The organism is Kitasatospora sp. NPDC059795 (assembly GCF_042732175.1).
In the GTDB taxonomy this organism is placed as follows: domain Bacteria; phylum Actinomycetota; class Actinomycetes; order Streptomycetales; family Streptomycetaceae; genus Kitasatospora.
Map to the genome: position 1 here is coordinate 1 of NZ_JBHWID010000002.1, position 113,796 is coordinate 113,796.

Sequence of the window (113,796 nt, forward strand, 5' to 3'; positions counted from 1 at the left end):
GGGCATTATCGGCAGGACCGGCTGGGAGCGGTCCAGAGCCTGGATCTGGGACTTCTCGTCCACCGAGAGCACGACCGCGCCCTCGGGCGGGTTGAAGTACAGGCCCACCACGTCGTAGACCTTCTCCACGAACAGCGGGTCCGTCGACAGCTTGAAGGTGCTGGTCAGATGGGGCTTGAGTTGGAACTTCCGCCAGATCCGGCCGACGGTGGACCTGGACAGGCCGCTGCGATCGGCCATCGACCGGCGGGACCAGTGCGTGGCGTTCCTCGGGATCTCCTCCAACGTCGCCACGACGACGGCCTCGACCTCCTCCACCGAGATCGTCGGCGGCCGGCCCGGCCGGGGCTCGTCGACCAGACCGTCCAGCCGATCCGCCAGGAACCGCCGCCGCCATTTGCGGACTGTGTCCGCGACGATCCCCAACTCCCTTGCGACGCCGACAATCGAGGGAACATCCGGCCCTGAACACGCGAGCACGATTCTTGCTCGGAGCGCGACTGCCTGCGCGGACGTGGCCCGACGGGTCCACCGCTCCAAGGTCGCCCGCTCCTCATCGGTCAGCAGTAGGGGCTCCAACTTCGGTCCCCGACGAGGAGCGGGCACGCGCGCAGAAGACGTCATGCAACAAATAACGACGAACTACCGACGCAGGACACTAGCAGTCGTGCGGGACGCGTTGTTCCAGCACCTGGCCCGGCCACGGGCCGGCCGGCCGGTCGACGGTGAACGTGGCGGTCCGGGTGAACCCGAGCCGCTCGTACTGCTCGACCAGCCGGCCGCCGCCGCCCGCCCAGCAGTCCACCCGCAGCAGGTCGATGCCCCGGCGACGGGCCTCGCGCAGGGCGTCCGCGATCAACGCCGAACCGATGCCCGACCCGCTGTGCACGCGGTCGGTGACCAGCCAGCGGACGTACAACTCCCGTTCGGCGACCGGCGGGGCGTACGACGGGGCGTCCTCGGAGAGGACGCACATGCCCAGCGCGTCGCCCCCGCCGGCCGCCCGCTCGGCGACCCGCACCAGCTGCTCGCGGCACGCCTCCTCGGCCCGCGCCACGGACTCCGGGCGCTGCGACCACGGCACCGAACCCCACTGGCCGGAGCGGCCCTGCGCGGTCAGCCAGGCGACCGCGCCGTCGATGAGGTGCAGCAGGGCAGGGGCGGAGTCGGGACCTCCGGTGCGAATGCGCATGACATCAGTTTCTATCCGGTGGCGGCCGTCGGACGGTAGGGCAGGATGACCGGATGAGGCTCTTCGTCGCCGTGAACCCGCCCGCCCGCGCCATCCAGGAACTCGCCGCCGCGAGCTCCTCCCTGCGCGAACTGCCCGGCGCGGAGCGGCTGCGCTGGAGCGAGACGGCCGGGTGGCACCTCACGCTGGCCTTCCTGGGGGACGTCCCGGCGGACGAAGTGCCGTCGCTCTCCGCGAAGTTGGCGACCGTCGCCGACGAGCACCCCCCGCTTCGGCTGCGGCTGGCCGGCGGGGGGACGTTCGGGGACCGGGTGCTGTGGTGCGGCGTCCAGGGCGAGACGGCCGCGCTGCGGCGGCTCGCCGGTGCGGTCCGCGACGCCCTGGACGTGACGGACGACCACCCGTTCCACCCGCACCTGACGCTGGCCCGCAGCCGCGCGGGGGCGCGAGGGATGCGGGGGATGGCCGACGTGCTGAAAGGCTTCCGGGGGGTGGAGTGGGAGGCCGGGTGGATCTACTTGATGCGGAGTGAGACGGGGTTCGGTCCGGCGAGGTACACGGTCGTGGAGAGGGTGCGGAACCAGGGGCGCGGGGAACTGCGCGACAAGCGCTAACCGGTCCGCAAGGTCGCGAGCACGTGCAAGCCATTGTCCTGCGTCGCGATCTTGCGGTGGGGTGCCTTCCGCTGCGCGCAGTTCCCCGCGCCCCTGGCCGTGCTCTCCCCGGTGGTGCACTTTCAGCCGAGGTCGGGGGCCTCGCGGAGGTGGATGTGCTGGGGGGCGGCCAGGCCGAGTTCCAGGAGGGTGACGGTGTTGGTGCCCTCGTGGAGGAGGGGCTGGGGGCAGTAGAGGGTGACCTGGGGGCCGCGGCGGTCGTAGCGGCCGAGGAGGAAGCCGTTGATCCACAGGTAGCCGTGGTCGCCGTCGGGGACGGCGAGGAAGGTGTCGCCGGTGGCGTCGAGGTGGAAGGCGCCGCGGGCGAGGAGTTCGGGGGCGGTCTCGCCGGGGGCGTACGTCGCGGCGGGCAGCGGGTCGAGGGCGAGTGGCTGGGCGTGCCAGCCGTGCAGGTACTGGCGTTCGTGGCGGAGGCCGGTGATGCCCTTGGTCTCGCCGACCAGCGGGCCGTAGTTGACCCGGCCGAGGGATTCGACGAGCAGGGTGACCCGGTCGCCGCCGGTCGCGGTGACGTCGGGCGCGGTGACGCCGCGTTCGAGTGAGGCGACGTGCTTGCCGTTGACGTGGAGGGCCGCGCGGTCGCGCAGGTTCTCGACGGTGAGCGGCTGGGCGGAGCTGATCGCGGGCACCGTCGTGGTGTAGCGCACCAGGCCCTGTTCCAGCCCGAGTTCCTCGAACAGCGGCGGCACGGGCGAGGCGACGGCGTCCCCGAACGGCAGCTCCGCGACCTCGGTGAGCTCGACCTCGGCAGCGGCCAACACGGGCGCGGCGGGCGGCAGTTCGGCGACCCGGTCGTCCAAGTAGTGGACCAGCGAAGGGTTTTCGGCCGCGAAGTCGGCGATGACCTGCCGGAAGGCGTCGAACTTGGCGCTGGGCAGGCCGCGTTCGTCGAGGGCGGCGTCGTAGTCGTAGGAGGTGGTGGTCGGCTGGTACGGGGAGTGCGTCCAGTCGGTGGAGTTGAACGGCGCGTCCTCGTGGTTGGCGCCGGCGGTGGTGCCGAAGTTGGTGCCGCCGTGGGCCATGTAGAGGTTGACGGAGCCGCCGGCGGCGAGGATGCGGCGCAGCGAGTCGGCGGCGTCGGCGGTGTCGCGGGTGTGGTGCGGCTTGGCCCAGTGGTCGAACCAGCCGTTCCAGAACTCCATGCAGAACGGCGGGTCGTCGGGGCGGTGGCGGCGCAGCGCCTCGAAGGAGGCCTCGGGGTTGGAGCCGAAGTTGACGGTGGCCAGGATGCCGGGGAGGGTGCCGCCGCCGAGCATGTGGTCCTCGGGACCGTCGGAGGTGAACAGCGGGACGGTGATGCCGCGTTCGCGCAGGCCGTCGGCGAGGTGCTGGAGGTAGACCTTGTCGCTGCCCTGCGAGCCGTACTCGTTCTCGACCTGGACCATCAGCACGGTGCCGCCGGGCCGCCCCCACTGGCGGTCGACGACCTGCGGCAGCAGCACGTCGAAGAAGGCGTCGACGGCGGCCAGGTACGCGGGGTCGCTGGTGCGGGCGCGGCGGCCGACCTCGGCAGTGAGCCAGGCGGGCAGGCCGCCGTTGTCCCACTCGGCGCAGATGTAGGGGCCGGGCCGGACGATCGTCCACAGGCCCTGGCGGTGCGCCTCGTCGAGGAACGCGCCGAGTTCGTCCAGGCGCTCGAAGCGGCCGGGGGCGGGCTCGTGCAGGTTCCACGGCACGTACGTTTCGACGGTGTTCAGCCCCATCGCGCGCAGCGCGGCGAGGCGGGCGGGCCACTGCTCGGGGCGGGTGCGGAAGTAGTGCATCGCTCCGGAGAGGATGCGCAGCGGGCGGCCGTCGAGGCGGAAACCGGTCGAGTCGTAGGTGAGCATGCGTCCTAGCCTGCAAGAAGGCACCGGCCCGGACCATGGACAAAGCCCGGCGGCGTGTTGGACTTGTCCGGGGATTTGTCCCGTGGACGGAGGACGATGGAGCGCTGGTGGCACTACCTGACGCCCGGGCCTGCCCAGTTGGGCACCGGTCTGGCGTGCCTGGGCGTGGGCCTGCAGCGCGGGCGGCTGCCGGTGGTCGGGCCGCGGGTGCTGGACCACTGGGTGGCGGTGGTGGTCGGCTCGGGCCGCGGCTGGTACGCGCTGCCGGGCGGCCGGCGGCTGCCGGTGGCGGCGCCGGCGGTGCTGTGGCTGCGGCCGGGGGTGCCGCACCACTACGGGCCGGACGGGGACGGCTGGGCGGAGTCCTTCGTCGACTTCACCGGCGCGGGCACGGCCGGGTACGCGGAGCTGGGGCTGCTGCCGGAGGCCGAGGTGGTGCCGCTGGACTCCGCGGAGGCCGCGCAGCGGGTGATCGCCCGGATCGCCGCGATCTGCCGCCGGGGCGGGCCGACGGCGGGGACGGAGGCGTCGGTGGCGGTCCACGAGCTGCTGGTGGAGCTGCACCGGCAGCGGGCCGACCTGGGACCGGAGGGCGCGCCGGTGATGGAGGTGCTGCGCCGGGACGCCTGCCTGCCGCTGTCGGTGTCCGAGCATGCCCAGCGGGTCGGGATGGGCGTGGAGGAGCTGCGCCGCGCGGTCCGCGCACAGGGTGCGACCAGTCCGAAGGAGTACCTGCTGACCGTCCGCCTGAACGAGGCGAAACACCTGCTGGCGGCCAGCGAACTGCCGGTCTCGGCGGTGGCCCGCCGGGTCGGCTACCAGGACCCGGCGTACTTCACCCGGCTGTTCACCCGCCGGGTCGGCGTCGCCCCGACGGTCTTCCGGCAGCGCGAGTACCGCGGCGGCGCACCAGGGCCTGCCCTGCCCGTCGGGGAGGGGCCGGAGCAGGGGTAGGCCGGGCGACCGACTAGTCTCGAAGGGTGGACCCGAAGACCCGTATGCGGATCGTGACCGGCGCGTTCGTCCTGCTGCTCGCCGTAGTGATCATCAGCGCCCTCGTGCAGAAGTAGCCCCGGCCGGTTTCGGCGACGGGGCCGGTTCGCGGGCGGCCGATCCGTAGGGTGGGGCGCGACGCGGGCCCGACCGTGGGGCCCGCCGCGACGCAGGGGGCGGATTTCCATGGAGTACACCCGGCTCGGCCGCAGTGGGCTGAGGGTGTCCCGGCTGGTGCTCGGCACGATGAACTTCGGCACCGAGACCTCCGAGCAGGACAGCCACGCGATCATGGAGCGGGCGCACGAGCACGGCATCAACTTCTTCGACACCGCGAACGTCTACGGCACCCGGCCGGGGGAGACCTCGACCGAGGAGATCGTCGGCCGCTGGTTCGCCGGCTCGCCGGAGCGCCGCGAGCGGACGGTGCTGGCCACCAAGGTCTACATCCCGACCGGCAGCCGCCCGAACGAGGGCGGGCTGAGCGCGCTGCACATCCGGCGGGCCTGCGAGGACTCGCTGCGCCGGCTCGGCACCGACCACATCGACCTGTACCAGATGCACCACATCGACCGGCACACGCCGTGGGACGAGATCTGGGAGGCGTTCGGCGTCCTGCGACAGCAGGGCAAGGTGCTGTACTTCGGCTCGTCGAACTTCGCCGGCTGGCACCTCGCGCAGGCCCAGGAGGCGGCCCGCGAGCGGCACTTCCTCGGGCTGGTCGCCGAGCAGTCCCGGTACAACCTGATGACCCGCTGGGCGGAGCTGGAGGTGCTGCCCGCGGCCCGGCACTACGGCATCGGCGTGATCCCGTGGGGCCCGCTGAACAGCGGACTGCTCAGTGGCGTGCTGCGCAAGCGGCGGGAGGGCACGGCGGCGCGCGGGGGCAGCGGGCACTCGGCGGCGGCGCTGGCCGAGCACGGCGCGGCCATCGAGGCGTACGAGAAGCTGTGCGCCGCGGCCGGGGCCGACCCGGCGCACGTGGGCCTGGCCTGGCTGCTCGCCCAGGAGGGCGTCACCGGCCCGATCATCGGACCGCGCACGGTGGCCCAACTGGACGGCTCCCTGCCCGCCCTCGACCTGCAACTGGACGCGGCCCTGCTGGCCGAGCTGGACCGGCTGTTCCCGCCGCCCGGCCCGAACGGCGGCGGCCCCGCGCCGGAGGCCTACGCCTGGTAGCGGGGTCGGTTCAGGCCTGGTCGGGAACGACGAAGGCCCCGGTCCGCGGACCGGGGCCTTCGAGGGGCGACGGGGGTGTCAGTCGTTCAGGTGCTCGACCACGTAGTCGATCGCGCCGGTGAGCTTCTCGACGTCCGCCGGGTCGATCGCCGGGAACATCGCGATGCGCAGCTGGTTGCGGCCCAGCTTGCGGTACGGCTCGGTGTCCACGATGCCGTTGGCACGCAGTGCCTTGGCGACCGCGGCCGCGTCGACCGACTCGTCGAAGTCGATGGTGCCGACGACCTGCGAGCGCTCCTCCGCCTTGGCGACGAAGGGCTGCGCGTACGGGGACTTCTCGGCCCAGGTGTACAGGATCGAGGAGGACTCGGCGGTACGGGCCACCGCCCAGTCCAGACCGCCCTGGCCGTTCATCCACTCCAGCTGGTCGGCCAGCAGGAAGAGGGTGGCGAGCGACGGGGTGTTGTACGTCTGGTCCTTCGAGGAGTTGTCGATCGCGGTCGGCAGGTCGAAGAACGGCGGGATGTACCGGCCGGAGCCGGCGATCTCCGCGGCGCGCTCCAGCGCGGCCGGGGAGAAGGTGGCCAGCCACAGGCCGCCCTCGGAGGCGAAGGACTTCTGCGGGGCGAAGTAGTAGACGTCCGTCTCGCGGATGTCGACGGGCAGGCCGCCGGCGCCGGAGGTGGCGTCGACCAGCACCAGCGAGCCGGCGTCCGCGCCCTCGGGGCGGCGGATCGGCATGGCGACACCGGTGGAGGTCTCGTTGTGGGTGAGCGCGTAGACGTCCACCCCCGCCTCGGCGACCGGCAGCGGGTGGGTGCCCGGCTCGGTCTTGATGACGGTCGGCTCGGCCAGCCACGGGGCGGCCTTGACCGAGGAGGCGAACTTGGAGGAGAACTCGCCGAAGTTCAGGTGCTGCGACTTCTCGCGCACCAGCCCGAAGGCGGCGATGTCCCAGAACGCGGTGGAGCCGCCGTTGCCGAGCACGACCTGGTAGCCCTCGGGCAGCGAGAACAGCTCGGCGACGCCCTGGCGGACGCGCTTCACGATGTTCTTGACCGGGGCCTGACGGTGGGAGGTGCCCAGCAGGGAGGTTCCGGTGGCGGCGAGGGCACTCAGGGCCTCGGGGCGCACCTTGGAGGGGCCGCAGCCGAAGCGGCCGTCGTTGGGCAGATTGTCGGCGGGGATCTGAATCTGAGCCACACCCGCACCTTATCGCCCCGAATTGCCCGGCTGTAAGGCCGTCCGGCCGCTGAGACGTGATCTTCCCGGCACCGGACAGCGCTCACCGGAGCGCGCGCAACCCCTGGTCAGGGGTGGTGCGCGCGCCCGGCGGCGGCGTCAAGGATGCTGACGGTCCGTCAGTTGTTCATCCGAACGGGTGTCAGCGGGCGATCTGGTCCCAGCCCTCGATCTCCTGCGGCGTGCGGGAGCCGGGGCCGATGTAGCGGGCGGCCGGGCGGACCAGCCGGCCGGTGCGCTTCTGCTCCAGGATGTGCGCCGACCAGCCGGCGGTGCGGGCGCAGGTGAACATCGAGGTGAACATGTGCGCCGGGACCTCGGCGAAGTCCAGCATGATGGCGGCCCAGAACTCGACGTTGGTGGCCAGCACGCGGTCGGGGCGGCGGTTGTGCAACTCCTCCAGCGCGGCCTTCTCCAGCGCCTCGGCGATCTCGAAGCGCGGCGCGCCGAGCTCCTTGGCGGTGCGGCGCAGCACCCGGGCGCGCGGGTCCTCGGCGCGGTAGACGCGGTGGCCGAAGCCCATCAGGCGCTCGCCCTTGTCGAGGGCCTTCTTCACGTAGCCGACCGCGTCGCCGGTGCGCTCGATCTCCTCGATCATGCCGAGCACCCGGGACGGCGCACCGCCGTGCAGCGGGCCGGACATCGCGCCGACCGCGCCGGACAGCGCCGCGGCGACGTCCGCGCCGGTGGAGGCGATCACCCGGGCGGTGAAGGTGGAGGCGTTCATGCCGTGCTCGGCGGCGGACGTCCAGTAGGCGTCGACGGCCTTGACGTGCTTCGGGTCCGGCTCGCCGCGCCAGCGGATCATGAACCGCTCGACGATGGTCTCGGCCTTGTCGATCTCGCGCTGCGGGACCATCGGCAGGCCCTGGCCGCGGGCCGACTGGGCGACGTACGACAGCGCCATCACGGCGGCCCGGGCGAGGTCGTCGCGGGCCTGCTCGGCGGAGATGTCCAGCAGCGGCTTGAGGCCCCAGACCGGGGCGAGCATGGCGAGCGCCGACTGCACGTCGACCCGGATGTCGCCGGAGTGGACCGGGATCGGGAACGGCTCGGCGGCGGGCAGACCCGGGGCGAACCGGCCGTCCACCAGCAGGCCCCAGACGTGGCCGAAGGAGACCTGGCCGACCAGGTCCTCGATGTCCACCCCGCGGTAGCGCAGCGCGCCGCCCTCGCGGTCGGGTTCGGCGATCTCGCTCTCGAAGGCGACGACACCCTCAAGGCCGGGTACGAAGTCCGACATGTAGAACGGCTCCTTCAGTGATCCGACACGACGTACGGCCGTGGTGGGGCGGCACGCCGGTGACCGATGGTGGTTGGCACTCGGTGTCAGAGTGGCAGGCACGGAGTGCATTGCGCCATACACCACGACGGTGATGTTTCCCCCATGGGCCGCTCGAACCCCTGGCGTCTCCGGCATCGTCGGCGGATTTTCCGGGGCGCTCCGGTGGAAACCGGACGAATCCCCGGGCAGTGGGTCGGGTTGCGGTGGCGCGCCACCTTATCCCCAGGTGTTTGCGCGGACGTAGCGGCGCTCGGCGCTTGTCGTACGGGATGATGTTGGGGTGCCTAACGCGGAACGCCACAGCCACCCGAGCGCCCTGTCCACGCCGACCGAGGAACGGCCCGGTCCGGACCTGACCGTGATGCGCAAGCATTACCAGCACGAGGGCCTCTCCGAGGACCAGGTGGCCGAGGACCCGTTCCGGCAGTTCGCCCACTGGTTCCACGAGGCCGTGGAGGCCGGCGTGGTCGAGCCCAACGCGATGGTGCTGTCCACCGCCGACGCCGAGGGCCTGCCGTCCTCGCGCACCGTGCTGCTCAAGGGCTACGACCCGCGCGGTTTCGTGTTCTTCACCAACTACGGCTCCCGCAAGGGCACCGACCTGGCCGCCAACCCGAACGCCTCGCTGCTCTTCCCGTGGATCGGCCTCGCCCGCCAGGTGGTGATCGGCGGCCGGGTGGAGAAGGTCGGCCGGGACGAGACCGCCGCGTACTTCCGTACCCGCCCGCACGGCTCCCAGCTCGGGGCCTGGGCCAGCGAGCAGTCCAGCCCGGTGGCCGGCCGCGAGGTGCTGGAGCAGCGCTACGCCGACCTCGCCGCCCGCTACCCCGAGGGGGAGGGCGTCCCCGTCCCGCCGTTCTGGGGCGGCTACCGGGTGGTCCCGCGCACCGTCGAGTTCTGGCAGGGCCGGGAGAACCGGCTGCACGACCGGCTCCGCTTCGTCGCCGAGGGCGACGGGTGGCGGGTCGAGCGGCTCTGCCCCTGAACCGCCGGTCCGCCAGTTCGAGACTCGGGCTCTAGCACGGACAGGCGAGCGAAGGTACCGCCGACCAGGTGATTGTCGAATTCCTGGCATTCCGTCAACTCCCTTGCGGCCCACGGGAGAAGGCCCGGATAGAGGTTTTCGATCAGAGGCCCGGTGGATCGCGGCGGCGCTATGCTGGCCCAGGTGTCATGCCGCAGTGAACGACACTGCGGCTTCGGCTTGCGTTACGACGGCTGCGGCGCTTCCCCCGTTCCGCACGCCTCAGTGAAGAAGGCAACGCCATGACCACTGCACTCGCCGCCGGCCCGGCCGAAGACCTGACCGGGGCCCAGGTCGCTCTTGAGCACGCCACGCTGGCCGACCTCGCCGCACTGGATGTCGAAGATCTCACCGCACAGATCGAGCGGGTACTGCCGGCCGCGGCAGCCCGTCAGGTGGCGGTGGCCGCCTTCCAGTCATCGATCTGACCGGGTAGGAGTTGCCGAACCGATCCGCCCGTCATGTCCGTTCCCGTTCCTTTCAGCCAATTCGTGCTGAAGGTCCACAGCCGCTGTGACCTGGCCTGCGACCACTGCTACGTGTACGAGCACGCGGACACGAGCTGGCGCGGGCGGCCCCGGGCTGCCGCGGACGAGGTGCTGGAACGGGCCGCCGGGCGGATCGGCGAGCACGCCGCGACCCACCGGCTCCCCGCCGTGCACGTGGTGCTGCACGGCGGGGAACCGCTCCTGGCCGGCCCCGCCCGACTGCGCCGGACCGCCGAACTGCTGCGCGCCGCACTGCCGCAGGGCTGCGTGCTGGACCTGCGGATCCACACCAACGGCGTGCTGCTGAGCCGCCGTTACTGCGACCTCTTCGTCGAGCAGGACATCAAGGTCGGCATCTCGCTGGACGGCGACCGCGCAGCCAACGATCGGCACCGTACCTTCGCCGACGGCCGCTCCAGCCACGCCAAGGTGCTGGCCGCGCTGGCCCTGCTGCGCGAGCCGGAGTACCGGCACCTGTACGCCGGGCTGCTGTGCACCATCGACGTCGCCAACGACCCGGTCGCCGTGTACGAGGCGCTGGTCGCCGAGCAGCCGCCGAGGATCGACTTCCTTCTGCCGCACGCCACTTGGGACCACCCGCCGGCCCGGCCGGAGGGCGCCGGCCCGACGCCGTACGCCGACTGGCTGCTGACGATCCACCGGCACTGGACGGCGCAGGGCCGCCCGGTGCCGGTGCGGATCTTCGACTCCGTGCACCGCACGCTGCGGGGCCGCTCCAGCCTCACCGAGTCGCTCGGGCTGGACCCGGCGGACCTGGTGGTGATCGAGACCGACGGGACGCTGGAACAGGCCGACAGCCTGAAGACCGCCTACGACGGCGCGCCCGCCACCGGCTTCGACGTCTTCGCGCACAGCCTGGACGACGTCGCCCGGCACCCGGGGATGGTGGAGCGGCAGTCCGGCCTGGCCGGGCTCTCCGAGCAGTGCCGCGGCTGCCCGGTGGTCAGGTCCTGCGGCGGCGGCCTGTACGCCCACCGATACCGAACCGGCGGGGGCTTCGACCACCCGTCCGTGTACTGCGGGGACCTCTTGAAGCTCATCACCACCATCCGCGACCGGGTCTCGGCCCCCGTCGCCGTGCCCGCCCAGGCCCGGCAGCCGCTGACCGACGAGCACCTCGCCGAACTGGCCCGCGGGCTGGGCGGCGCGGGCGCGGTCGGCGCCCTCGCCGGGGCCCAACTCGCGCTCTCCCGACGGCTGGTGACCGCCGTCGGGGCGAGCGGGAACAGCCCTGCCTGGCAGCTGCTGGTCGAGACCGACACCCGCGCGCCCGCCGCGCTGGACGCGGTGCTGGCCCACCCGTACACGCGCGCCTGGGCGGTGCGCAGCCTGGGCGGCGACGGGGGAGACCTCGGCACGCTGGACGAGCTGGCCGCCGCCGCGGCGGCCCGGGCCCGGACGGAGTTCGAACTGATGCTGCCGGTCCGCTCCGGACGGCTGCACCTGCCGACCCTCGGGCGGCTGCGGCTGGACGGCCGCACCCGGGCGGTGCTGCGCGGCGACGCCGACGGGCTGTACTGCGGGGAGCACACCGTCCGCTGGGACCGGCCCGGCGACCACCTGTGGCAGCCCGTCCGGCGGGTCGCGCTGACCGGGTGGACGGTCGCCCTGGAGGACGTCGACCCGCAGCGCGACAGCCACCAGTGGCCGGTCGCCGAACGCCTCGCCGACGCCGAATTCCTGGACTGGGCAGGCGCGTTGCGGGAGGCGTGGGAGCTGCTCGGGCGCGACCTGCCGGAGTACGCCGAGGGCATCGCGGCGGGTCTGGGCACCGTCACCCCGCTCGCCCCCGGGCCGGCCGGGCGCGACATCAGCGCCGCCGCCCGGCAGGCGTTCGGCGCCGTCGGCATCGCCCGGCCGACCACCTCGCCCGTGCTGGCGCTGCTGCTCGCGCACGAGTTCCAGCACGTCAAGCTCGGCGCGGTGCTCGACCTGTACGACCTGTACGACAAGGACGACCAGCAGCTGTACTACGCGCCGTGGCGGCCCGACCCGCGTCCGCTGGAGGGGCTGCTGCAGGGCACCTACGCGCACCTCGCGGTCGCCGCGTACTGGGCCGGGCGGGTCCGGGCCTTCGACGGGATCCGCGGGGACGCCGCCACCACGGCCCGCCTCCAGCTGGCCACCTGGCGGGCGCACACCGCGGACGCGATCGGGACACTGGCCGACTCCGGCTCGCTCACCGCGCTCGGGCTGCGTTTCGTCGAGGGCATGCGGGAGACGCTGGCGTCCTCGCTGGCGGTGCCGGTCGGCGCGGCCACCGAGCGGGCCGCGAAGGAGGCGGTCGCGGCCGGCCTGGCGGCCTGGCGGGACGCGGCGGGCCGGCCGTGACAGCGGTCGGTGCGCGGGCCACCGCCCCGCGCACCGGTGCTTCGGCCCGGCGGCCCGGCGAGGCCCGCACCGTTCGCCAACTGGTCGACGACCTGCGGGCGCTGGGCGTGCGCGAGGGCGAGACGCTGCTCGTGCAGTCCTCGCTGAGGGCGCTCGGACCGGTCGCGGACGGCGCGCACGGGGTGGTGAAGGCGCTCACGGCGGCGCTCGGGGCGGACGGCACGCTGGTCGTGTACACCGCTACACCCGAGAACTCGCTGACCTCCCCGTCCTACCGGGCCGCCACCGCCGGGCTCACCCCCGCCGAGCTGGCGCTCTTCCACGACCGGATGCCCGCCTGGGACGCCGCGACCACCCCGGCCTCGCCCACCATGGGCCGGCTCGCCGAGGAGGTCCGGCTGCTGCCCGGCGCGCTGCGCAGCCCGCACCCGCAGACCTCGTTCACCGCGTACGGCCCGGCCGCCCGGGAGCTGACCGCCGTCCACCCGCTGGCCAGCCACCTCGGCGAGGGCTCGCCCGCGCACCGGCTCTACCTGGCCGGTGCGCGCTGCCTGGCGATCGGCGTCCCGGTGTGGTGCTGCACCCCGCTCCACCTGCTGGAGTACTGGCAGCCGGAGCTGCCGCCGCAGCAGTACAGCTGCGTGGTGCGGGCCCCCGACGGCGGCCGGAAGTGGGAGCGGTTCACCGGCCTCCGGTTGGAGGACGCGCATTTCCCGGCGATGGGACGGGAGCTGGAGCGCGGCCTGCCCGACCTGCGGCGCGGCCCGGTCGGGGACGCCGACTGCTTCCTGCTGCCGATCCGCGGAGCCGTCGATGTCGCCGCCAACTGGTTTCCGAACAGGCCGATATGAACATGTGTCAGATCAAGGCCCTATTCCATTCGGGCCGTCGACCTTCCTACACTTGAGACCCTTTCGGGGAATCAGTGACAGGCGGGCTCGGGGGAGGCGCGTGTGAACAGCCCAGCGGTCCGGGGAAAGGAAGCGCCGCGGCCGTACTTCTTCCTCAGCTACGCGCACACCCCGAGAGTCAACTCGCGGGGCGCGGCCGACCCCAACCTGTGGGTGGCGAAGCTGCACCAGGACCTCTGCGAGGCGATCCTGCAGATCACCGATGCACCCGCCGGGCACCCGATCGGCTTCATGGACCGCTCGATGCACCAGGGCCAGAAGTGGGCCGAGCGGCTGTCGCGGGAGCTGGCCAGCTGCCGGGTGTTCGTGCCGCTGTACTCGCCGAGGTACTTCAAGTCCGAGGCGTGCGGCCGGGAATGGCACCTGTTCAGCCGCCGCTCGGTCTACCAGCGACGGCCCACCACCGAGCGGATGACCGGCATAGTCCCCGCGCTGTGGGTGCCGATGGACCACTACCCGCTGCCCCGGGTGGCCGGCGAACTGCAGTTCAACCACGACAGTTTCGGCCCGGACTACGCCGCCGAGGGCCTGTACGCGCTGATGAAGATCGCCACGTACAGCTCGCAGTACCACACCGCGGTGTGGCGCCTCGCCCAGCGGATCGTGGACGTCGCCGAACAGACCGTCATACCGGCGGGCCAGGTATTGGAGTTCGAGTCGCAGCCCTCAGCCTTCGATCCGCCCGACTCCGCCGACCACGTGCGGATCTCGGTGTTCTCGTACCGGCAGCCCGAACTCCCGCCGAACCGCAGCGCCGCCTGGTACGGCGAGCAGCGCACCGACTGGCAGCCGTTCAGACCGGACTCCGGCCGGCCGCTCGCCCAGGACGCCGCCGACGTCGCCCGGAACATGGGATTCCAGCCCACCGTACGGGAGTTCGAGGAGGAGTCCGAGCACCTGCTGACCAGCGAACGCCCCTCCGCGCCCTGCGTCCTGCTGGTCGACCGATGGGCGTTCCTGGACGGACGACGGGCCGAGGCGGTGCGACGGCTCGACCGCCGCAACCTCGGCTCGGTGGCCATCCTCGAACCGTGGAACCGCGACGACCAGCAGAGCCGCGACCACGAACGGATGCTCAACGAGATCGGCGACAGCGTGCTGACCGTCAGCCGCGGCGCCCGCCAACGACCCAGCCTGCGCGACGAAGGCCCGGGCGGCGCGCCCGGCAGCCTGGAGGAGTTCCGCGGCGAGATGGAACGCGCCGTGATGCGCGCCTGCACCGCCCACGAGCAGCAGCACCGGGACCGGCCGCCCGAAGGACCCACCGACCGCAGACCGACCATCGGCCCCTGAACGACACCAGCAGAACGTCGGACGGTCGGGACTCCGTCCGACGGCACGGCGTGCGGGACACAACGGGCACCAAGGGCCCGGGGGAGGGAACGTCATGACCGAGAGGCCGGCGAAGGGCCCGCAGATCCAGGCGCGCCGCCGCGACACGACCGTCGAGAACAGGCACGGACGGATCGTCACTTTCTACTCCTACAAGGGCGGCACCGGCCGCACCATGGCGCTGGCCAACACCGCCTGGATCCTGGCCGCCAACGGCTACCGGGTGCTGGTCGTCGACTGGGACCTCGAAGCGCCCGGCCTCGCCCAGTTCTTCCGGCCGTTCCTCAACCCCGAGGTGGTGGCCGCCACCACCGGCATCATGGACCTCTTCGCCGACTACCTCGAAGAGGCCCGCCGCCCCATCGACCGCGACCCCGAGTGGATCGAGGACTTCGCGCGGATCCACCCGCACGCGCTCTCCCTCGCCTGGCCGCACTTCCCCGGCAGCGGCCGGATCGACCTCGTCCCCGCCGGACAGCAGAACCGCGACTACTCCGTCGCCCGGCTCGACTGGGACCTGCTCTACGAACGCTACGAGGGCCGCCGCTTCATCCAGTCGCTGCGCGCCGACATGAAGCGCCGGTACGACTACGTGCTGATCGACAGCCGCACCGGCCTCACCGACACCGCCGACATCTGCACCGTCGAGATGCCGGACGACCTGGTGGTCTGCTTCACCCTCAGCGACCAGTCCATCGACGGCGCCTCCCGGATCGCCCGGGTCATCGAGGACCGCTACGGCGACCGCGACATCCGGATCATGCCCGTCCCGATGCGCATCGACGAGGGCGAGAAGGAGAAAGCCGACGCCGGCCGCGCACTCGCCCGGATCAAGTTCGCCGGACTGCCCGCCGGCTTCGCCGAGAGCGACCTCGCCCGCTACTGGGCCGGCGTGGAGATCCCCTACCGGCCGTTCTACGCCTACGAGGAGATCCTCGCCCCGTTCGGCGACCAGCCCGGCCTGCCCGGCTCCATGCTCGCCGCCAACGAACGCCTCACCCGGGAGATCACCCAGGGCCGGGTCGCCGGACTCCCGCCGATGCCCGAGGACCTGCGGCTGCGCCACCTCGACGGCTTCGCCCGGCGCCGCCCCACCGCCCCCGCCGACCTCTACCTCAGCTACGTCCCCGAGGACCGGGCCTGGGCGGACTGGGTCTCCGCGCTGCTCACCGACGCCGGATACCGGGTCGTGCCGCGCGACGTCGGCGCGGGCGCCAACCCGCGCGAGGCCACCGGCCGCGGGATCGACTCCGCGTACCGCACCGTCGCCCTGCTGTCCGCCGCCTACCTGCAGTCCCCGCAGGCCCAGGCGCTGTGGGACCGCACCGTGCTCGCCGACCCGGCCGGCGCCCGCCGCCAGCTCATCCCCGTCCGGGTCTCCGACGTGCGCCTCAACGCGCCCTACAACAGCCGCAACCCGGTCGACCTGATCGGCCGCGACGAACAGGCCGCCGCCACCACCCTGCTGCGCGCCCTCGGCCGCAACGAGACCGAACTGCCCGAACGCACCCCCGGCGCGCCCCGGTTCCCCGGCACCAAGCCCACCTACTGGGAAGTCCCGCAGCGCAACCACTCGTTCACCGGCCGGGTCAAGGTCCTCGACGACCTGCGCGCCCAACTCGCCGGCGGCACCACCGCCGTGCTGCCGCCGCCGCAGACCCTGTACGGCCTCGGCGGCGTCGGCAAGACCCAGGTCGCGCTGGAGTACGCGCACCGGTACATGTCGCACTACGACCTGGTCTGGTGGATCGACGCCGAGCAGAGCGAGAACGTCGTCGTCGACCTCGCCGAACTCGCCAGCCGGCTCGGCCTGCGGGTCGGCGACAACGTCAACGAGGCCGCCCAGGCCGCCCGCGACGCGCTCCGCCAGGGCAACCCCACGCCCAACTGGCTGCTGATCTTCGACAACGCCGACGAGCCGTCCGAGATCCGCCGGTTCTTCCCCGACGGCCCCGGCCACATCCTGGTCACCTCCCGCAACCAGGGCTGGTCCGGGCAGGCCGGCGTGCTCAACGTCGACGTGTTCGACCGCACCGAGTCCGTCGACCACCTCACCCGCCGGGTCCGCGGCCTCGCCCGCGCCGACGCCGACCGGGTCGCCGAGGCCGTCGGCGACCTCCCGCTGGCCGTCGAGGTCGCCGCCGCCTGGCTGGAGACCACCCGCACCCCCGTCGACACCTACGTCAGCCAGCTCAAGGCCGAGGCCACCCGGGTGCTCGCCGCCGGCGAGACCCCCGTCGACTACCCCACCCCCGTCGGCCTCACCTGGAACGTCTCCATCACCCGGCTGCGCGAACAGTCCCCCGCCGCCGTCCGGCTGCTGGAACTCTGCGCGTTCTTCGCCCCCGAGCCGATCTCGCTCAAGCAGTTCTTCTTCTCCGAGCAGATGCGCCTCGCGCTCTACCCCTACGACGAGGAACTCACCGACACCTTCCTGCTCGGCAAGGTGCTGCGCGCCGTCAGCCGCTACGCCCTCGCCAAGACCGACGCCGGCTCCGACTCCTTCCAGGTCCACCGGCTGGTCCAGGCCGTCGTCCGCAGCGGCATGACCGACGCCGACCGCAACATCGCCGCGCACCAGGTGCACCGCATCCTGGTCAACGCCCGGCCGCCCCGCGGCGACACCGACGACCCCGCCAACTGGCCCACCCTGGAGAAGATCTGGCCGCACCTCGCGCCCTCCCGCGCGCAGGACTGCGACGAACGCGAAGTCCGCGAACTCCTCATCGACCGCGTCCGCTACCTGTGGAAGCGCGTCGACCTCTCCCAGGCCCTGCAACTCGGCCGCCAGCTCGACGAGGCCTGGACCGGCCGCTCCGAGAACGAGGCCGACCCCGTCGAGAAGCGCACCTGGCAGCGGCAGATCCTCAGCCTGCGCCTCCAGATCGCCAACGTGCTGCGCTCCCAGGGCGCGTACAACGACGCCCTCGAACTCGACCAGGCCACCCTCGCCGGACAGCGCGAACTGCTCGGCGAACACCACCCGTACACCCTGATGACCGCCAACTCGATGGCCGCCGACCTGCGCTACCTCAGCCGGTTCCAGGAAGCCCTCGCCCTCGACCTCGACACCTACAGCCAGTTCGTCGAACTCTTCGGCGAGGACGACCCGCGCACCCTCACCGTCGCCAACAACCTGGCCATCGACCACCGCCTGGTGGGCAACAGCCGCGAAGCCCTCGAACTCGACCAGGACACCTTCGAACGCAACTCCGCCGTCCGCGGCTCGCACCACCCCTACACCCTCGGCACCAAGTCCAGCGTCGCCCGCGACCTGCGCGAACTCGGCGACTACAAGGGCTCCGTGGACCTGTTGCGGGAGGTCACCGAGGCCTTCGCCGACCTCACCCAGTCCGACCTGCCGGAAGAACTCCGCAACGCCAAGTCGCTCGCCGTCTCGCTCCGCCGCGCCGGCAAGTACGCGGAGGCCCGCGAACTCACCGAACGCACCTACGAACGCTACGTCGACCTGTTCGGCCCCGACTTCGCCGACGCCCTCGCCTGCCGGCTCAACCTCGCCGCCGACCTCAGCGCCGCCGGCGACAAGGAGACCGCCAGGGACATCGCCACCGACGCCTACGAGGGCCACCGGCGGCTCTTCGGCGACGAGCACCCGTTCACCTACGCCTGCGAGAACAACCTCTCCATCTACCTGCGGGGCTCCTCCGACGTCGCCGGGGCGATCAGCCACGGGCGCAGCGCGACCGAGGGGCTCGGGCGCGTCCTCGGGCACGAACACCCGTTCACGCTCAACGCGAGCATCAACCTGGCGAACGCGCTGGCGGAGAACCGGGAGCTCGCCGAAGCCGAGGCGATGGCTCGCGCCGCGTACGGCGGGCTGGTCACCCGCTACGGCGCCAACCACCCCGACGCGCTGATCTGCCAGGCCAACCTCGCCATCACCCTCCGGGTGGCCGGCCGGCGCAGCGAGGCGGAGAACCTGCGCATGCAGGCCATTGCCGCGCTCGTCGAACTCTTCGGCGAGGACCACCCGTCGGTCCTCGCGGCCCGCAACTGGCAGCGCAGCAACCGCGACCTGGAGCCCCAGCCGCTGTAAGGGAGCATACGCAGGGGATCGCCAACAGGGGCGCGGGGAACTGCGCGAGGCGGAAGGCAACCACCCGCAAGGTCGCGAGGCAGGACAATGACCTGCACGTGATCGCGACCTTGCGGGTGTGACTTGCGCTTGTCGCGCAGTTCCCCGCGCCCCTGGTGGTGCTCTACGCGTTGGCGGCCCAGCGGATCGCGTCCGTCATCTCCTTCAGGGAGCCGAAGTGCGCCGCGCCGGGTTCCAGGTAGAGCTGGGCGCCGGCGATGTGGTCGGCGAGCCAGGCGGAGTGGCCGACGGGGGAGAACTTGTCGTCCGCGCCGTGCCAGATGCGGACCGGGACGCCGATGGTGTCGACGGCGAAGCCCCAGTCGGCGATGAAGGCGAGAACGTCGTCGATCCAGCCGTCGGCGCCGTAGCGGAAGGCCTGGCGGTAGGTGGACTGGAGCATCCGGCGGATGCCGACGTCGGCGACGACGGTGCGGTCGGGAGCGGTGAGTTCGGGGACGAGGTTGCGGATCAGTTGGGCGGGGTCGCGGCGGATCACCTGGGAGCGGACCTGGAACGGGCCGGCGATCCGGGGTTGGCCCAACTCGGCCTGGCGGTAGGCGCGTTCGTTGGAGGGGGTCATGCCGTCGAACCAGTCGAGGCCCTCCGCGTCGCGGGGGGCCAGGGAGACCTGGGTGGCCGCCCGGACCACCCGGTCCGGGAGGAGCGCGGCGCAGGCGAGCGCGTGCGGGCCGCCGCCGGAGCGGCCGACCACGGCGAAGCGGTCGAGGCCGAGGGCGTCGGCGATGGCGGTGACGTCGTCGGCGGCGTGGCGGACCCGGCGGCCGGGCAGCCGGGTGGAGTCGCCGTAGCCGGGGCGGTCGAACGAGATCAGCCGGACCCGCATCCGGGCCAGGACGGCGCTGCGCGGGGCGGGGCCGACCCGGCTGCCCGGGGTGCCGTGGAGCAGGAACACCGGCCTGCCGGAGGGGTCTCCGGATGTCTCCACCGCGAGGATGCCCCCGTCCGGTGTGTCGATCCTTCGGGTGGCCACGCAGTGCCTCCAGGTCAGCTGGGGATGTCCAGGCTGCGCACCTCGCGGCGCGCCTGCCAGGTGGTGTGTTCCCGGGAAATGGCGTCCTCGGCGTCCCGGGCGAGCCGGGCCCAGTTCTCCTCGGCGTCCGGGGCGGACAGGTCGACGGCCGCCAACTGGGCTTCCACTTTGGAGAGTTCGGCGGCGGCGAGGGTGTAGGCGGCGGCCTGTGGGCGGTACTGGCGGAGCTGGGCCCAGGCCGAGATGGAGGCGGCGACGGCGGAGATCGCGCCGAGCGCGTCGAAGGTGAACGAGCCGAGGGCGCGCAGCACGGCGAGCAGCAGGCCGGCGGCGGGCAGCACGATGGCGAGCCGGCCGACCCGGCGGGTGGCGTTGCGGCACTGGATGGCCTTGGCCTGGTACCACTCGCGCTGGCTGTGCACCCGTTCGCGCAGGTAGGTCTCGCGGCGGACGGGCAGCGGCTGGTCGCGCAGCCGTTCCATGGTCTCGGTGATCTGCGGGTGGCGGGCCGGGGCCCGCCAGGTGCGCAGTTCCTCGGCGACTCCCGGGGTGACCCGGTCGGTGTCGAACTCGCCGAGGATGCCGGCGAGTTGGATGTCGTACAGGCGTTCGGCATCGGGGAGTTTGCGGGGCGGCGGCTGGTAGGAGTCGGCGCGCACCGCGTACTTCCACACCAGGGTCTTGACGGACTCGGCGACCGCCCGGCCGTCGTACCAGAGCCGCTGCGGGTTCTGCCAGGCGACGGTGACGGCGATGAACAGCGCGCCGAGGTAGGCGGCGGCGGCGAGCCAGGCGTACAGCGCGCCGTCGGCGGAGCCGGCGAAGGCCGCGCCGACCAGCAGCAGCAGCTCCCATCGGGAGAGCGCCACCGCCCGGGCCTGACCCTGCAGGGACGCGCCGTCGGCGGCCCAGAACAGCTGCGGCAGCAGGTCCTGCTCCCGTACGAAGCCGATCGGTCGCCCCGCTCCAGTCGCCATGTCCGCCCCCGCAGCGCCGTCTCACCGGTCTCGGGAGTCCTTCCCAGTGCCGGTGGAACTTACGCGACCGGCGCGGGAGTTGGCCGAATGGGCGGGGTTGCGCCGGGGGGCGTGGGGCGGTCGGCGGGCGGTTACCAGGCGTAGAAGATGCGCTCCGCGTTGTCGGCGATCACCTTGTTGTTCCACTCGGTGCCGCCGTCCACGTTCCCGGAGCGGAACAGCGGCGGGGTGATGCCGCGGTCGGCGAGCTTGGCGGTCGCGGAGGCCGTCACCGACTGCATCAGCGCGCTGGTGACGATGGTGGAGACCGAGCCGAACGGGGCGCCCGCGCCGGGGTGGTCGAGTTCGCCGTCGCCGGGGGCGATCTTGCTGTCCAGCACCAGGTCGCAGTTGTCCTTGAGATAGGTGCCGGACGGATGGTTGGAGCTCACCGCGGCGGGATACGCCAGCGAGGTCACGCCGATCACCTTCATGCCGCGGTCCCGGGCGTGCCGGGCGAGCTCGACCGGCATCACCTGGCGGCCGGACAGCGAGATCAGGAACAGCAGGTCGCCGCTGCGGGCGGGCGTCAGGTCGAGGGTGGTGGTGGCCAGCCCGGAGACCCGCTCCAGTGCGCTGCCCAGGTGCGCGGGCATCACGTTCACGCCGGTCATCCCGGGCACGTTGAGCAGGTTCATCACCACCAGGCCGCCCGCCCGGTAGACCACGTCCTGGGCGGCCAGCGAGGAGTGCCCGGCGCCGAAGGTGAAGATCCGCCGGCCGTGCTCGACCGCCTCGGCCAGCAGCTCGGCCGCGGCGTCGATGTTCTCGCCCTCCTCGGCGCGGATCCGTTCCAGGTGGGCCACGGCGGCGTCCAGGTACCGGCCGACCAGTTCGGTCATCTCGTGCTCCGTCCGAGCGCTGGCGGTCCGGAGGGCCCCGGGCCGCGGTGGGGGAGAAAGCGGGGGAGAAAGCTACGGCGTGCACGGTGGCCCCTGGCGCGCCCGGCTGTCAACCGTCGCGCGGGGCGTCCGAAGGCCTTCGCGGGCCGGGGCACAACGGCGGACCGCACCTGGTTGTCATCTCCGTACGTCAGAATTGGCGGTGAGGACACCGAAGAACGGAGCCAGGGGCGATGTCAGGGCTTATCGACACCACCGAGATGTACCTCCGCACCATCCTGGAGCTGGAGGAGGAAGGCATCACCCCGATGCGCGCCCGGATCGCCGAGCGGCTGGAGCAGTCCGGCCCGACGGTGAGCCAGACGGTGGGCCGGATGGAACGCGACGGCCTGCTCCAGGTCGCCGAGGACCGGCACCTCGAACTCACCGAGGACGGCCGCCGGCTCGCGGTGCGGGTGATGCGCAAGCACCGCATCGCCGAATGCCTGCTGGTGGACGTCATCGGCCTGGAGTGGGAGCAGGTCCACGAGGAGGCCTGCCGCTGGGAGCACGTGATGAGCGAGACGGTCGAGCGCAAGGTGCTCGCCATGCTCGGCCACCCCACGCAGTCCCCGTACGGCAACCCGATCCCGGGCCTGGACGAGCTCGGCGACACCAAGGCCGAGGGCGAGGGCTACGACGCCGGGCTGGTGACGCTGGAGTCGGTGGCCGGCAAGGACGGCGCGGACGTGGTGGTGCGCCGGATCGGCGAGCCGATCCAGACCGACGGGGAACTGATGCGCACCCTGCGCCGCGCGGGCGTGCGCCCCGGCGCGACGGTGCGGGTCGCGTCGGCGGTCGGCGGCGTGCTGGTCGGCACCGGCGACGGCGCTGCCGAGCTCGGCAAGGACATCGCGGCGCACGTGTTCGTCGCCCAGCCGTAGCCGTTCGGCACTGCTCCCGGGATTCGCCCCGGGAGTCGTGCGGCACTGCTCCCGGGATTCGCCCCGGGAGTCGTGCGGCACTGCTCCCGGGATTCGCCCCGGGAGTCGTGGAACGCGCATCGGGGCCCGGTGTCCCCGCACCGGGCCCCGCATGCTCCCCCTTCGTTCCCTCCCTGATCCCCCGTGCCGCCGCACTCGGCTTCCCCGACCGAACGCCCTCCCGGCAGCCCCCCACGTTTCTCTCGACCCTTTCGGCCCGACCGCTCCTTCCGCTCCACCGACCCCGTGCCGACGCTGAGGATGATCCCCTCGGCAACCGCCGCCAATCCTTGAGCGCTGTCACCCGATAGGTTGGCTTGCCTTGCTGACCTGCGGGTATGACGACTCATTTCCGGAAGATCACGCTCCGCACGCGGGTGGAGGGCGCTCAGCGCACGGCGGCGGCCTCCCGCTGCACGGTGCGCGGGGCCGACGGGTCGCGCAGACAGGCGTACGCCAGCGGGCCGACCAGGTCCACCGCGTCCGGGAGCCAACGATTCAGCAGGGTGGGCGGCCGGGCCCACAGCGCCGTGGCGTGCCCGCCGAAGCGGGACGGCGGCGCCGCCACCCAGTCGCCCTCGCCGCGTGCCACCAGGTCCAGCGTGCCGGGGGGACAGCCGATCTGGCGCAGCAGGTCGGGCAGCTTGGCGGCCGCGCCGGGCAGCACCAGGAAGTGCAGCCGCCGCCCGCGGCTCCCCCCGGCGGCCGGCGCGGCCAGCACCGGGCCGAGCTGCAGCCCCATCCGCTCCATCCGGGCCAGCGCCAGGCAGCCCGCCACCTCCGGCACGTCCAGCACGTCGAACGCCCGCCCGGTGGGCAGCAGGATCGACGCGTCCGGGCGCTCCGTCCACCACCCGCGCACCACCGACGCCCCCACGGTGGCCAGCAGCCCCCAGTCCTCCCCGACGGGGTGTGCGCCGGGGAGCGCGCAGCCCGGATCGCCGCAGGAGCAGCAGACGGCCGCGCCGTCGCCGTCGAGCAGCCACGTCCCGGGGACCACCTCCCAGTGGCGCTCCTCGGCACAGCGGACGGCTTCGGCCAGCAGCGACAGCGGGTCGGGTTCGGGGTCTCGGGAGGCGTTGTCCACGTGGAGCACAACTACCGCCCGTGAGTGGGGGTTACGGGCCCGACCCGAACGATTCGAACGGGTCGCGCGTTGTCACCCGGGACGGTGATCCTGGTCGGAACCCCCCGTCGCACGAGGGGCGGTAACGGGCGCAGTGGGGGCGCACAGGGGCATTCATCAGGGCGCGTGGGGAGTGGGTACGTCACCGTGGGTATTCCGCATGGTGTTGCACAGTCGTCGCCCTCCGGTCGGGTCCGGACGGCGTTGGGGAGGCGGAAAAATCCCATGGCCGCGAGACCACTCGTCGCACGAGAGCCGAACGAGCGTCTGCAGCAGCTGATCCAGGAGGCGGGCTGCTCCAATGCGGGCCTGGCCCGCCGGGTCAACCTCTGCGGAGCCGAACACGGGCTCGACCTGCGATACGACAAGACGTCCGTCGCCCGCTGGCTGCGCGGGCAACAACCACGCGGGCAGGCGCCCGCCGTCATCGCCGAGGCCCTCGGCCGCAAGCTCGGCCGCGGTGTCACCGTGGACGAGATCGGCATGGCCGACGGCAAGAGCCTCAGCTCCGCCGTCGGACTCCAGTTCGCGCCCAGCCTGGCCGCCGCGCTGGAGCAGATCTGCGAACTCTGGCGCAGCGACGTCGGCAAGCGCGACTTCCTGGCCGGCGCCACCGTCGCCGCCTCCGCCCTGGTCGAACCCAGCCGGGACTGGCTGATCACCCCGCCCGACCCGATCGTCGCCCGCACCGGTGGCACCCGGGTCGGCCTCGCCGACGTGGCGGCGATCCGCGCCACCACCCAGATGCTGGTCGACCTCGACCACCGGTTCGGCAGCGGCCACGTCCGCCCCGTCGTGGTGCACTACCTGAACAGCGTGGTCTCCGGTTTCCTCGGCGGCTCCTACCGCGACGAGACGGGCCGTCAACTCTTCGGCGCCGTCGCCCGGCTGACCGAGCTCGCCGGCTACATGGCGGTCGACACCGGCCAACCCGGCCTCGCCCAGCGGTACTACATCCAGGCGCTGCGCCTCGCCCAGGCCGCCGACGACCGCGGCTACGGCGGCTACGTGCTGGCCGCCTCGATGAGCCACCTCGCCGCGACCCTCGGCAACCCCCGGGAGATCGCCCAACTCGCCCGCGCCGCCCAGGAAGGCGCCCGCACGGTCGCCACCCCCACCGCGATGGCGATGTTCTACGCCGCGGAGGCCCGGGGCCACGCCCTGCTCGGCGACGCCTACTCCTGCGAGACGGTCGCCGCGAAGGCGCTCGCCGCGATGGAGCGCCGCAACCCCGCCGACGACCCCGACTGGATCGTGCACTTCGACGAGGCCTACCTGGCCGACGAGTTGGCGCACTGCCACCGGGACCTCCAGCAGGGCGAACGGGCCGAGCACTACGCCCGCACCGCGCTCGAACTACACCCCGCCCACCGGGTCCGCCGGCGCGCGGTCGACCTGGTGCTGCTCGCCACCGCCCAACTCCAGCAGCGCGACCTCGAACGCGCCTGCGAGACGGGCACCGAGGCGGTCCGCCTGCTCAGCGGGCTGCGCTCCAACCGCGGCGTGGAGTACCTGGACGACTTCCGCAGCCGCCTGGAGCCGTACCGGGGCCACCGGGCGGTACGCGAGTTCCACGCCCGGATGGACGGGGAGGCCGCGTAGCGGGTCGACGCGGTCCGGGCCGTGAGGCGGTCCGGGCCGTGGGACGGCCGGGGTCGGGTCGTGGCGCGGTGGGGTTGCGGCGTGGCGCGGCGGGGTTGCGGGGAGGTCTGTGCTGGTGGAGCGCGTGAACGGCGTGAAGCAATAGCACAGAACAGTGGCCCGCGTAGTCACCTGCGCCGGTGAACCGGTAGCGTGGCCTCGCAGTTGTGGTCCGCCGTCAGCAACGTGGCGGGGCAACCGAAAGGCCCGGGGTCCCGGTGCCGTGCACAGGTGAGGTAATCGCGTTGAGCCAGCGCCGCTCGTACAACTCCGGCGACTTCAATCTGGACGACCTGTTCCGGCCGGAGCCCCCCGCCACAGACGGCCAGGGCACGCCGGAGCAGGCCGCCGCGCAGCCCCCGTACGCCCAGCCGCAACACCCCGTCCCGCAGCAGCAGTCCGCCCCGCCGCTCGGGCAGAGCGGCAGCCCCGAGTACTGGGGCACCGCGCCGCAGGCCGCTGCCGCGGTCCCGGCCGCGCAGGAGGACGCCGGGGCCACCCAGTACCTGCCGCCCTACCCGGCCGGCGACCCGGCCGCGCCGACCCAGGTCGGCTACCCGCAACCCGGCTACGCCGGCGGGACGTTCGGCGGGCAGCAGCAGTACGCCGCGCCGGCGGCGCCGCCCGCGTCCGTGCAGCAGCCGAGCTACGGGGGCGCGTACGGCGCGGTTCCGCCGCAGCAGGCGCCGCAGCAGCCGCAGGCGGGCTACCAGGAGACGGGTGGCGGCAACCGGCGGAAGAAGCCGAACACCAAGGTGCTGATCGGCGCCGGGGTGGCGGGCGTCGCGGTGATCGGCGTGCTGATCGGCGTGCTCGCCGGCGGCGGCGACGAGGGCGGCAAGGGCCAGGCCAAGGACAAGGCTTCGAGCAGCCAGTCGGCGTCCGCGCCGGCCGGGGGCGGCGGCGCCGCGGGCGGGAACGGGGCGGTGAGCCCCGAGGCGAAGGCGCAGGCGCAGGCGATGTCCGACCTGCTCGGCACCGCGAGTGCGAGCCGCACGTCGGTCGTCAACGCCGTCTCGGCCGTCGGCAAGTGCCAGAGCCTGCCGGACTCGCAGGCGGCGCTGACGGCTGCCGCCGCGCAGCGGCAGGACCTGCTGAAGAAGCTCGGCGACCTGAAGGTGGATCAGCTCACCGACGGCGCCAAGCTGGTGGAACAGTTGCAGAAGGCGTGGCAGGCCTCCTCCACCGCCGACTCCGAGTACGCCCTGTGGGCCGGGGACATGGTCGCGGGCTGCGACGGGGGCAAGGCGAAGGACAACGACCACTACCGCAACGGCAACACCGCGAGTGGCTCCGCGACGACGGCGAAGGAGCAGGCGGCGGGGCTCTGGGGGGCGATCGCGTCGAAGGCGGGGCTTCCCAACAAGGGTGCGAGCGAGCTGTAGAGGAGTGCACATCAGCTGGGGCGCGGTCACGTGCAGGTCACTGCCCTGAGTCGCGATCTTGCGGTCGGGTGCGTTCCCCCTCGCGCAGTTCCCCGCGCCCCTGGTTGTGCTCTCCCTGCTTACGCGGCCCTCAGCCCGCCAGGATGGTGCGGACGTCGGTGAAGCCGTGGTGCTGTTCGACGAGGCGGCCGTTGCGGACCTGTTGGAAGGTGACGGAGGTGTTCACCAGGCGGGGAGAGTCGGCCGTGGGGAGCATGTTGGTGACGCCCCAGCCGAGGGGCGGGGTGGTGCCGCCGGTGTCGATGGGGTCGCCGCTGTCGAGCACGGTCTGCAGGGCCTTCGCGGTGAGCGGCTTGGACGGGTCGATGCGGCCGGCGGCCTGGCGCAGCACGGTGTAGGCGACCCAGGTGGTCTGGACGCCGGGGTCGGTGACGTCGATGGTGGTGCCGTTGCCGTAGGTGCGGACGGTGGCGCGGAGGTTGTCCCAGACGGGAGAACTCTCGGCGGGGAACCACCCGGTGGCGTACGCCCCGCGCAGCGGGCCGTTGTCGCCGCCGGTGGAGTCGACCACGGACTGCTGGAAGGAGCCGATCACCGAGGCGAGTTGGGTGTTCTTCGGGCTGGCGCGGCGGTACGGGTCGAGCAGGTTGGCGGTGGGCTCGGCGCCGAGGGCGGAGAGCACGCAGTTGCCGGCGCGGTCGTCGCCGATGGCGCGCTTGGCGTACGAGGAGTAGTCGTTGGACTTCTCGGGGGCCTTGATGTCGACGATCCGGATGCCGGTCTGCTTGACGGCGGTGCCGAGGTAGCTGACCAGGGCGTCGCCGGAGCGGCTGTCGGGGCGGATCAGGGCGATCTGCTTGCAGCCGGCGTCGATCAGTTGGCGTCCGCTGCCGGCGACCAGGGCGGGGGTGCCGCCGTTGACGGGGTAGGACAGCGGGCTGCTGAACTCGGGGGTGGAGAGGCCGTAGCCGCCGATGAAGGGGATGCCGGCGGCTTCCAGGACGGGGATGAAGTTGCTGCCGTACTGGCTGGCGGAGCCGACCACGGCGACGGCGTGGGCGCCGACGGCCTGGTCGGCGCAGGCGGTGGCGCCGTCGGTGGTGTCGTGCTCGTTGCAGGTGAGGACGCGGACCTTGTGGCCGTTCAGCCCGCCGTGCGCGTTCAGGTCGCGGCCGATGGCCTCGGCGAGGGCGGTCATGCCGGGTCGGTCGGAGGCGCCGGTGCCGGACGGGGCGAAGGTCATCACGGTGACCTCCTTGCCGGTGGCGTCGGCGGCGGCCGGGCCGCCGCAGGCGGTGGCGGAGAGCAGGGCGGGCAGGGCGAGGCCGGCGGCGAGCGCGGCGCCGGTGCGGTGGCGGCGGCCGCTGACGGCGGGTGACGGGTGGGGGGTTCCGGTCCGCGTCATGGTGCGCTGTTCCTCCCTGGACGTGGTGCGGGGCTGACCCGTGCTCCGTTGCGCAGGCTCGGCGGGTCAAGGGTGGTGCGGGCCGCACACGGCGAGAGGGACGTGATGTGAACGGACCGTCAACGGGGGAGGAACACCGGGAGCGGGGATGTGATGACGCGTGTGGAGGAGGGTCGGCCCGGGAACGTACGATCGACTCCCGTGTCCGACAGCGTGGATTCTCCGTACCGTTCTGCCCGAAACTCTTCTCGAACGGGCGGCCGCTCCAGCACGATTGGCGTCATGCCCCTGACTGACCTGCCCTGGTGGCGCTGGCGCGCCCGAATGCGTTCGGCGTTGCACATGCTTTCCGACCCCGGCTTCCAGCAGGAGGTGTGGCTGGTCGGCCGGGACGGCTACGGGGACGTCGTGGACGCGGTGTACCGGCTGGTCGAGGACAGCTGGCTGGACCGGTGGTCGGCGGAGAAGTACGTCGGCTCGGTGTTCCGGGACTCCGCGGAGGCGGTCGCGGTGGACGCCGCGGTGCTGCGGGTGCTGCGGATCGTGCACCAGGTCGGCGAGGAGGCCTCGGCGGCCGCGTACCTGGGGCACCCGGACTGGCCGGAGGCGGTGCTGGCGGCCCGCGAGGCGCACCACCGGCTGGCCGTCAACGACGGCACGGATCCGGACCTCCCGCCGTCCACGCTGGCCGAGTTGCGGCAACTGACCGCGCGCGGCTGAACCGCGGGCCGGGCCGGGCAGTCTCGGGTGGCGGGCGGTCGCCGCGCGGCGGGGTGATTTGTGCGAGGCTGGGCGGTCCGTCCGCATCCAGAGCCGAGAAACGGGACCCCGCGACATGGAAGAGACTGCCCACTCCCAGTACGTTCTGACGCTGTCCTGTCCGGACAAGCAGGGCATCGTGCACGCGGTTTCCAGCTATCTGTTCATGACGGGCTGCAACATCGTCGACAGCCAGCAGTTCGGCGACGCCGGCACCGGGCTGTTCTTCATGCGGGTGCACTTCACGGCCGAGGAGCCGGTGACGGCGGAGAAGCTGCGGGCGTCGTTCGCGGCGGTCGGCGCGTCGTTCCGGATGGACTGGCAGATCCACGAGTCCGTCGAGCGGATGCGGGTGCTGCTGATGGTCTCCAAGTTCGGGCACTGCCTGAACGACCTGCTGTTCCGCACCCGGATCGGGGCGCTGCCGGTGGAGATCGTCGGGGTGGTGTCCAACCACACCGACTTCCGTGAGCTGACCGAGTCCTACGGCGTCCCGTTCCACCACCTGCCGGTCACCAAGGACACCAAGGTGCAGGCGGAGCAGCAGCTGCTCGACCTGGTCGAGCGGGAGCGGGTGGAGCTGGTGGTGCTGGCCCGCTACATGCAGGTGCTCTCCGACACGCTGTGCAAGGAGCTGTCCGGCCGGGTGATCAACATCCACCACTCGTTCCTGCCGAGCTTCAAGGGCGCCCGCCCGTACCACCAGGCGCACGCCCGGGGCGTGAAGCTGATCGGCGCCACCGCGCACTACGTCACCGCCGACCTGGACGAGGGCCCGATCATCGAGCAGGAGGTCGCCCGGGTCACCCACGACGTGACGCCGGAGCAGCTGGTGGCGCTCGGCCGGGACGTCGAGTGCCAGGCGCTGGCCCGCGCGGTGAAGTGGCACAGCGAGCGGCGGGTGCTGCTGAACGGCACCCGGACCGTGGTGTTCGCCTGACAGGTGCTCCGGCGGCGTTCGAGGGCCGCTGGACATTTGTAGGAAGGGTGGTTCGCTCGTGGCGGCCCGGTGCTGACGGGGCGTGGGGAGTACGGTCGGGGGTACCCGCGGCGGCGGTGCCGCCGACCGGTCGTGCGAACCCCGGCAGGGTGAGCGGGACAGTATGCACCGAGACATCCCCCGAACGCTGGAATATGCCCGAAGCTCTTGCTGCGACCCGGTCCCGGAATCATTCTGGGGCGTATTCGTGTCGATGCCATGGGCAGTGCGGATCGGCGCCCTCCACGAGGCGCGCCGACCGGACCGGCGGGATCAAGCGGGCCGAATACCGAGTGCGGGTGGTGGAACGGTGCAGGTACTTCAGGTACAGCTGGCGGTCCAGGCGGACCCGGCCGAGGTCTCACGGGCCCGGCGCTGGGTGCGGGCCCGGTTGCGGGCCGGCGGTCTCGACCCGGACTCGTCGGCCGCCGAGACGCTGGTGCTGGTGGTCTCCGAGCTGGTCACCAACGCGGTGGTGCACACCGGTTGTCCGGCGGTGCTGCGACTGCTGATGCCGGCCGGGCCGGACGCCCCGCCGGGGGTCCGGGTGGAGGTCGCGGACGCCAGCTGCGCCGCCCCCGCCCCGCGGCACGCCGGGGCCGACGCGGAGGCCACCAACGGGCGCGGCCTGGAGCTGGTGGAGCTGCTGTGCGAGCGCTGGGGCTGGTACCCGGACGGCTCCGGCAAGCGGGTGTGGTGCGAGATCGGCCCGGTCGCGCCGTTGTGCGAGCGGGCGGCGCAGCCGGTGGCCTCGGCGCGCTGAACCCCCGTCGGCGGGTCGTGGCATGTCACGTGTGCGCTGTCCGCGCTCCGGATGATCCATCTGAATTTCGGACAACCCATTGACGTGACGTATCCGACTGATCACTCTTGGGTGCGGCGTTCCGTTGCGAGGGGACGCCGAGGGAGCCCGGGCGGTGCCGACATTCAGGGGATCGTTGGCCGCATCCGCCCGGAACCTCGGCGAGATCGGAACGCCGGGCGTGACGGCTTCAGGGCCCGGACGCCGACCTGGACGGCGTCCCGCCGTGCCGTGCTCGGGGCGCGCGCGGCGGGACGCCGTCCGGTCAGTTGCCGGTCGGACGCCGCATCGTGACCCAAAATCACTGGAAACCAGTGGTGGTCTGGACCAAAACTGTGGGACGTGACCGCCCCAGAACTCCACACTGCCCCCACCCCGCGCGTCCGCACCCCCGCCGAACCCGGCATCTGGTCGGGCAACTTCCGGCTCTACTTCACCGCCCGCTCGGCCGGCCTGCTGAGCGACGCGATGCTCCCCGTGGCCGTCACCACCGGCCTGCTGACCTCTGGGCACTCCGCCTCCACCGTCGGCTACGCGATGGCCTTCCTGCTCGCCCCGTTCGCCGGCCTGGTGCTGGTCGGCGGCGTCCTCGCGGACCGGTTCACCGCCCGACGGCTGATGATCTTCGCCGACCTGCTCAACCTCACCACCCGGGTGCTGCTCGCGGTGCTGTTCTTCCGCGGCTTCGACCAGCTCTGGCAGCTGTACGTGCTGCTCGCGCTGGCCGGCACCGCCGCCGCCATGTTCCAGCCCGGCGCCGCCTCCACCGTCCCGCTGGTGGCCCGCGACGTGCAGGGCGCCAACGGCATCCTGCGGATCTCCGAGGCGCTCACCACGCTCGCCGGGCCGCCGCTGGCCGGCCTGCTGGCCGCCGCCTCCACCGGCTGGGTGATGGTCATCGCCGGCGTGATGTACGCGATCAGCGCCAGCTCGCTGCTCGCCCTGCGGCTCGGCCCCGTCCCCGCCCCGCCGCCCGGCGACAGCCTGTGGCGCAACCTGGTCGTCGGCTGGCACGAGTTCCGCTCCCGCAGCTGGATGTGGGGCGTCATCCTGATCTGGATGCTCTTCACGGTGCTCTCCTGGGGCCCGCTCACCCCGCTGCTCGGCTCGCTGGTGGTGCCCGAGCACGGCGCCACCGTGTACGGCATCCTGAACGGCATGTTCGGCGCGGGCACCGTGATCGGCGGCCTGATCGCGATCCGGATCAAGCCCGTCCGCCCGCTCGCCGCCGGGGCGTTCGCGCTGCTCGCCTTTCCCGTCCAGCAGTTCGCGCTCGCCTTCGACCTGCCCTGGCCGGTGATCGGCACCGCTCAGCTGATCTCCGGCATCGGCATCAGCTTCTGGGGCGTCATGTGGGCCACCAGCGTGCAGACCCAGGTGCCCGGCGAGGTGCTCAACCGCATCCACGCGTACGAAGTGGCCGGCTCCGTCTGCATGTTCCCGCTCGGCTCCGCCCTGGCCGGGCCGGCGATGGAGGCGTTCGGCGCGCAGCAGGTCCTGGTGGTCGGCGGCATCGTCACCGTCGGGACGGCGGCCGCCCTGCTGCTCAGCCCGCCCATCCGCGGGCTGCGGCGGGTGCCCGACGCCGGGCCGGTCGCCGGGGGCCGCTGACGTCCGTATCTCGATGGGAGATGGCAGCAAAACCCGTCGTGCGGGCGGGGCGTGGAACCGCAGACTTCGGCGGGTGAAGGAACTCCTCGAAACGTCCGCCGCCGAGCCGGCCCCGGCCCGGCCCGCGCCCCGCCTGCACTACGCCTGGATCGTCGCCGCCGTCTCCCTGGTCGTCCTGGTCGGCTCCGCCGGATTCCGCTCCGCGCCCGGCCTGATGATGGACGCCCTGCACAACGAGTTCGGCTGGTCGTTCGCCACCATCTCCAGCGCCGTCTCCGTCAACCTCACGCTGTACGGCCTCACCGCCCCGTTCGCCGCCGCCCTGATGGACCGGTTCGGGGTGCGCCTGGTGGTGGTCTGCGCGCTGCTCACCATCGCCACCGGCTCCGGCCTCACCATCCTGATGACCGAGGCCTGGCAGCTGATCCTCTGCTGGGGCGTGCTGGTCGGGCTCGGCAGCGGCTCGATGGCCGGCGCGTTCGCCACCACCATCTCCGGACGGTGGTTCCGGGCCCGGCAGGGGCTGGTGACCGGCGTGCTGACCGCGGCCGGCGCCGCGGGCAATCTGGTCTTCATGCCGGTGCTGGCCGCGTTGGTCGAGGGCGCGGGCTGGCGGACCGCGGTGGTGGTCGTCTCGCTCGCCGCGACCGCCGTCGCCGTGCCCGTGCTGGTGCTGATGCGGGAACGGCCCGCCGACCTCGGGCTGCTGCCCTACGGTGCGACGGAGGCGCCCGCGCGGCCGGTGGTGGAGGGCTCGGCGATCGCCCGCTCGCTGCGGGTGCTGCGCGACGCCGCCCGCAGCCGGGTGTTCTGGTTGCTCGCCGTGTCCTTCGCGATCTGCGGCGCGACCACGGCGGGCCTGGTCGGCACCCACTTCATCCCGGCCGCCCACGACCACGGCATGCCCGTCACCACCGCGGCCTCGCTGCTCGCGCTGGTCGGCGTCTTCGACGTGATCGGCACGATCGCCTCCGGCTGGTTCACCGACCGCTTCGACTCGACCCGGCTGCTGATCACCTACTACGCGCTGCGCGGGGTCTCGCTGCTGCTGCTGCCCTCGCTGTTCGGGCACAGCCTGCGGCCGCCGATCCTGGCCTTCGTGGTCTTCTACGGGCTGGACTGGGTCGCCACCGTGCCGCCCACGGTGGCGCTCTGCCGACGGCACTTCGGGGCGGACGCACCGATCGTCTTCGGGTGGGCGCTGGCCGCGCACCAGATCGGCGCGGCCGTGGTCGCCGGGCTGGCGGGCCTGGCCCGAGACCGCTTCGGCGACTACGACGCGACCTGGTACGCGGCGGGGGCGCTGTGCGCGGTGGCGGTGGGGTGCTGCCTGGCACTGGCCCCGCGGAAAATTCCGACGCCCGCGATGTAATGGTCACGTAGGCTGTTCGACCATGACACTTCGCTTCGTTCTCGACCCCGACCTCACCCCCGAACTGCGGGAGGAGATCGTCGTGCTGTGGACGGCTGTCTCGAACGCCGGGGGTGCGGTCGGGTTCGTGCCGCCGGTGCAGGTGGCCGAGGTGCGGGCGGTCGCGGAGCGGCACTTCGCCGACCTGGGGACGGACCGGCTGCTGGCGGGGTACGAGCCCGACGGGCGGCTCGCGGCGGTGCTGTTCGTCGAGGACATGCGGTTCGGGCTGATGGACCACTGGCGGATGCTGAAGCGCGTCATGGTGCACCCCGACTTCCAGGGCCGCGGCTACGGCGCGCAGCTGCTCGCCGAGGCCGAGCGGGTCGCCCGCGGCTGGGGGCTGGACGGTCTGCGGCTGACGCTGCGCGGCGGGCACGGGCTGGAGACGTTCTACGGCCGCAGCGGCTACGTCGAGGTCGGCCGGGTGCCCGGGGCGATCCGGGTGGCGCCCGGCGACGACCGGGACGACGTGACGATGTGGCTCGACCTGCGCGCCTGAACGATGTGAGGTCGTGCTTCACTGGGAGGGCCATTACCCCCTCGCGTCCTGTGGCGCGACCCGGCAGTGAAGGACGTTCCCCGGTGAGCAGCAAGATCAACGCTACGCTCCGCTACACCTCGCTGCGGGCGAGCATCTTTCTGGCCTGCCTGCTCGTCGCCCTGCTGCTGGCGCACTTCGGGGTGATCCCGGTGGTGGGCGACCTGGGCCTGATCCTGGTGTTCGTGCTGGCCATGGTGGCGTCCTCGGCGATCAGCTACGTGGTGCTGAACAAGCAGCGCGACGAGATGTCGGCGCAGATCGTGGAGAAGGTGGAGTCCCGCAAGGCCCGTGCGGCGGTTCGGGACGCCGCCGAGGACGAGGCGGACGACGCGGCCCGGGCCGCTGCCCGGCAGGCGCAGGCCGGCTGACGGCATGTCGGACGGCTCGTCCGGCGAGGGGGCGCGGCGGCGGCCGACCGGCCGGGACGTGGCCCGGCTGGCGGGAGTGTCGCAGGCGACGGTCTCGCTGGTGTTCTCCGGCAGCGCCGGGCACCGGGTCTCGGACGCGACCCGGCAGCGGATCCACGACGCGGCACGGGAGTTGGGCTACCGCCCGCAGGCGGCCGGCCGACAGCTGCGGCTGGGCCGGAGCGGCATGGTGCTGCTGGCGGTGCCGAACCTGCTCAGCCCGTTCTTCGGCCGGCTGCTGACCGGCGTGCACGAGGAGGCGGCCCGGCACGGCCTGTCGGTGGTGGTCTCCAGCGGCTGGGACGCGGCGACGCTCGCCGAGGCGGCCGCCGCGGGCCGTTTCGACGGGCTGCTGATCTGCTCCCCGGACGACAAGCAGCTCGGCGGGCTGCCCGCCGACACCCCGGCGGTGTTCCTGGACGCCGACCCGGAGGCCAACCCCGGCCGCCCCACCGTCGAACTGGACCTGGCGGCGGGCATGAAGGCCGCCGTCGACCACCTGGCGGCGCTCGGGCACCGGCGGATCGGCTACCTGCGGTCGGTGCACTCGGCATACACCTTCCGGGTCCGGCAGGCGGCGTTCGCGGCGGCGGCGGCCGAGTTGGCCGTGCAGGAGCGGGCGGTGAGCCTGAACGAGGGCAGCCGGGAGGCGGCGCGGGCGGCCCGGGAGATGCTGGCCGGACCGGACCGGCCGCGCGCCGTGGTCTGCGACGACGACGTGGTGGCGTCCGGGCTGTACCAGGCGGCCGACGAGCTGGGGCTGCGGATCCCCGGCGACCTGTCGGTGGTCGGCATGGACAACATCCCGGTCGCGGAGCTGCTCAGCCCGCCGCTGACCACCGTCAACCTGCCCGGCGAGCAGCTCGGCCGCGCCGGACTGGCCACCCTGGCGGCCCTGCTGGCCGGTGAACTGCCGCCGCCCGCCGAGCCGTTGGCGACCACACTGGTGGTGCGGCGGTCCACCGCGCCGGCCTGAACGGGCCCTACTGCTCGCCGAGGATCATCCACTTCTCCGGCAGCGCGAGCGGGTTGAACCCGACCTTGGCGTACACCTCGTGGGCGTCCCGGGTGGCCAGCATCAGGCGGCGCAGGCCGAGTGCGGCGAGCCGGTCGCGGACGGCGGCGGTCAGCGCGGTGCCCAGGCCGCGGCCGCGGGCCGCCGGGGCGATGTACACGTCGCACAGCCAGGCGAAGGTGGCGCGGTCGGTGACCACCCGGGCGTAGCCCACCTGGGTGCCGGAAGTCTCCTCGTACAGGCCGAAGTTGAGGGAGTGGTCGATCGCCAGGTCCTGCTTCTCGCGGGCCCGGCCGAGGGCCCAGTAGGCGTCCTCGGAGAGCCAGCGGTGCACCGACTCGCGGTCGAGCAGGGTCGGATCGGTGGAGACCGTGTAGCCCGCGGGCAGTTGGATGCTCGTCATGCGGCGCATCCAAGCAGGCCGCGGGCGGTGCGGGCGACCGGTTTGCTCAGGCCGCCAGGGCGACCGGCACGGGGCGGAGCCGGGCGCGGGTGGCGAACAGCAGCAGGGCGCCGACGGCGATGCCGGCGACCGAGCAGAGCGCGACCGCCGGAAGCGAGGTCTCGACCAGCAGGCCGGAGGTCGCGGAACCGGCCGCGTTGCCGGTGGCGAACAGCGTGACCAGCCAGGCGAAGGCCTCGGTGACGGTGCCGACCGGGGCGAGCTCGGCGACCAGCACGAACGCGGCGGCCAGCAGCGGGGCCAGGCCCAGGCCGGAGACGAACGCCAGCACGGCCATCGCCGGCGGGCCGGGCAGCAGCAGGAGCGGCAGGGTGCCGGCCGCCATGACGAGGGCCAGTACCCAGGTGCGGGTGGCGGTGTCGGCCTTCCAGGGCGCCGCGCCGTAGGCGAGCGCGCCCAGCAGGCCGGCCAGCGCGGCCAGCGCCAGCAGCAGACCGCCGCCGCCGGGCAGGCCGCCCGGGTGCCGCTCGGCGTACGCGATGAACAGCACGGCCTGCGCGCCGACCGACCAGCCCGCGCCGCTCAGGCCGACCAGCAGCACGACCAGCCCGGGGGAGCGCAGCGGGCCGAGCAGCCCGGCGGACTCCGCGCGCGGCGGGGCCTGCCACCGGCGGGCCGGGGCGGCGGTGGCGACCACCAGCGAGCCGATCAGGCCGAGCACGGCGGCTGTCCACAGGGCTGTGGACGGCGAGAACGCGGCGGCGATCCCGGCGACGGCGAGCGGCCCGGCGACGTACAGCACCTGCTGGGAGGCGGAGTCGAAGGCGTACGCGGTGTCGAGCTGCTCCTCCTCGACGACGTCGGGCCAGAGCGAGCGCAGGCAGGGCTCCAGCGGCGGCATGCACAGGCCGGCGATCGCCGCGCCGAGCGGGGCGGCGACGGGGGAGCCGGGGGCGAGCGCGAGCAGGGCGTAGCCGCCGCCGGCCAGGGTGGCGGAGGCGAGCAGGACGCGGGGCTGGCCGGTGAGGTCGACGATCCGGCCGAGGACGGGGCCGCCGACCGCGGCGGCGATCGCGTACGCGGCGGTGGCCAGGCCGATCCGGCTGTACGGGGTGCCGGCCTCGCGCAGGGCGAGGGCGATGACCAGCGCGGTCATGCCGGCGGGCAGGCGTCCGACCAGGGTGCCGACCAGTAGCCGGGTGACGTGCGGGGCGCGGAGCAGTGCGGCGTAGCCCATGGGCGTCCTTCCGGCGAGGCCTCTGTCGAGCCTCAAGTTATACGTATAACCGGATGGGCGTCAAAGCTGCTGGATGTAGGCCGTTCGAGCTGATGATCCATCAGTAACGGGTCGTTCGGGGACGACCTCAAACAAGTACTTTGAACATCTCAAAGGTTTATTGCTAATCTACCGACCATGACCACCGCAGACGCCGCGCGCCGTACCGGGACGAGCACCCCGCTCATGTCCCGCTGCCCGCGTCTGCCCGGTGCCGTGGACGGCCCGTGTCGCTGTCGCTCCGGCGGCTGTATGCGGGCGGCACGCCGCTCCTGACGCGCCCGGCAGCTCCGCTGTCCGGCAGTCAGTCGCCGGGTCTCACCACCCGGCCCCGCGTCCGGCGTGTCGCCGCCTCCTCCCCCTCCCCACCACCCCCGCACTCACCGGAGTCGCACACCCATGTCCACCGCGCCCGCGCCCACCCTGTTGGGACGTATCCGACGCACCCCGTTCTGGGTCCAGATCGTCGGCGGCCTGGTCCTCGGCCTGCTGCTCGGCTGGATCGCCCGGTCCGGCGACGTGTCCTGGCTGAAGACCACCCTCGACACCGTCGGCAAGACCTTCGTCCAGCTGCTCAAGCTGGCCGTCCCGCCGCTGGTCTTCACCGCGATCATCGTCTCGGTCGCCAACCTGCGGAACGTCACCAACGCCGCCCGGCTGGCCGCCCGCACGCTGTTCTGGTTCCTCGCCACCTCGCTGATCGCGGTCGCCGTCGGCCTCGGCCTCGGCCTGCTCACCGACCCCGGCAAGGGCGCCAACATCTCCACCGCCGGCGTCAAGGGCGTGGAGAAGGGCGGCAGCTGGATCGACTTCCTGACCGGCATCATCCCGACCAACATCGCCGACGCCTTCCTGAAGGTGAACGTCCTTCAGATCGTCTTCCTCGGCGTGGTCGTCGGCGCGGCCATCCTCAAGCTCGGCGACAAGGCCGCCCCGGTCCGCCGGCTCTCCGAGAGCGTGCTCGAACTCGTCCAGACCGCCCTGTGGTGGGTCATCCGGCTCGCCCCGCTCGGCACCATCGGCCTGATCGGCAAGGCCGTCGCGCTCTACGGCTGGGACCTGCTCAAGCCCTTCACCACCCTGACCATCGACGTCTACGTCGGCTGCGCGATCGTCATGTTCGGCGTCTACTCGCTGCTGCTGCGCTTCGTCGCCGGCCTCAACCCGCTGAACTTCTTCAAGGGCGCCTGGCCCGCGATCCAGCTGGCCTTCGTCTCCCGCTCCTCGGTCGGCACCCTGCCGGTCACCCGCCGCGTCACCGAGCGCCTGGGCGTTCCGTCCGAATATGCGAGCTTTGCGGCCCCGTTCGGCGCCACCACCAAGATGGACGGCTGCGCCGCGATCTACCCGTCGCTCGCCGCGATCTTCGTGGCCCAGGTGTACGGCATCGACCTCGGCATCAAGGACTACCTGCTGATCGCCTTCGTCTCGGTGATCGGCTCCGCAGCCACCGCCGGCCTCACCGGCGCGATCGTGATGCTCACCCTGACCCTCTCCACCCTGGGCCTCCCGCTGGAGGGCGTCGGCCTGCTGCTGGCCATCGACCCGATCCTCGACATGATGCGCACCGCCACCAACGTGGCCGGTCAGGTCGTCGTCCCGATCCTGGTCTCGGCCCGCGAGAAGACCCTCGACCTCGCCGCGTACAACCGACCCACCGGCGACCTCCTCGCCGAGGACCGTCCGGCCGCCGTCCCGGCTGCCGCCTGACGCTCCCTGTTCCACCCGACGGCCCGCACCCCTTCCCGGGGTGCGGGCCGTCGCTCGTTGGAGTGAGAGCCCTATGGCGCGAGGGGGCCGATCGATAGCGTGGGGCCGACGAAGGAGGGCTCGATGAGTGCTCTGCCCGGCGAACTGCCGTACAGCTCCGTCGATCCGGAAGAGGCGCTGAAGTACGCGATCCAGCACCACGCCCGTGAGCGCGTCCAGATCATCGAAGGGGTCATCGAGCCGATGACGCTGGGGTGGGACCACGAGGCCACCGCCAGTCACCTGCGGTGCCGGCTGAACGACAAGGTCCGCGCGCTCGACTGTGTGATGGGTTCGGGCGACCTCGATCTTCCGGGGTCCAGCAACTGGTTCGTCCCGGACGTGGCGGTGGTCCCCTGCGCACTGGCCAAGGGCAGCGGCGCGCTGCTCCCCGGCCAGACGCTGCTGGTGGTCGAAGTGACGTCCGAGGACAGCGACGCCACCGACCGTGTGGTGAAGCCGCGCCGCTACGCCGAGTACGGGGCTCCGCTCTACCTGCTGATCGACCGCCGGGACTGCGCCTGCACGCTGTTCTCGGAGCCGGGCCGGCTCGGCTACACCCGGGTGGCGGGGCCGCTTCCGTTCGGGCAGCCGATCGAACTGCCGGAACCGTTCGGCCTGAGCCTGGACACCTCCGAGTTCTGACCGCCCGGCGGCCCGCACCCCTTTCCGGGGGTGCGGCGCGATGGTTCCGGTGCGGCGGGCGGCGGGCATGGCGAACCTGCCTGTACTGCACCGGTCCTGAGTGACGTGCGCGGGCGGACGGCTGTCCTGCAGGGCCAGCGGTCGGTGGCGCGGCGAGGCGGACGTGCTTGTCGGGTGCGGGGGTTCAGCAGCCCGACGGGGCGGGGGTCGGCGGCAGGTAGCGCCGGTGCAGCACGGGGGAGGCGCGGTGGCTGCGGGCGAGCAGGTCGTGGGCGACCGCGAGGGGCGGCTGGTCGGCGGTGTCGGCGTCGGGCCGGGGGCCGAGCAGGTAGACCAGCAGGTCGACGCGGTCCGCCTCGCTGCGGGCGGTCAGGTGCTGGAGGCGCTCCTCGGGGCGGGCGTGCGCCCACAGGATGCCGACCACCTCGCTGGTCTCACCCGGCGGCGCCGGGTCGGCGGTGCTTCTGCGGCGCAGGCTGGTGTAGACGATCTCCACCAGGGATCAGCCGCCCCAGCCGAGGCTGCCGCCGGCGGGGGTGGCGGTGCCGGTCGGGGTGGCGGTGGCCGTGGGGGTGGGGTCGGCAGGGGTGGTGCCGCCCCAGCCGAGGCTGTCGCCGGCGAGGGTGGTGGTGGCGGCCGGGGTGTGGGCGGCGGCGGCCAGGGCGACGGGGGCGGCGATCAGGGCGCCCAGGGCGAGCAGGACCGCGGCGGCCTTCGGGGAGCGGGTGCGCTTCATGGCGTAATCGTCCTCAACTGTCGTATTCGGCAAGGGGGTTGATCGGCCCGGTGCGACGTCCCGCGGTTGACGTCTGGTCCGGTCCGCCGCCCGGTGGTGTTCCTCCCTGGCGGCACTCACTACTTTCGTCGCCCGGCGGGGCGGGTGGAAGGAGTTCCGGATGGCGCCAACCGGCCTGTCCGATGTCGGACACGGTGGCATGTCCACATCATTAAGCAGTTCGAAAAACCGGACGTAGGTGTCCGAACGGTGATGCGGCGCACACGCAGGATCCTTCCGGCATCCGGTGCGAGAGCTCAGCAAAGCCGCAAATTCGATCTTGTGGACGATTGGTTGCCCTGGGAGGATTCGTGACGCTCCGTGCGGGGGGATTCACGGGGTCTCCACAGCGATGCCCGAGGGGGGCGAGCCACCATGTTGGAAGCGCTCGGACTGTCGGCCCGGTCCGGCCGGGTCTATCAGGCCATGCTGGACCACCCGACCGACTCCGTCGACGACCTGGCGGGACGTTGCGACCTGACGCCCGGCCACATTCACGACTGCCTCGACGAACTGGGCGGACTGATGCTGGTCCGCGCCTCCGCCGAGCACCCGGGCCGGATGCGCGCGGTCGACCCGGAGGTGGGGCTGGCCGACATGCTGGCCCGGCAGGAGGCCGAACTCGCCTCCCGGCAGGCCGCGTTGGCCGCGTCGAGGGCCGCGGTGACCCGGATGGTCGCCGACCGCGCCGAGCAGCACGCCGCGCACGGCGAGCGGCTCACCGGCCTGGACGCCATCCACCGGCGGCTGGAGCAGATGGGCCGCACCGCCGCCGTCGAGGTGTTGAGCAGCCAGCCGGGCCGGCAGCACGCGGAGGACCTCGACGCGTCCCGGCCCGGCGACGCCGCGGTGCTCGGCCGGGGGGTGGCCGTCCGCACGCTGTACCAGGACTCCACCCGCAACCAGCCGCACGTGTCCGGGTACGCGCACTGGCTGCTCAGCCAGGGCGGCGAGGTTCGCACCGCACCCACCGTCCCGCAGCGGATCGTGCTGGTGGACGGGCGGGAGGCGCTCGTCCCGATCGACCCGGAGGACAACCGCAAGGGCGCGCTGCACGTCACCGAGCCCGGCATCCTGCGCGCCCTGCTGGACCTCTACGAGCAGTCCTGGAACACCGCCGTCCCGCTCGGCGCCACCACCTCCGACGACCCGGCCACCGGGCTCACCCCCACCGAGCGCGAACTGCTGCGGCTGCTCGGCACCGGCCTCACCGACGACGCGGCCGGGCAGCGGCTGGGCTTCTCCTCGCGCACCGTCGGCCGCCACATGGCGTCGATCATGGAGCGGCTGAACGCCGCCAGCCGCTTCGAGGCCGGCATCAAGGCCGCCCAGCGCGGCTGGCTCTGAGCGGGGGGCCGCCGGTCAGCGGCTGCGGGCGTGCCGGACGCGCAGGCGGCCGAAGCCGGGGGCGCCGGTGATGCGGATCAGCGGGCCGCCGGGGACGGCGTGGCGCGGAGGCCGGTAGCGGACGTCCTGCCAGCCGCCCTGCACGCCGTCCACGTCGACGGTCGCGTTGTGCGGGACGGTGATGGTGGCGCGGCCGAAGCCCAGGCCGAGCTCGATGTCCACCACCTGGTGCTCGATGATCGCGTGCGACAGGTCGAGCCGGACCTTGCCGAACGCGGAGGCGACCTTCAGCGTCCGCGGCACCCGCCAGGCGCCGCGGCGGACGATCCGGCCGCCGGCGGTGGCGATGGTGGCGGTGTCGTCGTCCGGCGGGCTCGCAGGCAGGTCGGCGGTGACCAGGTCGAGTTCGGCGCGGGTGGTGGCGGTGAGCGCCTGCTGCAGGCGCTGCTCCATCTCCTCGTGGGTGATCCGCTCCTCGGCGTAGGCCTGTTGGAGGCGTTCGGCGGCGGCGTCGCGCTCGGCCGCGCCGACCCGGGTCTGCGGGGTTTCCGGCAGTGAAGTCACCTGGGCAGCGTAGCTGTTGACTGTCCGTCAGGCCGATGCCGGGCCCAGCGCTGGGCGAGCACCGTGCAGACCGTCAGCTGGATCTGGTGGAACAGCATCAGCGGCAGCACCGCCAGCCCGACCGCGCCGGCCGGGAACAGGATGGTGGCCAGCGGCAGGCCGTTGGCCAGCGACTTCTTGGAGCCGCAGAACTGGATGGTGATCCGGTCCGCCCGGTCGAAGCCCAGCCGGCCGGAGACCACGTGGGTGAAGCCCAGGACGATGGCCAGCAGCACGGACGAGATCGCCGCCAGCGCCAGCAACTGGCCCGCGGTGACCCGGCTCCAGATGCCCTCGCGGACGCCCTCGCCGAACGCGCTGTAGACGATCAGCAGGATCGAGCCCCGGTCCACCAGCTGCGTCACCAGCCGGTGCCGGGCGATCCACGGTCCGATCCGGCGCCGCAACAGCTGGCCGGCGGCGAACGGGACCAGCAGTTGCAGCACCACGTCCAGCACCTGGCCGCCGTCCACCGAGACGCCCGCCGCGCCGGAGAGCAGCCAGGCGGCGAGCAGCGGGGTCAGCGCGACGCCCAGCAGGCTGGAGAAGGTCGCGGCGCAGATCGCGGCGGCCACGTTGCCGCCGGCGATCGAGGTGAACGCGATCGAGGACTGCACGGTGGACGGCAGCAGGGTCAGGAACAGGACGCCGGTGAACAGCTCCGGCGGCAGCACCGCGTCGGGCAGCAGCCGGGTGGCCTCGCCGAGCAGCGGGAACAGCACGAAGGTGCAGCCCAGGATCAGCAGGTGCAGCCGCCAGTGCCGGGCCCCGGCCAGCGCCTCCTGCGGGGACAGCCGGGCCCCGTACAGGAAGAACAGCAGGCCGACGGCCAGGTGCACGCCGACGCCGACGGCGCTCGCGGCGACACCCCGGGCGGGCAGCACGGTGGCCAGCAGGACGGTGCCGAGCAGCAGCAGGAGGTAGGTGTCGATGCCGATCCGGCGCAGCGTCCGGTCGAGGGTGCGGTGGGCGGACCGGAGGCGGTGCATGCCTCGATGATCCCCCCGCCGGGGTGCGCCCCGGGAAGCGGGGTGGGGGCGGGGCCGGGTGCGATTCGCCGGAATTGTGTCCGGAATACGGACGAGTAACTCGGGCGGGAATTGCGCGCGGGGAAAAGGCAGGGGGCCCGCCGTCCGGCGGGCCCCCTTGGGAACTGCTACTCATACGGACCCGAGGGGCCGTGAGCGATCAGAAGTGAGAGATGTCAGATAGCGACGACGTTTTCGGCCTGCGGGCCCTTCGGGCCCTGGGTGACGTCGAAGCTGACCGCCTGGTTCTCCTCCAGCGAGCGGAAGCCGCTCGCGTTGATGGCGGAGTAGTGGACGAAGACGTCGGGGCCGCCGCCCTCCTGGGCGATGAAGCCGAAGCCCTTCTCGGCGTTGAACCACTTGACGGTTCCGGTCGCCATACCGTTCTCCTTGCAAGGGACGTAGTGGACACCACACCTTGTGGCGCCCGGGTCCGCTGCGCTGATCGCCCTGCCTCCGGACGAGCCCGGAGTTTTTCGCACCAGTCTCAATCAATGCTCAATTGATGCCTGATACTGCTGAAAAATTACAAAAAGCCTGCGGTTACATGCTCCGCAGGCTCCAAGTACTGCAAGGGGAATCAAACTGCAACTGACGTGAACGGTAGCACGCGGTGGCGGCCCCGACCAGGGGCCAACGACGGTGTCGGAGAGCGTGTCGGAGAGCGTCCCGGAGGGCGTGTCGGAGGGCGTGTCGGAGGGCCCCCGAACGGTGTGTCGGGCACCGGGTGCGGGCCCTCGGGAGCAGCGGGCATACCCTGCCGGGAGAGCACCAACGGCAAGGGAGCACACGGTGAGCAGTCGGGAAGCCGAACGGCCGGCGGCCGCGGTCAGGCCGCGGGTCGGACACATTCAGTTCCTCAACTGTCTCCCCCTCTACTGGGGGCTGGCGCGCACGGGGACCCTGCTCGACCTCGACCTCACCAAGGACACCCCGGAGAAGCTGAGCGACCGGCTGGTGGCCGGCGAGCTCGACCTCGGCCCGATCACCTGCGTGGAGTACCTGCGCAACGCGGACCGGCTGGTGGTCCTCCCCGACATCGCGGTCGGCAGCGACGGGCCGGTGATGTCCTGCGTGATCGTCAGCAAGCTCCCGCTCGACCGGCTGGACGGCCGCCGGGTCGCGCTCGGCTCGACCAGCCGCACCTCCGTCCGACTGGCCCGGCTGCTGCTGGAGGAGCGCGAGGGCGTCCGCCCCGAGTACTTCAGCTGCCCGCCCGACCTGGACGCGATGCTCGCCGAGGCCGACGCCGCCGTCCTGATCGGCGACCCCGCGCTGCGCGCCTCGCTGGAGCAGGCCCCCCGGCAGGGGCTGGCCGTGCACGACCTCGGCGCGATGTGGAAGGAGTGGACGGGGCTGCCGTTCGTCTTCGCGGTCTGGGCCGCCCGCCGCGAGTACGTCGAACAGCACCCGGAGCTGACCGCCGCCGTGCACCGGGCGTTCCTGGAGTCCCGCGACCTGTCGCTGACCGAGGCCGGCCAGGTGGCCGAACAGGCCGCCCGCTGGGAGGCGTTCGACGCGCCGCTGCTGGAGCGGTACTTCAGCGAGGCGCTCGACTTCTCGCTGGGCGAGCGCCAGTTGGCGGGCCTGGCCGAGTTCGCCCGCCGGGTCGCCCACGACAGCGGCTTCGCGCCGGACGTGGCGATCCGGCTGCTGGAGCCGGCCGCCGGCGCCGAGAAGGCGGCGGAACAGGCCGTGGCCGTCTGAGAATCGCGGCCCGCCGTCCGAGCATCCTGGGACGATCGGGCCGGTGCCGGCGGGGTCCGTCCGCAGCGTCGGGAGCCGCGGGCGGTGGCGGGAGCGGGGCTGAGCAGGGGCGGAAATACGCTGGCGTAGGCTGGGCGGGACGCCCCTTCGACGATGAAAGCAGGCCCGCCAGGTGTCCGAGCAGAACCTTTCCGCCGCCCAGCTGCAGGCCGTTCTGGACCGTGCGGCCGAGGGCGGCCGGATCACCGCCGAAGAGGCGCTGGAGCTGTACCGTTCGGCCCCGCTGCACGCGCTCGGCTCGGCCGCCGACGCGGTGCGCCGGCGGCGGTACGCGGGCGTCGAGCACATCGCCACGTACATCATCGAACGGAACATCAACTACACCAACGTCTGCGTGACGGCGTGCAAGTTCTGCGCGTTCTACGTCCCGCCGAAGAGCGACAAGGGCTGGTCGCGGGAGCTCGACGAGGTGCTGCGCCGCTGCGCGGAGACCGTCGAACTGGGCGGCACCCAGATCATGTTCCAGGGCGGGCACCACCCCGAGTACGGCGTCGAGTACTACGAGAAGAACTTCTCCGCGATCAAGGAGCGCTTCCCCGAGCTGGTGATCCACTCGCTGGGCGCCTCCGAGGTCGAGCACATGGCGAAGATCTCCGGCGTCTCCATCGAGGAGGCCATCACCCGGATCCACGCGGCCGGCCTGGACTCGTTCGCGGGCGCCGGCGCCGAGCTGCTGCCGGAGCGGCCGCGCAAGGCGATCGCCCCGCTGAAGGAGTCCGGCGAACGCTGGCTGGAGATCATGGAGACCGCGCACCGGCTGGGTGTCGAGTCCACCTCCACCATGCTGATGGGCACCGGCGAGACCAACGCCGAGCGGATCGAGCACCTGCGGATGATCCGCGACGTGCAGGACCGCACCGGCGGCTTCCGCGCCTTCATCCCCTACACCTACCAGCCGCAGAACAACCACCTGAAGGGCTCGACCCAGGCCACGGTGTTCGAGTACCTGCGGATGATCGCCATCGCCCGCCTCTTCCTCGACAACGTCGCGCACATCCAGGGCTCCTGGCTGACCACCGGCAAGGAGGCCGGCCAGCTGTCGCTGCACTACGGCGCGGACGACCTCGGCTCGGTCATGCTGGAGGAGAACGTGGTCTCCGCGGCCGGTGCGAAGCACCGCTCCAACCTGCACGAGCTGATCCACCTGATCCGCACCGCGGGCCGGGTGCCCGCGCAGCGCGCCACCACGTACGAGCACCTGCGGGTCCTCGACGACCCGGCCAACGACCCGGTGGACCCGCGGGTCGCCTCGCACATCGCCTCCACGGCGATCGAGGGCGGCACGGCGCACCCCGAACTGACCATTCTGGCGACGAACTGAGTGCCTGATCCGTGCTGACGCTCCACCGCGCCCGGCTCGTGCTGGCCGACCCCGCCGCCCCGTCGATCGTCGACGGGGCGGTGCTGGTCGACGGGGCCGTGGTGGCCGCGATCGGGTCCTTCGAGGAGCTGGCCGGGGGGCCGGCCCGGGTCCGTGAATGGGACGGCGTGCTGGTGCCCGGGCTGGTCAACCGCTGCGGGCGGTGGCTGCTGGAGACGGCCTACCACCCGGACCCGCGCGAGGAGTTGGGGGACCGGCCGCTGCTGCCGTCCGGCGACCTGGGCGAGGAACGGTGGGGCGGCAGCGCGAGGCGCGGGCTGCAGCGGATGCTCGGCTTCGGCACCACGGCGGTGACGGGGCCGTTCGACCGCGCCGCGGTACGGACGGCGGTGGCCCGGTCGGGGCTGCACGTGCTGGCGGGGGACGGGACGCCGGGGGCGCTCTCGCCGCTGGAGAATCAGCCGTTCGGGGCGGCGGTGCACCGGCCGTTGACGGTCGGCGGGGCGGCGGACTTCGCGGTGTTCGACGAGTGGGGGGCGGACGCGAGCTGTCTGGCGACAGTCCTCGGCGGACGGCTGCTCTTCCGGAGGCGGTAAGGGAGTTCGGGCCTGCGGGGGTGCCCGCCGGTTCCCCTGTTCGCGTCAGGAGGTCTGACTGCCCGTGACCTGATGGCCCACCAGCGGCTACGATCCCGGTTCAGGACTTCGCCGAGCCAGGAACAGGACGCATGGGAACCGCCACCTCCGATCGTCTGCGGACCAGGCCCGGCCGGGGGTGGTACGTGGGGGCCGTGCTGAGCGCGGTGGTGGCCGTCACGATGTGTCTGCTGGGGTGGCGGCAGGCCGACCAGGCGGACCGGATCAGTGCGCATCCGGTGCGGGTCGAGGGCTCGGTGACGCAACTGCCGGGCGGCAGTGGGACGTACAGCCAGGTGTCGTACGTCGCGGAGGGGCGGAAGCTGACCGCCGCGGATCTGTGGCTGCCGGCGGATGCGAAGCTCGGCGATCCGATCTGCCTGGAGCACGCGGCGGACGACGCGGGCGCGGTGCGGGTGTGCGGGAAGCGGTATCCGCAGCCGGTGGGCGTCGGGTTGGCGCAGACGAGCGTGCCGTTGGCGGCGTTGCTGTGCCTGGTGTGCGTGTACCGGATCCGGCGGCTGAAGCGGGCGTACCCGGCGGACGGGCAGGTCGGGGCGGGGATCACGGTGGCGTTCGCGGCCGAGGGGATGCCCGCGCTGACGCAGGGCAAGCGGTCGCGCCGACGCCGCAAGGGGGGCCGCCGCGCGTTGCGGTGAGCCCTGGTGACGGCCACAGGTGGGGCTGGGTTAAGAATGGGGGCGTGACCCGAGCCCATCTGGACAAGCAGCCGCAGGACGTCGCCGCGATGTTCGACGACGTCGCGGCCAAGTACGACCGCACCAACGACGTGCTCTCGCTGGGCCAGGCCCGGCTGTGGCGCCGCGCGGTGGCCGATGCGGTGGACGCCGTCGCGGGCCAGCGCATCCTGGACCTCGGTGCGGGCACCGGCACGTCCTCGCTGCCGTTCCTGGAGGCCGGCGCGGACGTGGTGCCGTGCGACTTCTCGATCGGGATGCTGAGCGAGGGCAAGAGCCGTCACCCCGAGCTGGCGCTGACCGCGGGCGACGCGACCCGGCTGCCGTTCGCGGACGAATCGTTCGACGCGGTGACGATCTCCTTCGCGCTGCGCAACGTGCAGGACCACGAGGTCGCGATGCGGGAGATGCTGCGGGTGACCAAGCCCGGCGGCAAGGTGGTGATCTGCGAGTTCTCGACGCCGACCTGGACGCCGTTCCGGACGGTGTACACCGAGTACCTGATGCGGGCGCTGCCGCCGGTGGCGACCAGGGTGTCCTCGAACCCGGAGGCGTACGTCTACCTCGCGGAGTCGATCCGGTCGTGGCCCGACCAGCCGTCGCTGGCCGCCGAGTTGCAGCAGGCCGGGTGGACGAAGGTGGCGTGGCGCAACCTGACCGGCGGGATCGTGGCCCTCCACCGCGGCTTCAAGGCCCCGTAGACTGCGAGGGTTCGGCGCTCCGCACCGCTTCGGTGACGGAGGGTCCGGACCCGACCACCCGTGACCCGACGCGCTCAGGAGAGAGCCGAATGACCGAGACCGCCGTGGAGTCCACCGCCGACGTCATCGTGGTCGGCGCCGGTCCGGCCGGCTCCACCACCGCGTACTGGCTGGCCCAGGCGGGCCTGGACGTGCTGCTGCTGGAGAAGACCGAGTTCCCGCGCGAGAAGGTGTGCGGCGACGGTCTGACCCCGCGTGCCGTCAAGCAGCTGGTGGACATGGGCATCGACGTGTCCAGCGAGAACGGCTGGCTGCCGAACAAGGGCCTGCGGATCATCGGCGGCGGCGTCCGGCTGGAGCTGGACTGGCCGGAGCTGGCGTCGTTCCCCGACTACGGCCTGGTCCGCAAGCGCGCCGACTTCGACGAACTGCTGGCCCGGCAGGCGCAGAAGGCCGGCGCCCGGCTGTACGAGAACTGCAACGTGAGCGGCCCGATCCAGGACCGCACCGGCCGGATCACCGGCGTCACCGCCAAGGTGGGCCCGGAGAAGCGCGAAGTCGCCTTCCACGCGCCGCTGGTGGTCGCCGCCGACGGCAACTCGACCCGGCTGTCGCTGGCCATGGGCCTGCACCGGATCGAGTCCCGGCCGATGGGCGTCGCGTACCGGACGTACTTCACCTCGCCCCGGCACGACGACGACTACCTGGAGTCGTGGCTGGAGCTGTGGGACACCCGCGGCGGGCAGAAGAAGCTGCTGCCCGGCTACGGCTGGATCTTCGGCATGGGCGACGGCACCTCCAACGTCGGCCTGGGCATCCTCAACTCCTCGCCGGCGTTCGGCGACCTGAACTGGCGCGAGGTGCTGAAGAGCTGGTGCGCCGGCATGCCCGAGGAGTGGGGCTACACGCCGGAGAACATGACCGAGCCGATCCGCGGCGCCGCGCTGCCGATGGCGTTCAACCGGCAGCCGCACTACACCCGGGGCCTGCTGCTGGTCGGCGACGCCGGCGGCATGGTCAACCCGTTCAACGGCGAGGGCATCGCCTATGCGATGGAATCCGGCCAGATCGCGGCCGGCGTCATCGTGCAGGCGATGGCCCGGATCACGCCCGAGGGCCGGGAGCGGGCGCTGGCGCGCTACCCGCAGATCCTGAAGGACACCTACGGCGGCTACTACACGCTCGGCCGGGCGTTCGTGAAGATGATCGGCAACGACCGGGTGATGCGGATCGCCGCCGAGCGCGGCCTGACCCACCCCGTGCTGATGAAGTTCGTCCTCAAGCTGCTGGCCAACCTCACCGACCCGACCGGCGGCGACGCCGCGGACCGGATCATCAACGGCCTCGCGAAGGTCGCACCCCGGGCCTGACCCGGCGGTCGAAGGCGGCGGTCGAAGGCGGCGGGCGGGCGCGAAAAGCGCTTGCCCGCCGCCTTTCGCGTGCGGGACAGTGTGCGGCGATCTTCCTCGGCCTGTTCGACGGCGCACGGGCTTCCACGGCGTTCCCGGGAGTCCCGTCATGGCCGTTGCGTCCGTCGCTGCCCGTCCTCGACCGCTGAGTGATCTGCCGCTGCTGGCGGTGGCCGTGGTGTGGGGTTCGAGCTTCCTGGTGGTGAAGCGGGTCGCGGAGCCGGACACCGTGGTGGCGGTGCTGGCGCTGCGGTTCGGGCTGGTGCTGCCGGTGCTGGGCCTGGTGGCGTGGCGGCGGCTGCGCGGGCTGACGGCGCGCCAGTGGGGCGGCGGGGCGCTGCTCGGGCTGGTGCTCGGGGCGGTGTTCCTGCTGGAGACGTACGGGGCGGTGCACACCTCGGCGACCAACGCGGGGCTGGTGATCAGCCTGACCATGGTGTTCACGCCGCTCGCCGAGGCGGCGCTGCGGCGCAGCGCGCCGTCGGGGGCGTTCCTGGCGGCGGCGGGCCTGTCGGTGCTGGGGGTGCTGCTGCTGACCGGCGACGGCGGGCTGCGGGCGCCCTCGGCGGGCGACCTGCTGGTGCTGGGCGCGGCGGGCGCGCGGACGGTGAACGTGCTGGCGACGGCCCGGCTGCGGGCGGTGCGCGGGGTGGATCCGCTGGCCCTGACCTGGGTCCAACTGGCCTTCGCCACGCTGGTGTTCGCGGTGGCGTCGCCGTGGGCCGGGCCGTCGCCGTGGGCGGTGGCGGCGTCCTTCGACGGGCCGCGTTGGGGGCTGCTGCTGTACCTGTCGCTGCTGTGCACGCTGTTCGCGTTCTTCGTGCAGCTGTGGGCGGTGCGGGCGACGTCGCCGTCGCGGGTGAGCCTGCTGCTGGGCACCGAGCCGCTGTGGGCGGCGGTGTTCGGGATCGCGCTGGCGGGCGACCGGCCCGGGCTGTTGGCGGTGTTCGGCGCGGTCGCGGTGCTGGCCGGCACCGAGTGGGGGCGGCGGCGCGCGTCCGTTCCTGAGCGCTTGTGAACGAAGGGTCAAGCGACTGCCCGGCGGGGTCCATCGCGCGGGTGAGGTTCTTTATCACGTAAACCGGATCACTCCGAAATTTGCCTGTTCCGCCGCAGAATTGATATAGGCCGTGGTCGAACAGCAGCCGTTTCGCGGTGGGTTGCGACTGTATGTGGCCATTCGCCTGCTCTGGGTCGAACAGTGGTGCCCGATCCCGCTCTGTGCGGTTCGTCGGGTGGCGAAGATCACAAAGATCGTCGGGAACTGCGTGTCGCAGATCACAAGCGGACAGGCATAGGATGCGCTCCAACCTGGCTTTGTGAACTGCCTCACATGGAGCCGGATCTCACGAAGTGGATCATCGGTTCACCGCTGGTGACCTGGTGGTTCCGATCTGCAGTCAAGGACGACTGGACGGAGGGAGCGGGGGCTATGAATGCCTACGCGCCGATCCTCGTACTCGGTGCCATTGCCGCGGCGTTCGCGGTCGGCTCCGTCGTGATGGCCTCGCTCACCGGCCCGAAGCGCTACAACCGGGCCAAGTTGGAGGCGTACGAGTGCGGCATCGAACCGACCCCGCAGCCCGTGGGCGGCGGTCGGTTCCCGATCAAGTACTACCTGACGGCGATGCTGTTCATCGTCTTCGACATCGAGATCGTCTTCCTCTACCCGTGGGCGGTCAGCTTCGACGCCCTGGGGATCTTCGGGCTGGTCGAGATGCTCCTGTTCATCGCCACCGTGTTCGTCGCCTACGCCTACGTCTGGCGCCGCGGCGGCCTGGAGTGGGACTGACCCAGCCGCGCCGTTTGTGAACGCGCGGACGAAGCCACCGGACTCGAAGGCATTGAGAGGGAACTGATGGGTATCGAGGAGAAGCTGCCGAGCGGCTTTCTGCTCACCAGCGTGGAGGCCGCCGCGGGTTGGGTGCGGAAGGCGTCGCTCTTCCCGGCCACCTTCGGACTCGCCTGCTGCGCGATCGAGATGATGACCACCGGCGCGGGCCGCTACGACCTGGCCCGGTTCGGCATGGAGGTGTTCCGCGGCTCGCCGCGGCAGGCCGACCTGATGATCGTGGCCGGGCGGGTCAGCCAGAAGATGGCCCCGGTGCTGCGTCAGGTGTACGACCAGATGCCGAACCCCAAGTGGGTCATCTCGATGGGCGTGTGCGCCTCCTCCGGCGGCATGTTCAACAACTACGCGATCGTCCAGGGCGTCGACCACATCGTCCCGGTCGACATCTACCTGCCGGGCTGCCCGCCCCGCCCGGAGATGCTGCTGGACGCGATCCTCAAGCTGCACGACAAGATCCAGCACGAGAAGCTCGGCGTGAACCGCCGCCGGGCCGAGGAGGAGGCCGAGCAGCTCGCGCTGCATGCCACTCCGACCAGTGAGATGCGGGGGCTGCTGCGATGAGCGAGCAGGACAAGGAGACGCCCGAGGTCCCCGCCACCAGGCGGGAGATCCCGGTCGAGGTGGTCGGCACCCGGAAGGGCATGTTCGGCGCCCACGGCACCGGCGACACCTCCGGCTTCGGCGGGCTGAACGCCCCGATCGTGCTGCCCGGCCCGAGCGAACGCCCCTACGGCGGCTGGTTCGACGAGGTGGCCGACGAGTTCGAGGGCGCGCTGGAGGAGCAGGGCCTCGACGTGACCGAGGTGATCGGGAAGACCGTCGTCGACCGCGACGAGCTGACCTTCCACATCGAGCGCGAGCACCTGCTGAAGGCGGTGCGGATCCTGCGCGACGACCCGGCGCTGCGGTTCGAACTCTGCCTGGGCGTCAGCGGCGTGCACTACCCGGCCGAGACCGGACGGGAACTGCACGCGGTCTACCACCTGCGCTCGATCACCCACGGCCGGCTGATCCGGCTGGAGGTCACCGCGCCCGACAAGGACCCGCGGATCCCGTCCGTGGTGAGCGTCTACCCGACCAACGACTGGCACGAGCGGGAGACCTACGACTTCTTCGGCCTGGTCTTCGAGGGCCACCCGGCGCTCACCCGGATCATGATGCCGGACGACTGGCTGGGCCACCCGCAGCGCAAGGACTACCCGCTCGGAGGCATTCCCGTCGAGTACAAGGGCGCGCAGATCCCGGCGCCCGACCAGCGGAGGTCGTACACCTGATGAGCAGCACACATCACGAAGCGGGCTCCAGGGACACCACCGAGGGACGGGTGTTCACCGTCACCGGTGGCGACTGGGGCGAGGTCGCCGAGGCCGTGGCCGGCGCCGACGACGAGCGGATCATCGTCAACATGGGCCCGCAGCACCCGTCCACCCACGGCGTGCTGCGACTGATCCTGGAGATCGACGGCGAGACGGTCACCGAGGCCCGGTGCGGCATCGGCTACCTGCACACCGGCATCGAGAAGAACATGGAGTTCCGCAACTGGGTGCAGGGCACCACGTTCGTGACGCGGATGGACTACCTCACTCCGCTGTACAACGAGACCGCCTACTGCCTGGCCGTGGAGAAGCTCCTCGGGATCACCGCCGACATCCCCGAACGGGCGTCCGTGATCCGGGTGTTGATGATGGAGCTGAATCGGATCTCCTCGCACCTGGTGGCGCTCGCCACCGGCGGCATGGAGATCGGCTCGACCACCCTGATGATCTACGGCTTCCGCGACCGCGAGGTCGTCCTGGACATCTTCGAGCTGGTCACCGGCCTGCGGATGAACCACGCGTACGTCCGCCCCGGCGGACTGGCCCAGGACCTGCCGCCCGGCGCCGTCGACAAGATCCGCGAGGGCGTCAAGCTGCTCCGCTCCCGGATGCACGAGTACGACAAACTCGCCACCGACAACCCGGTGTTCAAGGCCCGCCTGGTCGACGTCGGCTTCCTCGACCTGCCCGGCTGCCTGGCCCTCGGCGCCACCGGCCCGATCCTGCGCGCCACCGGGCTGCCGCACGACCTGCGCAAGTCCGACCCGTACTGCGGGTACGAGAACTACGACTTCGAGGTCGCGGTCGCCGACAGCTGCGACTCCTACGGGCGGTTCGTGATCCGCCTGGAGGAGATGCGGCAGTCGCTGCGGATCGTCGAACAGTGCCTGGAGCGGCTGCGGCCCGGCGCGGTGATGGTCGCCGACAAGAAGATCGCCTGGCCCGCCCAACTCGCCGTCGGCGCCGACGGCATGGGCAACTCGCTGGACCACATCCGGAAGATCATGGGCAGCTCGATGGAGGCCCTGATCCACCACTTCAAGCTGGTCACCGAGGGCTTCAAGGTGCCGGTCGGCCAGGCGTACGCGGCCGTCGAGTCGCCCAAGGGCGAACTCGGCGTGCACGTGGTCAGCGACGGCGGCACCCGGCCCTACCGGGTGCACTTCCGCGACCCGTCGTTCACCAACCTGCAGACGATGGCGGCGATGTGCGAGGGCGGCCAGGTCGCCGACGTGATCGTCGCGGTGGCCGGGATCGACCCGGTGATGGGAGGCGTGGACCGGTGAGCAGCACAGAACTCGGCCTGCCGGCGCTGCCGGCCAAGCCCTACCCGTCGGAGGTGGAACGGCGACTCGCCGCCGACGCCGCCGAACTGATCGCCCGCTACCCGCACTCCCGCTCCGCGCTGCTGCCGCTGCTGCACCTGGTGCAGGCCGAGGAGGGCTTCGTCTCGGCGACCGGAATCCGGTTCTGCGCCGAGCAGTTGGACCTCACCACCGCCGAGGTCACCGCAGTCGCCACCTTCTACACCATGTACCGCCGGCGTCCGGCCGGCGAGTACCACGTCGGGGTGTGCACCAACACGCTGTGCGCGGTGCTCGGCGGCGACCAGATCTTCGACGAGCTCAAGCAGCACCTGGAGATCGAGAACAACCGCACCACCGAGGACGGCGCCGTATCGATCGAGCGGATCGAGTGCAACGCGGCCTGCGACTACGCGCCCGTGGTGATGGTCAACTGGGAGTTCTTCGACAACCAGACCCCGGAGTCCGCACGGGAGTTGGTCGACCGGCTGCGCGCGGGCGAAGAGGTACGGCCGACCCGCGGCGCGAAGCTCTGCTCGTTCAAGGAGACCTCCCGGATCCTGGCCGGCTTCGCCGACGAACGCGAGGGCGCGGTCGACGAGTCCGGGGCCGGCGGCGCACCCTCGCTGGCCGGCCTGCGGCTGGCCAAGGGCGAGGCCCTGCCCGGCACCCCGGGCGCCAAGGTGGTCTCCCCCCGGCAAGAAGGGACGGAAGCGTGATGACCTCCGCCGAGCCGGCCGAGAAGCTCCTCTCCCCGGTCCTCTCCGTGTCCTGGGACGACCGCCGCCCCTGGACCCTCGACACCTACCGCCGGCACGGCGGCTACGACGGCCTGCGCACCGCCCTCACCATGGCCCCGGACGACGTGATCGCCCTGGTCAAGGAGTCCGGCCTGCGCGGCCGCGGCGGCGCAGGCTTCCCCACCGGCCTGAAGTGGCAGTTCATCCCGCAGAACGACGGCAAGCCGCACTACCTGGTGGTCAACGCCGACGAGTCCGAGCCGGGCACCTGCAAGGACATCCCGCTGCTGTTCGCCAACCCGCACTCGCTGATCGAGGGCATGGCGATCGCCTCCTGGGCGATCCGCTGCAACCACGCCTTCATCTACCTGCGCGGCGAGGTCGTCCCGGTGCTCCGCCGCCTCCAGGCCGCGGTCGCCGAGGCGTACGCGGCCGGATTCCTCGGCAAGGACGCCCTCGGCGAGGGCAACGACCTCGACATCACCGTCCACGCCGGCGCCGGCGCGTACATCTGCGGCGAGGAGACCGCGCTGCTGGACTCGCTGGAGGGCCGCCGCGGCCAGCCCCGGCTGCGCCCGCCGTTCCCGGCGGTGGCCGGCCTGTACGCCTGCCCGACGGTGGTCAACAACGTCGAGTCGATCGCCTCGGTGCCGCCGATCCTGGCCCGCGGCAAGGACTGGTTCAAGTCGCTGGGCACCGAGAAGTCGCCCGGCTTCACCCTGTACTCGCTGTCCGGGCACGTCACCAACCCCGGCCAGTACGAGGCCCCGCTCGGCATCACGCTCCGCCAGCTGCTCGACATCACCGGCGGCGTCCGGGCCGGGCACCGCCTCAAGTTCTGGACGCCGGGCGGCTCGTCCACCCCGATGTTCACCGACGAGCACCTCGACGTCCCGCTCGACTACGAGGGCGTCGGCGCGGCCGGCTCGATGCTCGGCACCAAGGCGCTCCAGGTGTTCGACGAGACCACCTGCGTGGTGCGGGCCGTCACCCGGTGGACCGAGTTCTACGCCCACGAGTCCTGCGGCAAGTGCACCCCCTGCCGCGAAGGCACGTACTGGCTGGTGCAGTTGCTGAAGCGGATCGAGGCCGGCCAGGGCGTCCCCGGCGACCTGGAGAAGCTGCTGGACATCGCCGACAACATCAACGGCAAGTCCTTCTGCGCGCTCGGCGACGGCGCCGCCAGCCCGATCGTCTCCTCGCTCCAGCACTTCCGCGCCGAGTACGAGCAGCACATCAACGAGCACCGCTGCCCGTTCGACCCGGCGGCCTCCACCGTCTGGGCCGACCGGGCCTCCGTCCACGAGTCCGCCACCGAGAGGGAGGTGCACGCGTGACGGTCACCGAGCCTTCCACCCAGACCGAGCTGGTCACGCTCACCATCGACGGCGTCGAAGTCAGCGTCCCCAAGGGCACGTTGGTGATCCGCGCCGCCGAGCAGATCGGCACCCAGATCCCGCGCTTCTGCGACCACCCGCTGCTCGATCCCGCCGGGGCGTGCCGCCAGTGCATCGTGGAGATCGAGGGGCAGCGCAAGCCGGTCGCCTCCTGTACCATTCCGGTCGCCGAGGGCATGGTGGTGCACACCCAGCTGACCTCGCCGGTCGCCGAGAAGGCGCAGCACGGCGTGATGGAACTGCTGCTGATCAACCACCCGCTGGACTGCCCGGTCTGCGACAAGGGCGGCGAATGCCCGCTGCAGAACCAGGCGATGACCAACGGCGCGGCGGAGTCCCGGTTCGAGGGCGTCAAGCGGACGTACGAGAAGCCGATCCCGCTCTCCACCCAGGTGCTGCTGGACCGCGAACGCTGCGTGCTGTGCGCGCGCTGCACCCGGTTCTCGCAGCAGATCGCCGGCGACCCGTTCATCGACCTGGTCGAGCGCGGCGCGCTCCAGCAGGTCGGCACCGGAGTCGACCAGCCGCTGGACTCGTACTTCTCCGGCAACACCATCCAGATCTGCCCGGTCGGCGCGCTCACCTCCGCCGCCTACCGGTTCCGCTCCCGCCCGTTCGACCTGGTCTCCTCGCCGTCCGTGTGCGAGCACTGCTCGGCGGGCTGCGGACAGCGCACCGACCACCGGCGCGGCAAGGTGATGCGCCGCCTGGCCGGCAACGAGCCGGAGGTCAACGAGGAGTGGGACTGCGACAAGGGCCGTTTCGCGTTCCGCTACGCCCAGCAGCGTGACCGCTTCGCCTCGCCGATGGTCCGGCGGGACGGCGAACTCGTCGCCGTGTCCTGGCCGGAGGCGCTCGCCGCGGTCGCCGAGGGGCTGCGCGGCAAGCGGGCCGCGGCGCTGGCCGGCGGCCGGGTCACCGTCGAGGACGCCTACGGCTGGGGCAAGTTCGCCCGGATCGCGCTCGGCACCAACGACGTCGACTTCCGTTCCCGCCCGCACAGCGGCGAGGAGGCCGAGTTCCTGGCCGCCGCCGTCGCCGGGCAGGGCGTCGACCTCGACGGCGGCGGGGTGAGCTACCGCCAACTCGAAGACGCCCCGGCCGTGCTGCTCGCCGGACTGGAGGCCGAGGAGGAGGCGCCGATCGTCTTCCTGCGGCTGCGCAAGGCCAACCGGGCGCACGGACTGCGGGTGTTCTCGATCGCCTCGCACGCCACCCGGGGCCTGACCAAGCTGCACGGCGCGCTGCTGCCCGCCGCCCCCGGCACCGAGGCCGAGTGGCTCGGCGCGCTCGCCGGCGAGGAGGTGCTCACCGACGACGCGGGCCGCTGCGCCGACGCGCTGCGCTTTCCCGGCGCGGTGATCCTGGTCGGCGAACGGCTCGCCCAGACCGCCGGCGGCCCGACCGCCGCGCTGCGCCTGGCGCACGCCACCGGGGCGAAGCTCGCCTGGGTGCCGCGCCGGGCCGGTGAGCGCGGCGCCGTCGAGGCGGGCGCGCTGCCCGGGCTGCTGCCCGGCGGCCGCGCCGTCGGCGTGCCCGCCGCGCGCGCCGAGGCCGCCGCGCACTGGGGCGTCGCCGAACTCCCCGCCGCGGAGGGCCGCGACACCGACCGGATCCTGGCGGCCGCCGCCGCGGGCGACCTGGACGCGCTGGTGGTCGGCGGCGTCGGCCTGGACGACCTGCCGGACCCGGTGCTCGCCGAACAGGCCCTGGAACGCGCCTTCGTGGTCTCGCTGGAGCTGCGCCCGTCCGCCGTGACCGCGCTGGCCGACGTGGTGCTGCCGGTCGCGGCCGTCGCCGAGAAGGCCGGCACCTTCCTGGACTGGGAGGGCCGGGTCCGGATGTTCGAACCGGCCATCAAGCCCGACCAGTTGATGGGCCGCCACCTGCACTCGGACGTCCGGGTGCTGTCCATGGTCGCGGACGCGCTGGAGAAGCCGATCGGCCTGCCCGACGTCCGCGCCGCCCGGCTGGAGCTGGACCGTTTCGCCCCGTGGGAGGGCGACCGTCCGGCCGCACCCGGCGCGCTCCCCGGCACGCTGCCCCGCCCGGTGACCGGGCAGGCCGTGCTGGCCGGGCACCGGATGCTGCTCGACAACGGCACGCTCCAGGACGGCGACGAGCACCTGGCCGGCACCCGGCACCCCGTCGTCGCCCGGCTGTCCGCCGCCACCGCCGCCGAGATCGGCGCCACCGGCCCGCTGCTGCGGATCACCGGCCCCGCCGGGTCGCTGACCCTGCCGCTGGAGGTCACCGAGGCGATGCCGGACCGCACGGTCTGGCTGCCGCTCAACTCGACGCCCGGCGGCGGTGCGCACCGCACGCTCGGCACCACCCTGGGCCACCTGGTCACCATCGCCCCGGCGGAGGAACAGTGATGCACCTCGCTGCTGCGTACGACACCCTGGCCTTCTTCGGGCGCGACCCGTGGTGGCTGGTGCTGCTGAAGGCGGTGTTCTGCTTCGCCTTCCTGGTGCTGACGGTGCTGATCGCGATCGTCTGGGAGCGCAAGGTCGTCGCCTGGATGCAGCTGCGGATCGGCCCCAACCGGCACGGACCGTGGGGCCTGCTGCAGTCGCTGGCCGACGGCGTGAAGCTGGCGCTGAAGGAAGACCTGGTGGTGAAGGGCGCCGACAAGGCGGTCTACATCCTGGCGCCGATCGTCGCGGCGATCCCCGCGTTCATGTCGTTCGCGGTGATCCCGTTCGGCCCGGCCGGCAACGAGGTGTCGATCTTCGGCACCCGCACCCCGCTGCAGCTCACCGACCTGCCGATCGCGCTGCTGTACATCCTGGCCACCGCCTCGGTGGGCATCTACGGCATCGTGCTGGCCGGCTGGTCGTCCGGCTCGACGTACCCGTTGCTCGGCGGCATCCGCTCGTCCGCCCAGATGATCAGCTACGAGATCGCGATGGGCCTGTCGTTCGCGGCGGTGTTCATCTACTCGGGCTCGATGTCGACCTCGGAGATCGTCGGCTCGCAGCAGCCGACCTGGTTCGCGGTGCTGCTGCCGGTGTCGTTCATCGTCTACATCATCGCGATGGTCGGCGAGACCAACCGCGCGCCGTTCGACCTCCCGGAGGCCGAGGGCGAGCTGGTCGGCGGCTTCAACACCGAGTACTCCTCGCTGAAGTTCGCGATGTTCATGCTGGCCGAGTACGTCAACATGGTCACCGTCTCGGCGGTCGCCTCGACGCTGTTCCTCGGCGGCTGGCGGGCCCCGTGGCCGATCTCCACCTTCTGGGAGGGGGCCAACCACGGCTGGTGGCCGATGCTGTGGATCGTGCTGAAGATCCAGCTGCTGCTGTTCTTCTTCATCTGGCTGCGCGGCACCCTGCCGCGACTGCGCTACGACCAGTTCATGAAGCTCGGCTGGAAGGTGCTCATCCCGGTCTCCCTGGTGTGGCTGGTGATGGTCTCCGCGGTGCGGGCGCTGCGCAACGAGGGCTACGACTTCACCAAGGTGCTGCTGTACGTGGGCGCGCCGCTCGCGGCGATCCTGCTGGTCGCGCTGATCGCGGACGTGGTCCGCAAGAAGCCCGAGGAGCCGCCCGCCGCCGCCCCGCCCGCGGCCTTCGACCCGATGGCCGGCGGCTACCCGGTGCCGCCGCTGCCCGGTCAGGAACTGCCGCCCGTCCCGCGTCGCCGCCGCCGGACCCCGCAACTCCAGGACGCCCTCAACGGGGCCGACCATTCCGAAGGGAGCTGAGCCGCGATGTCCGACGAATCCTCGGAGAAGTCGATCCTCGGTCCGGCCGCCGGCTTCGGCGTGACCTTCAAGGCCATGTTCAAGAAGCGGCTCACCGAGCAGTACCCGGAGTACAAGAAGCCCACGGCTCCGCGCTTCCACGGCCGCCACCAGCTGAACCGGCACCCGGACGGGCTGGAGAAGTGCATCGGCTGCGAGCTGTGCGCCTGGGCCTGCCCGGCCGACGCGATCTACGTCGAGGGCGCCGACAACCGGGACGACGAGCGCTACTCGCCCGGCGAGCGCTACGGCGCGGTCTACCAGATCAACTACGCCCGCTGCATCCTGTGCGGGCTGTGCATCGAGGCCTGCCCGACCCGGGCGCTCACCATGACCAACGAGTACGAACTCGCCGACTCCAGCCGGCAGGACCTGATCTTCACCAAGGAACAGCTGCTGGTCGGGCTGACCGAGGGCATGGTCGACTCGCCGCACGCGATCTTCCCCGGCGCCGACGAGGGCGCCTACTACCGGGGCGAGATCAAGGGCGCCGCGCCGGGCACCGTGCCGCAGGAGAAGCACGCGCACGACAAGGAGGCGCAGTCATGACCTCCACCGGCGAGGCCGTGCAGTTCTGGGTGCTGGCCGTGATCGCGGTCGGCGGCGCGCTCGGCATGCTGTTGATGAAGAAGGCGGTGCACTCGGCGCTCTGCCTGGCCGCCACCATGCTCTCGCTGGCGATCTGCTACCTGGCGCAGGGCGCGGTGTTCCTCGGCGTGGTGCAGATCGTCGTCTACACCGGCGCGATCATGATGCTGTTCCTGTTCGTGGTGATGCTGGTCGGCGTCACCTCGGAGGACTCGCTGAAGGAACAGCTGAAGGGCCAGCGGATCGGCGCCGTGCTCTGCGGCCTGGGCTTCGGCGTGCTGCTGATCGCCGGCCTGGCGAACGCCCGGCTGTCGCACTTCACCGGCCTGTCCGAGGCGAACGCCGAGGGCAACGTGCAGGGCCTGGCCCGGCTGATCTTCACCAAGTACGTCTGGGCGTTCGAAGTGACCGGCGCGCTGCTGATCACCGCGGCGATCGGCGCGATGGTGCTGACCCACCGCGAGAAGATCCGCGAGCGGCTGACGCAGCGTCAACTCGCCGACCGGCGCGTCAAGGACAACATCCAGTTGCCGCCGCTGCCCGCGCCCGGCGTGTACGCCCGGCACAACGCGGTGGACATCCCCGCGCTGCTGCCCGACGGCACCGTCGCCGAGGACTCCGTGATGGGCACCCTGCGCGAGCGCGGCCAGATCCGCGACGTCAGCCAGGAGATGCTGCAGCGGATGGCCGAACTGGAGGAGAGCACCGCCGACTGGCTCGGCCGCCCGTCCTCCGCCCGCCCGCAGGTGGCCGGGCCCCGCCAGGCGCTGGAGACCGTGCCGACCCCGACCAAGGAGGAGGCGGAGTGAACCCGGTCAACTACCTGTACCTCGCCGCGCTGCTGTTCACCATCGGCGCATCGGGCGTGCTGATCCGCCGCAACGCGATCGTGCTGTTCATGTGCGTGGAGCTGATGCTGAACGCCTCGAACCTGGCGCTGGTCACGTTCTCCCGGCTGCACGGCAACCTGGACGGCCAGATCCTCGCGTTCTTCACCATGGTGGTCGCGGCGGCCGAGGTCGTGGTCGGCCTCGCCATCATCGTCTCCATCTTCCGGACCAGGCACTCCGCTTCGGTCGACGACAGCAACCTGATGAAGCTGTAGGCGGAGGGCCCTTCAGTGAACTCTCTCATTCCGCTGCTGATCGCGGCGCCGCTGGCCGGCGCTGCCCTGCTGCTGCTCGGCGGACGGGCCCTGGACCGGTTCGGGCACTGGATCGCGACCGCACTCGCGGCGCTGTCCTGCGCCTTCGGTCTCGTCCTGTTCTTCGACATGCTGGGCCGCGACACCGAGCACCGCGCCGTCACCACACGGCTGTTCAGCTGGATCCCGGTGAACGGCTTCCAGGCCGACGTCGCCTTCCAGCTCGACCAACTGTCCATCGTCTTCGTCCTGTTGATCACCGGCGTCGGCACCCTGATCCACCTCTACTCGGTGGGCTACATGGCGCACGACGAGCGCCGCCGCCGGTTCTTCGCCTACCTGAACCTGTTCCTGGCCGCCATGCTGATCCTGGTGCTGGCGGACAACTACCTGCTGCTGTACGTCGGTTGGGAAGGCGTGGGCCTCGCGTCCTACCTGCTGATCGGCTTCTGGCAGCACAAGCCGAGCGCCGCGACGGCCGCCAAGAAGGCGTTCATCGTCAACCGGGTCGGCGACCTGGGCCTGTCCATCGCGATCATGCTGATGTTCGCCGAGTTCGGCTCCTTCGCCTTCCACCCGGTGTTCTCCGCCGCGGGCGACGCCACCGAGGGCAAGCTCACCGCGATCGGCCTGATGCTGCTGCTCGCCGCCTGCGGCAAGTCCGCGCAGGTCCCGCTGCAGTCCTGGCTGGGCGACGCGATGGAGGGCCCGACCCCGGTCTCCGCGCTGATCCACGCCGCCACCATGGTCACCGCGGGCGTCTACCTGATCACCCGCTCCTCGGCGATCTTCGACCTGGCCCCCGACGCGCAGACCGCCGTCGTGGTGGTCGGCGCGGTGACGCTGCTGTTCGGCGCCGTCGTCGGTTGCGCCAAGGACGACATCAAGAAGGCGCTGGCCGGCTCGACCATGTCGCAGATCGGCTACATGATCATGGCGGCGGGCCTCGGCCCGGTCGGCTACGCCTTCGCCATCATGCACCTGGTCACCCACGGCTTCTTCAAGGCCGGACTGTTCCTCGGCGCCGGGTCGGTCATGCACGGCATGAACGACGAGGTGAACATGCGCCACTACGGCGGCCTGCGGAAGTACATGCCGTGGACCTTCTGGACGTTCATGGCCGGCTACGCGGCGATCATCGGCTTCCCGTTCCTGTCCGGCTTCTTCTCCAAGGACAAGATCATCGAAGCGGCGCTCGCCAAGGGCGGCACCGAGGGCTGGATCCTCGGCGGCTGCGCGCTGCTCGGCGCCGCCGTCACCGCGTTCTACATGACCCGGGTGGTGCTGCTGACCTTCTTCGGTGAGAAGCGCTGGCAGCCCGACGCCGAGGGCAAGGAGCCGCACCCGCACGAGTCGCCGAAGACCATGGTGATCCCGATGGTCGTGCTGACCTTCGGCTCGCTCTTCGCCGGCGGACTCTTCAGCCTCGGCGACTCCTTCCTGAACTTCCTGGAGCCGGTCACCGGCTTCGAGGAGGGCCACTCGCCGCTGAACGCCCTCACCGTCAGCGCCATCGCCACCGTCTGCATGGCGGCCGGCGTCGGCCTGGCCTGGCTGATGTACGGCCGCAGTCCCGTCCCGGTGAAGCCGCCGGTCGGCTCGCTGCTCACCCGGGCCGCCCGCCGCGACCTGCTGCAGGACGACTTCAACCACGCCGTCCTGGTCCGGCCCGGCTCGGCGCTCGCCGCCACCCTGGTCTGGTTCGACAGCAAGGGCCTGGACGGCTTCGTCAACGGCCTCGCCGCCGCCATCGGCGGCCTGTCCGGACGGCTGCGCCGGATCCAGACCGGCTACGTCCGGACGTACGCGCTCTCCATGTTCGGCGGCACGCTGGTGCTGGTCGCCTCCACTCTCCTGATGAGGTCGGTCTGATGAGCTACCTCCTCTCCGCCACCTGCGCCGTCCCGGCCGTCGGAGCGGTGGTCACCGCCGCTCTGCCGGCCGGCACCGGCGAGGCCCGGCGGCGCACCACCAAGGCCGTCGCGCTCGGCGTCTCGGTGGCCACCCTGGGCCTGGCCGCCGCGATCGCCGCGTCCTTCCACCCCGGCGGCGCCCGTTACCAGTTGACCGAGTCCTACAGCTGGATCCGCTCCTTCGGGATCGACTTCTCGCTCGGCGCGGACGGCATCGGCACCGTGCTGGCGCTGCTCACCGCCGTGCTGGTGCCGCTGGTGATGCTGGCCGGCTGGCACGACGCCGACCCTTCGGCCCCCGAGGGCACGTTCGAGTCCAAGCGCCGCACCCAGGGCTTCTTCGCCCTGATCCTCGCCGTCGAGGCGATGGTGCTGGTGTCCTTCCTGGCCACCGACGTGTTCGTGTTCTACGTGTTCTTCGAAGCCATGCTGATCCCGATGTACTTCCTGATCGGCGGCTTCGGCGACCGGGCCGGCGGACCGGACTCGGCCCGCCAACGCTCTTACGCCGCCGTCAAGTTCCTGCTGTACAACCTGCTCGGCGGACTGGTCATGCTGGCCGCCGTGATCGGCCTGTACGTGGTGGCGAGCGACCAGGGCCTGGCGACGTTCAGCCTGCCCGCGCTGACCGACGCGATCTCCTCCGGCAAGCTGGTGATCGACCCGACCGCGCAGCGCGCGCTGTTCCTCGGCTTCTTCTTCGCCTTCGCGGTGAAGGCCCCGCTGTGGCCGCTGCACACCTGGCTGCCCAACGCGATGGGCGAGTCCACCGCCGGAACGGCCGTGCTGATCACCGCGGTCGTCGACAAGGTCGGCACCTTCGCGATGCTCCGGTTCTGCCTCGGCCTGTTCCCGGACGCCTCGAAGACCTTCGCCCCGGCGATCCTGGTGCTGTCGCTGATCGGCATCGTCTACGGCGCGCTGGTCGCCATCGGACAGAAGGACATCAAGCGGCTGGTCGCCTACGCGTCCATCTCGCACTTCGGGTTCATCATCATGGGCATCTTCGCGATGACCAGCCAGGGCCAGTCCGGCGCCACCCTCTACATGGTCAACCACGGCATCTCCACCGCCGCGTGGATGCTGGTCGCCGGCTTCCTGATCTCCCGCCGCGGCTCCCGTCTGATCGCCGACTACGGCGGCGTCCAGAAGGTCGCGCCGGTCCTGGCCGGCACCTTCCTGATCGGCGGCCTGGCCACCCTGTCACTGCCCGGCCTGGCCCCGTTCGTCAGCGAATTCCTGGTCCTGGTCGGCACGTTCACCCGCTACCCGGTGATCGGCATCATCGCCACCTTCGGCATCGTGCTGGCCGCGCTGTACGCGCTGATGCTGTACCAGCGCACCATGACCGGACCGGTGAAGGCCTCCGTGAGGGGCATGCCCGACCTGAAGGCCCGTGAACTCGCCGTCGTCGCCCCGCTGGTGGCCCTCACCGTGCTGCTCGGCGTCTACCCGCAGCCGCTCACCCGGATGGTGGACCCGGCCGTGAACGACACCCTCAGCCAGATCCACCGGACCGACCCCGCGCCCGCCCACCCGGTGGCCGCCACCACCGGAGGTGAGCAGAAGTGATCGCCACCCACGCGCTGGCCGCCGCCGGCGGCAACAGCCCGAGCATCCCCGCCCCGCACATCGAGTACGGCCAACTCTCGCCGATGCTGGTGGTGTTCGGCGCCGCCCTGGTCGGCATCCTGGCCGAGGCGTTCCTGCCGCGCCGGCTGCGAGCCTCCACCCAGCTGGGCATCTCGCTGGCCGGCCTGGTCGGCGGCTTCGTCGCCGTCGTGGTGCTCGCCGCCCAGGGCCACGCCTCCACCCGGGCAGGCCTGTTGGCGATGGGCTCGGTCGCCATCGACGGGCCCGCGCTGTTCCTTCAGGGCGTCATCCTGCTGACCGCCGTCCTCGCCGTCCTCACCTACGCCGAGGGCCGCCTGGAGCCGCGCATCAACGGCCACCGGGTCGACGCGTTCGCCGCCCAGGCCGCCACCGTGCCCGGCGGCGAACAGGAACGCGAAGCCACCCGCGAGGGCCTGCGGACCACCGAGATCTACCCGCTCACCCTGTTCGCGGTCGGCGGCATGCTGCTCTTCCCCGCCTCCAACGACCTGCTCACCATGTTCGTGGCGCTCGAAGTGCTGTCCCTGCCGCTGTACTTGATGTGCGCGATCGCCCGGCGCCGCCGCCTGCTCTCGCAGGAGGCCGCCGTCAAGTACTTCCTGCTCGGCGCGTTCGCCTCCGCGTTCTTCCTGTTCGGCACCGCCCTGCTGTACGGCTACGCGGGCAGCCTCCGGCTCGGTGAGATCGCCGACGTCGTCTCCGGCGTCGCCCCCGTCACCCCCGCGCTCGCCGTCACCACCCAGAACGACGCGCTGCTGCTGATCGGCCTCGCCATGGTCAGCGTCGGCCTGCTCTTCAAGGTCGGCGCGGTGCCGTTCCACTCCTGGACGCCGGACGTCTACCAGGGCGCGCCGACCCCCGTCACCGGGTTCATGGCCGCCGCCACCAAGACCGCCGCGTTCGGCGCGCTGCTGCGGCTGTTCTACGTCGCCTTCCCCGGCATCCGCTGGGACTGGCGGCCCGTCATGTGGGGCGTCGCGATCCTCACCATGGTGGTCGGCTCGATCCTCGCCGTCACCCAGCAGGACGTGAAGCGACTGCTCGCCTACTCCTCGATCGCGCACGCCGGGTTCATCCTCACCGGCCTGATCGCCACCGACCGGCGCGGCGTCGCGGCCGTCCTCTTCTACCTGCTCGCCTACTCCTTCGTCACCCTCGGCGCGTTCGCCGTGGTCACCCTGGTGCGCGACTCCAAGGGCGAGGCCACCCACCTGTCCAGCTGGGCCGGACTCGGCCGGCGCTCACCGCTGCTCGCCGCGGTGTTCGCGCTGTTCCTGCTGGCCTTCGCCGGCATCCCGCTCACCTCCGGCTTCACCGGCAAGTTCGCCGTCTTCCAGGCCGCGGCCGGCGGCGGCGCCGCCCCGCTGGTCATCGTCGGTGTGCTGTCCTCCGCGATCGCCGCCTTCTTCTACATCCGCGTCATCGTCCTGATGTTCTTCTCCGACCCCCAGCCCTCCGGCCCCGCCGTCGCCGTCCCCAGCACCCTCACCGCGACCACCATCGCCTTCGGCGTCCTGGTCACCCTCGGTCTCGGCCTGCTCCCGCAGTACTTCCTCGACCTGGCCACCAAGGCCTCGATCTTCATTCGCTGATCGTTCCCGGGGCGGGAGGACGGTCCGTACCGGGCCCACCTCCCGCCACCAGGGGAGGAAGGCCCATGCCCGTGCAGTGATCCACTCGGGACCGGATACGCTGCCTTGTATGTGCATCGGCGGCGCTGAGGGACCGGCCCGCTGGATCGACCAGGGACAGGAGTGGTCAGCGTGACCGTCGTGGGGCCCTTCGGGCTGAGCGTGCAGGACCGCGATCTGACCCGCGACGTCCAGGCCGGGATGGAGGCCGTGGAGGCCGCGCTGATCGAGGCCGTCAAGTGCGACGTGCCCTTCATCACGGTGACCGCCAGCCACCTCATCGAGGCCGGGGGGAAGCGGTTCAGGCCGCTGCTCGTGATGCTCGCCGCCCAGTTCGGCGACGCGGCCGCCGCCGGCGTCGTGACGTCCGCGGTGGTGGTCGAACTCACCCACCTCGCGACGCTCTACCACGACGACGTCATGGACGAGGCCCCCGTACGGCGCGGCGCGCCCAGCGCCAACAGCCGCTGGGACAACTCGGTCGCCATCCTCACCGGCGACTTCCTGTTCTCCCGCGCCTCCCAGGTGCTCGCCGACCTCGGCCCCGAGGCCGTCAAGGTCCAGGCCGACGCGTTCGAACGACTGGTCACCGGCCAGATCCTGGAGACCGTCGGGCCCCGCCCCGAGGACGACCCGCTCCAGCACTACCTGGACGTCCTCTCCGGCAAGACCGGCTCGCTGATCGCCGTCTCCTGCCGCTTCGGCGCGATGATGGCCGGCGCCGAACCGTGGATCGTCGACCTGCTCACCCAGTACGGCGAGCGCATCGGCACCGCGTTCCAGCTCGCCGACGACGTCCTCGACATCGCCAGCGACGGCCACGAGTCCGGCAAGACCCCCGGCACCGACCTGCGCGAAGGCGTCCCCACGCTGCCCGTGCTGCTGCTGCGCCAGATGCCCGTCGACCCGGCGGACGCGGAGGACGTGCGGCTGCGGGAACTCCTCGACAGCGACCTGGCGTCCGACGACGCCGCCCACGCGGAAGCGCTGCGCCTGCTGCGTCGGCACCCCGCGCTGGAGCGGGCGCGGCGCGAGACGCTGCGCTACGCGGAGGAGGCGCGGGCGCTGCTGGACCCGCTGCCGGAGTGCTCGGCGAAGGCGGCGCTGCAGGAGCTCTGCGACACGGTGGCGATTCGCACCATGTGAGACGGGTGCGGGTGCGCCCGTCCGTGAGGTCGCGAGCACGTGCAGGCCATTGTCCCGCGTCGCGATCTTGCGTTGGGGTGCCTTCCGCTTCGCGCAGCTCCCCGCGCCCCTGATCTCCCCACCCGATAGGGTCGTCGGCATGTTGCGTGTGGTGATCGCCGAGGATTCCGTGTTGCTCCGGGAGGGGTTGACGCGGTTGCTGACGGACCGGGGGATGGAGGTCGTGGCGGGGGTCGGGGACGGGGACGCTCTGCTGCGGGTGGTGGACGGGCTGCAGGAGGAGGGCTCGTTGCCGGACGTGGTGGTGGCGGATGTGCGGATGCCGCCGACGCACACCGACGAGGGGGTGCGGGCGTGCGTGGAGTTGCGCAAGCGGTATCCGCAGCTGGGTGTGCTGGTGCTGTCGCAGCACGTGGAGGAGCAGTACGCGGGCGAGCTGCTGGCGGGTTCGACCCGCGGGGTCGGGTACCTGTTGAAGGACCGGGTCGCGGAGGTGCGGGAGTTCGTCGACGCGGTGACCCGGGTCGCGCAGGGCGGGACGGCGCTGGACCCGGAGGTGGTGCAGCAGTTGCTGAGCCGCAGCCGGCAGGTCGACACGCTGGCGAATCTGACGCCCCGTGAGCGCGAGGTGCTGGGGCTGATGGCGGAGGGCCGGACCAACGCCGCGGTGGCCAAGCAACTGGTGGTGTCCGACGGTGCGGTCGAGAAGCATGTGTCGAACATCTTCCAGAAACTGGGTTTGGGTCAGAGCCAGCAGGATCACCGGCGGGTTCTCGCGGTGCTCGCGTATCTGGAGTCGTGACCGGCGGGGGGACCCGCCGTGGCGGTCTTCGCGAGTTCCCTTCCCGTCGTGCTTTACCTGTTTAGGATTCCTTTTGGTGCGCCAGGCGGACGGGGCACACGGCTCACGCCCGCTGCTGGCTCCCTTTCGAGGAGGTCCGCGGCAGTGACCAGTCAGGTCGATCAGTCAGAGGCAGTGGACGGCCCGGACGGCGAGCGCCGGACGGGCCCGGCCTCGCCCCGTTCGGGCCCGCAGGACGGGTCCGGGCGGACGGCCAAGCCGATCCGACGGCTGGACCGGGTGATCATCCGGTTCGCCGGCGACTCGGGCGACGGGATGCAGCTCACCGGCGACCGATTCACCTCGGAGACGGCGGCGTTCGGCAACGACCTGTCCACGCTGCCGAACTTCCCGGCGGAGATCCGCGCCCCCGCAGGCACCCTGCCGGGCGTGTCGAGCTTCCAGCTGCACTTCGCCGACCACGACATCCTGACGCCCGGCGACGCCCCCGACGTGCTGGTGGCGATGAACCCGGCGGCGCTGAAGGCGAACCTGCCGGACCTGCCGGCGGGCGCCGAGATCATCGTCAACACGGACGAGTTCACCAAGCGCGCGCTGGCGAAGGTCGGCTACGACAGGGACCCGCTGACGGACGGCTCGCTGGAGGCGTTCCGGCTGCACCCCGTCCCGCTGACCTCGCTGACGCTGGAGGCGCTGAAGGACAGCGGGTTGGCCCGCAAGGACGCCGAGCGGGCGAAGAACATGTTCGCGCTCGGCCTGCTGTCGTGGATGTACCACCGACCCACCCACGGCACCGAGTTGTTCCTGCGGCAGAAGTTCGCGAAGAAGCCGCAGATCGCCGAGGCCAACGTGTCGGCGTTCCGGGCGGGCTGGAACTTCGGCGAGACCACCGAGGACTTCGCGGTCTCCTACGAGATCCCGCCGGCCAAGCTGCCCGCCGGCACGTACCGCAACATCTCCGGGAACCTGGCGCTGTCGTACGGCCTGGTCGCGGCGGGGGAGCGGTCCGGGCTGCCGGTGTTCCTCGGCTCGTACCCGATCACCCCCGCCTCGGACATCCTGCACGAGCTGTCGAAGCACAAGAACTTCGGCGTCCGGACGTTCCAGGCCGAGGACGAGATCGCCGGCATCGGCGCGGCGCTCGGCGCGGCGTTCGGCGGCGCGCTGGGCGTGACCACCACCTCCGGCCCCGGCGTGGCGCTGAAGTCGGAGACCATCGGCCTCGCCGTGTCGCTGGAACTGCCGCTGCTGGTGGTCGACATCCAGCGCGGCGGCCCGTCCACCGGCCTGCCGACCAAGACCGAGCAGGCCGACCTGCTACAGGCGATGTTCGGCCGCAACGGCGAGGCCCCGGTGCCGATCGTCGCCCCCGCGACGCCCGCCGAGTGCTTCGACGCCGCGCTCGACGCCGCCCGGATCGCGCTCACCTACCGCACCCCGGTGTTCCTGCTCTCCGACGGCTACCTGGCCAACGGCTCCGAGCCGTGGAAGATCCCGGACGTCGACGAACTCCCGGACCTGCGCGTCGAGTTCGCCACCGAGCCGAACGGCCCCGACGGCACCTTCCGCCCCTACCAGCGCGACCCGCACACCCTCGCCCGCCCGTGGGCGGTCCCCGGCACCCCCGGCCTCGAACACCGGATCGGCGGCATCGAGAAGCAGGACGGCACCGGCAACATCTCCTACGACCCCGCCAACCACGACTTCATGGTCCGCACCCGGCAGGCCAAGATCGACGGCATCGAGGTCCCCGACGTCGAGGTCGACGACCCGAGCGGCGAGGCCCGCGTCCTGGTGCTCGGCTGGGGCTCCACCTACGGCCCGATCGCCGCCGCCGTGCGCCGGGTGCGGGCCGACGGCGGCCAGGTCGCCCAGGCCCACCTGCGGAACCTCAACCCCTTCCCGGCCAACCTCGGCACGGTGCTGCGCCGGTACGAGCGGGTGATCGTCCCCGAGATGAACCTCGGACAGCTCGCCCTGCTGCTGCGCGCCAAGTACCTCGTCGACGCGCAGTCCTACAACCAGGTGCGCGGCCTGCCGTTCAAGGCCGCCCAACTCGCCGACGTGCTGCACGCGGCGATCGGCACGCTCGACGCGGAGGCGACCCGATGACCGACTTCCCCGCTCTGCGGCTCGTCCCCAAGGCCGACGGACCGCAGACCGCGAAGGACTTCAAGACCGACCAGGAAGTGCGCTGGTGCCCCGGCTGCGGCGACTACGCGATCCTCGCGGCCGTGCAGTCCTTCATGCCGGAGCTCGGCATCCGCCGGGAGAACACCGTCTTCGTCTCCGGCATCGGCTGCTCCTCGCGGTTCCCGTACTACATGAATACGTACGGCATGCACTCGATCCACGGGCGTGCCCCGGCGATCGCCACCGGCCTGGCCGCGTCCCGCCCCGACCTGTCGGTGTGGGTGGTGACGGGTGACGGGGACGCGCTGTCGATCGGCGGCAACCACCTGATCCATGCGCTGCGGCGGAACGTCAATCTGAAGATCCTGCTGTTCAACAACCGGATCTACGGGCTGACGAAGGGCCAGTACTCGCCGACCAGCGAGGTCGGGAAGATCACCAAGTCGACGCCGATGGGCTCGCTGGACGCGCCGTTCAATCCGCTCTCGCTGGCGATCGGGGCCGAGGCGAGCTTCGTGGCGCGGACGATCGACTCGGACCGGCAGCACCTGCAGTCGGTGCTGCGGGCGGCCGCGCAGCACGAGGGCACGGCGCTGGTGGAGATCTACCAGAACTGCAACATCTTCAACGACGGGGCGTTCGAGATCCTGAAGGAGCCGGGCACCCGGGACGAGGCGATCGTCCGGCTGGAGCACGGGCAGCCGGTCCTGGTCGGCGCGGACCGGCACGTGGTGCGCGGGCCGGACGGGGAGCTGCGGATCGCCCCGCGCGGGGAGGGGACGGCCCTGGTGCACGACGCGCACGCGAGCAGCCCGGCCACGGCGTTCGCGCTGACCCGGCTGGCGGACGCGGACACCCTGCACCACACGCCGATCGGTGTCCTCCGGGACGTCCGCCGGGACGTCTACGACGTGCAGATGGCGGACCAGTTGGCGTTGGCGGAGGAGCAGAAGGGGCGGGGCGAACTGGCCGGTCTGCTGACGGGGTCGAGCACCTGGACGGTGACCGAGTAGGGGGAGCGGAGACGTCGGGACGGGCCCGCTCCCGGCGAGTCGCCGTTACTTGTCAGTAGTCATTTTCCGTTTTGGAGATGACACCTTCACCCGCGTGCCGCTACCTTTCGGAGGACGTTTCGTGCGCGGGTGAAGGGCAGGGCCATGGCGGAGGGTTCGCGGGAGGCCAGGGTCGGGTTGTGGAACGGCTTTGCGGCGTACGGGATGTGGGGGTTGTTCCCGCTGTTCTGGCCGCTGCTGGAGCCGGCCGGGGCGGCCGACATTCTGGCGAACCGGATGGTGTGGTCGCTGCTCGCGGTGGTGCTGATGCTGCTGGTGCGGCGGAAGTGGGGGTGGATACGCCCGCTGCTGCGCCAGCCGAGGCGGCTGGCGATGCTGGCGCTCGCGGCGGTCACCGTCTCGGTGAACTGGGGCGTGTACATCTGGGCCGTGAACGCCGGGCACGTGGTGGAGACGAGCCTCGGGTACTTCATCAATCCGCTGGTGACGATCGCGTTCGGCGTGCTGGTCCTGCGCGAGCGGCTGCGGACGGCGCAGTGGGCGGCGGTCGGCGTCGGTGTGGCCGCGGTCGCGGTGCTGACGGTGGCGTACGGACGGCTGCCGTGGATCGCGTTGACGCTGGCGTTCTCGTTCGCGACGTACGGGCTGCTGAAGAAGAAGGTGGCGCTGGGCGGGGCGGAGAGCCTGGCGGTGGAGAGCGCGGTGATGTTCCCGTTCGCGCTGGGGTTCCTGGTGTACCTGGGGGTGCGCGGCGAGGGCAGTCTCGGGCACTACGGGTGGGGGCACACCGCGCTGCTGGTGGCGAGCGGGGTGATCACGGCGGTGCCGCTGATGTGCTTCGGCGCGGCGGCGCTGCGAGTGCCGCTGACGACGCTGGGGCTGTTGCAGTACCTGGCGCCGATGTTCCAGTTCCTGATCGGCGTGACGGTCTTCCACGAGTCGATGTCGCCGGCCCGCTGGGCGGGTTTCGGGCTGGTGTGGGTGGCGCTGGTGGTGCTGAGCGTGGACGCGTTGCGGCGGGTGCGGTCAGGCGGCGGCCAGCTCGCGCGCCAGGCGGGTGCTGTCGCGGTGGGTGGTGAAGGCGGTGGCGGCGGCCAGCGCGGCGGCGCGGCGGTGGCCGCCGAGCAGGCCGCCGTGGGTGAGTGAGTCGAGGGAGCGGCGCTGCCGCCACTCGTCCAGCGACCAGCGGGCGTACGGGCCGAACATGGCCAGCGTCGGTTCGGGCAGGTCGGTGCGGGCCGGGACGGCGGTGCGGGCGCCGTTGAGCGCGACCTGACCGTCGAGGTCGGCGCAGACGTCCAGCCAGGCGACGGCGGCGGTGCGGTGGTGGGCGCCGCGGGGGAGGGTGAAGACGTCGGCGCGGGACTGGAACAGGCCGGCGGTGCCCGGTGCGGCGGCCCAGCGGTAGTCGGCGCCGGCGCGCAGGCCGAGGTCGGTGCGCAGCCAGGCGTCCGCCCAGTCGCCGGTGAGCAGGTAGCCGGCCCGGCCGGTGCCGAGGAGGCGGGCGGCGTCGGTCCAGTCGGCGTCCGGGGTGATCGGGGCGGCGTGCGCGAGCAGGGCGTCCAGGACGCGCTGGGCGGTGGTGGTGGCGGGGGAGTTCCACGGGCCGCCGGGCCGCCAGAGGGCGCCGAACGCGTCCGGGCCGTGGGCGGCCAGCAGCGCGGTCTCGGCGAGGTGGAGGACCTCGGCGGGGCCGCCGACGGCGAGGGCGGGGCGGCCGGTGGCGGTGACGCGTTGCAGCTGGGCGATCAGCAGGCCCGGGTCGGCGGGCGCGGGGTCGGCGGCGGCGTCGGCCAGCACCTCGCGGTTGGACCAGAGCAGGTTGGTGCGGCGGACGCCCGCCGGGACGCCGTACAGGGTGCGTCCGACGCGCAGCCGGGGCTGGAGCCCGGCGGGTAGGCCTGCGGTCCACCGGCGGCTCCGGGCGAGACTGTCGAGGGGCTCCAAATGCGGTGCCAGCTCGGCGAGTTCGGTGCCGCCGGAACAGCGGATGCTGTCCGGCGGGCGGCCGTCGGCGAGGCGGGCGACCGGGTCGGTCGCGGTGGAGCCGTCACCGGAGACGAAGGTGACGTCCGGGGCGCGGCCCTTCAGGACGGCGAGCAGGGCCTGCATCCCGGTGCGGTCGGGGTCGGTGGTCCAGCCGGAGGTCACCTCCAGCAGCCCGGCGGGGTGGTTCCCGGCGTCGGCGGCGGCGGGTCCGCAGCGGGCCAGGGCCGCGGCGCAGGCGATCGCGAGCCCGCCGAACAGGGCTGAGCGGCGGCGGATCGGCACGGTGCTCCCAGCGGCGGATGAACGGGTGGGCGAACGGCGGACGAACGGTCCGCGGCGGCCCACCATCCCACCGGTTCGCCCGAGCCGCGTCAAGGGCCGCGCAAGGGTCGGAACGACGAGGCGGGGCCCCGGGGTCGGTCGACCCCGGGGCCCCGCACGGTGATCACTTGCCGGAGGCGGCGACCTGCTCCAGGGTCTCCGGGGTGACGGCGCCCACGTACACCCTGCCGTCGTCGGTGATCAGGGCGTTGACGACCCGGCTGGACACCAGGGTGCCGCCCTTGACCGGGCGGCCGGCGAACTTGGCGAAGCCCTTCGCGGCGTCCGCGCCCACCTCGGCGTGCGCGACGGCCGTCCAGCCCTCGCCGAGGACGCCGCCCTTGGCGCCGTCGCCGGTCGGCAGCGAAGGCAGGCCCGGGACGGACGGCATCGGGTTGTCGGACAGCTTGCCGTCCGAACGCTCGATCACCTTCGAGCCCTTGGGGGCGCTGAACTGGAAGGTCTTGGCGTCCGGCTTGGCGTACGACAGGGTGCCGAAGCGCACGTCGAACGCGGTCGCGCCGTCCACCGTGCGCAGCTGCACGGCCAGCGGCATGCCCTTCTCGGCGTCGATCGAGACGCGGATCTCGGAGACCGTGGAGCCGGCCTGCTTGGGCTTGATGCTGAGCTTGTACGCGGCGTGCCCGGCGACCCGCTCGGTGCCGTCGACCGTCACCGAGGTGGTGTCGGCGGAGTGTTCGAGCAGCTGCTTGGCGATCTCCTGCGGGGTGACCGAGCCGATGCCCTCCTTGCCGTCCGGGTGGCGCCCGTCGGCGCCCGCGCCGGTCAGGTGCAGGGCCTGCTGGGAGTTGCGGTCGTACGCCCACACCTGGTCGCCGTTGTGGACCAGCTCGTAGCCGGACTTCTGGCTGGCCAGGGTGAGCTTCTGGCGGTCCGGGCCGTCCGCCGAGACCGTCAGGGTGTGCGAGCCGCCGAGCAGTTCGACGGCCTTCGTCTGCGGGTCGGCGGAGCCGGTCTTCGCACCGGCGCCGCGGGCGAGCTCGCCGATCGGGCCGGAGCCGGTGGCGACGTCGGTCAGCGCGCTGGGCAGGCCCAGGTCGGCGTTGATCCGGACGGTGCCGGTGAAGGTGTCGGTGTTCGCCGAGAGGGCCTTGGCGACCAGGTCCTGGGCGCTGATCGCGGGCAGGTTCGGCGATTCGTCGCTGGCCAGCGCGGGCACCAGGCCGATGCCGACGGCGACGACGGTGGCGATCGCCGCGGGCACGCCGATCCGCACGGCGGTGCGCCGCCGACCGGGACGGGTCGGCGTCAAGTCCTGTACTGCGGTGGATTCCTGCTCCACTGCGGCCCCCTTCAGAGTCCGTCTGCTGTCACTGTCCATTGAAGCCCCGCACGCCCGTTCGGCGCGTCGCCCGGCGGCAGCAGATCGCGGTACGTCTCGCGTTGTATCCGGAGCATTGCGACCCTGAGACACCCTCAGGGTTCTGTCGTCCCGCAGATGTACGCCTCGCGTAGGGTCCGAACCATGAGCCAGCAGCCCCCGCAGCCCGACTACCCCACCCCGAACGCGATGCGGCGCGCGCTGCGCCGGGCCCGGGACGGGGTGGCGCTGGACGTCGCGGAGGCCGCAGTGCTGCTCCGGGCGCGGGGCGAGGACCTGGAGCAGCTGTGCCGGGTGGCCGCACGGCTGCGCGACGCCGGGCTGGAGCAGGCCGGCCGCCCCGGGGTCATCACGTACTCGCGCAAGGTGTTCGTTCCGCTGACCCGGCTGTGCCGGGACCGCTGCCACTACTGCACCTTCGTCACCGTGCCGGGCAAGCTCCGCAAGGACGGCCACGGGCTGTACCTGTCCCCGGACGAGGTGCTGGACATCGCCCGCCGGGGCGCCGAACTCGGCTGCAAGGAAGCCCTGTTCACGCTCGGCGACCGCCCCGAGGACCGTTGGCCGGAGGCCCGCGAGTGGCTGGACGCGCACGGCTACGACGACACCCTGGCGTACGTGCGGGCGATGGCCGTGCGGGTGCTGGAGGAGACCGGGCTGCTGCCGCACCTGAACCCCGGCGTGCTGTCCTGGACGGACTTCCAGCGCCTCAAGCCGGTCGCCCCGTCGATGGGCATGATGCTGGAGACCACCGCCACCCGCCTCTGGTCGGAGCCCGGCGGCCCGCACCACGGCTCCCCCGACAAGGAGCCGGCCGTCCGGCTGCGGGTGCTGGAGGACGCCGGACGCAGCGCCGTCCCGTTCACCACCGGCGTGCTGATCGGCATCGGCGAGACCTACGAGGAACGCGCCGAATCGCTGCTGGCGATCCGCAAGGTGGCCCGCGCCTACCAGGGCGTGCAGGAAGTGATCGTGCAGAACTTCCGGGCCAAGCCGGACACCGCGATGCGGGCCATGCCGGACGCCGAACTGTCCGAGCTGGCCGCCGCGGTGGCGGTCGCCCGGCTGGTGCTCGGCCCCGCCGCCCGGATCCAGGCCCCGCCGAACCTGGTGGACGCCGAGTTCGCGCTGCTGATCGGCGCCGGACTCGACGACTGGGGCGGCATCTCCCCGCTGACACCCGACCACGTCAACCCGGAACGCCCCTGGCCGCACATCGAAGAGTTGGCCGAGCGGACCGCCGAATCCGGGTACACGCTGCGCGAACGGTTGACGATCTACCCCGAGTACCTGAAGCGCGGCGAGCCCTGGCTCGACCCCCGCCTGCTGCCGCACGTCCGCGCCCTCGCCGACCCCGCCACCGGCCTCGCCGTCGAGGGACGCCGCCCCACCGGCCTGCCCTGGCAGGAACCCGACGAGCCGATGACCGGCGGCGGCCGCACCGACCTGTTCCGCACCGTCGACACCGAAGGCCGCACCGGCGACCGCCGCTCCGACTTCGACGACGTCTACGGCGACTGGGACACCCTGCGCGAACAGGCCGCCGCCCCCGTCCCGCGCCGACTCGACACCGACGTGCGCGCCGCGCTGTCCACCGCCGCCGACGACCCGACCGGGCTGACGGACGACCAGGCCCTGGCGCTGTTCCACGCGGACGGCGACGCACTGGACGCGCTCACCCGGATCGCCGACCAGCTGCGCCGCGACACCGTCGGCGAGGAGGTGACGTACTGCGTCACCCGGAACATCAACTTCACCAACGTCTGCTACACCGGCTGCCGGTTCTGCGCGTTCGCCCAGCGCCGCACCGACGCCGACGCGTACACCCTCTCGCTGGACCAGGTCGCCGAACGGGCCGAGCAGGCCTGGGAGGTCGGCGCGACCGAGGTGTGCATGCAGGGCGGCATCCACCCCGACCTGCCCGGCACCGCGTACTTCGACATCGCCCGGGCCGTGAAGCAGCGCGTCCCCGGCATCCACGTGCACGCGTTCTCGCCGATGGAGGTCGTCAACGGCGCCACCCGCACCGGCCTGTCGATCCGCGACTGGCTGACCGCCGCGAAGGAGGCCGGGCTGGACTCCATCCCCGGCACCGCCGCGGAGATCCTCGACGACGAGGTGCGCTGGATCCTCACCAAGGGCAAGCTGCCCGCCGCGACCTGGGTCGAAGTCGTCACCACTGCCCACGAGTCGGGCCTGCGCTCGTCGTCCACCATGATGTACGGGCACGTCGACACCCCGAAGCACTGGCTCGGCCACCTGCGGCTGCTCGCCGAGATCCAGCAGCGCACCGGCGGGTTCACCGAGTTCGTCACCCTGCCGTTCGTGCACACCAACGCGCCCGTGTACCTGGCGGGCATCGCCCGGCCCGGCCCGACCGCGCGCGACAACCGGGCGGTCACCGCGATGGCCCGGTTGCTGCTGCACCCGCACATCCCCAACATCCAGACCAGCTGGGTGAAGCTCGGCGCGGAGGGCGCCGCCGAGATGCTCCGCAGCGGCGCCAACGACCTCGGCGGCACGCTGATGGAGGAGACCATCTCCCGGATGGCGGGCTCCTCCTGGGGCTCCTACAAGTCGGTCCGCGACCTGGAGGCGATCGCCGCCCTGGCCGGCCGTCCCGCCCGGCAGCGCACCACCGACTACGGGCAGGTGCCGGCCGAACGGCGGGCCGCCGCCCTCGCCTCCGACGGGCACCTGCCCCGGCTGCTGCCCGTGCTCGACTGACGCCCGAGCCAGGGCCTTGGGAGGCCTCCCGACTACGGGCGGATGGATGTTCGGTGGAGCCCGGCGGTTTCGACCGGACCTTCGAATACAGTGCGTCTGCTGTCCGACGCCGCCGACCGAAAGGCCCCCACCCGTGATGCCCCTGTGGTCACGCGCCCAGCAGCAGGACTTCCGCAGCCGGGTGCGGGGCTGTCTGCTCGGCGGTGCGATCGGCGACGCCCTCGGCGCCGGCATCGAGTTCGAACAGCTGGAGCAGATCCGCGCCACCCACGGCGAGGCGGGCGTCACCGGCTACGTCCCCGCCTACGGGCGGCGCGGCGCCGTCACCGACGACACCCAGATGAGCATGTTCACCGTCGACGGCCTGATCCGCTCCCACATCGGCCGCGACAGCGGCCTCTGGCACCCGCCGTCCGACCTGCACCGCGCCTACCTGCGCTGGTACGCCACCCAGCAGGACTGGGGCCCCGACGAGCGCCGCAAGGACCTCGGCTGGCTCGGCCGCGAGGAGTGGCTGTACGAACGCCGCGCCCCCGGCAACGCCTGCCTGTCCGGCCTGGCCGGCACCGAGGACGGGCCGCTGCCCACCGTCGAGGAGCCGCGCAACCCCGACTCCAAGGGCTGCGGCACCGTGATGCGCGCCGCCCCGTTCGGACTGCTCACCGCCTGGGACCCGCCCCTGGTCTTCCAACTCGCCGTCGAATGCTCGGTACTGACCCACGGCCACCCCACCGGCTACCTGTCCGCCGGGGCCTTCGCGGTGATCGTCCACGCCGTCGCCCGCGGCGGCACCCTGGAGGAGGGCGTCCACCTCGCCCTGGCGCTGCTGTCCGAACGCCCCGGCCACGACGAGACCACCGCCGCCCTGCGCGCCGCCCTGGACGCCGTCCGGGCCGGCGTGCCGTCCGCCGAACGCGTCGAGGAACTCGGCGAGGGCTGGACCGCCGAGGAGTCGCTCGCCATCGGCCTGTACTGCGCCCTGGTCGCCGAGGACGTCCGCAGCGGCCTGCTGCTGGCCGTCAACCACTCCGGCGACAGCGACTCCACCGGCTCCATCTGCGGCAACCTGCTGGGCGCCCTGCACGGCGAGACCGCACTCCCGCCCGAGCTGCTCGCCGAACTCGAAGGCCGCGGCGCGATCCTGGAACTCGCCGACGACCTGGTGCTGGAACTCCTGCACGGCCCCGCCCTGCACGGCACCGAAGGCTGGAACACCCGCTATCCGGCCTGCGGTTGAGCCCTGCTGGGCGACGGTGCCCGCCGCGGCGAGGCGACGGGCACCGAGGACGCACAGGGAGCCGTGGATCAGACCTCGCCGAAGGCGCCCGTACCGGCCGCAGCCGCGAACGCCGCCCAGCTGGCGCTGGAGAAGCGCAGCTGCGGGCCCTGCGGGTCCTTGGAGTCCCGGACCGCGATCGAGGCAGCACCCGGCACAGCGATCTCCACACATGCGCCGTTGCCGCCGCTGTAGCTGCTCTTGCGCCAGGTCAGGGTCTCGATGGCCTTGCTCATTTCATGAACTCCTCTGCCAAATCGGTGATCATCGACCGGCTTTCCGTGACGCTCAGCGCCGCGGCTCGCAGGTGGTCGTAGAGATTGGTATAGCGGCGTACGTCGGCTTCCTTCTCGAGGTAGAGATCGCTCGTCACTCCTTCGAAGTAGACGACCGTGGAATCCGCTGATTCGGGGAACTCCATCAGGGAAAATGTGCCGGTCATACCGGGGTGCGCACCGTGCTTGAACGGTATGACCTGCAGGTTGATGTTGGGCCGCTCACCGAGCTCGACCAGCTGGAGCAGCTGCTCGGCCATCACCTGCGGGCCGCCGACCTGGCGCCGCAGCACCGCCTCGTCGACCACCACCCACAGGCTGCCGAGCTGGTCCTCGCCGTGTATCCGGTGCTGGCGCTTGAGCCGCACCTCCACCCGGCGGCGGATCGCCGCGGGATCGGTGTCCGGCTGGGTGCCGGTGACCACCGCCTCCGCGTACTCCGGGGTCTGCAACAGGCCCGGCACGAACGAGGACTCGTAGGCCCGGATCGACGAGGCCTCCGCCTCCAGCCCGATGTACACGCTGTACGGGATGTCCCCGAACTCGTGCCACCAGCCGCGCTGGCGCGACTCCTTGGCCATCTCCATCAGGCCGTTGCGGACCCGCTCGTCCTCGACCTGGTAGACGTCGCACAGGTCCCGGACGTCACGCTGGCTGATCGAGCGGCGGCCGTTCTCCAGTCGGCTGATCTTCGACTGGGAGACCATCAGACGGCCGGCCACCTCCTCGGCCGTCATCCCGCGGAACTCGCGCAGCCGCCGGAGCTCGGCGCCGAGCCTGCGACGGCGGACCGTCGGATTCACGCTGGCGGACACATCGACCTCCGGCCCTACTTCTGGCAACAGTGCGGTAATTGGTACCAACCCCCTGACGCTGAGCAGCATGCCACCTCAACTGCGGTCCACGCCCGGGATTCACGGCAGCGCGGTAGAACAGATCATCGGAAAATAGCTCAATCGAGGCAGTGCCTCTTGCGCACCATGCGCCCCGCGCGCTAATGGGCATCCCGTGCGCCCCTCCGCTTCTGGCGGTCCGTCAGAAAACAGTGGACGCACCAGGGTTGACCGGCACCGGCCCGACGGGCCAACGGTGAAGGGCGGCCGCCCGGTGCATCGCACCGGGCCGACCGCCCTGTCACCACTGTTCGAACGCCCAGGGTCCGCACAGGCCCTGTCCGCACAGGCCCTGTCCGTACAGGCCCTAGCGGCGCGCGTCGCTCACCGCGCGCCCACCCGGCTGGCCACACCCCGCCCCGAGGCGGCGGGCCGACCGGCCGGACCCCGCGAACCCGCGGGCGCCGGCCTGCTCTGCTGGGCCGGCAGGCCGTTCTGCACGTCCATCACCGCATGGGCCACCATCCCGCCCAGCGGGTCGTACCTGATCAGATCCCGCAACCGGGAGCGCGAGGACCGTCCCTCGTTGCCCGGATACAGGTGCTTGCCCAGACCCACCGCGTGCGCCAGCGCCGCCAACGCCGCCGTCCGCGGGTCCGGCGGCACGCCGGTGCGGATCGCGGTGTCCAGCCGCTGCTTGATCGCCGCGTTGGTGCAGTCGTCCGACGCCTGATAGCGGGTCGTCGGCAGCACGCCGCACACCTGACCCGCCACTGCCGTCACCATGCCGCACCGTTCCAGGTGCGCCAAGTACGTCTGCCTCAGGCCAAGGCGCGGCCCGCCGATCCAGTGCGCGGCGCGCACCGGACTGCCACGCCTGCGCAACAGCTCCAGCGCGTGGTCCAGCGTCGGGTCACCGGTCGGCCGTGGCACCACCACGGCGATCCGGTCCCCGTCCGGGACTATCCTTCCGGCCAGGGACAGCTCGACGAGCTGCGCCCCGGCAAGTCCGAGGTCGAGGGTCTGCGGCTGCGCGGTGGTACCCGTGGCCGGGTCCAGTGCGAGCAGCAACAGCTCCTCGGGAATAGTTCTGCGGCTCCTGCCCATCCAAGCCTCCCCGCGTGGATGAATGACAGGGTGACGCCTCTCACACAGGCTTGTCGAGTACGCCTCCGAATCGTGACCTTGCTCCGGCAGGCTGGAACCACCGTCCGACGCCCCCGCGTCTGACCCGGCAACGGCCCCCGCAGCCAGGAAAAACGGCCGGTGGGGCGGGGTGCGGCGGGCCATCGCGGCCACGGTGCCGGAGACTGTACAGGTACTCGGGCGGGTCGAGAACCCACCCGAAAAAAACCAGCTTGTGTGATCGGACTGATCGGACCGGCAACCGCCGGGGCGGACGAGGAGGAGTGGGTTACGTGGGCAAGTCCCCGCAGAGCGAGCCGCGCGACGGCAAGACACGGCCGACCGAGGCCGAGGCCGAGGAGCGAGCTCCTCGCGAGGGCGGCTCCACGGTGAACCTCCGCGTGCGCGACGAGGAGGAGCCCACGTCCGCGTCCGGGTCCGGGTCCGGGTCCGCGTCCGACCTCGACCTGCCGGAGGCCGCCGCCGCGATCGCCGACGAGAAGCCGGCGCTTCGGCTGGGGCGGGTTTCGGCGGGGAAGCCGAAGGAAGAGGAGAAGGAAGAGGGGGACGCCGAGGAGACCGAGGCTGCTCCGGTCGCGGCCGAGTCGGCGGCGACGCTGCGTGCGGCGGAGGCCGAGGAGTCGGAGGTCGAGGAGGAGACTGCCCCGGTTGCGGCCGAACCGACGATGACGCTGCGCGTCGGCAAGGTCGAGGAGGCTGGGGAGGGCGCTGCTCCGGTCGCGGCCGAGCCGACGGCGAAGGCTGCGGAGCCGGAGGCCGAGGAGGAGGCCGTTCCGGTCGCGGCTGAGCCGGCGGAGAAGGTTGAGGAGTCGGAGGCCGAGGAGGCCGCCGAGGGGAAGGCTGCTCCGGTTGTGCCTGAGCCGGTGCCGACGCTGAGCCCGGCGAAGGCTGAGGAGTCGAAGGACAAGGCCGTTCCGGTGGCGGCCGAGCCGACGATGACCCTGCGCGTCGGCAAGGCCCAGGAGGCCGCGGAGGCCGCGGAGGCCGCCGAGCCGGCGGCGACGCTGCGCGCGGCGAAGGCTGCGGAGTCGGAGGACACGGAGGAGCCGGAGGCTGAGGAGAAGGCCCTTCCGGTCGTGGCCGAGCCGACGATGATGCTGCGCGTCGGCAAGTCCGAGGAGCCGGAGGCGACGCCGCGCGTCGAGACGGCGGAGAAGGCCGAAGAGCCGGAGGACGCGGAGGACGCGGAGGAGTCGGAGGCCGAGGAAGCCGCCGAGGAGAAGGCTGCTCCCGTCGTGGCCGAGCCGACGATGACGCTGCGCGTCGGCAAGGTCGAGGAGCCGGAGGCCGAGGAGGCCTCCGAGGAGAAGGCTGTTCCGGTCGTGGCCGAGCCGACGATGACGCTCCGCATCGGGAAGGCGGAGGAGGACGCGCCGGCCAAGCCCGAGCAGACCGTCATGCTGCGGCTGCCCAAGGACGAGGCCCCGTCCAAGCCGACCCCGCCGCCCGCTCCGGTCGCGAAGCCCGTTCCCGCGCCGAAGGCCGCGCCTGCGCCTGCGCCCGCTCCCGTCGCTGCGCCGCAGGCCGTCGCGTCGCAGGCGGCTGCCGGGCCGGAGAGCACCGTCGAGGCGCTGGAGGTGCTGAAGGCGCTGAGTGCCCGGCCGATGACCCCGTTCCGGCGGGCGATGAAGCGGGTGGTGATCTGGGGCGTCTTCCTGGCGGTGGTGCTCGGGGTGCTGGCGGCCGCGCAGTTGCTGCGTCCGCTGCCCACGCCGAAGGCGAAGCTGGGGCTGGCGGACTCGTTCACGTTCCAGGGCGAGCAGTTGAACATCCCGTGGCCGGCCAAGGGGCAGGCTGCGGCCGAGGTGATCGGGGTGGGTGATCTCGGCGCGTCCGGCCAGGAGACGCCGGTGCCGATCGCGTCCGTCACCAAGGTGATGAACGCGTACCTGATCCTGCAGGCGCACCCGTTGAAGAAGGGCCAGGCCGGCCCGATGCTCACGGTCGACAAGCAGGCCGCCGAGGAGTCGTCGAACGCCGACGAGTCGAAGGTGACCCTGATCGAGGGGCAGCAGCTCAGCCAGTACGAGGCGTTGGAGATGCTGATGCTGCCGTCCGCGAACAACGTGGCCCGGCTGCTTGCGCGTTGGGACTCCGGCAGCGAGGAGGCGTTCGTCAAGAAGATGAACGACACCGCCAAGCAGTTCGGCATGACCAACACCACCTACGCCGACCCGGCCGGCTACAACAACGACACCAAGTCGACCGCCAAGGACCAGCTGAAGCTGGCCCAGGTGGTGATCAAGGACGAGATCTTCCGGCAGGTCATCGCCGAGCCCGACACCAACTTCAAGGGCCAGCGGATCTACAACACCAACAAGGTGCTCGGCAAGAACGGCATGATCGGCGGCAAGACCGGTTCGTCGACGCCCGCGCAGTCCTGCTTCATGTGGGCGGCGGTCAAGGAGATCGGCGGCGTCAAGCGGACCCTGGTCGGTGTCACCCTCGGCCAGCCGGCCACCAAGGAGGAGCCGAGCCTGGTGAACGCGGCCCAGCCGGTCAGCCAGAAGATCAACGTGGCGGCGCAGTCCGTGCTGACCGGGCAGACCCTGGCCAAGCAGGGCGACGTGGTCGGCTACGTCGACGACGGCGTCGGCGGCAAGGTGCCGGTGGTGGCGGCCAAGGACCTGACGGTGGCGGGCTGGTCCGGCATCACCGCGCACCTGACCCTCACCCCGATCGGCAAGATCGCCCACACGCTGTCGGCCGGTACCCAGGTCGGCACGCTGTCGGCGGGCGACGGCGAGGACCGGATCGAGGTCCCGGTCACCCTCCAGTCGGACCTGGCGCCGCCGTCGATCGGCGCCCGCCTGTTCCGTCTCGGCTGAGCTCGTGGGGCCCGTTCGGGGCCCCGCACCCGCCTCCGCGGGCCGGCGACACTTGCTGTCGCCGGCCCGCGGAGGCTTTTCCGTGCCGGGTCTCTCAGCGCTTGCCGGTGAGCCGGGCGATCCGGTCGGCGACGCCCCAGGCGGTGACCCGCCAGAGGGCCTCCGCGACGATGCTGCGGCTCATCTTCGATGCGCCGTGCTCGCGTTCCACGAAGGTGATCGGCACCTCGGCCACCTTGAATCCGGCCTTGACGGCCCGCCAGGCCAGGTCGACCTGGAAGCAGTAGCCCTGCGAGGCGACCTGGTCCATCCCCAGGCCGAGCAGCGTCTCCTTGCGGAACGCCCGGTAGCCGCCGGTGACATCGCGGATCGGCACGTTCAGCATCAGCCGCGAGTACGTCGAGCCGCCCTTCGACAGCAGCAGCCGCGACTTCGGCCAGTTCACCACCGCACCGCCCGGCACCCAGCGCGAACCCAGCACCAGGTCAGCGCTGTGCAGCGCGGTCAGCAGCCGCGGCAGCTCCTCCGGCTGGTGCGAGCCGTCCGCGTCCATCTCGACCAGGACGTCGTAGCCGTTCTCGATGCCCCACCGGAACCCGGCCAGGTAGGCCGCGCCGAGACCCTCCTTGCCCTTCCGGTGCAGCACCTTCACCTGCTCGTCGGCATCCGCCAGCCCGTCCGCCAACTTGCCCGTCCCGTCCGGGCTGTTGTCGTCCGCCACCAGCACGTGGGCCTCCGGGACGGCGGCCCGGACCCGGGAGACGATCCGTTCGACGTTCTCCGCCTCGTTGTAGGTCGGAATGATCACCAGAATCCCGCCGAGCCCACCGAACGGGGTCTGAGGAGAGGAAGTCACGGGCCGGGGCCTTTCGGAGAGGTCGGATCTGCCACAAGAACGAACAAATCCACCGTAAGGCCACGCACCGCCCCCATCCCTCCGTCGCAGAACGCGCCGGACCGGGCACGGCCGTCCCGGGGCGGGGGAGAAACGGCGGGCCACCGTGCGGGCCCGATCCGCTAGGCTGTGACCGGTCGGCGGGGTGTTTCGTCGGCCCCGCCTCAGTAGCTCAGGGGATAGAGCACGGCTCTCCTAAAGCCGGTGTCGCAGGTTCGAATCCTGCCTGGGGCACAGTAGAACCGCAGGTCGCAGGCCCTCCGCCCATCCGGGTCGGGGGGCCTGTGGCGTTTTTGACGCACCTTCGGCGCGGGGGCGGGCGGTTGCTCGGGCCGGCCCGGGACGGGGGCAGGGCCCTCCTGCCGTGCGGCGGGAGGGCCCTGCGGGTTTGTGTTGCGCTACTGGGCGATGCGCTGGGCGAGGGCGGTGATCTCGTTGGCGATGTGGAACTGGAGGGAGCCGCCGTAGGTGACCCGGGAGGCGCCGAGGGTGTGGAGGTGGGCGGGGGTGGACTGGCCGAGGACGCAGACGGCGTTCACCGGGCGGGGGATGCCGGAGGTGAGCTCGGGGAGCGCGGACTCCGGGGCGAAGATCGGGTAGATGACGTCGGCGCCCGCGTCGATGTAGAGGGCGGCGCGCTTGACGGCGTCCTCGACCGAGCGGTCGCCGACCAGGAAGGTGTCGACCCGGGCGTTCAGGACCAGACGGTCGCCCGCGGCGGCGCGCACCTGGGAGAGCCAGTCGGCGTGCTCGTCCGGGTCCTTGAGCTGCCGGTCGACGGAGTCCTCCAGGTTGCAGCCGACCAGGCCGGCGTCCAGCAGGCGTTCGACGATCTCGGCGGGGGCCAGACCGTAGCCGGCCTCGATGTCGGCCGTGACCGGGACGTCGACCGCACGGGTGATCCGCTTGAGCGCGCCGAACATCTCGTCGGCGGGGGTGTCCCCGCCGTCCCGGTAACCGAGGACGGCGGCGACGGCCACGCTGGAGGTCGAGAGTGCGGCGAATCCCGCGTCGGCGAGGGCGCGGGCACTGACCGCGTCCCAGGCGTTCGGGAGGACCAGGGGGTCCGGGTGTTCGGTGCGATCGTGCAGGGCCAGGAACTCTCCGGCGCTCATGGTGGTGGCCATCAGGGCTCTCCTCTTCCTCGTCGATACGGGTGCCGATGCGGAATGCGGTGGGTCAGCTGAAGTCGAGCGATCCGGTGCGGGTGCGCTTCAGCTCGAAGAAGTCAGGGAAGTTGGCGAGCGCCCGGGCGCCGTCGAAGATGGCGGCGGCCTGCTCGCCCCGGGGGATCGAGTTCAGCACCGGGCCGAAGAACGCCACCCCGTCGATGTGGATGGTCGGGGTGCCGACGTCCTCGCCGACCGGGTCCATGCCCTCGTGGTGGCTCTTGCGCAGCGCCTCGTCCCACTCGTCGGTGTCCGCCGCGGCGAGCAGCTCCGCAGGCAGGCCGGCCTCGGCGAGGGCCTCGGCGGCGACGGCCGGGAAGTCCTTGTTGCCGCCGTTGTGGATGCGGGTGCCCATGGCCGTGTACAGGGCGGGGAGCACCTCCTCGCCGTGCTGGGCCGCGGCGGCGGCGCAGATCCTGGTCAGGATCAGCGAGCTGTCCACCAACTCGCGGTACCAGTCCGGGAGTTCACGCCCTTCGTTCAGCACGTACAGGCTCATCACCCGGAACCTGAGGTCGAGCTCCCGGAGTTGCTGCACTTCGAGGATCCACCGCGAGGTGATCCAGGCGAACGGGCAGGTCGGGTCGAAGTAGAAGTCGACCTTCGCGGTCGGGGCGGTGCTGGTCGGGGTGGTGCTGGAGGTCACGCGGCGTCTCCGGTCTCGACAGCGGCGAAGGCGGGCCCTGCGCCGTTCGGAATAAATCGCACAACGAAGCCTATGCCGCGCAGAGTTGACGTTCCATTATGTCCAACCGGCAGCTTCGGGCCGGGAAATTCGTCGGGTTTCACCCGTCCGGCCCGTCCGGCGGCCGACCGGTGGAGCGCCGACGGCCCGCCGCGCCCGGAAGTCCCGTGCGGGGGCGGGGACTTCGGGGAGGGGCGGGCCGGTCGGAGGGGCGTCAGCCGCGGCGCGGCTCCCAGCGCAGCAGGCGGCGGGAGAGGACGAACGCGGCGGCCAGCCAGGCGGCCACCAGCAGCAGCGACGGGGCGGCGGACGTCCAGCCGTGCAGCAGGTCGAGTTCGCGCAGCGGGCCGCCGGCCCAGCTCTCCGCGCCGAACTCGCGGCCGAACCAGGCGGTGCGCAGCCCGCGGATCACCGGCGACAGCGGCAGCGCGCCCGCCGGGCCGTGCAGCCAGTCCGGCAGCGCGGAGACCGGGGTGAACACGCCCGCGCCGAACATGCACAGCACCAGCACGGGCGTGGCCACCAGCGGCGCGGTCTCGGTGGTCGGGGTCAGCCCCGACAGCGCCACGGCCAGCACCGAGAACAGCAGGTAGCCGCCGAGCAGGGTGAGCAGCAGCAGCACGGGATCGGCGGGCAGCGGCGCGCCGAACCAGCCCACCGCGACGCCGCCCAGCACCAGCGCCTGGAGCAGCACCACCACCCCGCCCGCGCCCAACTGCCCGGCGAAGACCGCGCTCGGCGGGCACTCGGTGCCGCGCAGCCGCTTCAGCACCAGCTCCTCGCGGCGCGCCACCACACTGCCCAGCAGGTTGACGAACGAGGTCACCAGCGCCAGCCCGAGCAGTCCGACCGCCACGTAGCCGGCGGCGTTCACCCCGCCGATCTGCTTGTCGCGCAGCGGCGCGGCGACCACCAGGTTGAGCAGCACCGGCAGCAGGAACCCGATGAAGGTGGACCGGCGGTTGCGCCAGAACACCTTCCAGGACAGGCCGAACTGGCCCTTGGCGTACATGAACCAGCTCATCGGGACGCTCCCTCGGGGACGGCGCGGCGGTGGACGGCGGGGTGGGTGGAGGTGGGTTCGGCGAAGCTGGGCGCGGTGGCCTGGCGGTGAGCGGCGGGCCGACGGTGGGCGGCGGCGAGGTCCAGGAAGACGTCCTCCAGGGAGCTGGAGCGGACCTCCAGGCCGTCGAGCTCGACGCCCTGCGCGGCCGACCAGGCGTGCAGCGCGGCCAGCGCGGGCGCCGACCGCGGCACCCGGTACACCGCCCGGCCGTCCGCCAAGGACGGTGCGGCGCCGAGCAGTTCCGGGAGGGCGTCGAGCGGGCGGCCGGCCGGCAGTGGCAGCGTGATCAGGTCGCCGCGGCCGGACAGCACCTCGTCGACGGTGCCCTCGGCGGCGATCACGCCGCCGTCCATGATGGCCACCCGGTCGGCCAACTGCTGGGCCTCCTCCAGGTAGTGGGTGGTCAGCACCACCGTGGTGCCGCCCGCCCGCAGCTCCTCGACCAGCCGCCAGGTGGTGCGGCGGGCCTCCGGGTCCATGCCGGTGGTCGGCTCGTCCAGGAACAGCAGCTCCGGGTCGTTGAGCACCGCCAGCGCCAGGTCCAGTCGGCGGCGCTCACCGCCGGACAGCTGGCCGACCCGGGTGCCGGCCTTCGGCTCCAGCGCCACCCGGGCCAGCACCTCGGCGGTGGGCCGGGCCCCGCTGGTGAAGGTCCGCCAGCAGTCGACCGTCTCCTTGACCGTCAACTCCTTGAAGAACCCGCCCTCCTGGAGCATCGTGCCGGTCCGCCGGCGTACCCGCGCGCCCGCCGTGAACGGGTCCAGGCCGAACACCCGGACGGAGCCGGAGGTCGGCGGGTGGTAGCCCTCCAGCACCTCCAGCGTGGTGGTCTTGCCCGCGCCGTTGGTGCCGAGCAGGGCGAAGAGTTCGCCTCGGGCGATGGAGAAGGAGATGCCGCGCACCGCCTCGTAGTCGCCGTAACTGCGCCGCAGATCCACTACCTCCACGGCCGGGGAATTCTCGGAAAGAGGTGTCATGAATGCAGCGTGACGGGTGTGCGCGAGTATGTGCAAGTATCGCATCGTCGCAGGTCAGAGTATGTGCAAAATGTCATCTCGGGCAGTGACATTTCCCCTCCCGCGAATCTGACATCTCCTACTGCACAGGCTTTCGGGAGTCGGTCATAGTTGAGACATCGCCGAGAGCGGAACCGGAGAAAAGCAAAACCGGGAAAGCGAACGGCGGGACAGTGAAAGCGAGGCGACCGACCCGAGAAGCGGGCCGGCGCCGCGAAACAGAGGGAGATTCCCATGGCGCAGAACGAGATCAACAAGGACGAGCAGTTCGACATCGAGGTCGAGGAGCTGGACACCGTCAACGGCGGCGTCTCCGTCTCCTCGCTGCTCTCCGCCGCCTGCCCGGTGTCGAGCTTCAGCTCCATCTCGAACGCCGCCGCCGAGTAATTCGGGACTGTGCGGGGGTGGTCCGCTCCGGCGGCCCACCCCCGCACCCCTACCCGGCCCCAACGCCGTTGCCCCACCGTCGGATTGAAGGAGAGCCGGGCATGGACAGCCTCCGGCACGAGCTGACGCGGTTCATCCAGCAGCCCACCGCGCAGCAGGACCCACCCGCGCTCTACCGCAGGCTGCTGGCCGAGGCGCCCGTCCTGGACCTCGGCCCGCTGTACGTGGTCTCCGGACACCAGGAGATCCTCGCCGTCCTGATGAACCCCGGCACGCACGTGGACCCGACCACCGTCGGACTGCCCCGGGCCGGCAACACCGCCCTGCTCAAGGTCGTCAACCGGATGCTGCCGATGCGCGACGGCGCCGACCACACCCGGCTCAAGCGGCTCGCCACCGCCGCGTTCAGCCACCGCCGGCTGGAGCAGATGCACGAGCGGATCGAGACCACCGCCGCCCGCCTGCTCGCCCCGCTGATCGCCTCCGGCTCCTTCGACCTGGTCGCCGACCTCGCCGTACCGCTGCCGGTCGCCGTCTCCTGCGCCGTCCTGGACGTCCCCGACTCCGAGCACGACCGGATCACCGGCTGGGCCTCGCTCGTCGCCCGCTCCCTCCTCGACCCCTTCGGGGACGGCCCCGAGGCCGCCGCGCTCGACGCCGAGTTCGCCGAATTCCAGGCCTACGTCGAGGAGTTGTGCGCTGCCCGGGCCGCCGCGCCCGGCGACGACCTGATCTCCCGGCTGACCGCCGCCCGCGACGACGGCCGGCTCGACACCGAGGAACTGCTCGCCTTCGTGGTGATGCTCCTCGCCAACGGCCTGGAGACGCTCACCTCCGGACTCGCCGTCGCCGCCTGGGAGTTGATCCGCACCCCCGGCCTGGCCGCCCGCATCCGCACCGAACCCGCGCTCGCCGCCGACGTCTTCGACGAGGCCCAGCGCCTCGGCAGCCCCGTCCGGGCCAGCGCGCGGGCGCTCACCCGCGAAATCGCCCTCGGCGGGACCGTGATCCCCGCCGGCAGCGTCGCCATGCTGCTGTACGCCGCCGCCAACCGCGACCCGCGACGCTACGCCGACCCCGACCGCTTCGACCCCGACCGCCCCGAACGCCAGCACCTCGCCTTCGGCCACGGCCCGCACCACTGCCTCGGCGCCCCGCTCTCGCTGATCGCCGGCGCCGCCGTCCTGCGCGGCCTCGCCGAGGCGGACGCCGTACGGCAGTTGAGCACCACGCTGACCGACGCGACCGCCCGCCGCCACGAACAGTTCGCGTTCGGCGGCATCCGCGAACTGCCCGTCGTCTGCCCGCTGCGGGACCACCTGGTGGGGGTGGCCGCATGACCACCGTGACCGAACGCCCGGACGCGGACACCGCCCCGCAGACCGCCGCCGTCGCCGCTGTCGCCGCCGCGCGGGCCGCCGCCGTGCTGGAGCCCGGCCTCGACCAGCCGGTGCGGCTGATCGGCGCACGCCTCTGGCTGGCCGGCGTCGCCCTGCTGCTGGCCGTCGGCGCGGGCACCGGCTGGGCGGTGTGGGGCACCCTGCCGAACACCCTGACGGTGCACGCCGTCGCCGCGCACGGCACCGCGCCCGTCCGGGTCGCCGCCACGCACACCGGCAGCCTGCTCGCGTTCTCCGTCCGGCCCGGACAGCCCGTCACCGCCGGCCAGCTGCTGGCGCAGGTGACCGGGCCCGACGGGACGACCACCGAACTGACCGCCCCCGCCACCGGCACCGTCAGCGCGCTGCTCGCCGCCCCCGGCGCTCAACTCGCCCCCGGCACACCGGTGCTGGCCCTCGACCCGGCCGACGCGCCGGCCACCGTCCGGCTGCTGCTCACTGACCCGAAGGACGCCGCGAAGCTCGCTCCCGGCCAGCAGGTGCTGGTGCCCGTGCCCGGCGGGGGAGCGGTGCACGCCGTCATCGACCGCATCGACCCGATGCCCGTCCGCGCCGACACCCTCGACGGCACCCTCCCCGTCGCCGTCCCCGGCCTGCCCACCGGCCCCGCCCCCGTCTGGCTCGCCTACGCCCACCTGCCCCAGGACACCCGCCTCACCGGCCCCCTGGCCCTCGACGTCCGCGTCGACCTCGGCAGCCGCCACCCGTACCAGGCCGTCCTCGGCAAGGAGCCCAAGCGATGAAGCCCACCCGCCTCAAAGCCGCAGAGCCACCACCGACCACGACCGACCGCGACACGACGCCACGCGGCGGCCGGCAGGGCAAGCGCTCAACCGCCGTGCACGGCAAGGCCGGTGGACGCCGGGAGCGGGTGTCGGGGGGTGTTGCCTCTCCCGGCTCCGCGACGTCTGCGCCACGCGTGGGCCGCGGCGGTCGGCCGGAGGCTGCCGAGGTCGCCGAGCGCGCTGCGGTCTCCGGCTCCGCCGAGGCTGCGCCGCGCAGCGGTCGGGCCGGGCAGGCCGATGCCTCCGCCCACGACGCCGGTGCGGCGCGCGGTGGGAAGGGTGTCGCGTCGTCCAGCTCCGCCGGGCTTGCTTCGCGCAGCGGCCGGTCCGAGGGCCCCGCCCCGCGGGCGGGTCGCGAAGGCCGGGCGGCTGAGCGCTCAAGTGCGCTGCCCAGCAAGGCCGTCGGTCGGGCGGAGGCGCCCGGACGCGCTGCGGCCTCCGGTGCTGTCGAGTCTGCCCCGCGCAGCGGTGAGGCTGGGCAGGCCGACGCCTCCGCCCACCGCGCCGGTGCGGTGCGCGGCGGGGCGGCTGCTGCGTCGCCCGGCTCCGCCGAGTCTGCGCCGCGCAGCGGTCGGGTCGGGCAGGCCGACGCCTCCGCCCCGGATGCTCGTGCGGCGTGCGGTGGGGAGGGTGCCGGGTCTTCCGGCTCCGCTTCGCGCGGCGGCCGGGCAGGAGGCGGCACCTCCGGTGGCAGCGGCTCCGGGCCGGCGTCGTCCAAGTCGTCCAAGTCCGCCAACGCGGCCGGGCGCAAGCGCCGTTCGTACCTCCGGACGCCTGTCGTTCCGCAGATGGAGGAGCAGGACTGCGGGGCCGCGTGCCTTGCCGTGGTGTTGGGGGCGTTCGGGCGGCGGGTGACGTTGCACGAGGCGTCGCGGGCGTGCGGGGTGTCGCGGGACGGGGTGAGTGCGGCGGCGGTCGCGCGGGCTGCCGGGCGGTACGGGCTGGTGGCCCGGGGGCGTCGGGTGGTGCGCGGGGAGGACCGGCTGCAGGGGCTCGGCGAGGTGCCGGTGCCGTCGATGGTGCTGGTGACCGGCCCGCACTTCGCGGTGTTCGAGGGCGTCAAGCGGGGCCGGGTGTACGTCAACGACCCGTCGCTGGGCTCGTACTCGGCGACGCCGGCGGAGTTCTGGGAGTCCTTCGCGGGCATCGCCGTCGGCTTCGAGCCGGGCCCGGACTTCGAGCGCGGCGGCGTCCGCTTTCCGCTGCTGCGGGCGCTGGCCGCCCGGATGAGGCCGTACGCGTGGCCGCTGCTGGTCGCCGTGCTGGTCGGCATGCTGATGACGGTGCCGGGCGTGGCGGGCGCGTTCCTGCTGCGCACGTACCTGGCGGCCGTGGTGAACGGCGGCCGGGCCGGCTGGGCGGTGCCGCTGACGGTGGCGGGCCTGTCCGTGGCCGGGCTGGTGCTGGCCGGGAACTGGCTGCGCTCCGCGATGGTCAACCGGGTGCTGGAGGCGATGGCCGCCCGTTCCTCGGCGGCGTTCCTGTGGCGGATGCTGCGGCTGCCGGGAGCGTTCTTCCACCGCCGGCAGCTGGGCGGACTGGTCACCCGGGTGCAGCTCAACGACGGCCTGGCGAACCTGCTGTCCTATCGGGTCGCCGGCGCCGCGTCCTCGCTGGCCGCCGCCGCCGTGCACCTGGTCGCGCTGCTCTGGCTGGCCCCGAAGCTCGCCGCGATCCCGATCGCGGTCGCGGTGCTCGACACCCTCGCGCTGCGCTCCGCCGACCGGCGGCGCGGCGGCCTGATGCACCGGCTGCACGCGGAGGGCCACAAGCGCGACGGGGTGGCGTTCGCCGGCGTGTCGGCGATCGAGACGGTGAAGGCGGAGGGCGCGGAGGACGCGCTGTTCCGTTCCTGGGCGGGCTGGCAGGCCCGTGCCGCGCACACCGGTCAGCGGGTCGCCGAAGCCGTACTGGTGCCGCTCTCGCTGCCCGGCGCGCTCAACTCGGCCGCCGCCGCCGTCGCGGTGGTCGCCGGAACGGTGCTGCTGCTGGCCGGCTCGCTCTCCTTCGGCACCCTGCTGGCGTTCCTGCTGCTGCTCAACGGGTTCCTCCTGCCGGTCTCCCAACTGGTCGGCACCGGAGCCGAGTTCACCGTCGCCCGGGCGCAGAACGCGCTGCTTGAGGACGTCGCGAGCAGCGAGGTCGACCCGTACCTCGCGCCGGTGCTCGACAGCCCGGCCGAGCCGGTCCGGCTGCGCGGCGAACTGGAGCTGCGCGACCTGGAGTTCGGCTACGACCCGAACCGGCCGCCCGCGCTGTCCGGCATCTCGCTGCGGATCGCCCCCGGCGAGTGGGTCGCCGTGGTCGGCGGCTCCGGCAGCGGCAAGTCGACGCTGGCCCGGCTGGCGGCGGGCGTGCTGCGCCCCTGGAAGGGCGAGGTGCTGCTCGACGGGCGCCCCCGCGACTCCTGGCACCGGGGCGTCGTCACCGGCCAGGTCGCCTACGTGGAGCAGCAGTTGAGGCTCTTCGAGGGCACCGTCCGGGACAACCTGACGCTCTGGGACCCGGCCACCGCCGAGGACGCCCTGCAACGCGCCCTCGCCGACGCCGAGGCCGCCGAACTGGTGCGCCGGCGCGGCGGGTTGGACGCGCAGATCGACGAGGACGCCCGCAACTGGTCCGGCGGCGAACGCCAACGCCTGGAACTGGCCAGGGCGTTGGCCCTCGACCCGGCGCTGATCGTGCTCGACGAGGCGACCAGCGCACTGGACGCGCACACCGAGGCCGCCGTCAACGAGCACCTCCGGCGACGCGGCGTCAGCTGCCTGGTGCTGGCCCACCGGCTGAGCACCATCCAGGCCGCGGACCGGGTCGTGGTGATCGCGGCCGGCCGCATCGTCCAGCAGGGACCGCCCGCCGAGCTCGCCGAACAGGACGGCCCGTACCGGGAGTTGCTGCGTGAAGCCGCACGCGGGACCGAGACCGCCCAGGCCGCCCGGACCGCCCGGACCGACACGACCACCGAGAACCGACCCGCCCGAACGGAGGCGCAGGCATGAGCACGATGACCGCCGCCCGCCATGGCGGGACAGAGACTGCCGCGGCGGACGAGGAGCGCGACCCGGCGACCCGGGCCGACGCCACCGCGGCTGCCAACCGGACCGCACTCGCGGACGCGTTGGCCGAACTGGGAACCGCCGCCACCACCCGTCCGCATGCCCTCCCGCGCCGCGGCGAGACCTCGTCGTTTGCGCCGCGCCACCGCGCGGACCAGGCGCGGGAGGTGCTGCGGGCCCTGGGAGTGGCCGTTCCCGAGGAGATCCCCGCCGCGGTGCGGGACGCCGCCGATCCGGTCACGGCGCTGCTGCGCCGGGCCGGGGTCCGCTGGCGTCCCGTCACCCTCGCCGACGGGGACGAGACCGGCACGGCCGGCCCGATGGTGGCGTTCGCCGCCGAGGACGGCCGACCGATCGCCCTGATTCCCCGGGCCGGACGGCACCGCCGTCACGACCCGGCCTCCGAACGGGGGGCATCCCGCTCGGAGTTGAGCCGCCAGGCGCTGCTGCTGTACCCGCCGTTGCCACCGGGGCGCCCGACCCCGGGAGTCCTGCTGCGTTTCGCCCTCGCCGTTCCCGGTGCCCGCCGGGACCTCGCGGTGCTGAGCGTGGCGGGGCTGGTCTCGGCGCTGCTCGGTCTGCTCGTCCCGCTGTCCACCGGAGTGCTGCTGCCCGGCCTGCTGCTGGCCGACAAGCACCCGGTGCGCTGGCTGGCCGTGCTGCTGGGCTCCGCGGTGGTGGCGTCCTGGCTGCTCACGCTGGTCCGCAACGCCGCGGCCGTCCGGCTCACCAGCCGGGTGCAGCACGCGCTCGAACCCGCTGTCTGGGACCGGCTGCTGGCCCAGGACGCGCGGTTCTTCCGCGACTTCACCACGGGTGATCTGGTGCACCGGGCGAACGCGGTGGCGCAGGCCCGACAGGCCCTTTCGGAGGTGCTGGTGGGCGCCGTGCTGGGCGCGGTGTTCGCCGTCACCGGTCTGACGGTGCTGCTGCTGGTGGACTGGCGGCTCGGCGGGCTGCTGCTGCTCGCCGTGCTGGCGGTGACGGCCGTGCTGCTGCTGCTCGGCCGTCGCCGCCAGGAGTTCGAGTCACAGGTGTTCGAGGCGCACGGACAGCTCCAGGGGGTGCTGTACGGGCTGCTGCTGGGCATCGACAAGATCCAGACCGCCGGCCGGGAGATCCAGGCGTTCGCCCGCTGGGTGACCCCGTTCGCCGGGCAGAAGCGCGCCGACGCCGCCGCGATGCGCTCCGACGCGGTCGCCGGGGCGCTGACCACCGCGCTCCAGCCGCTGCTGCTGGCCGTGCTGTTGGCGGGCGCGACGTTCGGCCCGGCCGCCGCGGCCGGGCACCTGATGGCGGCGGGCGTCGCGGCCGGCCAGGTCGCGCTGGCGCTCGGCCAGGTCACCCACGCGGCGGCGAGCGCGTACGGCGTCGCCCCGGTGCTGGAGCGGCTGCGGCCGATCCTCGCCGAACCGACCGCGGGCGCCGGCGGCGGGGCCGACCGCTCCGGGCAGCTCGCCGACCCGGGCCGGCTGAAGGGCCGACTCGCCCTGGACGGCGTCACGTTCCGCTACCCGGGCAGCGCCCTGCCCGCGCTGGACGCGGTGTCGCTGCGCGCCGAACCCGGCGAGTTCGTCGCCGTGGTCGGCCCGTCCGGGGCGGGCAAGTCCACCCTGATCCGGCTGCTGCTCGGGTTCGAGCGGCCCGAGTCCGGGGCGGTCCGCTACGACGGCCGCGAACTCGCCACGCTGGACGCCAGGTTGGTGCGGCGGCAGGTCGGCTCGGTGCTCCAGCACGGCCGGATGCTGCGCGGCTCGCTGCTGGAGAACCTGGCCGGCGCCGACCCCGACGTCGACCAGGGCCGGATCTGGCACGCCGCCGAACTCGCCGGAATCGCCGACGAGTTGCGCGCCCTGCCGATGGGTCTGGGGACCCGCGTCGGCGAGGACGCGCAGGGCTTCTCCGGCGGCCAGGTGCAGCGCCTGCTGCTGGCCCGCGCCCTGGTCCGCGACCCCGCCGTGCTGCTGCTCGACGAAGCCACCTCCGCACTCGACAACGCCACCCAGCAGCGGGTCGCCGAGGCCGTCGCCGGCCTGGACCGCACCCGCCTGGTGATCGCCCACCGACTGAGCACCATCCGCACCGCCGACCGGATCTTCGTGCTGGACGGGGGCCGGGTGTCCGCCGAGGGCACCTACCGCGAACTGCTCGGCACCGACCCGCTGTTCACCCGCCTCGCCCGTTTCCAGGAGATGTGAGATGTCGCTCGAAATGCAGACCTGGCTCCGCACCGCCGGAAGTCCGGGCCCCGACGCCCCGCCCGCCGCGCTGCTGCCCGAAGTCCCCGGCGCCGACGAGCGCCTGCGGGCGGTCGTCGCCGCCGCCGCGAGCTTCGAGGAACGCGCCGCCGCCCGCGACGACGGGCAGGCGCTGTTCGCCCCCGACCCGGCCGAGGACCGGCGCAGCCGCGCCGCCGCCGTCGAGACCTGGCTGAGCCGCGCCGCCGGCGACCAGCGCTCCGCCGGCGTGCTGCTCGAACACCTCGCCGAGACCGGCCGCCCGCTCGGCGAGGGCCTGCGCCGGGTCCGCCTCGCCGACCCGGGCCGGCTGCCCTCCTGGGCGCACGCCCTGGCCGCCTTCCTCCGCGCCCAGCAGACCGAACCCGCCACCGCGCCGGGCGCGTTGACCGCCGGGTTCGCGGCCGCCGCCGACGCCCTGCTGCCCACCGGGCCCGGCGGGATTCTCGGCGTCCCGGTCGCCGACGCCGCCCGCGCCGACCTGGCGAAGACCCTGACCGGCCGGCTCACCGAGGCCTGCAACCTGACCTTCTGCCACGAGTTCCAGCTCGTCACCGGCCGCCCGCGGGCCACCGAGTGGAACGCCGAAGGCGGCCCGGACGCCTCCGTCGCCGGCTGGCTGGCCCGCCTGGAGCGGCTGCCCGCCCTGGCCTACCTGGTCGGCACCGTCTGCCGGCAGTGGCAGGAGATGTACACCGAGATGTTCGCCCGGCTCGCCGCCGACCGCACGGAACTCGTCCGGCGGATGTGGCACGGCGCCGACCCGGGCGCCCTCGCCGCCGTGCGCGGCGACGCCGGCGACCGGCACGCCCAGGGCCGCTCGGTGGCACTGCTGCACTTCGAACACGGCGTGGGCGTGGTCTACAAGCCCAAGGACATGCGGCACGCCACCGCCTTCCTCGGCCTGGTCGAACGCCTCAACTCCGAACTGACGCTGGACCTTCCGCTGCGCACCGTGGTGGTCCGCTCCGACCGCGGCGACGACGGCCACGCCGCCTCGCTGAGCGCCGACTGCTCCGGCGACTACGGCTGGGAGGAACTCGTCCCGTCCCGCCCCTGCGCCGACCGGGCCGGCTTCGCCCGGTTCTACCGCCGCCTCGGCATGACGATCCGCCTGGTCCAGCTGCTGGAGGGCCGCGACCTGTGGGCGGACAACCTGCTCGCCGACGGCGAGCACCCGGTGCTGATCGACCTGGAGTGCCTGCTGTACCCGCGGGTGCAGGCCCCGCCGGTGCTGACCGCCGCCCAGCACGGCCTGCTGGACGAGCTGGAGACCACCGTGGTGCGCACCGCGATGGCCTTCCAGGCCTGGACGCCCGCCGGCCGCACCGACGCCCTCGACATCGGCTGCCTGTCCCGGGTCGGCAGCCTGGAGACCGCCCCCGGCGTGCCCGCCCTGCCGCTGCCCCCGTACCGCCCGGTGCACGACGGGCAGCCCGCCGACCCCTGGCAGTACACCGAGGAGGTCGTCGACGGCTACCGCGAGATGCACGCCGCCCTGCACCGCCTGCGCGGCGAACTCGCCGACCCCGAAGGGCCGTTGAGCGGCTTCCGGGGCGTCTGGGTGCGCTACATCTGGCGGCACACCTGGGACGGCTACAAGATCCTGCGGGCCTCCACCAGCCCGCTCGCGCTGGACGACGGCGCCACCCGCGAGACGGTCATCGCCGGCGCGCTGCGCGGCGCCGTCGTCGCCCGCGCCGGGGACGCCGCCCGCAGCGACCTGCTGGAGGTGGTGCTCGCCGAGCTCGACTCGTTCCGCACCTTCGACATCCCGTTCTTCCGCTCGCTGACCACCTCCTCCTCGGTGTTCACCGCCGACGGCCGGGAGATCCCCGGACACTTCCAGTCCACCGGCTGGAAGCGCCTCCAGCAGCGGGTCGCCGAACTCGACGGCTTCGACCTGGACGCGCACGTCGCCGTGCTGTCCGGCTGCGTCGACGCCGCCCGGGCCGGCACCGAGCAGGCCCCCGGACAGCCCGTCCCGGACCCGGCCGTCCGCCCGCCCGTGCCGCGTCGGGCACGCGCCGCCGAACCGCCCACCCCCGGCGAGCTGCTGACGGCCGCCACCGCGCTCGGCGACCGGATCCTCGCCGACCGGCGGCCCACCGGCTGGCTCGGCCAGAGCTGGTACCCCGGCACCGGACTGCGGCAGGTCGAGGCGCTCGGCCCCGACCTGGTGTCCGGCACCCTCGGCATCGCCGTGCTGCTCGCCGAACTCTGGTCCGCCACCGGCGAACCCCGCTTCCACCGGGCCGCGCACGGCCTGCTGTCCGAGGCCGCCGCGCTGATCGACCCGAACGAGCCGCGGGCGTTCTCCTTCGCCGGCGACTCCCGGCTGGCCTCCGGCGCACCCGTCCCCGGCGGCTTCGCCGGCCCCGGCGCGATCATCCACGGCCTGGCCCGCGGCGGCCTGCTGCTCGGCGAACCCGACTTCCTGGCCGCCGCCCGGGCCCTGGTCCCCGGCGCGCTCTCGGTCGCCGAATCCGCCTCCGACCGGCCCGGCCGCCGCGCGAAGGTCCCGCACGGCGACGTGCCGCTCGGCACCGCGGGCCTGCTGCTCAACCTGCTCCGGCTGCGCCGCGCCGCCGGCGCCGGCCACGCCGACACCGACCGGGCGATCCGCACCCTGGCCGCCGGCGCGCTCGACCGGCTCGGCGAGGAACACACCCCGTTCGACTTCCGGCAGCTCGTCCTCGGCGGCGCCGACTCGATCGCCGCCGCCCTCGCCCGCACCGTCGCCGAGGCCCCCGCGCTGCTCGCCGACCCCGAGGCCGTCCGGGACCGGCTGCGCGCCCACCGCTTCGCCACCGCCACCCGGGCGGGCCGCCTCGCCTGCCTGGACACCGCCGTCTCGCTCGGCGCGGACGCCGTCGACGGCGCCGACCTGGGCGCACTCGCCCCGCCCGTCACCGGCCCCGAACTGGCCGCGCTCACCGGCCGGGCCCTGCTGTCCGCCGCCACCGAGGCGCTCACCGCCGCCGAGGCCGGACTCGTCCACACCCTGCCGGAGGCCCCCGAGAACACCGAGGCCCTGCTGCCCGGCCCGTTCTACGACGGACGCGAGGCCGCCGCGCTGATGGTCCGCGAACTGCTCACCCGGCACCGCCTGCACGGCACCTGGTTCCCCGACCGGGCCGCGCACGACGCCGTCAACCTCGGCGCGCTGGACGGCACCGTCGCCGTCGGCCTGCTGCTGCTGCGCCTGCACGACACGTCCGCCGCCCCGCTCGCCACCCTGCGCTGACCGCGCGCCGCTTCGAGGAGTACCCCGCCATGTCCGAACTCATCGGCTTCAAACGCCACTTCACCCCGTACGTGGTCGACGGCGAGGCCGTCTACCTGGTCTCCGAGCGCGGCGTCTCGGTGGTCGACGGCCGGCTCGCCCAGGCCCTCGCCCCGCTGCTGGACGGCACCCGTACGGCTGAACAGATCGGTGCCGCCCTCGACGGCGTCGTCCCCGCCGACAAGGTCGACGCGGGCGTCGACAAGCTGCGGGCCGGCGGCTGGGTCGCCGCCGCCGACCCGACCACCGACCGGCCCGGCGCGGCCTTCTTCGAGATGGCCGGGCAGGACGGCGACGCCGCGATGGCCGCCCTGCGCGGCGCGCGAGTCCGCATCGAGGTCCACGGCGAACTGGACACCGCCCCGTTCCTGGCCGCGCTCACCGCCGCCGGAGTGACCGTCGACCAGGACGCCGCGTTCACCGTCGCCCTCACCGAGGACTACCTGCACCCCGGCCTCGCCGACCGCAACCGGCAGGCCCTCGCCGACGGCCGCCCCTGGCTGCTGGCCCGCCCGGTCGGCTCCATCGTCTGGGTCGGCCCGGTGTTCACCCCCGACGTCCCCGGCGTGGACGGCACCGGCTGCTGGGAGTGCCTGGCGCACCGGCTGTCCGCCAACCGGCAGTCGCTCAGCTACCTGCAGCACCGCCTCGGCCAGGACGAGCCGATCTCCACCGCCGGCGCCCACCTGCCCGCCACCCTCGCCCTCGGCACCCAGCTCGCCGCCCTGGAGACCGCCAAGTGGCTGGCCGGCGCCCGCCCGCCGCAGCCCGCCGTCACCACCCTGGACACCGTGCTGCTGGAGAGCGAGAAGCACGTCCTGGTCCGCCGCCCGCAGTGCGCCTCCTGCGGCGACGACGCGATGATGACCCGCCGCCAGCTGGAACCCGTCCGCTTCGAGCCCCGCCCCAAGGCGTTCACCGCCGACGGCGGCCACCGCTCCGCCTCGCCCGAGGACATGCTGGAGAAGTACCGCCCCCAGCTCAGCCCGATCACCGGCGTCGTCACCACCCTCGTCCCCGCCGCCCGCACCCCCACCGGCCTGCGGGTCTACGTCTCCGGGCAGAACCTGTCCCGGCAGAGCGGCGACCTCAAGCAGCTGCGCACCGGCCTGCGCTCGGTCAGCTGCGGCAAGGGCCGCACCGACGTCCAGGCCCGGGCCTCCGCGCTCGGCGAGGCCATGGAACGCTTCTCCGGCGTCTTCCAGGGCGACGAGGCCCGCCGACTCGCCACCTTCGCCGAACTCGGCGACGCCGCCGTCCACCCCGAACGCACCCTGCTGTACTCCGCGAAGCAGTACGCCGAACGCGACCGCTGGAACGTCAAGCAGTCGATGTTCAACGTCGTCCCCGTGCCGTTCCGCACCGACGACCCGATCGAGTGGTCCCCGGCCTGGTCGCTGACCGAACAGCGCCACCGCTGGCTGCCCACCCAGGCCATGTACTACGGCTACCGGCACCGCGGCCGCTTCTACGCCGCCGGCGACTCCAACGGCTGCGCCGCCGGCACCTCCTTCGAGGACGCCGTCCTGCAGGGCTTCCTCGAACTCGTCGAACGCGACGCCGTCGCGCTCTGGTGGTACAACCGCGTGCAGCGCCCCGGCATCGACCTCGACGCCTTCGGCGACCCGTACATCGACCAGCTGCGCGAGGTCTACCGCGGCCTGCGCCGGGAGATCTGGGCGCTCGACCTGACCGCCGACTTCGGCATCCCGGTGGTCGGCGCGTTCTCCCGCCGGCTCGACGCGAAGCCCGGCTCCGGCACCAACGAGGACGTGCTGATCGCGTTCGGCGCGCACCTCGACCCGCACATCGCGCTCACCCGGGCGCTCACCGAGATGAACCAGTTCCTCGGCCCCGTCGCCGGCGACGAGCACGGGCGGGTCACCTACGCGGGCGCCGACCCCGAGCAGAAGGCCTGGTGGACCACCGCCACCGTCGCCAACCAGCCCTACCTGCTGCCCGACCCGAACGCCCCGCGCTCCACCCCCGCCTCCTGGCTGCCGCTGGCCGGCGCCGACCTCGCCGACGACCTGGCGCTCGTCCAGCGGATCGTCGAGGACCACGGCATGGAGTTCCTGGTGGCCGACCAGACCCGCCCCGACGTCGGCCTGCCCGTCGCCCGGGTGATCGTCCCCGGCATGCGGCACTTCTGGGCCCGCTTCGCGCCGGGCCGGCTCTACGACGTCCCCGTCCGGCTCGGCTGGCTGGACACCCCGACCCCGGAGAGCGCGCTCAACCCGATCCCGATCTTCATCTGACCGACGTGCGGGGCAGCCGGGCCCGGCTGCCCCGCCCACCCGGGGAGGTACCCATGACCGTCATCGAACACCTGCCACCCGTCGCCACCACCGGAGGCCACCGACCGCTCCGCCGGCTGCTCCGCCTGCGCCCCGAGGTCGACGTCACCGCCCAGGGCGCCGACGTCGAACTCGCCCACCCGTGGGGCCGCCAGCGCGTCCACGCCCTCGGCGAGCGCACCGTCGCCGCACTCGCCGAACTCACCCGCACCGACGCCGACCTGGACGAACTCGCCCTCGACCAGGTCCGGCTGCTCAAGCTCCTCGAACGCTTCCCGTACCTGGTCACCACCACCGTCACCGACCCGCTCGGCGACCCGCTGGCCACCGCCGTGCCGATCGCCCGCGCCGCCGCCCTGCCCGGATTCGCCCGCCCCACCGGCCAGTTGGTGCTCTCCCGGTTCGCCTACCTGCGCCGGCTGCCGGACGGCCACGGCGAGTCCTGCGTCCTCGAATCCCCGATGGCGCCGTTCCGGCTGGTCCTCCACCGGGCCGCCGCCGGGGCCTTCGTCGCCGCCCTCAGCGCCTCCCGCACCGCCGAGGACGCCGCCCTGCTGGCCGGCATGTCCGCCGCCGAGGGCGAGGCGCTGGCCGGACTGCTCGCCGGAGGCGGCTTCCTGGACGCCGGCCAGGGCGCCGAAGCCCCGCTGTGGGACTTCCACGACCTGCTGTTCCACTCCCGCAGCCGCCCCGGCCGGCACGACTACCCGACCGGCGGCGTCTTCGCCCACCAGGACGTCCCGCAACTGCCCGCCGTCTCCGGCCCCGGCGCCCGCGAGGAGTCCGAAGGCATCGACCTGCCCGTTCCCGACTGGGACACCGTGGTCGCCCGCGACCCCGCCCTCAGCGAAGTCCTGGAAGGCCGCCGCTCGGTCCGCTCCTACGCCGAGACCCCCGTCACCCTCGACCAACTCGCCGAACTGCTCTACCGGGTGGCCCGGGTCCGCCGCGTCATCCCCGGCGACCCCGCCGACCCGCACGGCTACGACGGCGTCGAACGCCCCTACCCCGCCGGCGGCGCCACCGGCGAACTGGAGATCTACCTCTCGGTGGTCAAGTGCGTCGGCCTCGAACCCGGCGTCTACCGGTACGACGCCGCCGCCCACCGGCTGCGCCCCCGGCCGTTCCAACACCCCGGCGAGGAGACGGCGTTCAGCGAACTCGTCACCGCGGCCTGGCGGGCCACCGCCTGCACCGTCGACCCGCAGGTGCTGCTCACCGTCACCAGCCGGTTCGGCCGACTCTCCTGGAAGTACAGCCAGATCGCCTACGCGCTGACCCTCAAGCACGTCGGCGTGCTCTACCAGACCCTCTACCTGGTGGCCACCGCCATGGGCCTGGCCCCCTGCGGACTCGGCTCCGGCGACACCGACGCCGCCGCCCGCGCCCTCGGCCTCGACTGGACCGCCGAATCCTCCGTCGGCGAGTTCCTGATCGGCAGCCGCCCCGCCGACGTGCCGCGCACCGCGCACGGCTTCGCCGACGTGGTCGACGCCGCCCGCGCCGGGGAGGGACTCGGCGAGACCTTCTGAGGCGGGCCTTTCCGAGGCCCCGTCCGTACGCGCGCACGCCTGCGACCCGTCAGCGGGAATCTGACGGGTCGTCGGCGGGTCTGCGTGTTCTCTTCTCGGCGGCGCCTACAGCCAGCCGCACTCGCGGGCGATCCGGATCGCGTCGCACCGGTTGCGCGCACCGGTCTTGGCGATCGCCGCCGACACGTAGTTGCGCACCGTCCCCGGCGACAGCGACAGCGCCGCCGCGGCCTCCTGCACCGTGCTGCCCTCGGCGATCTCGCCCAGCACCGCGAGCTCCCGGCGGCTGAGCGGCCCCGACTGGCCCCCGCGCACCACCTCCAGCACCAGCCGCGGGTCGTACACCCGGCCGCCGCGGGCCAGTTCGCGCACCGCCGCGATCAACGCCGGCGCCTGCACGTCCTTCAACAGCACCCCGGCCGCGCCCTCCACCAGCGCCCGCCGGTCGTGCGCCGTCCGCGGCAGCGCCGGCACCAGCAGCAGCACCGCGGCACCCGGTACGGCGTGCTGCAGCCGCCGCGCCGCCGCCGTCGGGTCGGGCTGCTCCGCATCGACGCCCAGCACCGCGACCGCCGGGCGCACCCCGGGCGCCGCCGCCGCGGCCTCCTCGCCGCCGACCGCCTCGGCGACCACCGCGAGGTCCTCCTCCCGGTCCAGCAACGCCCCCAGCCCCGAACGGAACAGGTGGTGCCGGTCGGCCAGCAGCACCCGGGTCGGGCTCGCCGCCGCCGCTGTCGCGGCGAGCGGGAACTGCGGGGGCAGGGCCCGCTGCACCAGCGGGCGTTCCAGTGCGGTGGTCATCCGGACACTTCCCCGGCTCTGTCGCCCGGCCCGGTCAGCCCCAGCCCCAGGTGTCCGAGTGCGGGGGCTCGGTCGAGGTCGGGCTGCCCGACGGCGACGGGGTGGGCGCCGGGGTCGGCCCGACCACGATCGCCTGCGCGCCGGCGTCCGCCGGCGGCTGCGGCCCGCCCACGACGGCGCCGTCCGCCGTGACCACCGCGCCCGGCCGGGTCGGGCCCGTCAACTCGGCGGCGGTGGCGATGCCGCCCACCAGCATCGCACCCAGAGCGGCAATCGTGACAAAACGGATGTTCAGCGTCATGGGAGTGCCCGATCCTCTCGCATTCAACCGATCCCCGGGCTGCCGCCGGGGCCTGTGGTGTGAACGGCAGTCAGGTACTGGTGCGATCCGCGGCCCCCACCGGGGGCTGCTCCCGCGGTCTCGCACCGCCGTCCTGCCGACATCACCAAGAGTGGCCCCCAGGGCACCCCCGCGTCAGCACCCGGAGCTGGCACCAGAGTGCCGTGACACCGAACGGCCACCACCCCCAGGGCCGGTCCGGGCGGCCGTCAACTCCTCGCCCGGGCCAGCCCCAGGCCGAGCGCGATCCACGGATCGGCCTCGCAGCGCACCACCGACCAGCCCGCCAACGGCCCGCCCGGCTCCGCCAGCGCACCCGCGCCCGAACGCAGCGCCCGCTCCGCCGCCAACAGTGAAGAGGCCGTCAGGAAACACACCGCGGCCAGCCCGTCCGGCCCGGCCAGCACCCGGGCATGACAGACCCGGGCCCCGTCCAGCGGCAGCCGGGTCAGGGCCAGCCGCACCGGACCGGCACCGGCCTCCAACGCCGGCCCGCCCTGGACGGGCCGCGGCGGGATCAGCTCCAGACGGATCGCGTACACCTCCCCAGCGTGACAAACCCGGGCCCCCGCCGGACCGCGTCACGGGTGACAGATATCCGCATGGCACGAAAATGACAGTTGCCCGGCACCCTTCACTGTTCGGCCACCTGTCCGACAGAATCTCCGCAAGTCAGTTCTATAACTGACCAGGGCGGCGCTAACCTGACGCCCGATCAGGAACGCCAACCCGGGGGCAGCGCGCCGAAAACGGCGCTTTGGAGGCCGAAATGAACAGAGCGATCCGCACCGCCACCGGACAGGACACCCGGAAGACCGCCCGTTGACCGCCGGCGGCCCGATCGGACTCGACGCCTTCGGCGAAACCGTCTACCGGGCGATGCTGCTGCACCCCGACCTCGACACCGGCGGCCTCGCCGCCCACCTCGGCTGCACCGAGACCGACGTCTGCGACGCCCTCGACCGCCTCGCCGACCTCGCCCTCACCCGCCCCACCAGCTGCGGCACCCGCTGGCGCGCCGTCAACCCCGAACGCGGACTCGCCGCCCTGCTCGCCCACCAGGAGGCCGAGGCCGCCCGCCGCCAGCGCGAGATGGAACGCAGCCGCGCCGCCATGGCCGGCCTGATCGCCGAGTACGCCAGCCTGCACGCGCCCGGCGAACAACGCGGCATCGAAATGCTCGTCAGCCTCGACCAGGTCCGCGACCGGCTGATCCAGCTCGCCTCCGACGCCACCGCCGAAGTGCTCTCCTTCGCCCCCGGCGGCCCGCAGCCCGCCCAGGTCATGGAGGCCAGCCGCACCCTCGACCAGGAGACCCTGGAACGCGGCGTCCGGATGCGCACCGTCTACCAGGACAGCGTCCGCAACGACCCCGCCACCGTCCAGTACGCCCGCTGGCTGCACGGCCTCGGCGGCGCCGTCCGCACCGCGCCCACGCTGCCGCTGCGCATGATCGTCGTCGACAACGCCACCGCCATCGTCCCGATCGACCCCGAGGACCCCCGCAAGGGCGCCGTCCTGCTGCAGAGCCCCGGCGTGGTCGCCGCCCTGCGCGCCCTGTTCGACCAGGTCTGGGACCACGCCCGCCCGCTCGGAGAACCCGACCGGCGCGACCCGCACGGCCTCACCGGCCAGGAACGCGAACTGCTGCGCCTGCTCGCCGAAGGACTCACCGACGAACGCGCCGGCCAACGCCTCGGCGTCTCGCTGCGCACCGTCCGCCGGATGATGGCCGACCTGATGGTCCGGATGGACGCCCGCAGCCGCTTCCAGGCCGGCATCCAGGTCGCCGCCCTCGGCTGGCTGGCCGCCGCCGAGGACGCCCCCGCCTGACGTGCCGGCGGCGGAGGGTCAGCGGCGATGCTTGCCCCCCGGCCAGGGCCTGCCTTCGAGCCGGGAGGTGTCCCCGGTCGAGGCCTTCCACCCGGCACACCGCGAGCACGCACCGGACACCGCCGGACACCGCCGGGCTCCGGCGGCGGGTCAGCGGCGGTGCTTGCCCCCGGCGGCCGGGGCCGGGGTCGGGTACGGGATCCGCAGCTTGCGGGCGAACGGGGCCACCGACGCCCCCACGCCCAGCGGACGGGCCAGCACGAACAGCGACAGCAGCACCGCCAGCGAACCCGCCGCCAGGCCTGCCAGGCTGCCGAACAGCCCCTCGCCGAACTGCCCGGCCAGCCAGTGCGCGGCCAGCGCGCCCGGCAGGCACGCCAGGATCAGGCCCAGGTGCAGGGTCACCAGCCGGAAGCCCTCCAACCCGCTGCCGCGCCGCGCGCCGCGCCGCGTCCCCAGGTCCACGGTGGCGTTGGCACCCGGCGCGAAGGCGTCGGTGCGCAGCACCATCGTCGAGTCCACCGCCCCCGCCTCGGCCTTCGGGGCCGGAGCCGGGGGAGCGCCCTTCGCCAGGCGGCGGCCCAGCGCGACACCGGTCACCACCACCGACAGGGTGGCGGCCGCGGTGTGCGCCACCGCCATGCCGATCACCTTGTCCTGCACCGGCAGCACCTGGTACGCCACCCAGCACAGCGCGGCGTTGGTACCGGTGGACACCAGGGTCAGCCAGAACGGAGTCTTGGCGTCGCCCATCGCGTAGAAGCCGCGGGCCAGGCCGTACTGGGCACAGAACGCGGGCATGCCGATCGCGAAGGCCATCAGCAGCGAGGCGATCACCATCGCGTTGTCGTGCACCTTGTCGCCGGAACCGTAGCCGTACGCGGCCATCGCGATCTGCGGGGCCAGCGCGAAGAACAGCACGGCGGCGGTGACCACCATCGCGGCCGAGGAGCGCAGCACCCCCGACAGGTCCTCGCCGATCTTGCGGTAGTCGCCGGCCGTCGCGGCCCGCGCCATGCTCGGCAGCAGAGCGGTCACCAGCGACACGGTGATCACGCCCTGCGGGACCACGAACAGCGCGTAGGCACTGTTGTAGGCGGTGAAGCCGCGGCCGCCGGCAATGTGCGCCAGATCCGCCGCCTTGCCCGCGGCGGTGCCCAGGCTGGTGACCACCGCGAAGGACAGCTGGGTGGCCACCACCAGGGCCAGCGCCCACCCCGCCGCTCGCAGCGGCCGGGTGAGGCCCGCGCCGCGCCAGTCGAAGCGCGGCCGGTAGGTGAAACGGGCCGAGCGCAGCGAGGGCAGCAGCGCGGCGGCCTGCACCACGATGCCCAGGGTCGAGCCGACTCCCAGCAGCAGCGCGTCGCCGCTGCTCACCTCCTCGGCCTTCCACGCGTGGTGCCCCATCGCCAGGTAGCCGCCGAACACGCCGATCGCCACGATGTTGTTCAGCACCGGCGTCCACATCATCGCGCCGAACCGGTCACGGGCGTTCAGCACCTGCCCGAGCAGGGTGAACACGCCGTAGAAGAAGATCTGTGGCAGGCAGTAGCGCGCGAAGGTGATCGCCAGCTCGCGCTGCACCCCGTCGAACTCCGAGTACAGGTCGACGATCTGCGGGGCGAACAGCCACGCGGCGAGCGTCAGCACCACCAGGATCGTCCCGCACAGGGTGAGCAGCCGGTCCGTGTACGCCTGGCCGCCGTCCTTGTGGGTCTGCATCGCGTGCACCAGCTCCGGCACGAACACCGAGGCCAGCACACCGCCGATCAGCATCATGTAGACGATGTTCGGCAGCGAGTTCGCCACGTTGAACGCCTCGCCGGCCGGGCCGGTGGCCAGCGCCGCCACGATCACCGCGCTGCGCACGAAGCCCAGCGCCCGGGACGCCAGCGAGCCCAGCGCCATGATCAGGCCGTTGCGGCCGGTGGACGCGGCGGGCTTCTCGGCCTGGGGCTTCTGCCCCTCGCCCGCCCGCGGCGGCGGCACCGGTGCCGGGGCCTGCGGCGGGGGCGGCGGGTAGCCGAGCTGGTCGTACTGGCCGAACTGGTCGGGGATCCGGCTGAACTGCATGGTCGGCGGATCCTGCGGAATGTACGGCCCACGCTGCTGGGGGTGCTGGCCACCTTGCTGAGGGTGTTGCGGGACGCCCTGCTGCGGGTACTGACCACCCTGCTGCTGGGCGTACTGGCCGCCCTGCTGCGGGTACTGGCCACCCTGCGGAGCGTACGGACCACCCTGCTGCGGGTACTGGCTGTTCTGCTGGGCGTACGGGTCGTACGGGTCGGTCGGGCCGTCCGCGGTGTGCGTGGTCATCGGACCCCCCGTCGATCGGTGCCCGTGCGGCGTTGCGTGGGAATGTGCGGGAGCTCCGGTCCGGCCGGGCTCCGCCTGCCGGTTGCAGGGTGCATCCAGCCGCAGAAGTCTGCCGTAACTCGGCACCCTATGGGGAGTCGGGTGTCGGACAGGGGCCGGCCCGGCCCGTCGCGGCAGGTGACGGCGGCGGTGGCGGATCGGCCGCCCAGCCCCGTTTCCGCCCGGAATCACGCGGAATGTCGCCCACGTCCGTTCCCTCCCTCGAACGTGGCGGATGCGGAGTGTGACGTTGCTCACGAACCGTCAGGAGCGGCGTCAGGAACGGCGTCAGGAACGGCGTCAGGAACGGCCCGGTTCATGGTCCGGCTCCAGCGGCAGCGGCGGGGCCAGCACCCGCTGCACCCGGGAGCGCAGCCGCCAGTGCAGCCGCCGGACGTCCCGACCGAACCGGCCCGGCAGCCAGAGTTCCACGGCCAGCGTCACCCCGGCCAGTACCGCGGCGGCGGCCGCCCAGCCGGCCAGCACGTCGCTCGGGTAGTGCACGCCCAGCGCGAGCCTGGTCCAGCCGACGCCGAGGACGGTGAGCGCCGCGCCGGTGCCCGCGACCGCGCGCACCGCCCGGTCGGCGCGCGGCCAGAGCAGCACCAGCAGTGCCCCGCAGGTCACCGCCGAGGCGATCGCGTGCCCGGACGGGAAGCCCGCGCCGGAGCCGATCGCGACCGGGTCGGCGAAGTGCGGCCGGGGCCGCCCGATCAGCGCCCGGCCGCCGCCGCTGGCCGCCCAGCCGAGCAGGCCCACCGAGACCGCCCAGCCCGCCAGCACCCGGGCGCGCACGCACCACAGCCACAGCGCGGCGGCGCCGAGCAGGGCGCGCATCGTCCACGGCGCGCCCAGGTCGGCCATGGTCTGCATGGCCGCCGTCCACACCGAGTGCCGCACCGCGTACCGGTGCAGTGCCGCCACCCAGCCGTGGTCGAGCCGGGCCAGTGGCGACCAGTCGGCTTTCACCAGGACCAGCAGCGCCGTGAACAGCAGCAGGCTCGCCAGGCCGATCCCGGCACAACGGAGCAGTGTCCGGCGTTGAACCGGAGAGCGGTGGTCGCCGCGGTCGCCGCCCGGGGGTCGTTCGGCCGCCGGAGAGCCATCAGTGGGCTGGTGCATGACAGAGACCTTCCCCGTGGCAGGGTCCGACCGGTGGTCCGGCGATAGCGATTCGGCATCGGTTGTGCGGATGTGTCGCGAAGGCTCCGCACCGGTTCGGTGGCGGCGGGTGGACGCACGGTGTGCGAGACGCATCACGCTGCGTGTATCGGTCGGATGAAAATCGGCAGGATACTGCATGCCTCCCGAAAAACTGAGCCACTTGGGAATGTTGTCCGATTTCTGTGCGTTGGATCGTTACGTGTGAGCCGGGAACAGGCCCACACGGTTGTGCCAGGCGGCGGAACGGAGCGCCCCCGGCCTCGTCAGTGAGGAGCAAGCATGGCCACCCGTGCCGTCGTACGCGACAGGGCCGATCGGACGCGCGCCGCCCGACCGACCAACCTCGAAGCCGACCGCGACCTGGTCGGCATGTACCTCGACGAGATCGCCAGGACGCCCCTGCTCGACGCCGCCGAGGAGGTCGAGCTGTCCCTGCGCATCGAGGCCGGGGTCTTCGCCCAGCACCTGCTGGAGGAAGAGGAGCAGCTCGACGGCGTCAGCACGGAGGAGCTCCGGGCGATAGCCGACGACGCCGAGCGCGCCAAGGACGTCTTCATCCGCTCCAACCTGCGCCTGGTCGTCGCCGTCGCCCGCCGCTACCCGCGCAGCGGTCTCCCGCTGCTCGACCTCATCCAGGAGGGCAACGCCGGCCTGGTCCGCGCGGTGGAGAAGTTCGACTATTCGAAGGGCTTCAAGTTCTCCACCTACGCGACGTGGTGGATCCGGCAGGCGATCACCCGCTCGATCGCCGACCAGTCCCGCACCATTCGGCTGCCCGTCCACCTGGTCGAGGAGCTCGGCCGGATCCGCCGGGTGCAGCGCGAGAAGTCCAAGGAGCTGGGCCGCGAGGCCGAGCCCTCCGAGATCGCCGCCGAGCTGGACACCACCGAGCAGCGGATCAAGGACGTCCTGGACTGGGCCCGCGACCCGGTCAGCCTCAACATGGCGGTCGACGACGAGGGCGAGACCCAGTTCGGCGACCTGGTGGAGGACACCGGCGCGGTCTCCCCGGAGGACGCCGTGCTGGTCATGCTCCGCCGCGAGGAGCTGGACGGCCTGATCGGCCGCCTCGACGACCGCACCGCGTCCATCATCCGCAGCCGCTACGGCATGGAGGACGGCCGCGAGCGGACGCTGACCGAGGTCGGCAAGCAGCACGGCCTGACGCGCGAGCGGATCCGGCAGATCGAGAAGCACGCGCTCGCCGAACTGAAGAAGATCGCCGACCACGCGGGCTTCGAAGCCGCCTGAGACCGGCCCCCGGCTGCCGGGCGCCCCCGCGGGGGTGCCCGGCAGTCCTACAGTGGACGGATGACCGAGCAGGACAAGACTGAGCAGGACAAGAGCAGGCCCGCGCCGCGACTGGTCTTCAAGGACCCGTTCGAGCAGCAGGCCGGCGACGACACCGACCGCGGCTGGGGAGAGGCGTCGGGCAGGCGAGGGCTGGACTGGTACCTCGACCAGCGGCCCCCGCACCACGGCGAGAAGTAGCGGCGCAGCCCTCAGCGGCTGACCAGCGCGTCCCGGATCTCGGTGAGCAGCTGGACCTCCTTCACCTCGGCCTCCAGCGCCTCTTCCTCGACCGTCCTGCGCTTCGCCAGGAAGTGGTTCATCGGCAGGACGATCAGGAAGTACACGACGGCCGCGATGATGATGAAGCTGATCACCGCGCTGATCACCGAGCCCCAGAGGATGAAGATGCCGGAGGTCACGTTGCCGCTCGCGTCCATCGAGCACGGCCCCCGGAGACAGGACGCGTAGCTGTTCAGGTCCTTGGTGCCGATCAGCCCGAGCAGCGGGTTGATGACGCCCTTGACGAACGCATTGACGACGTTGGTGATCGCCGCGCCGATGACGACGGCGACGGCCAGGTCCACGACGTTGCCGCGGAGCAGGAATTCCTTGAAGCCTTTCATGCCGCGTCGAACGGCGGCAGTACGCAAAGGTCACGGGTGAACCCCCAGCCCTTCGGTTGACGCCCGGGGGCACCCGGCAGGCCCCGGACCGGGCGGCGGGGCGGGCCCCAGCGGGCCCGAGGTGAACGCGGCGGCCACCGCCAGGCAGAGCGCCGCCAGCAGGCCCGGACGCCGGCGCACGGCCTGCCGCAAGCGGTGGCGGCCCCGCGCGGTGCCCCGAATCGGCGGAAAATCGGGCACTTCGCGGCGCGGCGGCACCAGCGCGGCAGGCAACGGGGGAAGCACGAAGGCGGTCACGAGGGCAGTCCCTTCCTCAGGAACGGCGACCCCGGCCGGGGTCGTCGCAGTCATCCTGCGACCGCCCGCCGACCCCCGCCCGCGGATATCCGCACCCTGTGGAAAAACCCGCCCTGTGGAAAACCGCCGTCACCCGCAGGGCTGAACCAGTGCGCCGTCCGGAGCAATCCGTGCAACGGCCCCCGCCATCGCCCCTGCCCCCGCACCCGCGACCGCCCCCGACATACGAACAGGCCCCGCCCGGTCGGACCGGGCGGGGCCTGCTGCACGAAGTCGAACGATCAGCTCGCGGCCGGGGCCGAGCTGCTGCTCGTCGAGGACGAAGGCGTCGAGGACGAGGACCCGGAG

The 113,796-nt window shown here is 72.7% G+C and carries 97 protein-coding genes and 1 tRNA gene (1 of these 98 only partly in view); 64 read left to right on the forward strand and 34 right to left on the reverse strand.

Annotated features, from left to right (window positions below):
• Window positions 1-624 (reverse strand): IS630 family transposase (locus ACFV4P_RS03990; RefSeq protein WP_380467135.1); only part of this gene is annotated, 624 nt, incomplete at its 3' end.
• Window positions 625-658: 34 nt separating this feature from the next.
• On the reverse strand, window positions 659-1,192 hold the full coding sequence (locus tag ACFV4P_RS03995; protein ID WP_380467138.1) for a GNAT family N-acetyltransferase: 534 nt from the start codon (window positions 1,190-1,192) through the stop codon (window positions 659-661).
• A 53-nt stretch (window positions 1,193-1,245) separates the two neighbouring features.
• On the opposite strand from ACFV4P_RS03995, the gene thpR reads away from it, so the two are divergent.
• Window positions 1,246-1,806, forward strand: a complete 561-nt coding sequence (gene thpR / locus ACFV4P_RS04000) for an RNA 2',3'-cyclic phosphodiesterase (RefSeq protein WP_380467141.1) — start codon at window positions 1,246-1,248, stop codon at window positions 1,804-1,806.
• 122 nt (window positions 1,807-1,928) lie between these two features.
• On the opposite strand, the gene ACFV4P_RS04005 is transcribed toward thpR, so the two are convergent.
• Window positions 1,929-3,695, reverse strand: coding sequence for a glycoside hydrolase family 35 protein (locus tag ACFV4P_RS04005; protein WP_380467144.1), 1,767 nt, complete (start codon window positions 3,693-3,695; stop codon window positions 1,929-1,931).
• 96 nt (window positions 3,696-3,791) lie between these two features.
• Here ACFV4P_RS04005 and ACFV4P_RS04010 point away from each other — a divergent pair, with 96 nt between their 5' ends.
• Together ACFV4P_RS04010 and ACFV4P_RS04015 are read left to right on the forward strand one after the other, a co-directional pair.
• Window positions 3,792-4,649 carry an AraC family transcriptional regulator gene (locus ACFV4P_RS04010; RefSeq protein ID WP_380467146.1) on the forward strand — a complete coding sequence of 286 codons (858 nt, stop codon included), beginning with the start codon at window positions 3,792-3,794 and terminating at the stop codon, window positions 4,647-4,649.
• Window positions 4,650-4,874: 225 nt separating this feature from the next.
• Window positions 4,875-5,867 (forward strand): aldo/keto reductase, encoded by a 993-nt coding sequence (locus ACFV4P_RS04015; protein ID WP_380467148.1) that lies wholly within the window; start codon window positions 4,875-4,877, stop codon window positions 5,865-5,867.
• Window positions 5,868-5,945: 78 nt separating this feature from the next.
• Here ACFV4P_RS04015 and serC read toward each other — a convergent pair whose 3' ends face one another.
• Entirely contained in the window at window positions 5,946-7,070 is a 1,125-nt protein-coding gene (gene serC, locus ACFV4P_RS04020; RefSeq protein ID WP_380467151.1) for a phosphoserine transaminase, read from the reverse strand.
• A 181-nt stretch (window positions 7,071-7,251) separates the two neighbouring features.
• Window positions 7,252-8,352: a citrate synthase 2 gene (locus ACFV4P_RS04025; RefSeq protein ID WP_380467153.1), complete on the reverse strand. Its 1,101-nt coding sequence runs from the start codon at window positions 8,350-8,352 to the stop codon at window positions 7,252-7,254.
• A gap of 403 nt (window positions 8,353-8,755) precedes the next feature.
• Between ACFV4P_RS04025 and pdxH the strand changes: the two genes are divergently transcribed.
• The 6 genes from pdxH (at window position 8,756) to fxsT (ending at window position 18,558) form a co-directional block, all read left to right on the forward strand.
• Window positions 8,756-9,379 carry a pyridoxamine 5'-phosphate oxidase gene (pdxH, locus tag ACFV4P_RS04030; RefSeq protein WP_380468142.1) on the forward strand — a complete coding sequence of 208 codons (624 nt, stop codon included), beginning with the start codon at window positions 8,756-8,758 and terminating at the stop codon, window positions 9,377-9,379.
• 281 nt (window positions 9,380-9,660) lie between these two features.
• Window positions 9,661-9,846, forward strand: coding sequence for an FxSxx-COOH cyclophane-containing RiPP peptide (fxsA, locus tag ACFV4P_RS04035; RefSeq protein ID WP_073811493.1), 186 nt, complete (start codon window positions 9,661-9,663; stop codon window positions 9,844-9,846).
• A 33-nt stretch (window positions 9,847-9,879) separates the two neighbouring features.
• On the forward strand, window positions 9,880-12,258 hold the full coding sequence (locus ACFV4P_RS04040; RefSeq protein ID WP_380467156.1) for an FxsB family cyclophane-forming radical SAM/SPASM peptide maturase: 2,379 nt from the start codon (window positions 9,880-9,882) through the stop codon (window positions 12,256-12,258).
• Complete coding sequence (locus ACFV4P_RS04045; RefSeq protein ID WP_380467159.1) at window positions 12,255-13,109, forward strand: aminoglycoside N(3)-acetyltransferase; 855 nt, start codon at window positions 12,255-12,257, stop codon at window positions 13,107-13,109. Before ACFV4P_RS04040 ends, ACFV4P_RS04045 begins: the two co-directional genes overlap by 4 nt.
• A 102-nt stretch (window positions 13,110-13,211) precedes the next feature.
• Window positions 13,212-14,462 carry a TIR-like protein FxsC gene (locus ACFV4P_RS04050; protein ID WP_380467162.1) on the forward strand — a complete coding sequence of 417 codons (1,251 nt, stop codon included), beginning with the start codon at window positions 13,212-13,214 and terminating at the stop codon, window positions 14,460-14,462.
• 94 nt (window positions 14,463-14,556) lie between these two features.
• A complete protein-coding gene (gene fxsT, locus ACFV4P_RS04055) occupies window positions 14,557-18,558 on the forward strand; it encodes an FxSxx-COOH system tetratricopeptide repeat protein (RefSeq protein ID WP_380467165.1) in 4,002 nt (1,333 codons plus the stop codon).
• Window positions 18,559-18,721: 163 nt separating this feature from the next.
• Here the strand turns inward: fxsT and ACFV4P_RS04060 are convergent, their stop codons facing one another.
• The 3 genes from ACFV4P_RS04060 to ACFV4P_RS04070 all read right to left on the reverse strand — a co-directional run bounded on the left by ACFV4P_RS04060 (window position 18,722) and on the right by ACFV4P_RS04070 (window position 21,449).
• A complete protein-coding gene (locus tag ACFV4P_RS04060) occupies window positions 18,722-19,591 on the reverse strand; it encodes an alpha/beta fold hydrolase (RefSeq protein WP_380467167.1) in 870 nt (289 codons plus the stop codon).
• 14 nt (window positions 19,592-19,605) lie between these two features.
• A complete protein-coding gene (locus ACFV4P_RS04065; RefSeq protein ID WP_380467170.1) occupies window positions 19,606-20,568 on the reverse strand; it encodes a DUF4231 domain-containing protein in 963 nt (320 codons plus the stop codon).
• Between the two features lie 131 nt (window positions 20,569-20,699).
• The gene (locus tag ACFV4P_RS04070; protein WP_380467172.1) at window positions 20,700-21,449 is read right to left on the reverse strand and encodes a sugar isomerase domain-containing protein; all 750 of its coding nucleotides are present in this window, start codon (window positions 21,447-21,449) and stop codon (window positions 20,700-20,702) included.
• A gap of 233 nt (window positions 21,450-21,682) precedes the next feature.
• On the opposite strand from ACFV4P_RS04070, the gene ACFV4P_RS04075 reads away from it, so the two are divergent.
• Complete coding sequence (locus ACFV4P_RS04075; RefSeq protein WP_380467175.1) at window positions 21,683-22,372, forward strand: metal-dependent transcriptional regulator; 690 nt, start codon at window positions 21,683-21,685, stop codon at window positions 22,370-22,372.
• 427 nt (window positions 22,373-22,799) lie between these two features.
• Here ACFV4P_RS04075 and ACFV4P_RS04080 read toward each other — a convergent pair whose 3' ends face one another.
• Window positions 22,800-23,507, reverse strand: a complete 708-nt coding sequence (locus ACFV4P_RS04080) for a bifunctional DNA primase/polymerase (protein WP_380467176.1) — start codon at window positions 23,505-23,507, stop codon at window positions 22,800-22,802.
• A gap of 255 nt (window positions 23,508-23,762) precedes the next feature.
• Between ACFV4P_RS04080 and ACFV4P_RS04085 the strand changes: the two genes are divergently transcribed.
• Both ACFV4P_RS04085 and ACFV4P_RS04090 read left to right on the forward strand, forming a co-directional pair.
• On the forward strand, window positions 23,763-25,139 hold the full coding sequence (locus ACFV4P_RS04085) for a transcriptional regulator (RefSeq protein ID WP_073811477.1): 1,377 nt from the start codon (window positions 23,763-23,765) through the stop codon (window positions 25,137-25,139).
• A 284-nt stretch (window positions 25,140-25,423) separates the two neighbouring features.
• Entirely contained in the window at window positions 25,424-26,563 is a 1,140-nt protein-coding gene (locus ACFV4P_RS04090) for a hypothetical protein (protein ID WP_380467180.1), read from the forward strand.
• A 130-nt stretch (window positions 26,564-26,693) separates the two neighbouring features.
• On the opposite strand, the gene ACFV4P_RS04095 is transcribed toward ACFV4P_RS04090, so the two are convergent.
• Complete coding sequence (locus ACFV4P_RS04095) at window positions 26,694-27,968, reverse strand: ABC transporter substrate-binding protein (protein ID WP_380467182.1); 1,275 nt, start codon at window positions 27,966-27,968, stop codon at window positions 26,694-26,696.
• Between the two features lie 282 nt (window positions 27,969-28,250).
• Here ACFV4P_RS04095 and ACFV4P_RS04100 point away from each other — a divergent pair, with 282 nt between their 5' ends.
• The 8 genes from ACFV4P_RS04100 (at window position 28,251) to ACFV4P_RS04135 (ending at window position 35,457) form a co-directional block, all read left to right on the forward strand.
• The gene (locus ACFV4P_RS04100) at window positions 28,251-28,688 is read left to right on the forward strand and encodes a hypothetical protein (protein ID WP_380467184.1); all 438 of its coding nucleotides are present in this window, start codon (window positions 28,251-28,253) and stop codon (window positions 28,686-28,688) included.
• 115 nt (window positions 28,689-28,803) lie between these two features.
• The gene (gene purU / locus ACFV4P_RS04105; RefSeq protein ID WP_380467186.1) at window positions 28,804-29,667 is read left to right on the forward strand and encodes a formyltetrahydrofolate deformylase; all 864 of its coding nucleotides are present in this window, start codon (window positions 28,804-28,806) and stop codon (window positions 29,665-29,667) included.
• 349 nt (window positions 29,668-30,016) lie between these two features.
• Window positions 30,017-30,469 (forward strand): ATP-binding protein, encoded by a 453-nt coding sequence (locus ACFV4P_RS04110; RefSeq protein ID WP_073811470.1) that lies wholly within the window; start codon window positions 30,017-30,019, stop codon window positions 30,467-30,469.
• A 381-nt stretch (window positions 30,470-30,850) separates the two neighbouring features.
• The gene (locus tag ACFV4P_RS04115) at window positions 30,851-32,119 is read left to right on the forward strand and encodes an MFS transporter (protein WP_380467189.1); all 1,269 of its coding nucleotides are present in this window, start codon (window positions 30,851-30,853) and stop codon (window positions 32,117-32,119) included.
• Between the two features lie 73 nt (window positions 32,120-32,192).
• The gene (locus ACFV4P_RS04120; protein WP_380467192.1) at window positions 32,193-33,491 is read left to right on the forward strand and encodes an MFS transporter; all 1,299 of its coding nucleotides are present in this window, start codon (window positions 32,193-32,195) and stop codon (window positions 33,489-33,491) included.
• Between the two features lie 22 nt (window positions 33,492-33,513).
• On the forward strand, window positions 33,514-34,032 hold the full coding sequence (locus ACFV4P_RS04125) for a GNAT family N-acetyltransferase (protein ID WP_380467194.1): 519 nt from the start codon (window positions 33,514-33,516) through the stop codon (window positions 34,030-34,032).
• A gap of 83 nt (window positions 34,033-34,115) precedes the next feature.
• On the forward strand, window positions 34,116-34,442 hold the full coding sequence (locus tag ACFV4P_RS04130) for a DUF4229 domain-containing protein (protein ID WP_380467196.1): 327 nt from the start codon (window positions 34,116-34,118) through the stop codon (window positions 34,440-34,442).
• A gap of 4 nt (window positions 34,443-34,446) precedes the next feature.
• Window positions 34,447-35,457, forward strand: a complete 1,011-nt coding sequence (locus ACFV4P_RS04135; RefSeq protein WP_380467198.1) for a LacI family DNA-binding transcriptional regulator — start codon at window positions 34,447-34,449, stop codon at window positions 35,455-35,457.
• Window positions 35,458-35,464: 7 nt separating this feature from the next.
• On the opposite strand, the gene ACFV4P_RS04140 is transcribed toward ACFV4P_RS04135, so the two are convergent.
• Window positions 35,465-35,899, reverse strand: a complete 435-nt coding sequence (locus ACFV4P_RS04140) for a GNAT family N-acetyltransferase (protein WP_380467200.1) — start codon at window positions 35,897-35,899, stop codon at window positions 35,465-35,467.
• Between the two features lie 46 nt (window positions 35,900-35,945).
• Window positions 35,946-37,136, reverse strand: coding sequence for an MFS transporter (locus ACFV4P_RS04145; RefSeq protein ID WP_380467202.1), 1,191 nt, complete (start codon window positions 37,134-37,136; stop codon window positions 35,946-35,948).
• Between the two features lie 438 nt (window positions 37,137-37,574).
• Here ACFV4P_RS04145 and ACFV4P_RS04150 point away from each other — a divergent pair, with 438 nt between their 5' ends.
• The gene (locus ACFV4P_RS04150; protein WP_073811457.1) at window positions 37,575-38,885 is read left to right on the forward strand and encodes a dicarboxylate/amino acid:cation symporter; all 1,311 of its coding nucleotides are present in this window, start codon (window positions 37,575-37,577) and stop codon (window positions 38,883-38,885) included.
• 123 nt (window positions 38,886-39,008) lie between these two features.
• On the forward strand, window positions 39,009-39,569 hold the full coding sequence (locus ACFV4P_RS04155) for a Uma2 family endonuclease (RefSeq protein WP_380467205.1): 561 nt from the start codon (window positions 39,009-39,011) through the stop codon (window positions 39,567-39,569).
• 184 nt (window positions 39,570-39,753) lie between these two features.
• On the opposite strand, the gene ACFV4P_RS04160 is transcribed toward ACFV4P_RS04155, so the two are convergent.
• Together ACFV4P_RS04160 and ACFV4P_RS04165 are read right to left on the reverse strand one after the other, a co-directional pair.
• A complete protein-coding gene (locus ACFV4P_RS04160) occupies window positions 39,754-40,065 on the reverse strand; it encodes a hypothetical protein (protein WP_380467207.1) in 312 nt (103 codons plus the stop codon).
• A 6-nt stretch (window positions 40,066-40,071) separates the two neighbouring features.
• Complete coding sequence (locus ACFV4P_RS04165) at window positions 40,072-40,305, reverse strand: hypothetical protein (RefSeq protein ID WP_380467209.1); 234 nt, start codon at window positions 40,303-40,305, stop codon at window positions 40,072-40,074.
• Window positions 40,306-40,719: 414 nt separating this feature from the next.
• Between ACFV4P_RS04165 and ACFV4P_RS04170 the strand changes: the two genes are divergently transcribed.
• On the forward strand, window positions 40,720-41,691 hold the full coding sequence (locus tag ACFV4P_RS04170; protein WP_380467210.1) for a LuxR C-terminal-related transcriptional regulator: 972 nt from the start codon (window positions 40,720-40,722) through the stop codon (window positions 41,689-41,691).
• Between the two features lie 15 nt (window positions 41,692-41,706).
• Here ACFV4P_RS04170 and ACFV4P_RS04175 read toward each other — a convergent pair whose 3' ends face one another.
• The 3 genes from ACFV4P_RS04175 to ACFV4P_RS04185 form a co-directional block, all read right to left on the reverse strand.
• Window positions 41,707-42,255 (reverse strand): DUF1707 domain-containing protein, encoded by a 549-nt coding sequence (locus ACFV4P_RS04175; protein ID WP_380467212.1) that lies wholly within the window; start codon window positions 42,253-42,255, stop codon window positions 41,707-41,709.
• Window positions 42,252-43,283, reverse strand: coding sequence for a bile acid:sodium symporter family protein (locus ACFV4P_RS04180; RefSeq protein ID WP_380467215.1), 1,032 nt, complete (start codon window positions 43,281-43,283; stop codon window positions 42,252-42,254). Before ACFV4P_RS04180 ends, ACFV4P_RS04175 begins: the two co-directional genes overlap by 4 nt.
• Before the next feature lie 215 nt (window positions 43,284-43,498).
• Window positions 43,499-43,702, reverse strand: a complete 204-nt coding sequence (locus tag ACFV4P_RS04185; RefSeq protein ID WP_031063656.1) for a cold-shock protein — start codon at window positions 43,700-43,702, stop codon at window positions 43,499-43,501.
• Window positions 43,703-44,114: 412 nt separating this feature from the next.
• Here ACFV4P_RS04185 and ACFV4P_RS04190 point away from each other — a divergent pair, with 412 nt between their 5' ends.
• From ACFV4P_RS04190 to rarD, 26 genes are all read left to right on the forward strand, one after another.
• Entirely contained in the window at window positions 44,115-45,029 is a 915-nt protein-coding gene (locus ACFV4P_RS04190) for a menaquinone biosynthetic enzyme MqnA/MqnD family protein (RefSeq protein WP_380467217.1), read from the forward strand.
• Between the two features lie 172 nt (window positions 45,030-45,201).
• Window positions 45,202-46,410 (forward strand): cyclic dehypoxanthinyl futalosine synthase, encoded by a 1,209-nt coding sequence (gene mqnC, locus ACFV4P_RS04195; RefSeq protein ID WP_380467219.1) that lies wholly within the window; start codon window positions 45,202-45,204, stop codon window positions 46,408-46,410.
• Window positions 46,411-46,421: 11 nt separating this feature from the next.
• The gene (locus ACFV4P_RS04200) at window positions 46,422-47,006 is read left to right on the forward strand and encodes a hypothetical protein (RefSeq protein ID WP_380467221.1); all 585 of its coding nucleotides are present in this window, start codon (window positions 46,422-46,424) and stop codon (window positions 47,004-47,006) included.
• A gap of 131 nt (window positions 47,007-47,137) precedes the next feature.
• Window positions 47,138-47,704 (forward strand): hypothetical protein, encoded by a 567-nt coding sequence (locus tag ACFV4P_RS04205; RefSeq protein ID WP_380467223.1) that lies wholly within the window; start codon window positions 47,138-47,140, stop codon window positions 47,702-47,704.
• A 44-nt stretch (window positions 47,705-47,748) separates the two neighbouring features.
• Window positions 47,749-48,444, forward strand: a complete 696-nt coding sequence (locus tag ACFV4P_RS04210; RefSeq protein WP_380467225.1) for a demethylmenaquinone methyltransferase — start codon at window positions 47,749-47,751, stop codon at window positions 48,442-48,444.
• Between the two features lie 89 nt (window positions 48,445-48,533).
• Entirely contained in the window at window positions 48,534-49,814 is a 1,281-nt protein-coding gene (locus tag ACFV4P_RS04215; RefSeq protein WP_380467227.1) for a geranylgeranyl reductase family protein, read from the forward strand.
• Window positions 49,815-49,962: 148 nt separating this feature from the next.
• Window positions 49,963-50,871, forward strand: a complete 909-nt coding sequence (locus ACFV4P_RS04220; RefSeq protein WP_380467228.1) for a DMT family transporter — start codon at window positions 49,963-49,965, stop codon at window positions 50,869-50,871.
• Between the two features lie 414 nt (window positions 50,872-51,285).
• The gene (locus tag ACFV4P_RS04225) at window positions 51,286-51,645 is read left to right on the forward strand and encodes an NADH-quinone oxidoreductase subunit A (protein ID WP_014137597.1); all 360 of its coding nucleotides are present in this window, start codon (window positions 51,286-51,288) and stop codon (window positions 51,643-51,645) included.
• Between the two features lie 66 nt (window positions 51,646-51,711).
• Window positions 51,712-52,266, forward strand: coding sequence for an NADH-quinone oxidoreductase subunit B family protein (locus ACFV4P_RS04230; RefSeq protein WP_073811435.1), 555 nt, complete (start codon window positions 51,712-51,714; stop codon window positions 52,264-52,266).
• Complete coding sequence (locus ACFV4P_RS04235) at window positions 52,263-52,979, forward strand: NADH-quinone oxidoreductase subunit C (protein WP_380467230.1); 717 nt, start codon at window positions 52,263-52,265, stop codon at window positions 52,977-52,979. Before ACFV4P_RS04230 ends, ACFV4P_RS04235 begins: the two co-directional genes overlap by 4 nt.
• Window positions 52,979-54,307, forward strand: coding sequence for an NADH-quinone oxidoreductase subunit D (locus ACFV4P_RS04240; RefSeq protein ID WP_380467232.1), 1,329 nt, complete (start codon window positions 52,979-52,981; stop codon window positions 54,305-54,307). Before ACFV4P_RS04235 ends, ACFV4P_RS04240 begins: the two co-directional genes overlap by 1 nt.
• Complete coding sequence (nuoE, locus tag ACFV4P_RS04245) at window positions 54,304-55,044, forward strand: NADH-quinone oxidoreductase subunit NuoE (RefSeq protein WP_380467234.1); 741 nt, start codon at window positions 54,304-54,306, stop codon at window positions 55,042-55,044. Before ACFV4P_RS04240 ends, nuoE begins: the two co-directional genes overlap by 4 nt.
• Window positions 55,044-56,402, forward strand: coding sequence for an NADH-quinone oxidoreductase subunit NuoF (nuoF, locus tag ACFV4P_RS04250; RefSeq protein ID WP_380467236.1), 1,359 nt, complete (start codon window positions 55,044-55,046; stop codon window positions 56,400-56,402). Before nuoE ends, nuoF begins: the two co-directional genes overlap by 1 nt.
• Window positions 56,399-58,840 carry an NADH-quinone oxidoreductase subunit G gene (locus ACFV4P_RS04255; RefSeq protein ID WP_380467238.1) on the forward strand — a complete coding sequence of 814 codons (2,442 nt, stop codon included), beginning with the start codon at window positions 56,399-56,401 and terminating at the stop codon, window positions 58,838-58,840. The genes nuoF and ACFV4P_RS04255 overlap by 4 nt, the downstream gene beginning before the upstream one ends.
• On the forward strand, window positions 58,840-60,171 hold the full coding sequence (nuoH, locus tag ACFV4P_RS04260; RefSeq protein ID WP_380467240.1) for an NADH-quinone oxidoreductase subunit NuoH: 1,332 nt from the start codon (window positions 58,840-58,842) through the stop codon (window positions 60,169-60,171). The genes ACFV4P_RS04255 and nuoH overlap by 1 nt, the downstream gene beginning before the upstream one ends.
• Before the next feature lie 6 nt (window positions 60,172-60,177).
• Window positions 60,178-60,759 (forward strand): NADH-quinone oxidoreductase subunit NuoI, encoded by a 582-nt coding sequence (nuoI, locus tag ACFV4P_RS04265; RefSeq protein ID WP_380467242.1) that lies wholly within the window; start codon window positions 60,178-60,180, stop codon window positions 60,757-60,759.
• Window positions 60,756-61,607, forward strand: coding sequence for an NADH-quinone oxidoreductase subunit J (locus tag ACFV4P_RS04270; RefSeq protein WP_380467244.1), 852 nt, complete (start codon window positions 60,756-60,758; stop codon window positions 61,605-61,607). The genes nuoI and ACFV4P_RS04270 overlap by 4 nt, the downstream gene beginning before the upstream one ends.
• Window positions 61,604-61,903, forward strand: coding sequence for an NADH-quinone oxidoreductase subunit NuoK (gene nuoK / locus ACFV4P_RS04275; RefSeq protein WP_043915678.1), 300 nt, complete (start codon window positions 61,604-61,606; stop codon window positions 61,901-61,903). Before ACFV4P_RS04270 ends, nuoK begins: the two co-directional genes overlap by 4 nt.
• 15 nt (window positions 61,904-61,918) lie before the next feature.
• On the forward strand, window positions 61,919-63,814 hold the full coding sequence (gene nuoL, locus ACFV4P_RS04280; RefSeq protein ID WP_380467246.1) for an NADH-quinone oxidoreductase subunit L: 1,896 nt from the start codon (window positions 61,919-61,921) through the stop codon (window positions 63,812-63,814).
• The gene (locus tag ACFV4P_RS04285; RefSeq protein ID WP_380467248.1) at window positions 63,814-65,427 is read left to right on the forward strand and encodes an NADH-quinone oxidoreductase subunit M; all 1,614 of its coding nucleotides are present in this window, start codon (window positions 63,814-63,816) and stop codon (window positions 65,425-65,427) included. The genes nuoL and ACFV4P_RS04285 overlap by 1 nt, the downstream gene beginning before the upstream one ends.
• Entirely contained in the window at window positions 65,424-67,061 is a 1,638-nt protein-coding gene (gene nuoN / locus ACFV4P_RS04290) for an NADH-quinone oxidoreductase subunit NuoN (protein ID WP_380467250.1), read from the forward strand. The genes ACFV4P_RS04285 and nuoN overlap by 4 nt, the downstream gene beginning before the upstream one ends.
• Before the next feature lie 171 nt (window positions 67,062-67,232).
• Window positions 67,233-68,246 (forward strand): polyprenyl synthetase family protein, encoded by a 1,014-nt coding sequence (locus ACFV4P_RS04295; protein WP_380467252.1) that lies wholly within the window; start codon window positions 67,233-67,235, stop codon window positions 68,244-68,246.
• A gap of 142 nt (window positions 68,247-68,388) precedes the next feature.
• Window positions 68,389-69,048 carry a response regulator gene (locus ACFV4P_RS04300; protein ID WP_380468144.1) on the forward strand — a complete coding sequence of 220 codons (660 nt, stop codon included), beginning with the start codon at window positions 68,389-68,391 and terminating at the stop codon, window positions 69,046-69,048.
• A gap of 144 nt (window positions 69,049-69,192) precedes the next feature.
• Entirely contained in the window at window positions 69,193-71,160 is a 1,968-nt protein-coding gene (locus ACFV4P_RS04305) for a 2-oxoacid:acceptor oxidoreductase subunit alpha (RefSeq protein ID WP_380467254.1), read from the forward strand.
• A complete protein-coding gene (locus ACFV4P_RS04310; protein ID WP_380467256.1) occupies window positions 71,157-72,194 on the forward strand; it encodes a 2-oxoacid:ferredoxin oxidoreductase subunit beta in 1,038 nt (345 codons plus the stop codon). The genes ACFV4P_RS04305 and ACFV4P_RS04310 overlap by 4 nt, the downstream gene beginning before the upstream one ends.
• A gap of 144 nt (window positions 72,195-72,338) precedes the next feature.
• Complete coding sequence (rarD, locus tag ACFV4P_RS04315; protein ID WP_380467258.1) at window positions 72,339-73,340, forward strand: EamA family transporter RarD; 1,002 nt, start codon at window positions 72,339-72,341, stop codon at window positions 73,338-73,340.
• Here the strand turns inward: rarD and ACFV4P_RS04320 are convergent.
• Window positions 73,221-74,465, reverse strand: a complete 1,245-nt coding sequence (locus ACFV4P_RS04320; RefSeq protein ID WP_380467259.1) for an extracellular solute-binding protein — start codon at window positions 74,463-74,465, stop codon at window positions 73,221-73,223. The two genes, rarD and ACFV4P_RS04320, sit on opposite strands and share 120 nt — an antisense overlap.
• A 163-nt stretch (window positions 74,466-74,628) precedes the next feature.
• A complete protein-coding gene (locus ACFV4P_RS04325) occupies window positions 74,629-75,807 on the reverse strand; it encodes an outer membrane lipoprotein carrier protein LolA (protein WP_380467261.1) in 1,179 nt (392 codons plus the stop codon).
• 183 nt (window positions 75,808-75,990) lie between these two features.
• On the opposite strand from ACFV4P_RS04325, the gene ACFV4P_RS04330 reads away from it, so the two are divergent.
• Together ACFV4P_RS04330 and ACFV4P_RS04335 are read left to right on the forward strand one after the other, a co-directional pair.
• Window positions 75,991-78,573: a bifunctional FO biosynthesis protein CofGH gene (locus ACFV4P_RS04330; protein WP_380467263.1), complete on the forward strand. Its 2,583-nt coding sequence runs from the start codon at window positions 75,991-75,993 to the stop codon at window positions 78,571-78,573.
• A gap of 136 nt (window positions 78,574-78,709) precedes the next feature.
• Complete coding sequence (locus ACFV4P_RS04335; RefSeq protein ID WP_380467265.1) at window positions 78,710-79,810, forward strand: ADP-ribosylglycohydrolase family protein; 1,101 nt, start codon at window positions 78,710-78,712, stop codon at window positions 79,808-79,810.
• A gap of 68 nt (window positions 79,811-79,878) precedes the next feature.
• Here the strand turns inward: ACFV4P_RS04335 and ACFV4P_RS04340 are convergent, their stop codons facing one another.
• The 3 genes from ACFV4P_RS04340 to ACFV4P_RS04350 all read right to left on the reverse strand — a co-directional run bounded on the left by ACFV4P_RS04340 (window position 79,879) and on the right by ACFV4P_RS04350 (window position 82,064).
• Complete coding sequence (locus ACFV4P_RS04340; RefSeq protein ID WP_073811395.1) at window positions 79,879-80,085, reverse strand: DUF397 domain-containing protein; 207 nt, start codon at window positions 80,083-80,085, stop codon at window positions 79,879-79,881.
• Window positions 80,082-80,939: a helix-turn-helix domain-containing protein gene (locus tag ACFV4P_RS04345; RefSeq protein ID WP_380468146.1), complete on the reverse strand. Its 858-nt coding sequence runs from the start codon at window positions 80,937-80,939 to the stop codon at window positions 80,082-80,084. Before ACFV4P_RS04345 ends, ACFV4P_RS04340 begins: the two co-directional genes overlap by 4 nt.
• Before the next feature lie 402 nt (window positions 80,940-81,341).
• On the reverse strand, window positions 81,342-82,064 hold the full coding sequence (locus tag ACFV4P_RS04350; protein WP_380467268.1) for a GPP34 family phosphoprotein: 723 nt from the start codon (window positions 82,062-82,064) through the stop codon (window positions 81,342-81,344).
• A 311-nt stretch (window positions 82,065-82,375) separates the two neighbouring features.
• Between ACFV4P_RS04350 and ACFV4P_RS04355 the strand changes: the two genes are divergently transcribed.
• A complete protein-coding gene (locus ACFV4P_RS04355; protein ID WP_380467270.1) occupies window positions 82,376-84,931 on the forward strand; it encodes a hypothetical protein in 2,556 nt (851 codons plus the stop codon).
• Window positions 84,932-85,025: 94 nt separating this feature from the next.
• On the opposite strand, the gene ACFV4P_RS04360 is transcribed toward ACFV4P_RS04355, so the two are convergent.
• Window positions 85,026-85,787 carry a polyprenol monophosphomannose synthase gene (locus ACFV4P_RS04360; protein ID WP_380467272.1) on the reverse strand — a complete coding sequence of 254 codons (762 nt, stop codon included), beginning with the start codon at window positions 85,785-85,787 and terminating at the stop codon, window positions 85,026-85,028.
• A gap of 200 nt (window positions 85,788-85,987) precedes the next feature.
• Here ACFV4P_RS04360 and ACFV4P_RS04365 point away from each other — a divergent pair.
• Window positions 85,988-86,060: transfer RNA gene (locus tag ACFV4P_RS04365), tRNA-Arg, on the forward strand.
• Between the two features lie 164 nt (window positions 86,061-86,224).
• Here the strand turns inward: ACFV4P_RS04365 and ACFV4P_RS04370 are convergent.
• From ACFV4P_RS04370 to ACFV4P_RS04385, 4 genes are all read right to left on the reverse strand, one after another.
• Window positions 86,225-86,953, reverse strand: coding sequence for an isocitrate lyase/phosphoenolpyruvate mutase family protein (locus tag ACFV4P_RS04370; protein ID WP_380467274.1), 729 nt, complete (start codon window positions 86,951-86,953; stop codon window positions 86,225-86,227).
• 52 nt (window positions 86,954-87,005) lie between these two features.
• Window positions 87,006-87,641 (reverse strand): DsbA family protein, encoded by a 636-nt coding sequence (locus tag ACFV4P_RS04375; protein ID WP_380467276.1) that lies wholly within the window; start codon window positions 87,639-87,641, stop codon window positions 87,006-87,008.
• 253 nt (window positions 87,642-87,894) lie between these two features.
• Window positions 87,895-88,704: an ABC transporter permease gene (locus ACFV4P_RS04380; protein ID WP_073811383.1), complete on the reverse strand. Its 810-nt coding sequence runs from the start codon at window positions 88,702-88,704 to the stop codon at window positions 87,895-87,897.
• A complete protein-coding gene (locus tag ACFV4P_RS04385; RefSeq protein WP_380467278.1) occupies window positions 88,701-89,723 on the reverse strand; it encodes an ABC transporter ATP-binding protein in 1,023 nt (340 codons plus the stop codon). The genes ACFV4P_RS04380 and ACFV4P_RS04385 overlap by 4 nt, the downstream gene beginning before the upstream one ends.
• A gap of 273 nt (window positions 89,724-89,996) precedes the next feature.
• Between ACFV4P_RS04385 and ACFV4P_RS04390 the strand changes: the two genes are divergently transcribed.
• The 8 genes from ACFV4P_RS04390 (at window position 89,997) to ACFV4P_RS04425 (ending at window position 104,742) form a co-directional block, all read left to right on the forward strand.
• Window positions 89,997-90,149 carry a hypothetical protein gene (locus ACFV4P_RS04390; RefSeq protein ID WP_158071904.1) on the forward strand — a complete coding sequence of 51 codons (153 nt, stop codon included), beginning with the start codon at window positions 89,997-89,999 and terminating at the stop codon, window positions 90,147-90,149.
• A gap of 101 nt (window positions 90,150-90,250) precedes the next feature.
• Complete coding sequence (locus ACFV4P_RS04395) at window positions 90,251-91,489, forward strand: cytochrome P450 (protein ID WP_380467280.1); 1,239 nt, start codon at window positions 90,251-90,253, stop codon at window positions 91,487-91,489.
• Window positions 91,486-92,292 carry an HlyD family efflux transporter periplasmic adaptor subunit gene (locus ACFV4P_RS04400; RefSeq protein WP_380467282.1) on the forward strand — a complete coding sequence of 269 codons (807 nt, stop codon included), beginning with the start codon at window positions 91,486-91,488 and terminating at the stop codon, window positions 92,290-92,292. The genes ACFV4P_RS04395 and ACFV4P_RS04400 overlap by 4 nt, the downstream gene beginning before the upstream one ends.
• On the forward strand, window positions 92,289-95,333 hold the full coding sequence (locus tag ACFV4P_RS04405) for an ATP-binding cassette domain-containing protein (RefSeq protein ID WP_380467284.1): 3,045 nt from the start codon (window positions 92,289-92,291) through the stop codon (window positions 95,331-95,333). The genes ACFV4P_RS04400 and ACFV4P_RS04405 overlap by 4 nt, the downstream gene beginning before the upstream one ends.
• Entirely contained in the window at window positions 95,330-97,588 is a 2,259-nt protein-coding gene (locus tag ACFV4P_RS04410; RefSeq protein ID WP_380467286.1) for an ATP-binding cassette domain-containing protein, read from the forward strand. Before ACFV4P_RS04405 ends, ACFV4P_RS04410 begins: the two co-directional genes overlap by 4 nt.
• A 1-nt stretch (window position 97,589) precedes the next feature.
• On the forward strand, window positions 97,590-100,874 hold the full coding sequence (locus tag ACFV4P_RS04415) for a DUF4135 domain-containing protein (protein ID WP_380467288.1): 3,285 nt from the start codon (window positions 97,590-97,592) through the stop codon (window positions 100,872-100,874).
• A 29-nt stretch (window positions 100,875-100,903) separates the two neighbouring features.
• A complete protein-coding gene (locus tag ACFV4P_RS04420) occupies window positions 100,904-103,171 on the forward strand; it encodes a TOMM precursor leader peptide-binding protein (RefSeq protein ID WP_380467290.1) in 2,268 nt (755 codons plus the stop codon).
• 53 nt (window positions 103,172-103,224) lie between these two features.
• Window positions 103,225-104,742 (forward strand): SagB family peptide dehydrogenase, encoded by a 1,518-nt coding sequence (locus ACFV4P_RS04425; RefSeq protein ID WP_380467292.1) that lies wholly within the window; start codon window positions 103,225-103,227, stop codon window positions 104,740-104,742.
• A gap of 105 nt (window positions 104,743-104,847) precedes the next feature.
• Here the strand turns inward: ACFV4P_RS04425 and ACFV4P_RS04430 are convergent, their stop codons facing one another.
• The 3 genes from ACFV4P_RS04430 to ACFV4P_RS04440 all read right to left on the reverse strand — a co-directional run bounded on the left by ACFV4P_RS04430 (window position 104,848) and on the right by ACFV4P_RS04440 (window position 106,425).
• Entirely contained in the window at window positions 104,848-105,543 is a 696-nt protein-coding gene (locus ACFV4P_RS04430; protein WP_380467294.1) for a response regulator transcription factor, read from the reverse strand.
• 34 nt (window positions 105,544-105,577) lie between these two features.
• Window positions 105,578-105,844 carry a hypothetical protein gene (locus ACFV4P_RS04435; protein WP_380467296.1) on the reverse strand — a complete coding sequence of 89 codons (267 nt, stop codon included), beginning with the start codon at window positions 105,842-105,844 and terminating at the stop codon, window positions 105,578-105,580.
• A 248-nt stretch (window positions 105,845-106,092) separates the two neighbouring features.
• Window positions 106,093-106,425 (reverse strand): hypothetical protein, encoded by a 333-nt coding sequence (locus ACFV4P_RS04440; protein ID WP_380467298.1) that lies wholly within the window; start codon window positions 106,423-106,425, stop codon window positions 106,093-106,095.
• A gap of 280 nt (window positions 106,426-106,705) precedes the next feature.
• On the opposite strand from ACFV4P_RS04440, the gene ACFV4P_RS04445 reads away from it, so the two are divergent.
• Window positions 106,706-107,716, forward strand: a complete 1,011-nt coding sequence (locus tag ACFV4P_RS04445; RefSeq protein WP_380467300.1) for a LuxR C-terminal-related transcriptional regulator — start codon at window positions 106,706-106,708, stop codon at window positions 107,714-107,716.
• 150 nt (window positions 107,717-107,866) lie between these two features.
• Here the strand turns inward: ACFV4P_RS04445 and murJ are convergent, their stop codons facing one another.
• Both murJ and ACFV4P_RS04455 read right to left on the reverse strand, forming a co-directional pair.
• The gene (gene murJ / locus ACFV4P_RS04450) at window positions 107,867-110,032 is read right to left on the reverse strand and encodes a murein biosynthesis integral membrane protein MurJ (RefSeq protein WP_380467302.1); all 2,166 of its coding nucleotides are present in this window, start codon (window positions 110,030-110,032) and stop codon (window positions 107,867-107,869) included.
• 339 nt (window positions 110,033-110,371) lie between these two features.
• Window positions 110,372-111,193 (reverse strand): phosphatase PAP2 family protein, encoded by an 822-nt coding sequence (locus ACFV4P_RS04455; RefSeq protein WP_380467304.1) that lies wholly within the window; start codon window positions 111,191-111,193, stop codon window positions 110,372-110,374.
• A 321-nt stretch (window positions 111,194-111,514) separates the two neighbouring features.
• Here ACFV4P_RS04455 and ACFV4P_RS04460 point away from each other — a divergent pair, with 321 nt between their 5' ends.
• A complete protein-coding gene (locus tag ACFV4P_RS04460; RefSeq protein ID WP_380467306.1) occupies window positions 111,515-112,486 on the forward strand; it encodes a sigma-70 family RNA polymerase sigma factor in 972 nt (323 codons plus the stop codon).
• A gap of 60 nt (window positions 112,487-112,546) precedes the next feature.
• Window positions 112,547-112,726 carry a hypothetical protein gene (locus ACFV4P_RS04465; RefSeq protein WP_380467308.1) on the forward strand — a complete coding sequence of 60 codons (180 nt, stop codon included), beginning with the start codon at window positions 112,547-112,549 and terminating at the stop codon, window positions 112,724-112,726.
• 11 nt (window positions 112,727-112,737) lie between these two features.
• On the opposite strand, the gene mscL is transcribed toward ACFV4P_RS04465, so the two are convergent.
• Window positions 112,738-113,151, reverse strand: a complete 414-nt coding sequence (gene mscL, locus ACFV4P_RS04470; protein ID WP_380467309.1) for a large conductance mechanosensitive channel protein MscL — start codon at window positions 113,149-113,151, stop codon at window positions 112,738-112,740.
• 578 nt (window positions 113,152-113,729) lie between these two features.
• Window positions 113,730-113,796 carry the final stretch of an FmdB family zinc ribbon protein gene (locus ACFV4P_RS04475; protein WP_380467311.1) on the reverse strand. Its footprint extends 239 nt past the window's final position, so 67 of the gene's 306 nt are visible here — the last part of the coding sequence; its start codon lies beyond the right edge, outside the window — the gene reads right to left on this strand; its stop codon occupies window positions 113,730-113,732.

What these genes read in the sequence shown, in the direction of transcription:
- ACFV4P_RS04040 (WP_380467156.1), top strand. Translation starts at nt 9,880, where the DNA reads ATGTCCGTTCCCGTTCCTTTCAGCCAATTCGTGCTGAAGGTCCACAGC.
- ACFV4P_RS04465 (WP_380467308.1), top strand. Translation starts at nt 112,547, where the DNA reads ATGACCGAGCAGGACAAGACTGAGCAGGACAAGAGCAGGCCCGCGCCG.
- ACFV4P_RS04460 (WP_380467306.1), top strand. Translation starts at nt 111,515, where the DNA reads ATGGCCACCCGTGCCGTCGTACGCGACAGGGCCGATCGGACGCGCGCC.
- ACFV4P_RS04225 (WP_014137597.1), top strand. Translation starts at nt 51,286, where the DNA reads ATGAATGCCTACGCGCCGATCCTCGTACTCGGTGCCATTGCCGCGGCG.
- ACFV4P_RS04335 (WP_380467265.1), top strand. Translation starts at nt 78,710, where the DNA reads ATGCCCCTGTGGTCACGCGCCCAGCAGCAGGACTTCCGCAGCCGGGTG.
- ACFV4P_RS04100 (WP_380467184.1), top strand. Translation starts at nt 28,251, where the DNA reads ATGCCCCTGACTGACCTGCCCTGGTGGCGCTGGCGCGCCCGAATGCGT.
- ACFV4P_RS04430 (WP_380467294.1), bottom strand. Translation starts at nt 105,543, where the DNA reads ATGACCACCGCACTGGAACGCCCGCTGGTGCAGCGGGCCCTGCCCCCG.
- rarD (WP_380467258.1), top strand. Translation starts at nt 72,339, where the DNA reads ATGGCGGAGGGTTCGCGGGAGGCCAGGGTCGGGTTGTGGAACGGCTTT.
- fxsT (WP_380467165.1), top strand. Translation starts at nt 14,557, where the DNA reads ATGACCGAGAGGCCGGCGAAGGGCCCGCAGATCCAGGCGCGCCGCCGC.
- ACFV4P_RS04065 (WP_380467170.1), bottom strand. Translation starts at nt 20,568, where the DNA reads ATGGCGACTGGAGCGGGGCGACCGATCGGCTTCGTACGGGAGCAGGAC.
- ACFV4P_RS04330 (WP_380467263.1), top strand. Translation starts at nt 75,991, where the DNA reads ATGAGCCAGCAGCCCCCGCAGCCCGACTACCCCACCCCGAACGCGATG.
- purU (WP_380467186.1), top strand. Translation starts at nt 28,804, where the DNA reads ATGGAAGAGACTGCCCACTCCCAGTACGTTCTGACGCTGTCCTGTCCG.
- ACFV4P_RS04075 (WP_380467175.1), top strand. Translation starts at nt 21,683, where the DNA reads ATGTCAGGGCTTATCGACACCACCGAGATGTACCTCCGCACCATCCTG.
- ACFV4P_RS04140 (WP_380467200.1), bottom strand. Translation starts at nt 35,899, where the DNA reads ATGACGAGCATCCAACTGCCCGCGGGCTACACGGTCTCCACCGATCCG.
- ACFV4P_RS04095 (WP_380467182.1), bottom strand. Translation starts at nt 27,968, where the DNA reads ATGACGCGGACCGGAACCCCCCACCCGTCACCCGCCGTCAGCGGCCGC.
- nuoH (WP_380467240.1), top strand. Translation starts at nt 58,840, where the DNA reads ATGCACCTCGCTGCTGCGTACGACACCCTGGCCTTCTTCGGGCGCGAC.
- ACFV4P_RS04405 (WP_380467284.1), top strand. Translation starts at nt 92,289, where the DNA reads ATGAAGCCCACCCGCCTCAAAGCCGCAGAGCCACCACCGACCACGACC.
- ACFV4P_RS04415 (WP_380467288.1), top strand. Translation starts at nt 97,590, where the DNA reads ATGTCGCTCGAAATGCAGACCTGGCTCCGCACCGCCGGAAGTCCGGGC.
- ACFV4P_RS04390 (WP_158071904.1), top strand. Translation starts at nt 89,997, where the DNA reads ATGGCGCAGAACGAGATCAACAAGGACGAGCAGTTCGACATCGAGGTC.
- ACFV4P_RS04070 (WP_380467172.1), bottom strand. Translation starts at nt 21,449, where the DNA reads ATGACCGAACTGGTCGGCCGGTACCTGGACGCCGCCGTGGCCCACCTG.
- ACFV4P_RS04285 (WP_380467248.1), top strand. Translation starts at nt 63,814, where the DNA reads ATGAGCTACCTCCTCTCCGCCACCTGCGCCGTCCCGGCCGTCGGAGCG.
- pdxH (WP_380468142.1), top strand. Translation starts at nt 8,756, where the DNA reads ATGCGCAAGCATTACCAGCACGAGGGCCTCTCCGAGGACCAGGTGGCC.
- ACFV4P_RS04025 (WP_380467153.1), bottom strand. Translation starts at nt 8,352, where the DNA reads ATGTCGGACTTCGTACCCGGCCTTGAGGGTGTCGTCGCCTTCGAGAGC.
- ACFV4P_RS03995 (WP_380467138.1), bottom strand. Translation starts at nt 1,192, where the DNA reads ATGCGCATTCGCACCGGAGGTCCCGACTCCGCCCCTGCCCTGCTGCAC.
- ACFV4P_RS04400 (WP_380467282.1), top strand. Translation starts at nt 91,486, where the DNA reads ATGACCACCGTGACCGAACGCCCGGACGCGGACACCGCCCCGCAGACC.
- ACFV4P_RS04395 (WP_380467280.1), top strand. Translation starts at nt 90,251, where the DNA reads ATGGACAGCCTCCGGCACGAGCTGACGCGGTTCATCCAGCAGCCCACC.
- ACFV4P_RS04435 (WP_380467296.1), bottom strand. Translation starts at nt 105,844, where the DNA reads ATGACGCTGAACATCCGTTTTGTCACGATTGCCGCTCTGGGTGCGATG.
- ACFV4P_RS04410 (WP_380467286.1), top strand. Translation starts at nt 95,330, where the DNA reads ATGAGCACGATGACCGCCGCCCGCCATGGCGGGACAGAGACTGCCGCG.
- murJ (WP_380467302.1), bottom strand. Translation starts at nt 110,032, where the DNA reads ATGACCACGCACACCGCGGACGGCCCGACCGACCCGTACGACCCGTAC.
- ACFV4P_RS04215 (WP_380467227.1), top strand. Translation starts at nt 48,534, where the DNA reads ATGACCGAGACCGCCGTGGAGTCCACCGCCGACGTCATCGTGGTCGGC.
- ACFV4P_RS04145 (WP_380467202.1), bottom strand. Translation starts at nt 37,136, where the DNA reads ATGGGCTACGCCGCACTGCTCCGCGCCCCGCACGTCACCCGGCTACTG.
- ACFV4P_RS04310 (WP_380467256.1), top strand. Translation starts at nt 71,157, where the DNA reads ATGACCGACTTCCCCGCTCTGCGGCTCGTCCCCAAGGCCGACGGACCG.
- ACFV4P_RS04370 (WP_380467274.1), bottom strand. Translation starts at nt 86,953, where the DNA reads ATGGCCACCACCATGAGCGCCGGAGAGTTCCTGGCCCTGCACGATCGC.
- ACFV4P_RS04425 (WP_380467292.1), top strand. Translation starts at nt 103,225, where the DNA reads ATGACCGTCATCGAACACCTGCCACCCGTCGCCACCACCGGAGGCCAC.
- ACFV4P_RS04235 (WP_380467230.1), top strand. Translation starts at nt 52,263, where the DNA reads ATGAGCGAGCAGGACAAGGAGACGCCCGAGGTCCCCGCCACCAGGCGG.
- ACFV4P_RS04165 (WP_380467209.1), bottom strand. Translation starts at nt 40,305, where the DNA reads ATGAAGCGCACCCGCTCCCCGAAGGCCGCCGCGGTCCTGCTCGCCCTG.
- ACFV4P_RS04135 (WP_380467198.1), top strand. Translation starts at nt 34,447, where the DNA reads ATGTCGGACGGCTCGTCCGGCGAGGGGGCGCGGCGGCGGCCGACCGGC.
- ACFV4P_RS04010 (WP_380467146.1), top strand. Translation starts at nt 3,792, where the DNA reads ATGGAGCGCTGGTGGCACTACCTGACGCCCGGGCCTGCCCAGTTGGGC.
- ACFV4P_RS04125 (WP_380467194.1), top strand. Translation starts at nt 33,514, where the DNA reads ATGACACTTCGCTTCGTTCTCGACCCCGACCTCACCCCCGAACTGCGG.
- ACFV4P_RS04155 (WP_380467205.1), top strand. Translation starts at nt 39,009, where the DNA reads ATGAGTGCTCTGCCCGGCGAACTGCCGTACAGCTCCGTCGATCCGGAA.
- fxsA (WP_073811493.1), top strand. Translation starts at nt 9,661, where the DNA reads ATGACCACTGCACTCGCCGCCGGCCCGGCCGAAGACCTGACCGGGGCC.
- ACFV4P_RS04180 (WP_380467215.1), bottom strand. Translation starts at nt 43,283, where the DNA reads ATGCACCGCCTCCGGTCCGCCCACCGCACCCTCGACCGGACGCTGCGC.
- ACFV4P_RS04340 (WP_073811395.1), bottom strand. Translation starts at nt 80,085, where the DNA reads ATGAGCAAGGCCATCGAGACCCTGACCTGGCGCAAGAGCAGCTACAGC.
- ACFV4P_RS04230 (WP_073811435.1), top strand. Translation starts at nt 51,712, where the DNA reads ATGGGTATCGAGGAGAAGCTGCCGAGCGGCTTTCTGCTCACCAGCGTG.
- ACFV4P_RS04170 (WP_380467210.1), top strand. Translation starts at nt 40,720, where the DNA reads ATGTTGGAAGCGCTCGGACTGTCGGCCCGGTCCGGCCGGGTCTATCAG.
- ACFV4P_RS04270 (WP_380467244.1), top strand. Translation starts at nt 60,756, where the DNA reads ATGACCTCCACCGGCGAGGCCGTGCAGTTCTGGGTGCTGGCCGTGATC.
- ACFV4P_RS04240 (WP_380467232.1), top strand. Translation starts at nt 52,979, where the DNA reads ATGAGCAGCACACATCACGAAGCGGGCTCCAGGGACACCACCGAGGGA.
- ACFV4P_RS04085 (WP_073811477.1), top strand. Translation starts at nt 23,763, where the DNA reads ATGGCCGCGAGACCACTCGTCGCACGAGAGCCGAACGAGCGTCTGCAG.
- ACFV4P_RS04420 (WP_380467290.1), top strand. Translation starts at nt 100,904, where the DNA reads ATGTCCGAACTCATCGGCTTCAAACGCCACTTCACCCCGTACGTGGTC.
- ACFV4P_RS04015 (WP_380467148.1), top strand. Translation starts at nt 4,875, where the DNA reads ATGGAGTACACCCGGCTCGGCCGCAGTGGGCTGAGGGTGTCCCGGCTG.
- thpR (WP_380467141.1), top strand. Translation starts at nt 1,246, where the DNA reads ATGAGGCTCTTCGTCGCCGTGAACCCGCCCGCCCGCGCCATCCAGGAA.
- ACFV4P_RS04150 (WP_073811457.1), top strand. Translation starts at nt 37,575, where the DNA reads ATGTCCACCGCGCCCGCGCCCACCCTGTTGGGACGTATCCGACGCACC.
- nuoF (WP_380467236.1), top strand. Translation starts at nt 55,044, where the DNA reads ATGACCTCCGCCGAGCCGGCCGAGAAGCTCCTCTCCCCGGTCCTCTCC.
- ACFV4P_RS04380 (WP_073811383.1), bottom strand. Translation starts at nt 88,704, where the DNA reads ATGAGCTGGTTCATGTACGCCAAGGGCCAGTTCGGCCTGTCCTGGAAG.
- ACFV4P_RS04185 (WP_031063656.1), bottom strand. Translation starts at nt 43,702, where the DNA reads ATGGCGACCGGAACCGTCAAGTGGTTCAACGCCGAGAAGGGCTTCGGC.
- ACFV4P_RS04455 (WP_380467304.1), bottom strand. Translation starts at nt 111,193, where the DNA reads ATGCACCAGCCCACTGATGGCTCTCCGGCGGCCGAACGACCCCCGGGC.
- ACFV4P_RS04220 (WP_380467228.1), top strand. Translation starts at nt 49,963, where the DNA reads ATGGCCGTTGCGTCCGTCGCTGCCCGTCCTCGACCGCTGAGTGATCTG.
- nuoI (WP_380467242.1), top strand. Translation starts at nt 60,178, where the DNA reads ATGTCCGACGAATCCTCGGAGAAGTCGATCCTCGGTCCGGCCGCCGGC.
- ACFV4P_RS04205 (WP_380467223.1), top strand. Translation starts at nt 47,138, where the DNA reads ATGGGAACCGCCACCTCCGATCGTCTGCGGACCAGGCCCGGCCGGGGG.
- ACFV4P_RS04005 (WP_380467144.1), bottom strand. Translation starts at nt 3,695, where the DNA reads ATGCTCACCTACGACTCGACCGGTTTCCGCCTCGACGGCCGCCCGCTG.
- ACFV4P_RS04385 (WP_380467278.1), bottom strand. Translation starts at nt 89,723, where the DNA reads ATGACACCTCTTTCCGAGAATTCCCCGGCCGTGGAGGTAGTGGATCTG.
- mscL (WP_380467309.1), bottom strand. Translation starts at nt 113,151, where the DNA reads ATGAAAGGCTTCAAGGAATTCCTGCTCCGCGGCAACGTCGTGGACCTG.
- ACFV4P_RS04350 (WP_380467268.1), bottom strand. Translation starts at nt 82,064, where the DNA reads ATGGGCAGGAGCCGCAGAACTATTCCCGAGGAGCTGTTGCTGCTCGCA.